Consider the following 114,573-nt stretch of genomic DNA (forward strand, 5'->3'; position numbering starts at 1 on the left):
ACCCGCATCAACATGAATCTTCCCTACACCAGGGACCGTCCAGATGGTGGGGTGACCGTGGCGGGCGTGCGCCTTGAGGCGATAAAGCCGTTGCAAACCTGCCGGATCACGATCGACACCGAGGATTTCGGCGTCGACCTGAGCTGGGATCAGCGCTTCCCGATGGGCGACAGTATCGTTCCGGGGAACGAGGACGATGCGATCGCACGCGAACTGGCCTATATCCATCTGGAAGGCGTGTGCGACGTCACGGGCACGGTGCGCCTGCGCACCGGGCAGACCATCACGATCAAGGATGCGGGCTTTCGCGACGTCAGCTGCGGCCCGCGCAATTGGGCGGGAGTGCAGCATTACCGGCTGGCATGGCCGATCTTCGACAATGGCATGTCCTGCGTTGCGGTCCACGCCATCACCGAGCAGGGCGAGGGTTATCAGAAGATTCTGCACGACGGGCAGCGCTGGCATCATATCGGCCGGGTCGAGGAAGTGATCGAATACGAGCCCGACGAGATGGGCTTCAAACATGTCCACTGGAAGGTGTGGGACGAGGATAAACGGCTGTGGGAGTTCACCGCCAAGCCGTTGTTCCGCTGGCAATTTCCCTTCGACAGTTTCGTGATGGTCGAACAGATGATGGAATATCGGCTGAGCGACGGGACGGTTGGCTACGGCATGGGCGAAGGCGGCTTCCGCTTTCCCTGGGAAGGCAATGGCAATTGACATGAGCGAGATCATCGACGCGCCGTCGATCGACAGGATCGATATCTGGAACCGCGACGACATGGAGCCGCGCATCCGGGAGATACTCGACAGGACCGTGCGGGACCGGGCGAAAGGCCCCTATGCAGCGAAGACCGATGGCGAGGTCATCGCCATGCTGGAGGATTATTTCGCCAGGACCGAAGGGCTGGAAGCCATCGGCATTTCCGATGTATCGCGCATGGCGGGCGGCGCTTCGAAGGAGCAGTTCGCCTTCACCTTGCGGCACAGGGAGGACGCGGCGGGGGAGCGGCTGGTGCTGCGCATGGACCCGCTGGAGGCGATTTCGCAGACCTGTCGTGGCCGCGAGGCGCAGGTGCATGTCGCCTTTGCCGACATATTGCCGGTCGCATCGGTCCGCAGCATCGATGCGGACGGCGAGATAATGGGCCAGCCGGCGATCATCCTGGGCTTCGTGAACGGCGTGACCGAGCCGAGCGAAGGCACGGGACATGGCGTGTCGGGCATTGGCACGCGCTATGACGATTGGGCGGACAAACTGGCCCCCCAATTTATCGACGCGCTGGCGCAGGTGCATCGGTTCGACTGGCGCTCCGCCGACCTGTCCTATTATGCGGCGCCCGAAGCGGGGACGCGACAGGCCGCGATCTGGCAGGTCAACTGGTGGTCGCAGGTCTGGTGGGACGGCGTCGTCCAGCCGGTCGCGATGGTGACCTATGCCGAACGCTGGCTGCGCGAACATGCGCCGGTCTGCGACGCGCCCGTCATGTGCCACAGCGATCTGCGGCTGGGCAATTTCATGTTCGAGGAACCAAGCGGCAAGTTCACCGCTGTACTGGACTGGGAACTGGCGCATATCGGCGATTTCCACGAGGATATCGCCTGGGCCATCCAGCGCCTTTTTGGCACCTGGACGGACGACGGCACCTTCTTGGTGTGCGGGCTGATCGCGCGGGACGAGTTCCTGTGCGCCTATGAAGCCGCGTCCGGCAACCGCATCGATCCGGTGAAACTGCGCTATTATGAGGTACTCAACGCCTATAAATGCGCGGTGATCGACCTGGGCCAGGCGATGCGCGCCGCGACGCAGAGCAATAATCACCAGGATATCATCCTGACTTGGCTTGGCTCCGCCGGCGCCGTGTTCCTGGAACAACTCGTCATGCTCATTCGGGAGGCCTGACCCATGCTGCCCAATATCGACCTGCGCATCGCGAATATGATCAAGGCGCTGGAGCAGGTGGTCCTGCCCGCGCTGCCGCGCGACCAGCGCCTGGCCCGCGATCAGGCCATGCTGGTGGCCGGCCATTTGCGCATGATGGGCGAACAGTGGAAGTCCGCGCTCCGTTACGAGCAGGTGGCGCTCGACGATTTGCAGGCACTGGCCCGGCATCTGCTGCCCGATGCGCCGGCCTTGCTGGCGGACGATCTGAAAGCCGCGCTGGCCATGGCGCAGGCGTGCGATCGCGTCAGCGTGACCGCGATCGAGCGGGCCAATATCGACCTTGGCCACGCCGTCGATGCGGTCATCCTTGGCGGAAAGGATCATGCGCCGCTGCCGCCGGATTCGATCGAGGCACTGCTCGACTATGCGCTGCGTCATGCCCGGCGGGAGCGAAGCTGGTTCAAGGCCAACCGGCTCGATCCCGACCAGCATGACCTGCCTGACCTGGAGACGATGCTGGCTGAAGCCGACTGACGACCCCAGCCGAAGAACAGAAAATAGAAGGAGACGTCGAAGATGCCTGAGACCGCCGAGCCGTTCGCCGACTATCCCGTGCAAAATGCCTATCGCCACAAACTGGCGGAAGACGGCCGGGAATCGGCGACCCATCAGTTCGTCCTGCCGCAATATGGCATTGCCGGCTTCTATTATCCTACCGTGCGCGCCAACGGCCATGCCAAGGGACGCCTCCACCTCTTCGGACCCGGCCTGAGTGCGCCGATCGAAGAGGAGGTCGAGCAGATGGTGTCGGAGGACATGGACTTTGACGACTGGCGCTTCGGCCCCCTGCTGATGGCCGTGCGCGAGCCGTTCAAGACGATCGATCTGGGCTGGGTCGGCGATCGCATCCAGTTCGAAGGACAATGGAGCGCGATCCATCCGCCCTATGCCTTCAGCATGCACCCCAAGGGTAATCCGCCCTATTATGGCGACGACCGCACCGAGCAGCATGGCAGGATCAAGGGCAATCTGCGTATCGACGGCAAGGATTTCGCGCTCAACGACTTCATGATCCGCGATCATAGCTGGGGGCCGCGCGTCTGGGGCCTCAACCAGCATTATAAATGGTTCCACGCGACCACCCCGAGCGTGTCGGTGCATTTCTTCGAGATGATGTCGTTCGGCAAGGTCGAAACGCGCGGCTATCTCTTCAAGGACGGCCTCATGCAGCATGTCCAGAGCATCGACTATGACATCGATTATGACGAAGACATGATGCAGGAGCGCTTCCGCGTCACTGTCACTGACAGCGACGGGCGGTCGGTCTTCGTCGATTGCCGGGCTTTCGCGACATATCAGCTCGACCTGGACCCGATCGTCCTGCTGAACGAAGCCGTGGTGACGGCCACGATCGACGGCGAACAGGGCACCGGCTGGTGCGAATTCTGCTGGAATCGCGACTATCTTAAATTCGCCAAGCCCTATGTCCGGCGCTTCGCCTGGTGATGGAGGATATCGCCATGCAGGTGACGCCTGCCCGCAGCGGGGACGTGGACGTCTGGGACCGGTCCGAGATGGAGCCGCGCATCCGCCATATTCTGGAACGGACGGTCCGCTTGCGCGATACCGGTCCCTACCGGCCAAAGTCCGACGCCGAGGTGACGGCGATGCTCACGGGCTTCTTCGCGGCGAAGGGCCTGGAGGGGATTGCGATCACCGACGTCGAGCGCATGTCGGGCGGCGCATCGAAGGAACAGTTCGCCTTCACGCTGACCCATCGCGAAACCCCGCAGGGCGAACGGCTGGTGCTGCGGATGGACCCGCTGGAGGCGATCGCCCAGACCTGTCGCGGCCGGGAAGGGGAAATCCAGTCGATCATGGGAAACCACATGCCGGTCGCGCCGGTACGGTGGTTCGATGCCGATGGCGACCTGCTGGGACAGCCTGCGGTCATCCTGGGTTTCGTGCGCGGCGTGACGCAGCCGAGCGAGGGCGGGAGTGGCGGCGTTTCCGGTATGGGGGGACGGCTGGGCAGCCTGATCGACCGGCTGGCGCCGCAATATATCGACGCGCTTGCCACCACCCATCGCTTCGACTGGTCGCGCGCGCATCTGCGCTTTTTCGATGCGCCACGCGCCGACAGCAATCAGGCGGCGATCTGGCAGGTCAACTGGTGGTCGCAGGTCTGGTGGGATTGCCTGGTGGAGCCGGTGCCGGTCGTGGCCCTTGCGGAGCGATGGCTGCGCGAGAACGCCCCGCTGTGCGACCGGCCGATGCTGGTGCATGGCGACCTGCGCATGGGCAATTTCATGTTCGAGGAACCGAGCGGGACGTTCACGGCCGTCCTCGACTGGGAACTCGCGCATATCGGCGATTTCCACGAGGATATCGCCTGGACCATGCAGAAACTGTTCGGGGCCTGGGGCGACGATGGCGTTTTCCTGGTCAGCGGACTTTTGCCCCGCGACGACTTCATTGCGCAATATCAGGCCGCTTCGGGGAATCGGATCGACCCGGTCAGGCTGCATTATTATGAAGTGCTGAACGCCTATAAATGCGCGGTCATGGATCTGGGGCAGGCCATGCGCGCCGCGATCGCCAGCAACAACCATCAGGAGGTCGTGTTGACCTGGCTGGGCTCTGCCGGGGCCGTCTTCCTGAGCCATATCGTCCAACTGATCCGGAAGGGCTGACCCATGCTGCCGAGTATCGATCTGCGCATCGCGAACGTCATCAAGGCGCTGGAACAGGTGGTCCTGCCGGCGCTGGCCGGGCGCGAGCGGCTCGCCAAGGACCAGGTCAATCTGTGCATCGGTCATTTGCAGATGATCGCGCAGCAATGGCGATGGGCGGCGGCATTCGAGGCCGGTTCCTTTCAAGCCATGATCGCGTTGGCGGAGGAGATGGAGCCTTCCGTCGATAGCAGCTATGCCGAGGAACTGACGCAGGCGATCGCGTCGGCGAAGGCGGTGGACGGGCAGGATCTGGCGGCCGTGGAACATGCCATCGTCGCGCTGGGCGGCCTGATCGACCGCATCATCCTGGGCGAGGATGGCAAGGTGGTGCTGGCGCCCGCCGTCTGGGAGGCGGTGCTGGGCTATGGCGAGAAGCAGGCGTTGCGCGAACGGACATGGTTCGCCGCCACTGGCCTGGACCCCGATCGACGGGAACTGCCGAGCATCGCGGCGATGATGGCGGAATGAAGCACGAGAACCCCGTCCTGCCCGAGCATGATCCCGCCGGCGCGCTGGCGCGGATGGTCGCGGACACACGCTACGAGGACTTGCCCGCTGGCGTGATCGATCTCGCCAAGCGAGCGATCCTGGACACGCTGGCGGTGACGATCGCGGGGTCAGGCTGGGAGGTCAGCCCCGCCATCGCCGCGCAGGTCGCGGAATGGGGCGGGGCGCCGCAGGCGACCGTGCTGGTCCACGGGCACAAGGTGCCAGCGCCCATGGCCGCGTTCGCGAACGGGGTGATGGCCCGCGCCATCGACATGGGCGACGTGCATGAGACGGGCGGTCATGTCACCGAATGGAATGTGCCGGCCATGCTGTCCGTGCTGGGGATCGCCGCAGGGCCGGTCAGCGGCCGGGATTTCCTGACTGCCTATGTCACCGGGGCAGAAGTGGGCGTGCGCGCCAGCGCGGCGCTCAATCTGGTGCGCTATCATACGACCTGGGGTATGCCGGGCGAGTGGAACGGGCCGCTCTGCGCGGCCGCATCGGTCGCGCGCATCCTGGGCCTGAACGCCGACGAGACATGGAATGCGATGGGCATGGCCTATACGGTCCATGGCATGTCGGAATATAATAAATATTCGGAAGGCACGCAGATGGCGCGCGTGCAGCACAGCTTTGCCGGCGATACGGCGGTCAAGGCGGCGCTGTTGACGCGGCGCGGGGTGACGGCGCCGCGCGGTATATTCCAGGGCGTGCCGAGCGGCATATTGCGCCATGTCGCCTGGGACGATGTGCGGCCCGAATTGCTGACCGACGATCTGGGCACCCGCTGGCAACTGGCGGAAGGGCTGTCGATGAAGCCCTATTCAGCGTGCAAATTCACCCACAGCTTCATTGCCAGCACAGTCGCCATCATACAGGGCCAGAGGCTGGACTGGCGCGACATCGACCGGATCGACTGCGTGGGCAGCAACAGCGCGCGCATGACATTCGAGCCGGCTGCGGCGAAATGGAACCCGCGCAGCGTCCCAGAAGCCATGTTCAGCGCGCCCTATACGATCGCGACGGCGGCGATCAGCGGCGGCTTTTTCCTGCAGGACCTGCATGTCGACCGGATCATGGACGAGGAGCGGCGCGCACTGATGCAACGCGTCCACATCATGGCCGATCCCGCCCATGCCGACCAGTTCGAGGGCTTTCCCGTCACGATCACGCTGACGGATGGACGGCGCTTCACCCATGTCACCCCTTATGTGAAGGGCCATAGCCGCAATCCCATGGACTGGGACGATCTGGCCGACAAGCTGGGTCGGTGCGCGCCCTTTGCCGCCGTCGCGCTGCCGCAGGCGAAGCTCGACAAGTTGGTCGCGCTCTGCCGCGCCATGGAAGAGGTGGAGGATATGCGCGACGTCCTGACCTTGATGACCGCCTGACATTCCGACCTTTCCGCAACATTGGAGAACATCATGAAGGCCGCCATTCTCAACAGCCTCGACGGCACATTCCAGATCGAGGAGATCGACATCGATGCGCCGCGCGGCCGCGAGGTGCTGGTAGAGGTGAAGGCGTCGGGACTGTGTCATTCCGACCTGCATTTTGCCGAGCAGGATTTCGGCGTACCCTTGCCGGCTGTTCTGGGACATGAGCTGGCGGGCGTCGTCCTGGCGATCGGCCCGGAAGTGCGCGAGTTCGTGGTCGGCGATCATGTGGTGGGATCGCTGATCCAGTTTTGTGGTCATTGCCGCGCCTGCATTGGTGGGCGGACCTATCAATGCACTCATCCGGAAGAGACGCTGCGCGACGATCCTGACCATGCGCATCGCCTGACCCGCAATGGCGAGGGGGTCGCGCAGGTCTTCGGCACGGGCGCTTTTGCCGAGCGCGCGCTGGTGCATGAAAACCAGCTTGCCAAGGTGCCCAAGGAATTGCCCTTCGCCCAGGCATCGCTGCTGGGTTGCGGGACGATCACCGGCGCTGGCGCGGCCATCAACACGGCGTCGGTCCGGCCGGGCGATACGGTCGCGGTGATCGGCATCGGCGGGGTCGGGCTGAATGTGATTTCCGGGGCGCAACTGGCGGGCGCGGCCCGGATCGTCGCGATCGATATGCAGCCGAAGAAAGAAGAGCTGGCGCGCAAATTTGGTGCTACCGACTTCATCGACGCATCCGCAGGCGACAGCGTGGCAGCGGTGCAAGCGTTGATCGAGGGCGGCGTCGACCATGCATTCGAGGTGGTGGGCATCAAGGCGACGTCGGAACAGGCGATCAAGATGGTCCGCAAGGGCGGCGGCGCCTATCTGATCGGGGTGCATTCGCCGGCCAATACGATCGACGTCAACGTCACGATCGACCTGCTGACCAACCAGGTCGACCTGCGGGGCGTCTATATGGGGTCGTCCAATATCAAGCACGACATCCCGATGTACGCCCGGCTGTACCTGGAGGGTAAACTCAATCTGGACGACCTGATTTCGCGCGAGATCAGCCTGTCCGATATCAACGACGCCTACAAGGAATTGAAGGGCGGGGCGATCGCACGCAGCGTCATCACCTCCTTCTAGAGACCTTCACGCGGGGCAACGCCATGGCGGGCGCGGCCCCGTTCGCTCATCCGGTCGATATCGCCGGGCCAGAAAGGCGCATCGAAGCCGGCGGTCAGCCGTTCGATGCGCCATGCGCCATCTTCCGCCCGATAGTCGGTGCGGTAGAAGCCGGTCGTTTCCAGCTTCGCCGCCCGGCCATCCGACGACATCAGCAGCAGATAGCTGAGCGTCGTCGCCTGATCGGAGGTCTGTCGTTCCACGATGGTGTTGAGGATCATGTGGCGACGCTGGTCGTGCTGGTGCGGCCAGAATTCGGTCAGCCAGCGCACGACTTGATCGCGGCCGACAAAGGGGCCGATCGGAATGCGCCCCAACACATCGCCTTCCCATATTGCGTCCTGCGTGAAGCAGTCGGCCAACGCATCGGCGCGGCGCTCGTCATAGGCCCAGCAGTAGCGTGCGATGCGCTCGCAGATCACTTGCCTATCCGTCACGCCGTTCGGTCCTTCAGGCGCACGCGCCTCGCCCAGCGCGAGCATACCGGCATGATGCGCCCAGCCGGGCATAACGAACGAATCGTTCGATGGTTCACTCATGATGCAGCGTTCGCGGCGGGAACGCCGAACAGTTTCGGGATAAGAAGGAGTTCGTCCAGCGTGCTGCGCGGGTCGAGCGCCCCGTCGAGCGAGCGGAGGGTATCCACATTGTCGCGCAGATCTTCCGGGCCATGGTCGGGATTGAAATAGCCTTCGCCTACGACGAAGCCGACGCGTGCGACCTTGCCCGACGAGACGCTGAAGATGTCACCGTTGAGTGTAGTCGAGCGATGGGCGAGCCATAGCACCGCCGGCGAGACGATGGCGGGCGGTCCCATCGGTACTTTGCCCGCGCGAATGTCCGCCTGCCAATCGTCGCCGCCTGCGTCCGCGCCGCCGAAAAAGGCGTCGCGATTCATGCGGGTGACTGCCATCGGGGCGATGGCGTTGATGGTGATGCCGCTGTCGCCGACCTCGTTCGCCAGCGCCTTGGTGAAGCCCGCTACGCCGAGCTTCGCGGCGCCGTAATGGACGAGTTGCTCATTGCCCGCGAAGCCGGCGTTGGATGTGGTGTTGACGATGCGGCCATGGCGCTGCGCGACGAAATGGGGCCAGACCGCCTTCGACATTTGGAAGGTGCCGTCCAGCGTCACGGCGATCATTCGTCGCCAGCCGTCGTCGCTAATATGCTCCAGCGTCGCGAAGTCGATTATGCCGGCATTGTTGACGAGTATGCTGACCGAGCCGAAGGCATCGAGCGCGGTCCGCACGACGGCGGCGGCGCCCTCCGCGGTAGTGACGCTGTGACTGTCGGCTACGGCCCGGCCACCGATGGCGACAATCTCATCCACCACCGATTGGGCGACCTGGGTCGATCCACCTAGGCCATCGGGTTCGACGCCGATGTCGTTGACCACGACCGCTGCGCCCCGCGCCGCGAAGGCGAGCGCATGTTCGCGACCGAGGCCCCGACCGGCACCGGTGATGATGACGACATCGTGGTCGAAGCGCATCTGGTTCATGTGCCGCCTCAGCCCGGAATTTCGAACAGGCCGGCCGACCCCATGCCGCCCGCCACGCACATGGAGACCACCGCCCAGCGCACGCCTCGCCGACGCGCCTCGATCAGTGCATGGCCGGCGATGCGGCTGCCGGTCATGCCGAAGGGATGGCCGAGCGCGATGCCGCCGCCATTGACGTTGATCTTTTCCGGATCGATGCCCAGAAAATCGCGGCAATAGAGATATTGGCTGGCGAAAGCCTCGTTGATTTCCCACAGGCCGATATCCTCGACCTTCAGGCCGGCGCGATCCAGCAACTTGGGAATGGCGAAGATCGGACCAATGCCCATCTCTTCCGGGGGACAGCCAGCCGACTGGAAGCCGCGATAGAGGCCCAGTATCTCGCGCCCCTCCGCCTTCGCCGTCGCATGGTCCATCACTATCTGGGCGGAGGCGCCGTCCGATAGCTGGCTGGCATTGCCGGCGGTCACGAACTTGCCTTCCTTCACGATCTGGCCGTCGCGCCAGACCGGCTTCAGCCGGGCAAGACCCTCCGCCGTGGTGTCGGCGCGGATGCCTTCGTCCACCGACAGCATCAGCGTTTCGGTGCCCGACATGCTGCCGTCCTTCTCGACGATATTCTTGGTGACGGTGATCGGCGCGATCTCGTCCGTGAAGCGGCCGGCCGCGACGGCGGCGGCGGCGCGCTGGTGGCTGATGGCGGCGATCTCGTCCTGCGCCTCCCGGCTGATGCCGTACCGGTCCGCGACGATCTCCGCCGTCTCGATCATCGCCATATAGGCGTGGGGCTTGCGGTCCAGCACGGCCGCCGGGCGGGCGCGATGGGTGGGGGCATAGTCGCGCGTGTGGGTGATCGATTCGACGCCGCCCGCAACGGCAACGTCCATGTCGCCGGCGATGATGCCGCGCGCCGCGAAAGCGAGCGCGGTGAGGCCGCCGGCGCATTTGCGGTCGACCGACGCGCCGGGGATCGAATCGGGCAGGCCGGCGGCGAACACGGTGGTGCGGCCGATGTTGAAGCCCTGATCGCCCCATTGCGAGCCCGCGCCGAAGATGACGTCGTCGATCCGGGCGGGGTCGATGCCCGCGCGGGCGATGGCGGCGTTGACGGCATGGCCCGCCAGCGCCGGGGCGTCGGTATCGTTGAAGGCGCCGCGCGTCGCCTTGGCGACGGGGGTGCGAGCGGTGGAAACAATGGCAGCTTCACGCATGGACATTCTCTTTTCAGCGGATGGTTTCGAGGAAATCGGTGAGCGCGGCCAGAAAGGCGGCGCGAGACTGATGGTGCAGCCAGTGGCTGGCGCCGGGGAAGCGGACCAGGCGATGGTCGGCGATGCGGTCGAGCCGGTCGGCTGCGGGTTCGGGAATCCAGCTTTCCCCGCCATAGGCAAGCAAGGTGGGGCAGGCGATAGCCGCCAATATCTCGTCCAGATCGACGCCATGGGCATCGTAGGGGGCACGATCGCGACAGGCGTCGTCATATTTCCAGCGCCAGCCGCCGTCGGCGGTCCGGGTGACGCCATGATAAGCGAGGTGGGCGATGGTTTCTGCGTCCATCCCGGGATTATGCGCGGCCATCCGCGCCGCCGCCTCCGCAACGTCGGCATAGATACGGGGCGTGCGCTGCCGGTCGCGACGCTGCCCGTCGATCCATTGGCGCAGGCGGGTGGGATAGGGTTTGGACGCTTTCGCCTGATCGCGGATGATCGGCAGCTCGACTCCCTCGATGCTGCAGAGCGATCGCACCCGTTCGGGGAAGGTGGCAGCGAAACGCAGGGCGATGTGGCCGCCCATGGAATGGCCGACGAGATGGATGTCGGACAGGCCGAGCGCATGGACGCAATCGGCAATGTCGATGACATGGTTGGACAGGGCGTAGGAGCCGCGCCCGGTCCAGTCGCTGTCGCCATGGCCGCGCAGGTCGATGGCCACGACATGATAGCGATCGGCAAGGGCGCTGGCGATCCAGTCCCAATTATGGGCGTGGTCGAGCAGGCCGTGGACCATGAGCGCGGCGGGATTAGCCGGATCGCCCCATGTCAGGACATGGCGGCGCGATCCGCAAATGTCGACGAAGGTGGAATTCGGCGCGATCATGGGTCAGTCGGCGACCGGCTGGGCGCGCAACGCGCGACGCAGGATCTTGCCGGTCGGCCCCTTGGGCAGCTCGTCCAACAGGGTGATCGCGGCGGGCACCTTGTAAGCGGCCAGATGCGTGCGGCAATGCGCAAGTATCTGATCGGGGGTAGGTCGACGGCCGGGCTGGAGCGCGACGAAGGCGACCGGAACTTCGCCCAGCATCGTGTCTTCGCGGGCGATCACCGCGGCTTCCGCCACGCCGGGTATCTGGTAGAGAATTTCCTCTATGTCGGCGGGGTAGATATTCTGGCCGCCGCGGATGATGACGTCCTTCTTGCGATCGACGATATAGGCATAGCCGTCCGCGTCGAGATGGCCGATGTCGCCGGTCCGCAGCCAGCCGTCGCGCAGCGCCATCGCACTGTCGAGCGGCGCGCGATAATAGCCCGCCATGATGTTCGGTCCGCGCACGATGATTTCTCCGCTGACGCCGACCGGGCAAGGCGCGCCAGTATCGTCGACGATGGCGAGGTCCATGCCGTCCAGCACGCGGCCGATGGTGCGTTCCCGCTCCATCCCGCCATGATCGCCGAGCCGGACCTGCGTCAGGGTGACGAGTGCCGTCGCTTCGGTGAGGCCGTATCCGGTGAGCAGCCGGACGTCCGGGGCCACGGCGAGCAGCCGCTGGAGGAGGGCGGAGGGCACTGGCGCGCCGCCGGTCATGATCGTGCGGAGCGAACCGAGCGAATCACGGTTGGCGGAAGGATGATCGAGGATTTTCTGCAGCATCGTCGGCACGGCGGGCAGGAAGGTGCAGCGATGCGCGGCGATGGCGTCGATGCAGACGCCTGCGTCGAAGCGCGCGTGGAGGACCAGCGTGCAGCCGGTCACCAGCATCGCGTTGATGCACTGGTTGAGGCCGAACGTGTTGTAGAGCGGCAGGGCGCACAGGATGACGCTGTCGCCGTCCAGCCCCAGCCAGCCCGGCGTGCTGTCATAATTGGCGGCGAGATTGCCGACGGACAGCATGACGCCCTTGGCCTTGCCGGTGGTGGCGCTGGTGAGGAGGAGCATGGCCATGTCCTCCGGCTGGAGCGGGACGGGCGCGGGAAGGGGCGAGGCCTGCTCGATCGCGAGCGGCAGCGACCGGCTGTTCGCGCCATCTGTCGGCGCATCCAGCAAGATCAGCGGGCAACCCATGTCCGCGTCCAGCGCATCGGCGAGGTCGCGGGCAGTGACGATATGATCGAGCGCGCAGCAGGCGACGGCATGACGGATTTCGCCCGCGCGATAGAGGATGTTGATCGGCGTCACCACCGCGCCGAGTGCGAACAATGCCTGCTGGACCAGAATGAAGTCGGGCGAGGCGCGCAGCAGCAGCCCGACATGGTCGCCATGGCCGATACCCAGCGCGGCAAGGCCGCCGGCCATCGCCTGCACGCCCTGCGCCAGCCTGGCGAAGCTGTGCGTCGCGCCTTCGAAGAGCAGCGCTGTCCGGTCGGGCGATTCCGCGGCGAGGTGAAAGAGGCGGGCGGCGCGATTAGCCATGGCTCGCCTCGGCCAGGGCGGGCAGGGACAGTCCGTAGCTGGCGGTCGCCGTGCCGGCGAACAGGGCGTGTTTTTCCGTGTCGCTGGCGCCGGCGGCCAGCCGCTTGAAGGCGTTCCAGAGCGTAGCGTAGGAATACATCGCCTTGTCGACCGGGAAATTGCTTTCGAACATGCAGCGATCCGCGCCGAACAAGTCGATGCAGCGTTCGACAGTGGGCCGCCATGCGTCGGCCAGTTCGATCGAGGATGGCGGCGCGTCGCGTTCGTGCCAGCGCGCGCCGCAGATGATCATGCCGAAGCCGCCGATCTTGACGCGAACATTGGGACAGCGGGCAAGGTCGGCCATGTCCTGCGACCAATGCTGGAAATTCTCCTCTGCGCGCCCTTCATAGGGGCCGACGCCGATGATGCAGCCAATATGGTCGAGGATGATGGGCAGGTCGGGCATGGCTCGCGCAAGCGCCGTCAGTTCGGGGATCTGCCGATGATAGAGCATCGCGTCATAGGCAATGCCCGCCGCCTGCACCCGCGCGAGCCCGGCGCGATAGGCCGGGTCGGCCAGCATCCCTGCGGGGGAAGGGCGCAGCACGATGCCGTTGGGAAACAGTTCGTCGCGGGAAACGGAGTGGCGGATACCGCGCAGCCGGCCGTCGGCGGCGTCAGCATGGGCGGCCAGCACCTCCTCCACCGCGTCGCCCAGCATCAGGTCGGCATGAGCGACGATGCCCGCGGCGATCATGGTTGACGCGCCGCGCCGCGAGGCTTCTGCGGCGATGGCGGCGACCGCTTCTGTTTCGCCAACAGGCGCGAGATCGGCCTCCCCCTTGGTGCGATAGGCATAATGGGCCTGGACGAAGACGGTCGCGTCGATCCGGTGGCCTTCGCCCAGATCGGCCAGCAGCTCATCGAGCAGATAAGGGACGCCCGATTCCACCCACAGGTGATGATGCGGGTCTATGATCGGCAGGTCGGGATCGATCGCCTCTTCGCGGGCGCGGGCCAGCCACGCCGGATTTGGCGTCGGATAGCGATAGCGGCCCGTCACGTCCAAACCCATATCCTGCCTCTCCATTCTTGCTTTGCCCGATAATGTTTCGGATAAAAGCAAAAAGCAATCTCCTTATTCCATCCTCATAATCTACAATTTCGCCCGGAATAGGGCATTCTCCTTCCCATCGTCAAAATCCGACTAATCGTCGAATTATCTTGACTAGGGCGTTGATGGCGGCATAACCAAGGCTACAACGCCGTTCACCGCTTCAAGCATGGGAATGGTGCTGGGATGAGGAATGCACTGATGGCACTAAGCAAGGTGGGGGTCGTTGCGACCGCCCAGACAGAATTTCGACCTGCCTGGAACAATGCCCAGCATATCGATCTGATCTCTTCGGTGGTCACGTCGGTATTCAAGGGTTCAGGCCTGACGATCGATGATGTGGATTTCATCATCGATTCCGGCAGCGACGTGCTCGACGGCCGGTCCATTTCCAACTGTGGTTTCCTCGGTGCGCTCGGCGCGCATCACAAGGAAGAGGCGCGGGTCGAGGAAGACGGGCTGTGGGCGGCGCTTTACGGCGTGAACAAGATCCGCTCCGGCTCGTCCTCGGTCGGCCTGATCGTCGCTTACTCCAAGCCGTCGGAATCCAATGTCGATCTGCACTGGAATGCGCAGGTGGAGCCTTTCTACCAGCGTCCGGTCGGCTTCGGCCAGCGTGCCGCGAACGGCATCATGGCGCAGCGTTATCTGGCCGACAGCGGCCTTTCGAGCCGCGATCTGGCCGATCTGGTCGCAGACCGCTGGGCGGCCGCTGCGGCGTCGGGCAAGGTGTCGATCGATGACCTGCCCGACGCCGACGCCATATTGGCTGCGAAGGAGGGGGCGGCTCCGCTGACCGAACTGATGTTCGCCCGGCCGGTCGACGGCGCCGTCGCCGTACTGATCGCACGGGAAGACATTGCCCGGCGGGTCAGCCGCAATCCGGCCTTCATCACCGGCATGGGCACATCGATGGATACGCATAGCGTCGCCGCGCGCGAGGTCGGCCGACTGTCGTCCGCCGCCACGGCCGCCGCCATGGCTTACCGCAATGCCGGCTGGGCGTCGGCGGATGCGGACATTGCCGAAATCAGCGGATCGTCGGTGATCGGCGAATTGCTGGCGATCGAGGCGCTGGGACTGGCGGAAGCGGGCAAGGGCCTGTCGGCCGCGCGCGACGGCAAGGTCGCGATCAACCGGTCGGGCGGCGCCTTGCCGGCGGATCCGATCATGGCGACCGGCCTCGTCCGATTGGCGGAAGCCAGCCGGCAACTGAGCCAGCCTGAAACGTCCAGCGGCGGCACTCCGCGCCGCGCCATCGTCCACGGCGCCGGCGGCGTCGGTATGCAGAATAACTGCGTCTTCACTCTCGAGGTTTGATCATGGGCCGTCATGTAGGAATAGTAGGGGTCGGGCAGACCCATCATGCACGCCGCCGGACCGACGTCAGCCAGGCGGGACTGGTGCGCGAAGCGGTGGACCGCGCGCTTGCGGACGCCAAGCTGAGCATGGAGGATATCGACACCGTCGTCGTCGCCACCGGCCCGGTGCTGTTCGCCGCGGTGAACCAGCCGGAAAAATGGGTGGTCGACGCGATCGGCGCGCAGGGCAAGTCGGTGGTCCGCCTGACCAGCGGCGGCGGCGCGGGCTTCGCCGGGGCGCTGGCCGGCTATTATCAGGTTGCGGGTGGCTTTTCCGAACGCACGTTGGTCGTCGCCTATGACAAGCTGTCCGAAGGGCAGCTGCAATATTCGATCTCCACCCTCTACGATCCCTTCTGGGGCCGGGAGTTCGCGGTCGGCATCATGGGCTTTTCCGCCGCCTACTGGCGCGCGCGCATGGACGTGCTGGGCCATACCGAGGAAGCGGCGGCGATGGTCGCGGCGAAGAACCGCAAGAATGCGATCGCCAACCCCTATGCGCATGTGAAGAAGGAAGTGTCGGTCGACGACGTCCTCAATTCCAAGCCGCTCTGCTGGCCGATCAAACTGCTCGACGTGCCGCCCATTTCGGATGGCGCCGCTGCGATCGTGCTGTCTTCCGAGAAGATGGCGCACCATTCGACCAGCCGTCCCGCCTGGATTCGGGGGATGGCCTATTGCTGCGAAGCGGACAATGCGCCCGAACGGTCGCTGATGCTGTCGGAGCCGCTGGCGATCGCCAGTCGCCAGGTCTACCGCGCCGCCGGTATCACCAATCCGCGACGGCAGTTCGACGTGGTGGAGGTGCAGGAGCCCTATAGCTGCTTCGAGCTGAACTATTATGAGAGCCTGGGGCTTTGCCCGCCGGGACAGGCGGCCGAGCTGATCGCGTCCGGCGCGACCCAGTTGGATGGCGATATTCCGGTAAACCCGTCGGGCGGTTGCATGGGGGCCAACCCCATCGGCGCGGTCGGCGTGATCCGCCTGATCGAAGCGGCGACGCAGGTCATGGGCAAAAATGAAAGCCACCAGATCAAGGACGCCAAGACCGCCCTCGTGCAGTCGGGTGGCGGTTGGGCCAATCTGCGCGGTTGCGCCGTTCTGAGCGCATAAGGAGAGACACGATGTTTTCCGCACCGGACAGCTATCCGATCGACCTGCCGACTTTCCACAGCGAGATCAACCTGCCCTATACGCTGACTCCCGGCCGGGCGGCGGGGACGTTCCTGGCGGAGGTGAAGAACCGCCGGATCATCGCCTCGCGCTTCGCCTCCGGACAGGTGGTCGCGCCCGCGCAGGATTTCTCCTCCACAGGCGGCGAGGAGCCCGAAGCCTTTGTCGAGGCGCCGCACACCGGTGTGCTGACTGCCTTCACCCGTGTCGACGGGCAGGTGATCGGCTTCATCCGCCTCGACGGCTGCGACAATGATTTTCCGCACCGCATCCTGGCCGAACTGGATGATATTGCGATAGGCCAGCGGGTCGAGGCGGAATGGGACGACAGCGTCGAACAGTCCGTTCTGGCTATCAAGGGCTTCCGGATCGCGCCCGACGCGCCGGTCGGCGCGGTCAAGGCGCTGGCCGGGACGGAAGAGCCGCTGGGCGTCATCCCCTATGCGATGAAGCTCGATTATGAACATGCCTATGGCCCCTATTATGGCCGCATGTTCGACGAGATCCGGGAAAATGGTCGCTTCATGGGCGTGCGCTCGCCCGGCAGCGACGTCGCTTTGCTGCCCCCGCGCGAGATTGACGACGTCACCCACAGCCGCACCGGCACCTGGAAGGCGTGCGCCGACACCGGGACCATCCGGGGCTGTTCCATCATCAACATGGAAGTCTATGGCCAGACCCGCAAGGTGCCCTATGTCTATGCGGAGATCGTGCTGGACGGTGCGTCGACCCGCATGATCCACGTGATCGAGATCGACAGCCTGGAAGAGGCCAAGGAGAAGATCAAGCCAGGCACCCGCGTTCGTGCCGTATGGACGCAGGGCGAGCGCAAGGGACGCGTGTCCGACATCGAACGCTTCGAGGTCATCGAGGGGTGAGCCATTATCGCATCACCTCCCTCCGGCTGGGCGAGCTGTATCTGCCGCATGGCGGATCGGTGATGCGCGATCCGGTGCATTGCTGGCTGGTCCGGGGGGATGGGCGCACGATCCTGGTGGACAGCGGGATGGCTGACATCCCGACCATCCACAAGCGGCTGCGGGTGGGCGGCACGGGCGGCGGGCATCCGGCGCTGGTCGCCGCGCTGGCCGGCGAAGGGCTGACCCCGGCCGACATCAGCCATGTCGTGCTGACCCACATGCATTTCGATCATGCCGACAATCTGGACCTGTTCCCCGACGCCTGCATCGTGGTGCAGCGGGCCGAGATGCTTGCGGCGGTCGATCCGGTGCCCTCTCAACGGGTCTTCTACTGGCGCTCTACGCTCGACAATCTGATGGCGCGCAAGCGGCCGGCGCAATTGATGCTGCTGGATGGCGACCATCAGCTTTTTCCCGGTATCCGCCTGCTGTCGGTGCCAAGCCATACCGAGGGGATGCAGGTCGTCATCGTCGATACCGCCAAGGGCAAGGCGGCGATCGTGTCGGACCTGGGCGACCATTATCGCTACTGGTTCCCGGCCGACGCGCGGGCGACCAGTCATCCGCAACGGTCACTGACCGGCGCCTATCTGACGGGCAATATCCGCAGCGAGAGTGAGCGCGACTGGCAGCGCGCTATGCGCCGCGTGCAGGATAATAGCGACATCGTCATCCCCGCCCACGACTTCCGCATTCCGCGCAACATTCCCGACGAATGGTTCGCGATCCCCGATTCCACCGACGGCGACCTGGCGCATGAACCGCCCGAGCCGGCCGCTTCCGCATGAGGATGCCCCATGGCCTATAATAATCTGCTCTACGATGTCAGCGACCGGATCGCGACGATCACGCTGAACCGGCCCGACGCGATGAACGCGACGACCGACGAACTCTATCAGGAATTGCAGGATTTGCTGGGCAAGGTCGCGGCCGACCGGGACGTTGGCTGCATCATCCTGACCGGCGCGGGGCGCGGTTTCTGCGCCGGCGCGGACCTCAAGGCGCGCAAGGACGACATGACGCCGCTGCAACGCCGCGCGCGGCATCGCTGGATCTTGAAGGATATATTGGAGCCGTTGTTCCGCATCGAAAAGCCGGTGATCGCGGCGGTCAATGGCGCAGCGGCCGGGGCGGGGTTCAACATCGCGCTCGCCTGCGACTTCATCGTGGCGAGCGAGAATGCGAGCTTCATCCAGGCCTTCGCGCGCGTTGGGCTGGTCCCGGACCTGGGCGGCCTCTACCTGCTCGGCAGGGTGATCGGCATCAACAAGGCCAAGGAGCTTTGCTATACCGCCCGCAAGGTGTCGGCGCAGGAAGCGGCAGACCTGGGCATCGTCAATCATGTGGTGCCGCATGACGAACTGCTGGAGCGCGCCCGCGCCATTGCGGCCAAGATCACCGCAGGATCGCCAACCGCGATCGGCATGACCAAGACGCTGCTCAACAAGGCCAGCAATTCCACGCTCGACCAGATGCTGGAATATGAAAGCTATGCGCAGACCGTCGCCTATCTGACCCCGGAATATGAGGAGGGCGTGCAGGCATTCCGCGAAAAGCGCGCGCCCGATTTCGCCGCAGCCGCAGCAAGGGGCTGAAATCATGGACTTCAGCTACAGCCCGCAGGAAGAAAGGTTTCGCGCAGACCTGCGCGCCTGGCTGGCGGACGCCCTGCCGCCGGGCTGGGGCGAGACGGTGTTCGAACCGGAAGACGAGGACGAGCGGGCGATGTTCCGTCTGGCCTGGGAGCGCAAGCTGCATTCGGGTGGCTGGAGCGGGATCAACTGGCCGGTCGAATATGGCGGGCGCGGCGCCACGCTGGTCGAGCGGGCGATTTTTGCCGAGGAGATGGCGCGGGTGGGGGCGCCCGAGGGGCTGAACATCATCGGCCATAACCTGGCCGGGTCGACGATCCTGCGGCACGGGACGGAGGCGCAGAAGAAATATTTCCTGCCCCGCATCCTGTCGTCGGAGGATGTGTGGTGCCAGGGCTTTTCGGAGCCCAATGCCGGGTCCGACCTGGCGTCGGTGCGCACGCGCGCCGAGCGGCGGGGCGACAAGTTCATCGTCAACGGGCAGAAAATCTGGACCAGCTTCGCACAATATTCGCAATGGTGCTTCGCGCTGGTGCGGACGGACCCCGACGCGCCCAAGCATAAGGGCCTCAGCTTCCTGTTGATCGACATGAAGAGCCCCGGCATCTCGATCCGTCCGCTGCGGCAGATATCGGGCGAGTGCGAATTCAACGAGACCTTCTTCGACGATGTCGAGGTGCCGGTGGACAATATCGTCGGCGACATCAACGACGGGTGGCGGATCGCGATGACGACGCTGGCCTATGAGCGGGGGCCGGAAGATGCGCTGGGTCGCCAGATCCGCTTCAGCCAGGAACTGGAAAAGCTGGTCGGCACGGTCGCCGCGACGCCGCGGGGCGACGCCATGCTGATCGACGATCCGATCGTGCGGCAGAAGCTGGCGCGTTCCGTCACGGAGGTCGAGATCATGCGCCTGAATGCGGTGCGGACCTTCAGCAAATATCTGAACGGCGACGATCGGGGGCCGGACGCATCGGTCATCAAGCTCTACTGGAGTCATGCGGCGCAGAATATGTACGAGGCGGCGATGGACATATTGGGGCCGACGGCGCCGATCGCCGCGCCCGATCCTTTGAGCGCGGGCGGCGGGCGGTTCCAACTGAGCTATCTCCAGTCCAAGGCCTTCACCATCTATTCCGGGTCGTCGGAAATCCAGCGTAACATCATCGGCGAGCGTATGCTCGGCCTGCCGCGTTAGGGGGACGGCCCATGAATTTCGGCTTCAACGAAGAACAGAAGAGCCTGGGGGAAACGGTCGCCGCCTTGCTGGCCGACTTCCCGGCACTGACCGGCCCCGACCCGGCCGAAGCACGCGATCCGGCGGTCTGGCAGGCGCTGGCGGACCTTGGCCTGTTCGCCCTGCTGGTGCCGGAGGCGCATGGCGGGGTGGGGCTGACGCTGGTCGACGTCGCACTGGCAATCGAGGCGCTGGGCGCGGGTCTTGCGCCGCCGATCGCCGCGTCCACCCTGATCGCGACTGACATCATCGTGCGCGCAGGCACCGCGGCGCAGCAGGCGTCGCTGCTGCCGCGCATCGCCACGGGCGAGTTGCGCATCGCGCTGGCTATGCTGGAGAATGGTCAGGGCTATGACCCCGATGCGGTGCAAACCGTGATGGGCGGCAATGGCGTGACCGGATCGAAGATATTGGTGCCCGATGCGGATGTCGCCGACCTGCTGCTGGTGCTGGCGCGCATCGATGGTCGCATTGGCCTTCTCCTGGTCGCGCGCGATGCGCGCGGGGTGTCGATCCGCCGCCATGCCGATATCGATCCGTCGAGCGGGCTGTGCGAAGTGACGCTGGACGGCGCCGCACTGATGGACGGGGCGCTGGTCGGCCATGCGGGATCGGGTGACGTCGTTCCCCGCCTGATGGATGCCGCGGCGATCGTCTATGCCGGCATGGCGATGGGCATGGCCGCAAGGATGCTGGACGCATCGGTGGACTATGCCAAGACGCGGGTCCAGTTCGGCCAGCCGATCGGGGCATTCCAGTCGATCAAGCATCGCTGCGCCGACATGGCCGTGGCTGTCGAGGCGGGGCGGTCGGCTGCCTATTACGCCTTCTGGACCGCGGCGGAAAACGACCCCGACCGCAGCCGCGCGGCGTCGATGGCCAAAGCCTATTGCGGCGAAGTCGCACGCGATGTCTGCAACGAAACGGTGCAGATCCATGGCGGCATGGGCTTTACCTGGGAATTGGGACTGCACCGCTTTTTACGCCGGGCAAAGGTGCTGGAGCATGGCTTTGGCAATCATGTCTGGCATTATGAGCGGATCATGGTGGAAACGCTGGCTGCGCAGGCGGTCGGCGACAAAGCCCAGGCGGCCTGACGATCAGGCCCTTCATCACATGGTATGGACCGGATGAGCGAACAATTGCTGCGTGACATCGAAATACTGACCGACCTGTTCAAGGCCGGCGGCTGGACCGAGTTGCGGGTCGAAAGCGGCGCAATCAGCCTGCTGTTGTCGAAGGACAAGGCGACGCTGTCGCTGGACGGGGCGCAACAGGCGGCGATGCCGGTTGCGGTGCCGCCTGTTGCGCCCGCGCCAGCCGCACCGGAACCCGTCGGAGCGGGCGCCAGTGCCGGGCCGATCGATCCCGCCTGGACCGCGGTGAAGGCGCCCAATCTGGGCACCTTCTACCGGTCGCCCAAGCCCGGCTCCCCGCCCTTCGTGGAGGTCGGGCAGCGGGTAGAGGCGCATACCGAACTCTGCCTGATCGAGGTGATGAAGCTCTTTACGTCGGTCAAGGCGGGGATAGCCGGAACGCTCCAGCACGTCGCCGTGGCCGACGCCGATCTGGTCGAGGGCGGACAGCCGCTCTTCTACATCGCGTGCGACTAGGTCTGCACCCCAACATTCTGAAAGACGCGCCGGACGGCCGCGGGAGAGTATAAGCGAATGGCTCATATCGAATTTCTCGACGAAACGATGCGCGACGGGCAGCAGAGCCTGTGGGGCCTGCGCATGCGCGCGGGCATGGCGCTGCCGGTATCGCCGCTGATCGACAGGACGGGCTTCAAGACCATCGACCTGACCGGCGGCGGCATGCTCGACGTGCTGACCCGCTATTGCCAGGAAAATTATTGGGAGGGTCTGGACCTGCTGGTCGCTTCCATGCCCAACACGCCGTTGCGGGCCGGGCTGCGCTCCAACGCCAATGTCACTTTCAGCGTCAGCCCGCGCGCGCTGATGGACCTGTGGGTCCGGCGCCTGTGCGCGCATGGCGTGCGGTCCTTCTGGATCTATGACGTGTTGTTCGGCTTCGACAATATGCTGCGCCTGGCCAAGGTTGCCAAGGAAAGCGACGCCTGGGTGGCGGCCGCCGTCATGTTTGCGCTCTCGCCCGTCCATACCGACGCCTATTATGCGGAAAAGGTGCGCGTGCTGGCCGCGAGTCCCGACGTGGACAGCATCCTGCTGTACGACACGGCCGGCGTGCTGGAGAAGGAACGGCTCCAGACCCTGATGCCTGGCATCGTCGCGGCAGCCAATGGCAAGCCGATCGAATTCCACGCCAACAATCTGCTGGGCCAGACCGCCAAGGCCTATCTGGATGCGGTGGACTTGGGCGTGTCCGTCCTCCACACCGCCAGCAAGCCGATGGCGAACGGCCCGTCCGTGCCCGCGACCGAGACGATGGTGCGCAATATCGAGTTGAAGGGGCATACCCATAATCTGGATACGAGCCTGTTCCAGCCCGTGGCCGATCATTTCCGCGCCGTTGGCAAGGCGGCGGGCTTCCTGGTCGACCAATATGCCGAATATGACATTTTCTCGATCGAGCACCAGATTCCCGGCGGGATGATGGGCACGTTCAAGGCGCAACTGGCCATGCACAATATGACCGACCGGATCGGCGACGTGCTGGCCGAGGTCGCGGCGGTGCGCAAGGATCTGGGCTATCCCGGCATGGCGACGCCGTTCAGCCAGTTGGTCGGCATCCAGGCGGTGCTGAACATCGTCACCGGCGAGCGTTATGGCACCGTGCCCGACGAGGTCGTGCAATATGCCGCCGGCTTCTATGGCGAGACGGTCGCGCCGATCGACGCCAATGTGCTGGACCGCATCATGGGCAGCGCGCGGGCGAAGGAAGTGCTGGACAATCCGCCGCCCGATCCGGACCTGGCCGAGCTGAAGAAGCAATATGGCACGGACGACGAGGACGAACTGATCCTGCGCGCCACCGTGCCGCAGGCGGACATCGACAAGATGCGTGCGACCGGGCCGGTGCGCCGCGACTATCCGCTGCTGTCGTCGCCCGAACTGGAACAGATGCGCAAGCTGATGCAGGTCGCCACCATGCCGGTGGTGGAGTTGAAGTCCGCCGGCCTCAACCTCAGCCTGCGGAGAGAGTGAAGGCCAGCGCTGATTAATTCGCAAATCCGGGTCCGATCCTTCCTATCGGGTGCCGAACCGCCTCTTCATCAAGGAGCATGAGATGACTTCGGAAAAGATGGACGCGATCCGCGCGAAGGATCTGGCCAAGGACGAATTCAAGGACTTGCCCAATCTGGTGAAGGACGAACTGGAAAAACACCGGCAGCTCTATCTGTCAGATCCCGTGGCCGCCCATTATTGGGACCCGGTCGTGATCGGCACGCCTGGGGGCGCGGTGGCCTGCCTGCTGCTCCACCATCTGGGTCACAAGAGCGGCGTCTGGCGCAATACGGCGCTGCAATATTATCGGTTCAACGGCGACATATTGATCGTCGCGTCGCGCGGCGGGACCGAGGAGCCGCCGAGCTGGTATCTCAACCTGATGGCGAATAATGCTTGCCGCATCCAAGTCGGCGCAAACGGCTCGTCCGCTGTCGCCCGCGTCATCACGGGCGAGGCGCGGGCGGCCTATTGGGACCATATCTCGCGCGAACAGCCCGCCCAGATCGAATATCAGCAGCGTTGCCGGCGCGAGATACCGATCATCGCGCTCGACCTGCCCGAAGGCGTGCGCCTGTAGGATCGGTCGCTGGCGTGTCAACGCGCTAGATAGCCGCCATCGACGGGATAATAGGTGCCGGTCATGAAGCTGGCGAGCGGCGAGACCAGGAAACAGACGGCGGCGGCGATCTCCTCCGGCTGGGCGATGCGGCCGAGGGCGTGCAGGGCCGCGATCTCCGCCATCCGGTCGCGCGTCGCCTGTTGCAGCAGCGGCGTTTCCACATAGCCCGGACCGACCGCGTTGACGCGGATGCCCATCGGCGCACCTTCCAGCGCGGCGGCCTTGGTCAGGCCGACGATGGCGTGCTTGCAGGTGGTGTAGGCGGACGCGCCGGCCGCCGCGACGGCGGACATGACCGAGCCGATATTCACCACCGCGCCACCGCCGGTATCCCGCATCGCCGGGATTTCGGCCTTCAGGCTCAGGAACACGCCGTCCATATTGACCGATGCGACGCGCCGCCATTCGGCGAGGGCGAGTTCGCTGATCGGCGTATGCGTGCTGGTGACGCCGGCATTGTTGACGGCGATATGAAGCGCGCCGAACTGCTGCCGGGCGAAGTCCACCATGGCGAAACAGGATGCCTCGTCCGTCGTATCGGCCGCCGTGCCAGCGACATTCGGGCCGAGCGTGACAGCCAGCGCCCGCGCCGCGTCGCCATCGAGGTCGGCGATCACCACCTTGGCGCCCGCGGCGAGCAGCGCCTCGACGCAGGCCTTGCCGATGCCCGATGCGCCGCCCGTGACCAGGGCGACCTTGTCCTTCAGATCGATTGCAGTCATGTCTTTTGCCTTATTGTTGGATCTTCGCTGGCCAGTTCGAGGATGAAGTCCTCGATCGCCTGGTTCACCCGCCGCGGATTGCTGAGGTTTACCGCATGGGGCCCGCCCGGCACGAGCGTCACAACGCGCGGATCGGGGACGCCCTGCGCCGTTAGCAGTCCCAGTTCGTGCGAGGTGGCCAAGTCGGCGAGGCCGTGGATCACCGCGACCGGCATGGTGACGTCGCGCAGCCTGTGAAACAGCGGATCGATCGATGCCAGCGCGCCGGTGGCGTCGCGCACTTGCGTCTTTGTCACGCGCGACCAGGCTTCGTGCCATGGGGCGTGATCGACACCCGGCCCCAGGATGAAACCGCCGAGAAAAGCGAGTTTTTCCGGGTCGGGACCATTGGCGATCCAGTCGGCGATTTGGCGGGGAAATGTGTCGTCGTCGCTCTTGGGCGCCTCGCCCGCCTGCGTCGAAAGCTGGACGAGGCCGTGGAAACGCTCCGGCGCGAGCAGGGCGGCGCGCATCCCGACCAGCCCACCCTGGCTCATGCCGACATGGATCACTTTGTCGAGGGCCAGCGCATCCATCATCGCCAGCATGTCGCGCGCGGAATCCCAATAGTCGAACGGCCCTTCCCAGACCGTGTCCCCATGCGCCCGCGCGTCCCAGGCGATGCAGCGCCAGCGGCCGGCGAAATGGTCGATCTGGGGCGCGAACATCGACCGGTTCATCATATAGCCGTGGCTGAAAAGGATGGCGGTGCCCCCATCGCCGCTGTTGCCGCCACCGCTGTCGTCGAACGCGATGGTCGCGCCTGTGGGCAAGGATAATGTGTGCATGTCGCGCTCTCCCGATCGCATCATATCGCCGATATGCCGCCGTCCACCATGTGACAGGCGCCATTTACAAAGGTGGCAGCGTCGGACAGCAGATAGGCGGTTGCCTGCGCGACCTCCGCCATCGCGCCGAAGCGGCGGCTGGGGATCGCCGCCATGCGGGCCTTCGCCCGGTCGGACGGTTCGCCCGGCCTGCTGCCCATGATCGCGTCGATCATTCGCCCGTCGAGCGGGCCGGGGCAGAGCGCGTTGACGCGCAGTCCTATGGGGCCGTAGTCGATCGCGGCGCAGCGGGTAAGGCCGATCACGGCATGCTTGCTGGCGACATAGGCGCTCATGCCCGCCGCGCCCTTGATGCCGCCGGTGCTGGCGATGTTGACGATCGATCCGCTGGGCGTGCGCATATGGGGCACGCCATGCTTCATGCCCAGGAAAACGCCGGTGACGTTGACGTCCATCACACGGCGAAAGAGCGCGGTGTCGAGCGCATCGAGCGGGGTCGCCGCATTCTCTATGCCTGCGCCGTTGACGAGGCCGTCGAGCGGAGCCTCCAGCGCCTCGAAGGCTCGGGCCATTGCTGCCTCGTCCGTGACGTCGGCGACGATGATGTGCAGGTTCGATGGGCCGGACATGGCTTGAAGGGCGGCCGCGTCGTGGTCGATGGCGACGACCCGTGCGCCCAGGTCGAGCAGCAATGCGGCCATGGCCACACCCAGTTCGCCCGCCGCGCCGACGATGGCGATGTGGCGGCCTTCTAGGTCGATCAAAGGGCGGCCCGTCATGACGCGAAGGTCGCGAGATAGCGTTCAGTGAGAGCCGCGTCATAGGCGCTGTGCGCGTCGAGCTGGGCCTGCCAGTCGATGTCCGTCTCGATCGGGTCGCCGGTCGCCAGATGGCGGATCTGATTGAAATAATAGGCGATGGTCGCCTGCGCCTCCGTGCCCGGCAGATCGTCGGGCGAGGGGAGGCGGTCGATCCGGCCGTCGAGCAGATCGTCGATAAGGCCGGCGTCTAGGCAGAGCGGGCGGGCGATGCCGATCGCGTCGAGCGCGCCTGTCTTCAGCGCCTGCGTCATCGCGGCGCGGCTTCGGAAACCGCCGGTGACGGCGAGCGGCACGGATACATGCGGGCGCAACCGCGCGGCGAAATCGAGGAAATAGGCTTCGCGCGCCATGGTGGAGGCTTTCTTGCGCAACGTGCCATCCCGTTCGCGACCGACCATGACCTGCGATTCATAGCTGCCGCCGGAAATCTCCAGCAGGTCGATGCCAGCCGCGCAAAGCCAGTGGACGATCTGGACCGATTCCTCTTCGGTGAGGCCGCCCTTCTGGAAATCGGCGCTGTTGAGTTTTACCGAGACCGGGAAATCCGGGCCGGTCGCGGTGCGGATGGCGGTGATGATGTCGAGCAGCAGGCGTGCGCGGTTTTCCAGGCTGCCGCCCCAATCATCGTCGCGCTGGTTGGTCAGCGGGCTGAGGAATTGGGACAGGAGATAGCCATGCGCGGCATGGACCTGGGCGCCGGTAAAGCCGGTTTCGCGGGCGGTGACCGCGACATGGACGAAGCGGCGCTGGATATCGTGGATTTCCGCGACGCTCAGCGCACGACACATGCCCGTGCCGCCGACCAGTGGCATGGCCGACGGCGCGACGAAGGTCTCGGGCGACGCGCCCGCCTGGCGACCGGGATGGTTGATCTGCATCCAGATATGGGTGCCATTCTCCCGTCCGGCAGCGGCATAGGCGGCGAGCAGCTCCAGCCCGCCATTGTCGTCGATCGCGACATTGCCGGGCCGCTCGACGAAGCGGCGATCGATCTGCACATTGCCGGTCAGTAGCAGCCCCGCGCCGCCCCGCGCCCAGCGACCGTAGAGCGCGGCATGATCGGCGGTCGCGCGATTGTCCGGCGTGCCGATGCCTTCGGTCATCGCGCCTTTGACGATGCGGTTCTTGAGCACGGCGCCGCAGGGCAGCGTCAACGGGTCGGTCAGGGCGGGGGGCATGATCTTTTCTTCCCTAGCGGATGTAACGGCGGACATAGTCGCGGCCCAGGCCGACCTTCTCGAAATGGGCGGCGCTCTGTTCGATGCGGGTGAAGACGTTGGACTGGCCGACGGGCCGGTCGTCGTCATCCAGTTCGATCAGCGATCCGGCGATCCAGAACAGGGTTTCCGATCCGCCGGCCAGACCGATCAGCGTATGGGTGTCGCCCGCCGGCTCGAGCAGATAGTGGCCGGCGCTCGCGATCCACTCGCGCTCGCGATAACGCCACTGGCCTGACAGGACATAGGCCTGGACCGGGCAGGCATGGGCGTGGCGGCTGATTTTTCCTTCCGCCCGGATGCGCGTGACATTGGCCCAGGCGCCCGACACAGTGTCGAACATCAGCGGGCGCATCCACACGCCGTCCATCGCTGCGGGCACCCATAAGCGGTCGTCCTGGCTGCTGGTTTCCAGCAGCAATTCGCTGTGCCGGAACGATCCGGCGGGATGGTCATGCGTCATTTGCCCTCCTGTGGCAGCGCATAGGCGTGGAAGGTACGGCCGAGCGGGAAGGATTGTGACGTGACGTGGCCAGTGGCGGCGATGACCACGAACTGCCGTCCGCTGCGGGGGCCGACATAGGTCATGGGATTGGCGTTGGCGCTGGCGGGCATGCGCACCGACCAGAGTTCCTTGCCCGTATCCGTCGCGAAGGCGCGGAAGGCGCGTTCCTTGAGGCCGCCGAAGAAGGTGAGGCCACTGCGCGTGACGAGCGTGCCGCCGAAGCCGGGCATACCCATGCGGATCGGCAGGCCGACCTCCAGTCCCAGCGGACCGCTGTCGCGCACGGTGCCGACGGGGCGCTGCCAGGCGATCTTCCGCGTCGTCATGTCGATGGCGGTCAGGCGGCCATAGGGCGGCGCGAGGCAGAGCGTGCCCAGCGGGCTGGTGAAGCCGCTCAGCCGCGCGCCATAAGGAGTGCCCGCCATGGGCAGCGGCGCGGCGAAGTCGGTCGAGCTGTGGCTGGCGCCCGGTCCCCTGGCAGCATCGTTCACGGTCGCGCGGGGGACGAGCTGCATCAGTGTGGGATAATAGAGGCTGTTGACCATGAGCAGCCGGCGTTCCGGATCATAGGACACGCCGCCCCAGTTCATGCCTCCGCCCAGGCTGGGATAGAGCAGCGATCGGGTGAATCCCGGCGGGGTCTTGGGGCCATCGTAGCGCAGGTCACGGAAACGGATGCGGCACCAGAGCTGGTCGATCGGGGTGATGCCCCACATGTCGCGCTCCGTGAGGCGGTTGCCGGCGAGCGAGGGCATCCCTACGGAAAAAGGTTGGGTGGGGGACAGGCGTTCTTCCTGTACCTTGCCCGCTTGCGGGGCGGGTTCCTCGCGGACCTGCGCCAGGGGTTTGCCGGTGCGGCGGTCGAGAAGGAAGAGTTCGCCCCGCTTGGTGGGCTGGACGAGGGCGGGGACGATGCCGTCCGGTGCGGGCAGGTCGATCAGGGTCGGCTGCGAGGCGACGTCATAGTCCCACAGGTCGTGATGCGCGGTCTGGAACGACCAGCGCACCGCGCCGGTCGCCGCGTCCAGCGCGACGACGGAGCTGGCATATTTTTCGCTCTGCGCCGAGCGGTAGCCGCCGAAATGATCGGGCGTCGCATTGCCGGTGGGGACGAAGACGAGGCCGAGCTTCGGGTCGCTGCTCATCGGCGCCCAACTGTTGGGCGTGGAGCGGGTATAGGCCGCGCCCGGCTTGGGACCATGGGCGTTGCCCGGATTGCCCATGTCCCAGGCCCAGCGCAGCGCGCCGGTGTTGACGTCGAAGCCGCGTATCACGCCCGATGGTTCGTCCGTGCTGACATTGTCCGCGACCCAGCCGCCCAACACGATGACGTCGCCGACAATCACCGGCGCGGAGCTGATATAGTAGAGGCCGGGCGCGGTGCGGCCCATGCCTTCGTTCAGATCGACGAAGCCGCCCTGGCCGAAACCGGGGCAGGGTCGTCCTGTGGCGCTGTCGAGCGCGATGAGCTGCGCCCCATAGGTCGCGGTGATGACGCGGCGGGGGCAGGTAGCAGGAGCAGCATTGCTGCCGTCATGATAGGCGACGCCGCGGCAGGTGCGCACCGCCGAACCGCCTTTGGCATCGACCTTCGGGTCGAAGCGCCAGAGCGGCTTGCCGGTTTCCGGGTCGAGCGCGAAGACGATATTGGTCTGGGTGCAGAGCAGCAGCTTGTCGTCCACCATCAGTGGCGTGGATTGCAGCGGGCTGGGGACAGGGGCGCTCATCGGATCGTGGCCGGTGTCGAAAGTCCAGGCGAGCTGGAGCTTCTCGACATTGGCCGGGGTAATTTGCGTCAGCGGCGAAAAGCGTGTGCCGGCATCGTCGCGGCCCCAGGACGGCCATTGGCCGGGATCGCCGGATAGGGCGATCGGCGTTGTCGTCCGGCCTCCCTCCGTCGCGATCTCCATTGGCGACCGGAGCGCGCAACCCAGGATCAGCAGGCATCCGGCAAGGCCCGCCAGCCCCGCGGCCAACGCGCCACGGCCAATCCGGCGGCGGACGAACGGCAACAGGAAAGGAAGACCAAACAGCGCAGGGCCGACGATACGGGCGGTGAGCTGCCAGCCGTCGAAGCCGACTTCCCATAAGGCCCACAGGATCGTCACCGTCAGGAACAGTGCGTAGAGCCAGCCGGCCCGGCGGTCGCCGCGGCACAGCCAATAGCCGCTGAACGCCACGGCGACGCCGCCCGGCAGATAATAAGGCGATCCGCCCAGCCATGCCAGCCAGGCGCCGCCGAGGGCCACGGCGATGCCGACGAGCAGCAGCAACGCGGCGAGGAGGCGGACCAGCCAGATCATGGCCGGGGCGTTCGCTCCGCAGTGCCGATTGCAGGCCCGGCCGTCATGCGTTGAAGCCTTTTTGCAATATCTCCATGAAGGGCGCTAGATCCGGGAAACCGGAGGTGGCGGTGATCCCCCCATCGACCGGGATTACCGCGCCGGTCATGTAGGACGCCTTGTCCGACACCAGGAAGGCGACGACCTCGGCAATCTCTTCCGGCCGGCCGATCCGGGTCATCGGAACGGCGCGGATGAAATTGTCGAACACGCTTTCGGCCGCCTTAAGCCCTGCGAACAGCGGCGTGTCCACGCAGCCGGGGCAGATAGCGTTCACGCGGATGCCGGACTTGGCCATGTCCATCGCCAGGGCGCGGGTATAGTTGATCACACCGCCCTTCGCCGTGTTGTAGGCGGTCATGCCGAAATCGCCGAGCATGCCGGAAATGGAGGCGTTGTTGACGATCGCCCCCGATCCGCTGCGCAACATGTGCGGCAGCGCCGCCTTGCAGCCGTAGAAGACCGAATAGAGATCGACCTCCATCACCCGCCGGAAGGTTGCGGCATCGAGATCGAGCGTCGTGCCCATGCCGCCGATGCCGGCATTGTTGAACAGCATGTCGATCCGGCCGAAATGTGCCGCTGCCCCGTCGACGAAGGCGATGACATCGTCCTGCTGCGATACGTCGGTGCGGGTGAAGCTGGCCTTGCCCGCGCCGAGTTCGGCGACCAGAGCCTGGCCCATCTCCTCGTTGAGATCGGCGATCGCGATGCGGCCGCCGTCGCGCACGATGGTGCGGGCGAACGCTGCGCCGATGCCGGAAGCGCCGCCTGTCACAAGCGCGACCTTGCCGTCGAATGGCTGTGTCATATACCTCTCCCTTGTCGTTACGGTCAGGCGGTGAAGGACAGGCCCATGCAAATCACTGCGCCGGCCAGCCAGGCGAGTTTCATCGGCGACGGGCTGTCGCCATAGATGGCAAGGCCGACGACGACAGATCCGATTATGATCGCCAGGGTGATGATCGGAATCAGCAGGCTGAGGTTGACGCCCGACACGACGAGCCGCGCCATGCAGATCAGGCCGATCGCATAACAGGCGAACACGGCGAGGCTGGGCCACGGTGCGGTCATGCCGCGGGTCGCGGGCAGGATCGACGCGCCGGCAAGCTGGAACAGGGTGGCGGCGACGAACAGCGCCATCGTTCCGGCGGTCATGCGGCCCGCCCCTGATTCAGGGGGATGCCGGTCAGCGCCGCGTCGGTGGGACGAATGGAGATGCCCAGCCCTTCCTCCGCCGTGCGCAGGTCCAGATAGTCGCGCCAGGCGAGGATCTTGCCGTCGCGCACCTCCATGACGCCGGTAACGGGCAGTGGCACGACGATGGACGGGTCAGCATTGGAGCGCAGATAATCCACCCGCTCGGTGAAGATGATGCGGTCGCGCGAGGCGATGCTGAGCGTTTCGATCCGCACCGCAAAGGCGGAAAAGACGCTGTCCAGATAGGCGCGGATCTGATCCATCCCGTGGCGCGGCGGCAGCGGCATGTCGATATAGCTGGCGCCTTGCGCAAAATAGCGGAGCAGCACGTCGACATTGCCGCTTTCCCAATGATCCAGAAACTCCAGCACCATCGCTTCGTCGTCATTATAGGCTATCGGCATGGGGCTCATCCTCTCCTGCGGGGCGGGCCGATCATGCGGCCGGCATCCTGTCGTCGGTCGCGCCGGGCGCGGGGCTTTGGCCCTTCAGACCGATCCGCGTTTATATTTTTCGAGCATCGACGCCTGCGCTTCGGCGGTGAGTTGCGCGCCGGCATAGCCGGTCGCCATGACCTCGTCGAAGCTCTTGCGCAGCGGATCGCCCAGGCCGTTGAAATAAGGCATGACCTCCTCGGCGAACAACTGGTGGCTGCGTATTGTCGCGGGATAGCGCGCCCAGTCGACGCCCATCAGCAGATAGGTGCCGAAGCCGCCCGACTTTTCGATCAGGCGGTTGATCTGCGCGCGCGCCATATCCGGCGTGCCGATGACCGCGGCGCCGCTTTCGTTCAGCATGTCGACGATCTTGTCGATATCCCACCAGTCAATGTCAGGCGCCGGATTGATGTGCGCGCGATAATCTTCCAGCAGCGACAGACCGTAGCGGACATCCTCCTTGGCCTGTTCCATGGTTTCGGCCAGGTGCATCGGCCCCATCAGGCGCCAATCCCTGCGCGACGGCTTGGGCTGGCCGTGGCTGGCCGCTTCCTGCTCCATAATCTCCCAATGGCCGAGCAGCTTTTCGATTCCGTCCGGGTCGGTGGCCGCGACCGAGAGCATTCCCATGCCGTGCCGACCGGCCAGCAGTGGACCCGACGGCGACAGGACGCTTACCGTCGCCATGTCGAAATTGGAATAAGGCAGCATCTGCAGCCGCGCATCCTGCAGATCGAACCAGTCGGTCTTGCGCGTCACTCGTTCGCCCTTGAACAGCGGGATGATAACCTCCAGCGCTTCCTGCAACCGCTGGCGGTTCTGCGAGGGATGAAGGCCCATCATCTGCGCATCCTGCACCAGCTGGCCCGGCGCTACGCCGAACATCATGCGGCCCCGCGTCTGATAGTCGAGCTGAACGATCCGGTCCGCGACCCAGAGCGGATTGTGATAGGGCAGAGTGATTGCGCCGGTGCCCAGCTTGATCCGTTTGGTCCGCTCGGCGGCTGCGGCGATGAACAGTTCGGGGCTGCCGATCGTCTCGATTCCGCCGGAATGATGTTCGCCGATCCACGCCTCGTCGAAGCCCAGTTCGTCGAGATTGATGATCGTCTGCATGTCCTGCTGAAACGATACAAGCGGGTTCAGACCGGGCTTATGATAAGGCCCCATGAAAATCCCGAACCGCATCCTGTCTTCGAAAAATTGCATTTCTCTCTCCGGCTTCATGGGGCGCACGCAAGGCGCTGCCCAGCGTTCAGACGATTATGGAAATTGGGCGTGAGACAAAGCGTGGGAAAGCGCACCAGTGATTGTAGGGAAGCGCTGCAGATGGGCGCTGTCATATTGTGGCATGGCGCAATCCTCTCCCCGCTCCGTTGTATCGGACGCATCTTCTGGGTGCGATCTTGTGCCGGGTAATCGAGAGACTGTCAATCCGACATATATTCGGAAAATATTGACGTGATCCAAAAAATTGCAATAAATAAAGCCAATAATCACGAGTTCGGCACGTCGGATGCCGATAAAATTCGATAATTTATCTGCAATTCCGTCATTCAGGGCGGGAGGCAGGACGCAAGGAGAGGACCGACATGCTGAAAGACAAGGTTATCATCGTGACCGGCGGCGCTTCCGGGATCGGCCGTTCCGCGGCGGATATGTTCGCGCGCGACGGCGCCCGCGTCATGATTGCGGATCGGAGCGCGGATGCCGGCGCGGCGGCGTCTGAAGCTATTTGCGCTGCAGGCGGGGAGGCCGCTTTCGTCGCCTGCGATGTCGCCGACGACGATTCGGTCGCCGCCATGGTCGCGGCGACGGTGGCGCGCTTCGGCCGCCTGGACGGCGCCTTCAACAATGCCGGCATCGAATTCGCCAGCAAGATCGTGCCGGACCTCAGCTTCGCGGAATGGCGACGGGTCATCGACATCAACCTGAACGGCGTGTTCCTGTGTATGAAGCATGAGATCGCACAGATGCGCCAGTCGGGCGGCGGCGCCATCGTCAACACCGCGTCCGGCGCGGCGGTGGCGGCATCGCCCAACATGGCCGAATATGCCACGTCCAAGGCGGGCGTGACCGGCCTGACCCGTGCGGCCTCGTGCGAATATGGCGACACGCAGGTGCGCGTCAACGCGGTGCTGCCGGGCCTGATCCTGACGCCGATGACGGAAGAGCGGCTGTTCAACGATGCCGGGTTCGCCGCCGCGCTGGAGCCTCTGCTGGTGCGCCATTCGGTCGGCCGCTTCGGTCAGCCCGACGATGTGGCGGAGGCGGCGCGCTGGCTGCTGTCCGACCTCTGCCCCTTCGTCAACGGGATCAGCCTGCCGGTGGACGGCGGCCTGCTCGCCCGTTAAAATGCCGCTTTGTCGCGGGTCAGCGTCGGCTGACCTGCGGCAGGGCATAGGCGACCAGGACATTGCGCTCGTTGCTGGCCAATGCAGCGCTGCCGCCCGCTGCGATCACCAGATATTGCCGCCCGTCATTCCCGACATAGGTCATCGGCGTCGCGTTGGCGCTGGCGGGCAATCTGGTCTGCCACAACAGTCGTCCCGTCGCCGTCTCGATCGCACGTATGCGCCGGTCTGGGGTCGAGGCGATGAAGGTGAGGCCGCTGCTCGTCGTGATCGATCCGCCCAGTGTCGGCAGCCCGATGGTGAAGGGCAGGCGCGAGGGGATGCCCAGCGGACCCATGCTGTCGGCCATGCCGATCGGTTTGCTCCACAACAGCGTGCGATTGTCGAGGTCTACAGCGCTCAGCGTGCCGAACGGCGGCTGGATGCAGGGAACGCCCAGCGGCGACAGGAACATGTGATTCTGTGCGCCATAGGGTGCGCCCGTCTGCGGCACGCCCAGGCGGAAACGTTCCAGCGACGGCTTCTGTCCCGGAGTCCCCATGGGAGCGAGGCCGAGCGTCTGCACCTCTCTGGCGCTGATTAGATGGTTGAGCGTCGGCATGTTGGTGCTGTTGACGATCATGATGCGCCGTTGCCGGTCGATCGATACGCTGCCCCAGTTCACGCCGCCGGCAGAGCCTGGATATTGGATCGACCAGTCCTGCCGGGGCGGGGTGAACGCGCCTTCGTATCGCAGTTTGCGAAAGGCGATGCGGCACCAGAGCTGGTCGAGCGGGGTAATACCCCACATCGTGGCTTCGGTGAGCGGCGGGGCCCCGAAGGACGGCATGCCGACGGAAAAGGGTTGGGTGGGAGCAGTCCAGTCGCCCGGAGCGGCGCCTTGCGGCACCGGTTTTTCCACCACCGGCGACAGCGGCCGCCCGGTGGCGCGGTCCAGCACGAAGCTTTGCCCCGTCTTGCTGATGCTGACCAGCGCAGGAACCATCCTGTTGCCGATGCGGACGTCGGTCAGCACGGGTTGCGATGCGACGTCATAGTCCCACAGGTCGTGATGCACCGTCTGAAACGTCCAGCGCGGCCGCCCTGTGCGATTGTCGACGGCGACGATGGCGTTGGAGAAACGCTCTGCGCCCGGCGAGCGGCGCCCACCGAAGAAATCCGGCGTGGCGACGCCGAAGGGCAGATAGACCAGGCCCAGTTTCTCGTCGCTGCTCGCCACGCTCCACATATTGGGGGTGCCCGGCGCATAGCGCGGCTGCGGCGCCCCCCGTTCCGGGGCGGCGGGGTCGAACGCCCAGACAGGCTTGCCACTCGCCAGGTCGTAACCGCGCACGACACCGGACGGCTGGTCCATCTTCTGTCCATCGAGGCCATAGGAGCCGGTGATCACGACATTGCCCGACACGACTGGGGTTGAGGTCACGTAATAGAGGACGGAGGCATAATTGCCGATCCCGTCGGCCAGCGACACTTCGCCATCACGGCCGAAATCGCGGCAGTGCGCGCCGGTGCGGGCGTCGATTGCAATCAGCCGGGCGTCGATCGTCGCGCTGTAGATCCTTTCGCCACAGGGCATGGCGGCGTCCGGGAAGGCGTGATAGGCGACGCCACGGCAATTGGCGAAGGCATGGCCCATATCCTTTGTCTGCGGATCGAACCGCCAGAGCTGGCGGCCGGTGGTCGCATCGAGCGCGAAGATGACATTGTGCGGCGAGCAAAGAAACAGACGATTGCCGATCTTGATCGGCGTCGCCTCGAACGCCAGCGCCCCGGCGCCGCCCGGACGCGGTTTCGCGCCGGTTTCGAACGACCAGGCGGGTTGCAGCCGGGCGACGTTAGAAGGGGTGATCTGCGCAACGGTGGCGAAGCGATCGCCGCCCGCATCATTGCCCCATTGCCGCCATTCGCTGGGCGGCGCAGCGGCAGGCCAGACACCGGCATCGTGGGGCGCGACCGGCCGCGACAGCCAGGCGCCGCCCGCGAACAGCAGGATCATCAGCACGCCGCCGCCTGGGAACCAGCCGCCACGGATAGGCGGCGCGCCATAACCCCGACGGACGGGAGGCAATAGCAGCAGCAGTCCGACGAGCGTCGGGCCGAGGATGCGGGGCGCTAGCGCCCAGGCATTGCCACCTGCTTCCCAGAGCGCCCAAGCCAATGTTCCGGCCAGCATCGCGCCATAAATCCATGCGCCCCGCCGGTCGCCCCGCCATAGGAAGATGGCTGCGGCGGCGATCAGCAGGCCGGCAGCCAGATAATAGGGAGAGCCGCCGAGCAGGATGAGCTGGCCACCCGCGATCGACAGGACGAGAGCGATCGGCGCCAGCAGGCCGGCAACGATGCGGACGGCAAGGCGGGACGAGTGAACGCCATCGCTCCGGTCGCTCTTCAGCGGAATGGGGCCGGGCACATCCTGGGGCATGGTGATCCTCTCCTCGCGCCGATTTTTCGCGCACATTCTATGCGACTCGATAATAACCGAAAATAATTCGGATTGAAGCTGATTCCCGATTTGCGATATGCAAATCGTCCGGCACTGTTTCGAGCCGCCCTGTCGTCCCGTCTCAATCGCGTGCGCCGAAAGAAAGGCAAATGCTTTGAGCGCATTGGCTCATACGCTTCACAATCTCTTTTTATGGCGAGAAAAGGGCGATCCAGGCAGCATTTTGATGACCGGCTTCGTCGGCGTCGATTGTAGGCGCAAGGCGCTGTTGCCAACCATTTGCCGCTTAGAGGGCTTGCCAATGGGCGAGGATATATCGGATTTTTCGACAGGCGCGCGAGCAATGGCAGGTCAAGTCAAAATTTCTAGTATAATATATTGAACTAAAAGAATAAATTATATTGGTAGGACCATATATCATTTCAGTTGACAGGATACGCTCAAAAATCCGATAATAATTCGGCTTCGTAAAAAGCGAAGAAAATGGGAGGATACCGAAATGAACGCTGCAAAGGCGCTTTTGTTGTCGGGTGTTGCGGGGCTGGTCATGGGAACCGCTGCGCAGGCTCAGGAAGCACAGGATTCAACCGCACAGCCCTCGCAATATGCGGACATCATCGTGACCGCGAACAAGCGGCAGGAGAATATCAACAAGGTCGGCCTGACCATTACCGCGCTGAGCGCAGAGCAGTTGCAGGACCGCAAGATCGTTTCCCTTTCCGACGTTGCGTCCGCCGTTCCGGGCCTTACCTTCACCCCGTCGGTCACCAATACGCCCATCTTCACGCTGCGTGGCGTCGGCTTCAACGAAAGCTCTCTGGGCGTCTATCCGGCCGTGTCGGTCTATATCGACCAGGCGCCGCTGCCCTTTCCGGTCATGGCGTCGCATGCCGCCTTCGATCTGGAGCGGATTGAAGTGCTGAAGGGGCCGCAAGGTACGCTTTTCGGCCAGAATGCGACCGGCGGTGCGATCAACTATATCGCCGCCAAGCCGACCGATACGTTCGAAGCCGGGGGCGACATCACCTATGGTCGCTTCAACCAGATTGACGGCAATGCCTATGTCAGCGGGCCGCTGACGGAAAATCTCAATGGCCGCATCGCGATGACGGCGCACCATCTCAACGACTGGCAGTATAGTCTGACGCGCCCGACCGACACCAATGGATCACAGGATTATATCGCCGGCCGCATCCTGCTGGACTGGCAGGCCTCGGAGCGGCTGAAACTGGCGTTCAACCTCAACGGGTCGCGCGACACATCCGATCCGCAGGCGATCCAATATGTGGCGATGAGCCCGACCGACTTTACGAATGTGAAGCCGATCTATGCCAACCAGCCGTTTGCCTATGGCAATGCGCGCGTTGCCGACTGGACTCATTTTTCGGTCGATCCCTATGGCGGTCCTGCCGGCACACCGACGGACGAACTCGCCGATTTTTCGCCCAAGTCGAAGCGCACCTTCATCCAGGCTTCGGTCCGGGCGGATTATGACCTTACCGACGACATGACCCTGACGTCGATCACCACCTACGATCATTTCAAGCAAAATCAGCGCACCGATGGCGAGGGCGTGGTCGCAGTGGGTTTCGACCTTCAGAAATCGGACGGCAAACTGACATCCTTCAACCAGGAATTGCGGATCGCCAACGCCAGCACGTCGGCGCTGCGCTATATCATCGGCGGCAATTATGAGCGCAGCACGACGAGCGAGCTTCAGCATCTGCGCTATTACGACAATGATACCAACAATGCCGGCCTGATGTTCATCAACTTCAGCGGTGACTTGATGAAGCAGAAGATCACCAACTATGCCGCGTTCGGTAATCTTGAATTTGATATCAGCTCGCAACTGACCCTCAAGGGGGGCGTGCGCTATACCCAATCCAAGAACAAGGCCTATAATTGCGGCTTCACCGACGCGAATGGCTATGTGAACGACCTGTTCAATTTCCTGGGCGGTTTGCTCGGCACCGCGCCGTTCACGCCGATCGGGCCGGAGGGGTGCTACACGCTCAACGACAATAATGTCCCCGGCGAGCCCTTCCGCAAGACGCTGAAGGAAGACAATGTGTCCTGGCGGGTGGGTGTCGATTACAAGGTGACCGACACGACGCTGCTCTATGCCAACGTCTCGCGCGGCTACAAGGCTGGGAGCTTCCCGGCGCTCGCCGCGTCGGGCTATGTCGGCCTGCAGCCGGTCGTGCAGGAATCCGTGACGGCCTATGAAGCGGGCCTGAAGGCCCAGTTGTTCGACCGTGCGGTACAGTTCAATGCGGCGGGCTTCTATTATGACTACCGGAACAAACAGATCCGCGGCAAGCTGCTCGATCCGCTCTTCGGCGTGCTCGATATCCTCATCAACATCCCCAAATCCCGCATCTATGGCGGCGAAGCGGATGTCACGATCCGTCCGGCCGCTGGCCTGACGCTGTCGGGGGGCGTTACCTATCTCAACTCGAAACTGCAGAAGGGGCCGGTATCGCCGCGCGACTATAATATCATCGGCGAGGTCAATGACTTCGGCGCTTTCGGTGACGCGCTGCCTTATACGCCCGAATGGTCGGGCACGGCCTCGATCGATTACCGTGCCCCGGGCGACGGAGGTCCGTTCGTCGGTGTGTCGACCAATTTCCGCAGTTCGCAAGACGCTGCGCTGGGCGGCAGCCGGATCGTGTGGCCCGACAATCCTGCCGAATTCCGCAAGCAGGCGCCGATTGGACTGGTCTACAAGATTCCCGGCTATGCGACCGTGGATGCAAGGCTCGGCTATGAGGCGCCCGGCGGTGCCTGGAAGGTCATGTTGTGGGGCAAGAACGTCTTCAATAAATATTACATCGCTGCGGTCGTGCCGGCGAGCGCGTCCGCAGGCCGGCTGGCGGGAATGCCGGCGACCTATGGTGTAACCATGTCGTTCAAAATCAAATAAGGGGGCGACTGGCGCCGTTTCCACATTGGGAACGGCGCCGATTTTTATGCGCCAAACCGCACCGGCGATGCGCTCGAACGCTATGGACGAACAATGATAATCCGATAATATTTCGGATATAATGACAAGATTGGCGGCTCAGGCAGCGGCCCTGCGAAAGCAAGGAGAGATTCATGGACATCATCTATACGCCTGTTTGGCAGAATCCCGGCAACATCCGCAGCCCGCTTCAATTCGTTCAGGACGAATTGTCGTTGATGGAACAGGTGGAGGGGCTGGGTTTCGATATCTGCTGCTCCCCCGAACATCATTTCGATATCGACTATTCCGCTTGTCCCGACAATTTCCTGCCACTCAGCTATCTCGCGGCCAGGACGACGACGCTTAAACTGTGCCTCGGCGCGGTGATCCTGCCCTGGAACGACCCCTTGCGGGTGGTCGAGAAACTGGCGTTCCTCGATCATCTGAGCGGTGGCCGCTGCATCGCAGGATTCGGCCGTGGCCTCGCCAAGATGGAATATAGCCACATGGGCATTCCCATGGACGAGTCGCGCGAGCGGTTCGACGAGGCGCTCGAAATGGTGCTGAGCGCACTGCGCAGCGGGGTGATCGAGGGTACGGGCAAATATTATCCGCAGACCCCGACCCCAGTGCATCCCGCCCCGCGCGCGTCGATGGCTGACAGTTTCTGCGCCGTCGGCATGTCGCCCGAATCCTCGCGCACGGCTGGTGAGATCGGCGGCCGCCTGCTGACTTTCGTCACCAAGCCGCTGGACGGCATGTTGCCGCTGCTGAACGAATATCGCGACGCCTTCCGTGCCCATCATCCCGATCGCCAGCCGCATATCATCATGGATGATTTCTACCTGATCCGCGAGGATGCCGACGAAGCGCGCGAACTGGCCTACACCTATGCCGGCAACTATTATCAGACCGTGGTCCGCCATTATGAGATGACCGGCGACCATTTCGCCAAATCATCCGCCTATCAATCCTATGCCGAAGGGGCCGCCGCGTTGCGCGACATGGGTGTGGAGGCAGCGGCCAGGGCCTATGTCGATGCACAGGTGGGCGTAGGCACGCCGGCGCAGGTGCTGGCTCGCGTCGAGGAGCGTCTCCGCGTCCTGGGGCCGGAAATCAGCCTGGCCGGCTGCTTCTTCTATGGCGGCATGAGCCGTGACGAAGCGATGGTGTCGTTGCAACTGTTCGGCGATAAGGTCATTCCTGACGCAAGGGCGATGGCGCGGGATTACGCGACGGCCGCGGCCTGACCCGCGCCATGGTCGGGCTGTCCAAGAGCGCTGCGCACCAGCGCGCGATCGACCTGTTTCGGGCGGCGACGCCGGAACCGACCGCGCCGATCGATGCGTGGCGCGACGGGTTCGAGGCGCTTTGCGCGAACTTTCCTGTTTCGGACGATGCCCGGATCGAGGTTATCGACCTGAACGGGGTCGCCGCGCTGCAGGTGACGGCGGGCAGCGTCGGCGACGCCGGTGGCCGCGCCGTGCTGCATTTCCACAGCGGCGGCTATGTGATGGGCAGCGCCAGGGCGTATCGCAATTTCGCGGAACGGCTATCGCGCGTTTGCAAGGCGTCGGTGATCGTGCCCGATTATCGATTGGCGCCCGACCATGTCTATCCGGCTGCGGTGGACGATGCGATGACGACCTATCGGGCGATGCTCGACCGTCATGGCGAGGATCGCTTGATCGTGAGCGGCGATTCTGCCGGCGGGGGGCTGGCGATCGCGGTCCTGATGGCGGCGCGGGACGCAGGCCTGCCGCTGCCGCTGGCGGGTGTCGCCATATCGCCGTTGCTCGACCTGGCGGGGGAAGGGGAGTCCGCCGTCACGCTGGATGGCGTCGATCCCCTGATCGACCGCGTGATGATCGTGGAAATGGGCAAAGTCTATATCGAAGATCGCGATCCGCGCGCCCATGCCCTGGCTTCTCCGGTCTGGGGCCAGCATCATGGTTTGCCGCCGCTCTTCCTGACCGCCAGCGATGCTGAGGTGCTACGCGACGACGCCGTGCGACTGGCCGCCGGCGTACGGAAAGCGGGCGGCGACGTGGAACTGGTTCTGGCTGAAGGCATGGTGCATATCTGGACGCTCTTCCCTTTCCTGGAGGAAGCGGATCGATCGCTGGACCAGATCGGCCTTTTCGCGCGTGAACATTTCGCTACGGATTGACGCCGGTCCGCCAAATGTCCCTGTCGTCGAGCCGCTTCATTGCGTCGTGCGCGCCTCTATCTCCAGCATGGCGATCAGCCGTTCGGCCATTTCGGTGCCGGCCTTGGTCAGGTTCCTGGGCTTGCGATAGAGGAGCCAGGTGATGATGATCTGGTTGATGCCGCCGGTCAGCAGCGCGACGGTTTCATAAGGGTTGCGATCGCGCGCGATCCACCCTTCCGCAATCGCGTCATTGACCAGGAACAGCAGGACGCGCGTGAAATCGTTGATGCTGTGGTGCAGGTCGGTGTCCGTCACGAATACGCTGGGCCAGATTTCCAGATAGAAGAGGCGTGCCCATTCGGCATGTTCGCGTGCGTAATCGGCGGACATGACGAGGTAGAGAAGCAACCGTTCGCGGGTCGTCTTGGACGCGGCCGCCCCATGATAGCTTTCGAAAAATTCGGCGAGGTGAGACAATGGCAGGTCATAGGCCAAATCCTCCTTGCTCTTATAATATTCATAGAGAGTGGAGGCGGAAATGCCGGCTTCCGCCGCGATGTCGGCGATGCGGGATCGCGAGATGCCGTCGCGCGCGAAGACGCGCAACGCGCCGGTCAATATCTGTTGTTCCGTCCGCTTGCTGCGGTCCTGCTTGCGCTCGGTGGCGCGTTTGGGCCGATGGGATATTTCCCGCAGCAGCCTGTCCCAGCCCTTGTCGGATTCCGGCGCCATCGACGGTTGGGCCGTAATCACGTCTTTTGCTGGCACTATGATCTCCATTATGTTGCCGAGCAGGGCAGGGCAGGGCAGGGCAGGGCAGGGAAGGGAAGCAGAATAGGCCGCTGCCCTCTCAAGTTCCATGCAGCATATTGGCGCCCATGGGAATATTGGCGAAGAAATTTCGGTTTGAGGGGCTCGGCGACGCTGCGATCAGACCGCCTTCAAGTCGGTGGGATCGACCGGGTAGCGGCCGAGCGCAAGCAGCCCCGCCGCGCCGCCCGCCAGCAGAAGCGCGGACAGGATGAAGGCGATGTCGTAGTTGTGAAGATGGTCGTGCAGCGCGCCATAGGCCCATGGCGCCGTGCCTGCCGCCGCGGCGACGAACATATAGAGCCTGCCGTAGATGCGTGCGAAATCGGCGAGGCCGAAATAGCGCGCCACCAGAAAGCCCAGCATGTCGAATTCCATGCCCGTCGCCGCGCCCAGCAGCGCGGCCGCGACCGCATAGGCGGTGAAGCCCGCATGGCTGATCAACAGCAGACAGGCGCCCGCTGCGGGCAGCAGGATGATGGTGGCGATCAGCGGCGCCCAGACATGGTCGATCATCAGGCCGACGAGGATTCGGCCCGCGATGATCGCGCCGCCCAATATGCCCATGATCGTCACAGCCTGCGCAAGCGGCAGCCCCCGGTCGCCAAGCGCGGGGACGAGATTGGGAATGATGCCGCCGACCGCCAGATAGATGGCGGCCGTGCTCGCTCCTATCAGCCAAAAGCGGCGGTCGCGCAGCACGGCAGCGAGTGGCAGGCCGGACCGGCCCGAGGACGAGGTGGCGGTTTCGTGCGCCGCATATTTGCCCGTTCGTGGCAACATCAAGGCACAGAGCGGCAGGATGACCAGCAGCGCGAAGCCCGCCAGCAACAGATAGGCGGTCCGCCATCCGCCCCATGCCATGCCCAGCATCACCAGGCGTGGCATCAACACCGCCGACAGGCCGCTGCCTGACAGCGCGATGCCGAGCGCCAGTCCACGGCTCGCCGAGAAGCGCTCCGCGATCAGGCAACTCCATGTCACCGCGCTGGTCCCGGCGCCGATCAGCGCGATCAGCGCATAGGCGAGGTAGAGCTGCCAGAGCGAGCCGTGGATCGCCGCCGCCAATGCAAGCGCGCACCCCATGCCGATGAGGCCGGACAGGATGGCTCGCTTGAGGCCGATCCGTCGCACCAGCCAGCCCGCAAACGGTCCACCGGCCAGCCCCAGGCCGGTGCTGCACAATATCGCGCCCTGGATCGCGCCCCGGCTCCAGCCGAAATCGGCCTGCAGCGGCGCGACGAACAGGCCGATCGTATAGACCGGCAGCGTCGTCGGCACGCAGGTGATGCCGATGACGGTCAGCAGCACCAGATGCCAGTTGCGCCGCCATTCGGCCAGGGACGCGCGGCCCGTCAAAGGGCGGTCAGCCCGCCATCGATGATATATTCGGTGCCGGTGATGAAGCCGGCTTCGTCGGACGCGAGGAAGACGACCAGGTTCGACACGTCCTCTACTTCGCCCACACGCCGGATCGGCACCGATCCGCTGGCGATCCTGATCTGATCGTCGTCCAGCGCCTGCGTCATCATCGGCGTGCGGATATAGCCGGGGTGGACGGAGTTCACGCGGATCGCATGTTCGCCATATTCGATCGCTGCCTGTTTGGTGATGCCGCGGACCGCGAATTTACTGGCGGCGTAGGCGACGTTGGGCGTGCCGTAGATGGCGACGATGCCGGAAATGGACGAGATATTGACGATGGCGCCGCCGCCGGCGCGTATCATCGACGGGACGGCATGTTTGATGCCCAAGAAGACGGACGTCTGGTTGATCGCGCATACCTTCAGGAAATCGGCTTCGGACAGGTCGGCCGCCTTGGCCACGGGCCCGATGATGCCGGCATTGTTGACGAGAGCGCTGACCGGGCCGAAATGTCGCTCGGCCGTTTCGACGACCATCCGCCAGTCCGCTTCGTTCGTCACATCCTGCTTCACGAAAAGGGCATTGTCGCCCAACTCTTCGGACAGCGCAGCGCCGGCGGCTTCGTTGATGTCGGTGAACAATGTTTTGGCGCCTTCGGCCACGAAGCGGCGGGCATGTGCAGCGCCCATGCCCTGTGCCGCGCCGGTGATGATCGCCACCTTGCCCTTCAATCGCATCATTGCTCTCCAAATAACCGACTATTTATCGTAAAATTATGCTGATATTTCCATGATGCCGGATTTTTTCGAAAAATTACAGATAAAAACCGACGAAAAATCTTTTATATGCCGGGCGTCGCGGATAAGGTGCCGAGCAATGCAGGGCGCCACAGCGCCCGCCCATGGGGAGAGTGATATGGCTTCGGACATGACCGCGCCGGCGACGATGCTGGCGCAACAGCCCGACAATGTACCCGACGATCGCGTCTTTGACTTCGACATATATCGCGATGTTCCGGAAGGCAGCGATTTTCACGCCAGCTGGCATGAATTGATGGCGCAAGTCCCCCATCCGCTGATGTGGACCCCGCATAATGGGGGGCATTGGGTCGCGTTGCGGGCGGATATTTCTGATGTCGTGATGTCGGATTCAGAGCGTTTCTCCAACCGGACGGTGCTGGTGCCCAAGGATACGGCGGGGGAGGCCTATCGCCTCATTCCGCTGTCGCTCGATCCGCCCGAACATCGGCCCTTTCGCAACCTGCTCAACGAAAATCTGGGGCCAAAGCCGCTCAAGCCGATCGAGGACAGCATCGTCGACCTGGCGGTCAGCCTGATCGAGGGCTTTCGAGGGAAGGGGCAATGCCATTTCGTGGAGGAATTTGCCGAGCAACTGCCCGTCCGTATCTTCATGCAGATCGTGGACCTGCCGGTGGATGACCTGCCCAAGCTCAAGCATCTGGCCGACCAGTTCACCCGGCCTGACGGGTCGCTGACCTATCCGGAAGTCTCCCAACTGTTCCGCGACTATCTGACCCCGGTCATTGCGGCGCGGCGTGGCGCGGACGGACAGGACATGATCAGCCGCATGGTGAACGGCCAGGTCGGCGGCCGGCCGCTGACCGATCTGGAGGCGCAGAATATCTGTATCCAGGTGCTGGTGGGCGGCCTCGATACCGTCGTCAACATGCTCGGCTTCACCTTCTCCTATCTCGCCCGCGATCATGATCTGCGTCGGGCGATCGCCGCCGATCCGTCGCGGATAGACGATGCGCTGCTCGAATTCTTCCGCCGCTTCCCGGTCGTGTCTTCCTCGCGCGAAGTGAAACAGGACGGGACGTTCGAAGGCGTGGAGCTGAGGGCCGGCGAGATGGTGATGGCGCCGACCGTCGTCGTCGCGCTGGACGATGCGATGAACGACGATCCGCTCGCATTCCGCCTCGGCCGCAAGGCGCGCAAACATTCCACCTTCGGCAAGGGATCGCACACCTGTCCCGGTGCGCATCTGGCGCGGATCGAGATGAAGACGGTGTTGCGCGAATGGTTCGCCCGCATTCCCGAATTTCGACTGGCGAAGGACGAGCTGCTGCGATTTTCCAACGGCATCGTGGGCAGTGTGAAGCCGTTCACCCTGGAGTGGGATGTCTGATCCTGCCTACCGGCCCTTGGCTACAGGAAATCCGCTACGATGACCGCATCTGTCCTGCGCCGGGAGACGTTCGGCGCCTTCACCCTGGCCGTCATGGACGATGGCGTCGCGCTCATCCTGTTCGATCGACCGCCCGTCAATGCCGTGTCGATCGACGTCTATGAAGCCATCGGCGCCTTCACGGATCATGTCGCGGCAAGCGAAGATATCAGGGCGATCGTGCTGGCGGCGCCGCCGGGTGCGCGCGCCTGGTGCGGCGGCGCGGACCTGCATGATTTCGATGGAATCGACGTCGCGGGGCGCAAGGCGCGCTACGACTTCATCAACGCCCAACTGCCGCGCTTCTATCGGCTCGACCGGCCGGTGATCGCCGCCATATCGGGCGCGGCGATCGGCATCGGCATGATCCTGGCGGCGCTGTGCGACATGCGTATCGCCGCCGAGGATGCCGCCTTCGCCTGCCCGGAGATCGATTATGGACTGGTCGCGGGCGGGGCGGGGCTGTTCGCCCATGTGAACATGCCCGAAGCTAAGATCCGCGAGATGCTCTTCAGCGGCGCGCGCTTCACCGCGCGCGAACTCGAACCGACGGGCTTTTTCAACTATGTCCTGCCCGCCGCCGAAGTTCTGCCCCGCGCCATGGCGCTCGCGCGCGCCATTGCGGGGAAAAGCCTGCCTGCGATCCGCGCGCGCAAGGTCGCGTCCGCCCGGCTGGAGGGTATGAGCTGGACAGAAGCTTATCTGGACGCGCAAAGCTTCACTGCGCAACTGACGGCAGGCAGCGACGGGGCGGAGGGCGTGCGCGCCTTTCTGGACCATCGCGCGCCGCGCTATGAGGATCGCTAAATCATCGGTTCGCACCGCCTTACCGGCGGACTTCATTCTCCAGCATCGCGATCAGCCGTTCGGCCATCTCGCTGCCCGCCCGTGTCAGATTCTTGGGCTTGCGATAGAGCAGCCAGGTGATGATGAGCTGGTTGACGCCGCCGATCAGCAGCGCGACCGTTTCATAGGGATTGCGGTCCGGCGCAACCCAGCCTTCGGCGACGCCCTCCTTCACCAGGAACAGGATGACGCGGGTGAAGTCGTCGATGCTGTGGCGCAGTTCGGTGTCGCTGACGAAGACGCTAGGCCAGATTTCCAGATAGAGCAGCCGTGCCCATTCGGCATGTTCGCGCGCATAATCCGCCGACATCACCAGATAGAGCAGCAGCCTTTCGCGCGCCGAAGTGCGGCTGGCCGCGTTCGCATGATAGCTTTCGAAAAATTCGGCGAGGTGGGACAATGGCACGTCATAAGCCAGATCCTCCTTGCTCTTATAATATTCATAGAGGGTGGAGGTGGAAATGCCGGCCTCCGCAGCGATGTCTGCAATCCGCGAGCGGGAAATGCCATCGCGCGCGAACACCCGCAGCGCCGCGTTCAATATCTGCTGCTCGGTGCGCTTGGCGCGGTCCTGCTTGCGCTCCGTCGCCCGTTTTGGGCGGTGAGCGATTTCCTCCAGCAGGCTGTCCCACGCGCTCGCGGTGTTCGATGCGATCTGCTCCGACTCTCCCACGACTTCTTTTGTCGCCACGAAGGCCTCCAAATCCATGCGGCGCCCGGACTGCGGACGCCGCCCATTACACGCTTCTGTCACACTCTACTGCCTTGGCTTGGCATCCTCTGCAACCCCAAAGCCTGACAGGTGCGGGAAAATAAGCACGAAGAATAACGGCGTCGTGCGGCAGAAATGGCGGAAAGCGGTCGCTTGGGAACATATGCCTCTCCGGTTGCTCAAAATTTCCGATAAAACGTCGATTTTATAATTGACCTTATGCAGGTCGAGATGTAGCTAGATCGGCATAAGAGAACAGATTGCTGGGCCGGACGGCGCAGAATGAAGGAGAGGAAGATGGGACGTTATCCCACTATTTCCCTATGCTTTTCCAGAATTACGGGCCGGTTGCCACATGTTTCCATGTGCCGGGAGAATGGAAATGGTTGACGTAGCCGCCGCGGCGGAAGCTTTGATCCGGGCCTATAATGCCAAGGATTTCGATGCGATGGAGCGCATGATCGCGCCAGACCTCGATTTCGCGCATTTCAATCGTGCCTTCGTGATGACCAGTCGCGATGCGCTGCTGGGGGTGCTGCGCGACTTTGCCGGTAGTTATGTGCCGGATCGCCATTTCGAGGCGCCCGAACGGGTGACGGTCGCGGGAGACATCGTCGTGCGCGAGGCCTGGTATGTCGGAACGGCGAGGGTGGACCTGCCGGGCTTCGGTGCGGCGGGGGAGGCGTTCCGTCTGAAATTTTGCAGCGTGATGCGATTTGATCCGGCCGGCATATTGGTCGAATGGAAGGACCATGGATGAGGTTCTGCCCCAGCCATGGAAAAATATTCGTAGAAGAGGTGAGTGATGCAGGTTGGGATGTTCCAGACGCCGTTCGTGCGCCCAGAGCGTACGCCGCGGCAGGTGTTCGAATGGGCGCTGCGTCAGGCGGTGCACGCGGACAAGATCGGCTTCAGCGAATATTGGGTCGGTGAGCATGGCACGCTCAATTGGGAAGGCATTCCCAGCCCCGAACTGGTGATCGCGGCCGCGGCATTGCAGACCAGCCAGATCAAGTTCGGGCCGCTGGCCCATCTTCTGCCCTATCATCATCCGGCCACGCTGGCGATCCAGACCGCCTGGCTCAGCCAGATATTGGAAGGGCGTTACATGCTGGGCGTCGCTACCGGCGCCTACCCGACCGACGCCGCCGTGCGCGGGATCAAGGACATGTCGGGCAATCACGCCATGATGCTCGAAGCGATCGATATCATGGAGCGGGTCTGGAAGGGCGAGCCTTTCGAGTTTGAGGGGCAGTTCTGGAACGCGGGTTTCCCGCAAGCCAATCCCAACAAGCCCCTGCGCGACGTGCGCCCATGGGGCGGGACGATGCAGATGGCGATGACGGGCCTCAGTGCGCCGTCGCCTTCGATCGGCTTCGCCGGTACGCACGGCTTCCTGCCCGCGTCGGTCTATGCCGGCAATCCATTCCTGCGCAGCCATTTCGAAACCTACCGCGACACGATGACGGCAGCCGGGCGCGAGTCCGACCGGTCGGCCCACCGCGTCGTGCGCGACGTGATCGTCGCCGACACTGACGAGGAAGCGCGCAAGCTCGCTACCGAGGGCGGCATAGGCCTTGCCTGGAAGGAATATATCAAGCCGACCTATGAGCGCTTCGGCGTTCTCAAGGGCCTGCTCCATGACCCGTCGGTCGATCCTGCGAATGTGGATGCGGACTATCTGGCCGAACATGTCTGGATCGTCGGATCGGTCGAAACCGTGCGACAGAAGATGGAGGCCTGGTTCGGCGAACTGGGCGGGCCGTTCGGCACGCTGCTGGTCTACAGCCATGACTATATCGACAATCCCGAACCGTGGGAGCGGTCGATGGAGTTGCTGGTCAAGGAAGTCGCGCCGAAACTGTCGGACGCCAAGCAGACGGTAGCGGCCTGAACCATGGGCAGGCTCGCCGGCAAGGTCGCCATCATCACGGGCGCGGCGCAGGGCATGGGCGAAGCCCATGCGCGGCTGTTCGTGCGGGAGGGCGCCAAGGTCGTCCTGACCGACGTGAATGAGGCGGGCGGCAAGGCGCTGGCGACCGAGCTGGGCGATGCGGCGCTTTTTCTGCGCCACGACGTCGCCAAGGCGCAGGACTGGACCGACGTCGTCGCCGCGGCGGAAAGTCGCTTCGGCCCGGTAACGGTCCTCGTCAACAATGCGGGCGTGATCGGCCCGGTGAAGGGCCTGCTGGATTTCGAGGAGGCCGAGTTTCTGCAGGTCTGCGCGATCAACCAGCTGGGCGTGTTCCTGGGCATGAAGGCGGTCGTTCCCGGCATGATCGGGGCAGGCGGCGGATCGATCGTCAACATCTCCTCGATTGCAGGGATGCTGGGCACGAAGGAATCCTCCAACGCCGCCTACTGCGCCAGCAAATTTGCCGTGCGCGGCATGAGCAAGCTGATCGCGACACAATTCGGCCATGCCGGCATCCGGGTCAATTCGGTGCATCCCGGTTACATATTGACGCCCATGATGATCGCCGCGACCGACGAGCAGGGCGGCGGCGCGGCGGCGGCCATCCCTCTGGGCCGCCTTGCCCAGCCTTCGGAAGTATCCAATGTCGTCCTCTTCCTGGCGTCGGACGAAGCCAGTTTCGTGTCGGGGGCCGAACATGTGGTCGACGGCGCAATGATCGCCGGCTGACGGCGCAACAAGCAGAAGGCCCGGCAAGCGGCCTGAACAACGGATCTCGCATAAGCGTAGACGGGAGGTGAGGATATCATGAACAGGACGATATTTGCGACGCGGGTTTCCGTGTTGGCACTAATGGCGAGCGCCGCTCCGGCTCTGGCCCAGGCGGCACCGGCCGCACCCCAGCCACCCGCGGCCCCGGCCGCCAACAGCGCCGACATCATCGTCACTGCCAACAAGCGCGAGCAGTCGGTGAACAGCGTGGGCCTCACCATCACCGCCGCGTCGTCGGAGGAACTGTCCAATCGCGGTATTTCCGGGCCGGCCGACCTGGCGAAGCTCGTGCCGGGCTTCACATTTACCCAGTCGATCTACTCGACGCCGGTCTTCACCCTGCGCGGCATCGGCCTTTACGACGCCACCTTCGGCGCGGCGCCTTCGGTGTCGGTCTATACCGACCAGATTCCGCGCAACGTGCCGGTGATGTCGGATGGCCTCGACCTCGATATCGAGCGGGTCGAAGTGCTCAAGGGGCCGCAGGGCACGCTGTTCGGGCAAAGCTCCACGGGCGGCGCCATCAACTATATCGTCGGCAAGCCAACCGCCGATTTCGCGGCGGGTTTCGACGCATCCTATGAGCGTTTCAACCGCGCGGAACTGTCCGGCTTCGTCAGCGGTCCGCTGGCCGACGGTATCCGCGCCCGTCTGGCGGTGAAGGGCGTATCGGGCGGTGCCTGGCAGCGCAGCCTGTCGCGGCCGAACGACGAAAATGGCGACCAGCGCAAGTTCATGGGGCGCTTCACCCTGGACATCCAGCCGACCGAAAGGCTGAAGATCGAGCTGATGGCGACCGGCTCGCGTGACCGGTCCGACCCACTGGCCCCGCAATATGCCGGTACCACGCTCAATCTTTACCCGGACCAGGCCGCCGCCGCCGCATCGGGCAATCCCTATGCGCAGGTCGATGCCCAGCGCTATGCGGACCTGACCACGCCGACGTCGGCCGGCTATGACGCATCCTTTCTGGGACGCCAGTCCGTGGTCGTCGGTCGTCTCAGCAGCGCCAACCCCGCCACGGCAGCCGGTGCGAACGCCCTTCTGGGCACGCCGGTCAGCAGCCGGGCGCGAGACGCCGAATGGACGCAAGGCTTTCTGGGACGGTCGCACAACAGCTATTATCAGCTTGCGGGTCGCGCCGATCTCGACCTGAGCGACACGCTCAAGCTGACCTACATCGCCGCGCTGGCGAAGCAGAAGCTCGACTATAATCAGGACCTCGACGGCACGGCCGCCCAGGTCGTCGATGTCCCGCTGTTCGGCGACGTGCGATCGTTCAACCAGGAACTCCGCCTTTCGCTCGATACCGACAGCTTCAACGGCATCGTTGGCGCGAGCTACGACAATCTCCGGACATCCCAGAACAATTTCTTCTATCTGGGAGACTATTCCGCGAACGCAGACCTGATCTCGGTCACGCTCAACGAATTCGACTCCCGGATGCGCAGCTACGGCCTGTTCGCGAATGGCGAGTATAAGGTCACCCCGCAACTGACCGTGCAGGGCGGCATCCGCTACACGAAGAACAAGCAGGAGGCGAGCTACTGCTACAGCGATCCGACGGGCGCCGGCGCGGCCGTCCTGTTCGGCGCGGCTCTCAACAGCGTGCCGATCACCATCGCGGCGGGGCAGTGCTTCCCCACGACGGGCGACCTTCTGCTCGGCACCGCGAAATCGACATTGACCCCGGTCAACCAGTCGCTCACCGAGGACAATATTTCCTTCCGTGTAGGCGCGAATTATAAGTTCGACGGTGGCGCACTGATCTATGCGACCGTCAGCCAGGGCTATAAAGCGGGCATCTTCTCGGCGATCGGTGCCTCGCGTGCGAACCAGTATAGTCCGGCGACGCAGGAAAAGGTGATTGCCTATGAAGGCGGCTTCAAGGCGCCGTTCGCCAATGGCGCGCTGCAATTCAATGGTGCCGCCTTCTATTATGACTATTCCAACAAGCAGGTACGCGGCCGCGTTCAGGACACCATTTTCGGCCTGCTGGAGAAGATGCTGAACGTACCCAAATCCTATGTGTTCGGTCTTGAAGGCGAACTGGTCGCACGTCCGGCTCAGGGCCTGCGCCTCAGCGCCGGTGCCACTTACCTCAAGAGCAAGGTCAAGTCTGACTATTCGGCGACGGCCGACGGCTTCGCCGTCTATAATGCGGCGGGCTATACCGGCAATTTCAAGGGATCGGAGCTACCCTACACGCCCAAGTTCAGTGCCAATGTCGACGCGCAATATAGCGTGCCGGTGTCGGACAGTCTGGAGGCTTTCCTGGGCGGTGGACTCACTTACCAAAGCAAGCAGAACACGACCTTCCACAATGCCGGGCTGCCTGCCGACGATTTCACGATCAATGGCTATGCCCTGCTCGACGTGCGGGCAGGGGTGAGCAGCAGCGATGGCAGGTGGCGCGCCAGCCTCTATGGTCGCAACATCACGAACAAATCCTATGTGACCGCCGTGTCGACCTATCTCGACACGCTCATCCGCTATCGGGGCAAGCCGACCGTCTATGGTCTTTCGCTCTCCTACAAATATTGAACTCTCCCGCTGGGCGCGGCGGCCGATCCGGCCGCTGCGCTCTTCTTTCCCGGAAGGTGCCGATGACCGGACATGATTTTCCTGATGCGCTGAAGCAGTTGCTCGACGAGTTTTCGCGGTCGGGAATAAGAGAATTGCATATCCGCAAGCCGGATTTCGAACTCTATCTGTCGACCGACGCTTCGGCTGCGCGTCCGCAGGCGGCGACGCCCGTCGCTGCGCCGGCATCTGTGCCGGTCGCCCAGCCCGCCGCGCCTTCCAGACCGATCGCAGCGCCTCCTGCGCTCATATCGTCGCTGCCGGACGAGGCCATCATCATCAAGGCGCCGAACCTTGGCACCTTCTATCGCGCGCCCAAACCCGGCGCCGCCAATTATGTCGAGGTGGGATCGAAAGTGCAGGCCGGCGACGAACTGTGCCTGATCGAGGTGATGAAGCTCTTCACCGCCGTGCGCGCCGGCTCGTCGGGCACGGTTCAAGCCGTTCTGGTCGAGGACGGCGCCATGGTCGAAGGCGGCCAACCCCTGTTTGCGCTGGTGAGGGACTGATGCCGATCAAACGACTTTTCGTGGCGAACCGGGGCGAGATCGCACTGCGCATCGTCCGCGCCGCGCAGGCGCTCAATATCGAAACGGTGGTGGCCGTGTCGGATGCCGACCGCGACAGCGCGGCCGCGCGGCTGGCCGATCGGTCGATCGTTCTGGGGCCGGCAGCGGCGGCCAAATCCTATCTCGACCCCCGCCTGATCGTCCATGCGGCCAAGGAAAGCGGCTGCGACGGCCTGCATCCGGGCTATGGTTTCCTGTCGGAACGCGCGATCCTGCCGCGCCTGTGCGCGCAGCATGGCATCGCCTTCGTGGGGCCGGAGCCCGACGTCATCGACGCGCTGGGCGACAAGCTGCGCGCGCGGGCGATGGCGGGCGCGGCCGGCGTACCGCTGGTGCCGGGCAGCGAGTGCGTCGCCTCGGCGGCCGACGCGCGGCGGGAAGGGGACCGGATCGGCTATCCCGTGTTGCTGAAGGCCTCGGCCGGCGGCGGTGGACGCGGCATGGTGATCGCCAATAATGGCGACGAGGCGGAGGCCGGCTTCCACAAGGCCAGCGCCGAAGCGGTCGCCGCCTTTGGTGATGGCACCTTGTTCATGGAGCGCTTCGTGCCGGAAGCGCGCCATGTCGAGGTGCAGTTGATGGGTGACGGCAAGGGCCAGGTGCTGCATTTTGGCGAGCGCGACTGTTCGGTACAGCGCCGCTACCAGAAGCTGATCGAGGAGGCGCCGTGCGCCGCCATGCCCGATCATCTGCGCCGGCAATTGCATGAATCCGCCGTCGCGCTTGCGGCGAGCGTCAACTATCGCAATGCCGGAACCGCCGAATTTCTGTTCGACGTCCAGCGGCAGGAATTCTACTTCATCGAAGTCAACGCCCGCATCCAGGTGGAGCATCCGGTGTCCGAAGCGATCACCGGATTCGATCTGGTCCAGGAACAGATCCGCATCGCCGGCGGCGCCGGCCTGTCCGTCAGCCAGCAGGACGTCAAGATCAGCGGTCACGCCATCGAATGTCGCATCAATGCGGAGGATGCGGCGCGCGACTTTCTGCCCAGCCCCGGCCGTATCACGCGCTGGGAACCGCCGCAGGGACCGGGCATCAGGCTGGACAGTCATATGTCGGCCGGCGCCATGATCCCGCCCTTCTACGACAGCATGGTGGGCAAGCTGATCGTCCATGGCAGTGACCGGGCGGACGCGATCGCCCGGCTGGCCGATGCGATCGATCACTTCGTGGTGGAAGGCGTGCCGACGACCTTGCCGCTGCATCGCGCGATCATCGCGCACCCCGATTTCATCGAGAACCGCATCCACACCCGCTGGCTCGAACAGGTTCTCCTCCCCGACTATGGAAAGAAGGCGGCATGACGGCCGAAAAGAAAGACCCGGTGATCGCCGCGGTCGATGATGCCCGCGCGCTGCTCGACACGCTGCTGACGAGCGGCTGGCAGCAATTGCATGTCGCGTCCGGTGACACGGAGATTTTCCTGGCGCGTTATGGTGGAGCCGCCAATCCGATGCGGGCGGCTGCGCCGGCACCCATCGTTGCGACTCCCGCGATTCAGGTCGGCCCCGAAACCATCGTGCCGGTCCCCTACGTCGCCACGCTGGAACGGGCGCTGGCGGTCGGCACCCAGGTGACGGCCGGCCAAGCCGTCGCGACCGTGCGCGTACTGGACGAGCAGGAGGATATCGCTGCGCCGATTTCCGGCACCATCGTTCGCGTGGACGCACAGCCGGGTTCGCTGCTGGAATATGGCGCGACCCTGCTATCGATCGCGGCGGCGGCGTGATGAATGCCGCCATCGGAAAAGTCGCGGTCTGCGGCGCGGGCGCCATGGGATCGGGCATCGCCCAGGTTGCGGCGCAGGCGGGGGCTTCCGTCCTCATCTTCGACGTCAATGCGCAGGCACTGGACGCGAGCCGGGCGCGGACACTGGCGGACCTCGACAAGCTGGCCGCACGCGGCAAGCTGTCGGCGGACGAAGTGCGGGCGATCGGCGAACGGATGCAATGGGTGTCGACGCTCGATGCCCTGGCCGACCGCGATCTGGTGATCGAGGCGATCATCGAGGATGCGGGCATTAAGGGCCAGTTGTTCGAACAGGTCGAGGCGATCCTGTCGCCGGAAGCGATCATCGCGACCAACACCTCGTCCCTGCCGATCTCGCGTCTCGCGCGGGGTTTGAAGCGGCCTGAGCGGTTCATCGGCATGCATTTCTTCAATCCGGCGACAGTGATGAAACTGGTCGAGGTGATTTCCGGCGCGGCGACCGACCCGGCGGTCGCAGAGCGGATCAGGGCGACCGCGCAAAGCTGGGGCAAGGTCGCGATCCCCGTCGCAGACGTGCCAGGCTTCATCGTCAACCGCGTCGCGCGTCCCTTCTATGGGGAGGCCTTCGCCGCGCTGAACGAAGACGCGGCGGATGCGCCGGCCATCGACGCCCTGTTTCGCGCGGCGGGCTTCCGCATGGGGCCGCTGGAACTGACCGACCTGATCGGACAGGACGTCAACTTCGCTGTCGCCCGCTCAGTGTTCGATTCCTATTTCGGCCGCACTCGCTTCGTGCCGCAATTGCGGCAGGCGGCGTTGGTCGATGCCGGTTGGCTCGGACGCAAGACGGGCAGGGGGGTCTATGATTATCGCGACGGCGCGCCCAGGGCCGCCGATCCGCAGGTGCCGGACGCACGCGTCAGCGATACGCATCGACAGGCGATAGCGGCGCTCAAGGAGGCCGTGCCCGGCACCTTCCTGCGCTGCGGCGCGCTGTTTGTGGGCACAACCCAAGGGCGGACTGCGCGGCAGGAAAGCGACAGCTTGGGCGCGCCGGTCATCCTGTTCGACTGGTCCCCAGCCGATGCCGCCGGACCGATCGGTTTCACCCTGTCCGACGAGCGCGCTCGGCCCGACGTGTTCGGCTTGCTCGCCGCGCAATCGCGCGCTGGCGTGGAAATCGCCGACCGGCCGGGCATGATCGTCGCTCGGACGCTGGCGCAACTCGCCAACGCCGCCGCCGACGCCGTGCTGGAACAGGTAGCGGACGAACAGGGCATCGACGCGGCGCTGCGCTATGGCGCGAACTATCCCTATGGTCCCTTCGCCTGGGCCGACCGCTACGGCCGCGGGGCGCTCGTTCGCCTGCTCGACGGCATCGCGGATGGCACCGGCGAGGCGCTATACCGGCCATCCCATTATCTGAGGAACCGCGCATGAGCGAAACGCAGGATATCTTGCTAGTCGAGCCGATGGGCGCCCACGTGCTGCTGCTGCGGCTGAACCGCCCCGAAAAACGCAATGCGCTGGCCACCGACCTGCTCGGGCGGGTCGCCGATGCGCTGGACGCCGCCGCGACCGATCCCGCCATCCGCGCGGTCGTCATTACTGGCGCGGACCGTTTCTTCGCCGCAGGGGCGGATATCAGGGAACTGGCGTCGCGTGATACCAGCGGCGCACTGGGCGACCCGCGGCCAGCGATTTGGACACGCATCCGCGGCTTTTCCAAACCACTGATCGCAGCGGTCGAGGGATGGTCGCTGGGCGCGGGGAACGAACTGGTCATGTGCTGCGATCTCGTCGTGGCCGGCGAGAGCGCGAAATTTGGCCAGCCCGAAACCAATCTGGGAATCATTCCCGGCGCGGGCGGCACTGCTATCCTGCCACGGCTGGTCGGACGCAGCCGGGCGATGCGGATGGTGTTGCTGGGCGATCCTCTGTCCGCCGTCGAAGCATTGCAGGCGGGCCTTGTCGCACAAGTGGTCGACGATGGGCAGGCGCTCGCGGTTGCGACCGACCTTGCCATGCGCATCGCCGCCCGCGCGCCGCTGGCGATGCAGCAGGGCAAGGCGATGGTCCGCGCGACCTTCGAGACGCATCAGTCCGCGCATTTGCTGCTCGAGCGACAGGCCTTTTCCGCGCTGTTCGGCACCGCCGACAAGCGTGAGGGCACCACCGCTTTCTTCGAGAAGCGCGACCCGCAATGGAGCGGCGCATGAACGACCTGTCCCCGATGGGCGCGGCCTGCGCGGCGCCGCTGCCCGAAGTTTCACGCGAAGCGATCGCCGCGCTGTTCGAACTGCCCTTCCTGGATCTGGTGGCGCAGGCCCATGCCGTGCATATCCGACACCATCCGCGCAACGCCGTGCAACTGTCTACCTTGTTGTCCATCAAGACCGGCGGCTGCGCGGAGGATTGCGGCTATTGCAGTCAGTCCGCCTTTGCCAAGAGCGGCGTAAAGGCGGAAAAGCTGATCGACGCCGACACGGTTGTCGCCGCCGCGCGAGAGGCGAAGGCGGGCGGTTCCAGCCGTTTCTGCATGGGCGCGGCGTGGCGCGAACCCAAGGCGCGCGACATGCCCGCGCTGCTCGACATGGTGCGGCGGGTGAAGGCGCTGGGCATGGAAACCTGCATGACGCTGGGCATGTTGAGCGGCGATCAGGCCGACGCGCTGGCGGAAGCGGGACTTGATTATTACAACCACAATATCGACACCAGCCCGGACTATTATGACCGGGTCATCACTACCCGGAGTTTCCAGGACCGGCTCGACACGCTGGACCATGTTCGCCGGGCAGGTATGGCGGTGTGCTGTGGCGGCATCCTGGGGATGGGCGAGACGCGCGAAGACCGCATCGCTTTTCTTCACGCGCTTGCCGCCTTGCCCGAACCGCCCGACAGCGTCCCGCTGAACGCGCTGGTGCCGATCCCCGGCACCGTACTGGGCGACATGTTGGCCGACACGCCGCTGGCCCGGATCGATGAGATCGAATTCGTGCGCACCGTCGCTGCGGCGCGGATCACCATGCCCCACAGCGTCGTGCGGCTGTCGGCCGGTCGCGAGAGCATGAGCGAAGCAGGGCAGGCGCTCTGCTTCATGGCCGGAGCCAATTCGATCTTCACCGGCGACCGTCTGCTGACCACGAGCAACAAGGGCGGCGATGCCGATGCCGCGTTGTTCGCGAAGCTCGGGCTGGCGCCGTCCAGTTGAGGTGAGATGATTTTGCGCACCCGCGTTACCGATCTTCTGGGCATCCGCTACCCCATCGTGCAGGGCGGGATGCAGAATGTGGGCTATGCGCCACTGGCGGCGGCGGTTTCCAGCGCCGGCGGCCTGGGCATGATAACCGCTCTGACCTTTGCCGATCCGGGCGCGCTGGCGCAGGAGATTGCGCGGTGTCGGGCGCTGACAACGGCACCCTTCGGCGTCAACATCTCCGTCTTCCCGACCATGCGGCCACCCGACTATGGCGCCATAGTGGACGCGATCGCCGATGGCGGCGTGGAAGTCGTCGAAACCGCGGGCACGCCGGCCGTGCGTGCGGTGTGGGATATGCTCTTCGCGCGCGGTATCCGCGTCATCCATAAATGCACCTCTGTCCGCCACGCCCTGTCGTCGGAGCGCTATGGCGTCCATGCCGTGTCGATCGATGGCTTCGAATGTGCGGGACATCCGGGTGAGGACGACGTGCCGGGCCTGGTGCTGATTCCCGCCGCGGCCGATCGCCTGTCCGTGCCGGTACTGGCGAGCGGCGGCATCGCTGACGGCCGCGGGCTGGCGGCGGCGCTGGCGCTGGGCGCCGACGGAGTGACGATGGGCACGCGTTTTTGCGCGACGCGCGAAGCACCGATCCACGACAATGTGAAGCAAGCCTATGTCGACAAGGACGAACGGGAAACCGACCTTCTCTTCCGCCCTTTCCGCAATTCCGCCCGCGTCGGCCGCAATGCGATCTCGACCGAAGTGTTGCGTCGTACGGCAGCGCCCGATGCGGTCTTCGCCGATGTGGCGGAACTGGTCAGCGGGCTGCGCGGTAAGGCGCTGCTGCAATCGGGCGATATCGATAGCGGTATCTATTGGGCGAGCATGGCGCAGGGGCTGATCCACGACATACCCAGTTGCGCCGACCTGATCGAGCGCATGATAGCCGATGCGCGCGCAGTGATCACGGATCGGCTGGCGGGTATGATCTGCGGCTGACGGCTCAGTCGATCAGCACGACGCATTTGCCCAGATGCCTGCGCGCCAGAATCTCCTCATAACCCCGCCGGGCATCGGCAAAGGCGAAACATGTCCCGGCCTGTGGCTTTAGCCGGCCGTCCGCAGCCCAGGCCAGCATCTCGCGAAAGTCGTTCCATCCCTGCTCGCCCATGCGTTCCAGGGCGAGCCGCCCCTCGACCCCGATGACCGATATCATCTTCACCAGCAGCACGTTGGTCCGGGCCACAGCCGCACGGCCGGAGGTGAAGCCGATCACAACTATGCGGCCGCCGGTCGCGATGGCGCGCATCGACTGGTCGAACAGGTCGCCGCCGACGGGATCGAAGACCATGTCCGCACCCCGGCCGCCGGTAACCTCCAATATACGCTCGCGCAGCGGCGTGGCGACATGGTTGATCCGATGGTCGGCGGCGACCTGCGCCAGCTTCGCATCGTCACTGCCGGTGGCGATCACTGTCGCGCCGATCGCGCGGCCGACGTCCAGCGCCGCCGACCCGGTCCCGCCCGTGGCGCCATGGACGACCAGCACTTCCCCGGCCTTTAGATTACCCCGACGGACCAGTGCATTGAAAGCGGTCCAGTGGTTCATGAGGAAGCCGGCGGCATCGGCGAAGGTCAGATCGTCGGCGATGCCATGCACAAAGGCTTCGGGCAGGACGCAATATTCGGCGAGGCCGCCGCCGTCGAGCGAGACGGAGAAAGCGGCGACCCGCTGGCCGGGAGCCACCCGTGCGACGCCGGGGCCGCAGGCATCGACGACCCCCGCCATCTCGCTCGACGGGATATAGGGCAGGGGCGGCGTCTTCTGATGGCGGCCTTCCACCACCATCGTTTCGCCGAAGGACAAGCCGGCGGCGTGGACGCGGATGCGCACTTCGCCCGGACCGGGCTCGGGGACCGGCACATCCGCTATCGCGATTTGGAAAGGCGCGGCGAAACGGTGGCAGACCCAGGCCTTCATGCGTCGCTTGCCAGCCGGATGCCGAACTCCGCCAATATTTCGTCATGATCGGCGTCCAGCATCGGCGCGTGGCGGTGCAGGTGCGCGGGCGTATCGGAAAAGCGGATGGGGTGGACGGGTTGGCGATAGCGGCCCGCTGCGGGATGGTCATGCTCCATCAGCGCGCCGATCGCCATGATTTGCGGGTCTGCGGCCAAGTCGTCCGGCCGATTGATGGGGGCGTAGACGGCGTCCACCGCCCGCAGGCGGGGCAGCCAATAGGCGGTGGGCCGACGCAACAGGCAGGCCCCGACGATCGCGTTCAACTCCGACGCATTGGCAAAGCGCTTGCTCAACACGTCAAAGCGCGGATCGCCCGGCAGGTCGGGACGGCCCAGTACCTGGCAGACGCCGGTAAATTCCTCGTCGGTCACGAACCCGACCAATATATGGCCGTCCGCGGTCGCAAAGCAGTAGCGCACGCTGGCCATCGATCCGCCGACAACGACATCGTCGCCGATCAGCGTGCTGCTGCTCATCACCTCCGGCCAGATGAACGATAGGGCGACGTTCAACATGCTGACGCGGATATGCTGGCCCTGTCCCGTCCGTTCGCGCGCCAGCAGCGCGGCGGTGACGGCCTGCCAGACCACCAGTGCGGTGGCCTTGTCCACGATCGCGCTGCGGATCGTGGTCGGCGCGCCCGTCACATTGTCGGCCTGAACGGCGGCAATGCCGGCAATTCCCTGGACGACAATGTCGTAAACGCGGCGGTTCGCCTCCGGGCCGCTGTCGCCCAGGCCGTCGATTGAGACATAGATGATATCGGGACGTAGGCGCGCGGCGGCTTCATAGCCGATGCCGATGCGATCGGCGACGCCCGGCCGGAAGTTCTGTACCACGACGTCGCACTGTCCGGCAATGCGCAGCGCGGCATCGAGATGATCGGCGCGTTTGAGGTCTAGCGCGATCGAGCGCTTGTTGCGATTGGCGTTCAGGAACATCGCGCCCATATTGGACACGCCGCTGCGCTGGTCGCCGCTGCTGCGCAATTGATCGCCCCTGATCGGCTCCACCTTGATGACGTCAGCGCCTTGGTCGCCCATCAGCATCGTCGCCATGGGTGCGGTCAGATTGGTGCCGAATTCCAGGATGCGATAGCCGGCCAGCGGGCCGAGGCGATGCGGCCCGGGCCGTCCTTCGGCAAGATCGTCCAGGCCCGACATGTGCGCTCCATCTCTTTGGCCCGTTACGGGCGTGACTGCTTCTTCTGCCGTTCCAGCGCTGCCAAGACGCCTGCCTCGCTTTCTGGATGTTCCACCAGTGCGGAGGACGCCTCCTGCGCCTCTAGATAGGCGTCCATCCATTCGGATCCTTCCCAGGTCAGCGACGCCAGCTTGCGGGCGCGCAGCGTCGGCATGCTCTTGCGCGCCATCTGGTTGGCCAGGTCGAGCGCGATGGGCAGCACCGCCGGGGAGGGGACGACATAGTTGAAGAAGCCGGTGGATTCGAGTTCCCGCGCCGTGAAGGTGCGGCCAGTGTAGATCATCTCGCGCACCTTGGCCTCGGGCATGCGCAAGCTTGCGAACAGGCCCGCGCTGCCGCCGACCAGCCCATAATCCACCTCCGGGCAAGCGAAGCGCGCATCTTCGGCGGCGACGCGCAGGTCGCACATACCTGCCAGCATCACGCCGACGCCCACCGTCGCGCCGCGGATCGCGGCGATCATCGGCCGGTCGATATGGTGGAAGCGTGGCAGTTGGGCATTGATGAACTGATAGCGTTCCTTGCGCTTTTCCGCTGTCATGCCCTTGAACTCATGCAAATCCGCACCGCCGCACCAGGCGCGCGCGTCGTCCGGCGCGGTGATGACGATGACGCGGACCGTCTGGTCCGCCGCGACATGGTCGGCGAAGCGGCCGATCTCCTCATAGACGGACAGGGACACCGCGTTGACCGGCGGGCGCGAGAAAGTGAGCAGTCCCACGCCATTGTCGCGCACATCGAGGGTGAAGGCGCCGAAGCTGTGCCTGACGGTCATATGGCTTTCCCTCTTACGCGATTTCCAGCGCCAGTTGCAGCTCCACGCCGGTCATGTCGCGCAGCTTGTCGATGGTCAGTCCCGGCACCATTTCGATGACATGGGCGCCCGCCGGACCCACGTCGAAGATGGCGACGTCGCTATAGACGCGCGACACGCAGGACAGGCCGGTCAGCGGATAGCTGCATTGGGCGACGAGCTTGCTCTCGCCGCTCTTGGTCAGCAGATCCATCATTACGAACACCTGCTTGGCGCCGACGGCCAGATCCATCGCTCCGCCCACGGCCGGAATCGCGTCCGGCGCGCCGGTATGCCAGTTTGCGAGGTCGCCCTTCACCGACACCTGAAAGGCGCCCAGCACGCAAATGTCGATATGCCCGCCGCGCATCATCGAGAATGAATCGCCGTGGTGGAAGAAGGAGCCACCTGCCAGCAGCGTGACCGGCTGCTTGCCGGCATTGATCAGTTCCCAGTCGGTATCCTCTTCGGCCGGCGCCGGCCCCATGCCAAGCAGACCGTTTTCGCTTTGGAGGAAGATGTCGCGTTCCTGCGGCAGAAAATTCGCCACTCTGGTCGGCAGGCCGATGCCCAGATTGACGTAGGCGCCCTCCGGAATGTCGCGCGCGACCCGCGCGGCCATGTCTTCACGGTTCATCCGCTGCATGATGCTTGTCTCCTTCAGGCCGCAGCCGCGACGGATAGCGGTGCGACCTGCACCACTCGATTGACGAAGATGCCCGGCGTCACGACAATTTCGGGATCGAGCGCACCCAGTTCCACGATCTCTGTCACCTGCGCGATGGTGGTCTTGGCCGCCATCGCCATGATCGGGCCGAAATTGCGCGCCACCTTGCGATAGACGAGATTGCCCCAGCGATCGCCCGCGCGCGCTTTGATCAACGCGAAATCGGCATGGATGGGATATTCCAGCACATAGTTGCGCCCATCGATCTCGCGAGTTTCCTTGCCCTCGGCCAGCAGCGTCCCGTATCCGGTTGGCGTGAAGACGGCCCCCAGACCCGATCCCGCCGCCTGGATGCGTGCGGCCAGATTGCCCTGCGGCACCAGTTCCAGTTCGATCTCTCCGGCACGATAGCGCGCATCGAAATGATGCGAGGTCGCCTGGCGTGGGAAGGAACAAATGACCTTGCGCACCCGGTTGGCCTTGATGAGCGCGGCGATGCCCGTCTCGCCCGCACCCGCATTATTGCTGATGATCGTCAGGTCGGTGGCGCCATGTGCGATCACCGCCTCCATCAATTCATGGGGTGCGCCCGCATCACCGAAGCCGCTGATCATGATGGATGCGCCATCATGGAGATCGGCGACCGCCTGTCCCAGGGACGGACTGATCTTGTCTATCATGCAAACCTCTCGCTCTCGTCTCATATCCGCTATATCCGATGATATTTCGAATATTACAGAAATTAGGCATATATAGTCATGACGACATTGGTCGCGCCGCGCCGCGCCATGCCGCCTGCCTGCACCAGTCATCCACTCCGCAGGACGGTGCCCATGCTATCACGAGGCTTTTTATGCCTCGACCATGCTCCGCTTCCAGCGCGTATTCGAACGCCGCTGCGATTTTGGGCCGCTTTTGCCTCAGTGTGCCTGTCATGGATATATTGGTCCTTGCCGAACACGTCGCGTCGAGCGGAAAAGGTGACGTCTGCCGTGGGCAGGACGGCAATTGCGGTGGGGCCGTTCCGGTCATTCCCCGGCGCGCAAGCAACGATGCCTACAGCGTCGGGCATATGGCGCTTAGTCCCGGTGCAGTGGATGCGATGGCTGGAAGGTTGCATGTGGCAATAATCCGATTAAACGTCGGATATTAATAGGGGTGATAAGCGACGGAGGCAAGCGTCATTTCGCTGGGCTATATGGGGCATGGTACGGCGAAATAGGCATGATCCCACAAGGGCGCGGCGATAATGTGGTTTAGGAGCCGGGATATGTGTCCACAATCGATTCCAATATCCGTCGAATTTTGCCGAGCAGATGGCCATTTTGGGCATCGCTGCTGACGATCGCGATGGGCCAGGGGCAGTGCGTTCCGCACGAACTGAAGCGAGAAGTGCTCGGCCGCGCGGTCAAAAGTATCTCGACGGGCCGTTGCTATGTGACAGGTAATGTCGACCGGCGATCGACAAATCGAAACCGTATGAGAATGACCGTTCCGGCCGCGCTATCGCCGATTTCGACCTGGGCGCCCATCCGCTGCGCGGCCGACCGGACGATGGCGAGGCCAAGGCCCGTACCGTCAGGCCCCTGCGCGCCGCCCAGTCGGACGAATCGCTCGAATATGGCCTCCCGCTTGTCCGGCGGAATGCCAGGGCCATCGTCGCTGACCGTCACCAGGGTTTCGGTCGGTCGCCTTAGCAAGGCGACGGATACGGTGCCGCCGGGCTGGTTGTAGCGGATGCCATTGTCGATGAGATTCGCGATGATCTCGAAGGCCAGCGTGCGGTGGCCGGAAATGACATAATCTTCCCCGTCATCCGCATCCAGGTTCAGCTCGACCCCGGCGGCGATGGCCGGATTGATCAGGCGGCCGATTACGGCTGCGCAGACTTCCTTGAGATCGACCGCCTCCAATGGGGCGGACACGCCGGCCTCCTCGGCACGGGCAAGCGCCAGCAACTGGGTCACCAGCCGTTCGAGCCGTGTCACGGCGTCACCGATCTCGTCGAGCGCTTCGCTCGATCCGCGCCGGGCCAGCGCAACCTGGACCTTGAGCACCGACAATGGCGTGCGCATCTGGTGCGAGGCGTCGGCGGTGAAACGCCGCACGCCGCCGGTCGCATTGTCGAGTTGCGCCAGCAACTGGTTGAATGCGCGCGCCAGCGGCTGCAACTCGCTGGGCAGCGGCCCGTTATCGAGCGGCGAAAAATCCGGTCGGCTGCTCAGTTCGCGGGATTCGACCGCGCCGCGCAGCCGGGCGAGCGGCCGCAGGCTCCACCCCAATGCCGGGCGCAGCAGCAGGGCCGCCACTCCCACCAGCGCCAATTCCGCGAGTAGCAGTGCGCCCAGCAGCCGGTTGGTGAGCGCCTTGCGGTTGTCGAGCGTCTCGGCGATCTGCACGATCACCGGCTTGTCTATGCGGGGCAGCATCCGCTTCACCTCGCCAATGCGGATGTCCTGGTCGCGATAACGGGCAAAACGGAAGCGGGGCTGATCGATCACCAATTGTGCGGGATCGGGCGCGGGCAGGTCGGCATAGCCGGTGAGCAATTCGCTGCCTACGGCGATGCGGTAATAGACATTGTCGCGTTCGCCATTCTCCAGCATTCCGAAAGCGGCGGGCGGCAGGTCCAGGGTCACTTCACTGCGCTCGACCTGTACCGTCTCGGCAATGGCGCCCAGCGCGCCGGCCAATACCCGGTCGTTGGTGCGGCGCACGACATCGGCGATCAGGGTCGCGCCACCGATGCCGATGATCGCCGCCACTGCCAGCAGCGGCCCCAGCACCGCCGCCAGCAGTCGGGTGCGCAGCGCGATGGCCCCGCCCGATGCGCTCCGCGGTTCAGCCGGCATCGAGCATATAGCCTACGCCCCGCACAGTGCGGATGCCGGGGCCGTCGGGCGCCAGCTTGCCGCGCAGACGGGTGACATGCACCTCGATCGCGTTGCCGCCCACAGGCTCGTCGAACCCGAACACTTCGCCGATCAGCAATTCGCGCGGCACGACCTGGCCCGCGCGCGTTGCCAGCGCATCGAGCACCGCCAGTTCGCGGCGGCGCAGGTCCAGCGGACGCCCGGCAATGTCCGCCATGCCGGTGGAGCGGTTGATGGTCAGAGCGCCGACCGTGATCTGTGGCGTCGGATCGCCGCCGCGCCTTCGCCCCAGCGCCCGCACGCGCGCTTCCAGTTCCTCCGGCTCGAACGGCTTTCGCAGATAATCGTCCGCACCCAGGTCCAGCCCCCGGACCCGGTCGTCCAGCGCGTCGCGCGCGGTCAGCATCAATATGGGCGTTCGCGCCCCGCGTCGGCGCAGTTCCGCCAGGACGGTAAACCCGTCGATATCGGGCAGTCCGACGTCGAGGATCACCAGCGCATAGGGTTCGCTGCCGACGACGGACAGCGCATCCTCGCCGGTCGCGACATGATCGACGGCATGGCCGCCCGCGCGGAGCAAGGCCGAAATGCTGCGCGCCAGGGCCGCGTCGTCCTCGATGATCAAAATGCGGATAGGGCACCGTATGCTGAAAGGTTGATGACAGGTTCGCTTTCTATCCCACCCTTGCATCTTATCCGAACAGAGAGACGGAAAGCGAGGAGATGGGTCGATGCGACGGGTTATTCTGAAGATAGCGATGCTGGCAAGCCTGTCCATGCCAGCGGTCCCGGCAGGCGCGCAGCAGCGGCCGACCGGCTATCCGCGCTCCTACGACCAGTTGATCGCCGACGCCCGCGTCGAGCGGCAGGTCAGCATCTACGCCAATGCCGACCGGGCGGAAATGGCCCCGCTCATCCTCGCTTTCCAGCGCCGCTACCCCGGCGTCACCGTGCGTTATGCCGACCTGGGTTCGACCGAGATTGCGCGCCGCTTCGTCGCGGAAACGCGGGGGCGCAAGCCGTCGGCCGACCTTGTCTGGTCTTCCGCGATGGACCTGCAGGGCAAGCTCATCAACGACGGCTTCGCGCAGGCCTATGCCAGCCCCGAAAAGCCCGCTTTGCCGGCGTCGGCCGTGTGGAAGAATATGGGCTTTGGCGTGACCGCCGAGCCGATCGGCTATGTCTATAACAAAAAGGCGATCCCCGATGCGCGGGCGCCGCGCACCCATGCCGCGCTCGAAGCGCTGCTGCGCCGCGACCGCCGCGCCCTGACCGGCAAGGTCACCACCTTTGATCCGGCGCGCTCCAATGTCGGCTATCTCTATCTGGCCGAGGATTTTGCGATCACGCGCGACACCCGATCGCTGGTGGAAGCGATGGCCGCGACCCGTCCGGTGCTGGCAACCACGACGGAGCCGATGCTGCGCGCGGTGGCCGAAGGGCGGCAGGCGATCGCCTATAATGTGATCGGCTCCTATGCGTTGGAGCGGGCGCGGCGCGATCCGCGGATCGGCGTAGTCTTCCCGCAGGACTACACGATCGTCACGTCGCGCATCGCCTTTATCGCGCGTGAGGCGCGACATCCCGCCGCGGCGAAGCTGTTCCTCGATTTCCTGCTGTCGCGCCAGGGGCAGTCGCTGCTCGCCCAGCACAGCCTGTGGCCGGTGCGGACCGACATCCGCGCCCGCCGCCTCCCCGCCGCGCAGGTCCGGCCGATCCGTGTCGGTCCCCAGCTTCTCGTCAATCTCGACCGCCTCAAGCGCCAGCGCTTCCTGCGCGATTGGAACGCGATCCTCACTTCCGGAGCCCAGAGCCAATGACGTCTTCCACCCTGCGCGGCGGTTGTGCCGCGCTGGCGCTCATCGCCGCCACGCCCGCGCTGGCCCAGGCGCCCAGCAATGCCGATCTGGCCGATCTGGTGCGAGCCCAGGCCGCGGAGATCGCCACGCTGAAGGCCAGGCTCGACAAGCTGGAAGGGCAGAATGCCGCCATGGCAGCGGCCCAATCCGCACCTGCGCCCGCCACCGCGCCGCAAATGGCGCAACAGCAGGCCGCGCCGCCCTTGACGGTCAGCCCGTTCGCGCCGCAGATCGTGCCGCCCGGCCCCGCCGACATCGATGTGGCGCAGGCGCGCGCCATCGCCGCGAACGAGGTCGGACTCAAGACCGAATGGGGCGCGGGCCTGCCGGTGTTCCGTTCGGCCGACGGTGTGTTCACTTACAAGCCGCGCGGCCGCATTCTGGTGGACGTCAGCTCGACCATGGGATCGAAATATAGCGGCCGCAACACCACCACCACCGGTATGCGCGCGCTGCGCCTGGGGCTGGAGGGCGGGGTAGGCCCCCATTTCTTCTATCAGTTCGAAACCGACTTTTCGGAAAATGAGGTCGACATCGTCACCGCCTTCATGGGCTGGCGCAACAAAATCGGCAGCAAGGTCGACTATGACGTGCGCGTCGGCCATCTGTTCAACGACCGCGCGTTCGAGGGCAGCACCGGCTCCGACTCCACGCCCTTCCTGGAACGCGGCACGGTGTCGACGGCGATCATCCCGCAGCGCGGCTTCTATGGCATCGGTATCATGGGGCGGATGTTCGGGCCGAACTGGCACGCGTCGGTCGCGGTCACCGGCGATCGCGTCGATGGGCAGCAGGCGACCAATGACAGCCGCACCGTATCGGCGCGCGCACATTGGAACCCGATCAAGACCGACACGTCGCTGCTGCATGTCGGCGCATGGGGCTTCGACGAAGCCCTGTCTTCGGCAGCGACAACATTGACGCGGAGCACCGTGATCGGTGGACGTTTCAACGGCGCGGTGCGGGTAAGCACAGGCGAACTGCTCGGTGGTCGATCCACCACCGGCTATGGCGTCGAACTGGGCGGCTATACCGGCGGCCTGTGGGTGATGGGCGAGGCGGGCCAGCGGATCGCGCGGCTCGACGCGGGGCGGCCCGATTTCAAGAGCAAGGCGTGGAGCCTGTCCACCGGCCTGTTCCTGACCGGCGAACTGCCCCCCTACAACCCGCGCCTCGGCAGCTTCGGCCAGCCCAATGTGCTCGACCCCGTGCTAGACGGCGGAACGGGAGCGATCGAACTGACGGCGCGCTACGAAAATCTCGACTATACCGATCTCGTCCTGGGCGGGGAGGGCTGGGCCGCGACGCTGGGGGTCAACTGGTATCTCAACAGCTTCACCCGCTTCCAGTTGAACGGCATCCAGTGGCACAGCGACAATCGCGCCGGCGCCTATACCGGCAGCGACGATGGCCAGACCATCTCCGCCCGCGTCGGCGTGACCTTCTGATCCCCATTTCTTTAGTTCTTTCAAGGACGCAGCGATGAACCTCGCCCTGCTCGGCTTCCTGATGGTCGCCACATTCATGACGCTGATCATGACAAAGAAGATGACGCCGCTGGTCGCGCTCATCGTCATCCCGTCCGTCTTCGGCGTGATCGCCGGGCAGTCGGCGGGGCTGGGCGACATGATGATCGAGGGGATCAAGAATCTGGCGCCGACCGGCGTCATGCTGCTGTTCGCCATCCTCTTCTTTTCGACCATGACCGATACGGGCCTGTTCGATCCGCTGGTGGGCCGCCTGATCCGGATCGTCCATGGCGATCCGATGCTGATCCTGATCGGCAGCGTGGTGCTGTGCGCGCTCGTCAGCCTGGATGGTGACGGCTCGACCACCTACATCATCACCATCGCCGCATTGCTGCCGCTCTACAAAAGGTTCGGCATGAACCGGCTCTATCTCTGCTGCCTGTTGATGGCGACCAGCGGGGTCATGAACCTGACGCCCTGGGGCGGTCCCACCGCCCGCGCGGCCAGCGCGCTCAAGCTGGACCCGGCGACCCTCTTCCTGCCTTTGATTCCCGGCATGATCGCGGGCCTCGCCTTCCTGATCGGACTGGCCGTCTGGTTCGGCCGCAAGGAACGCAGCCGCCTGGGCCATGTCAGCGTCATGGAGACGACCGAAGCCGCCCATATGGCGGTGTCCCAATATCCCGAAGCGCGTCGCCCGCATCTCATCTGGTTCAATGCCGCGCTGGTCATTGCGCTGCTTACCCTGCTGGTCTGGGGATTGCTGCCGCTGTCGGTCCTGATGATGATCGCCTTCGCCATCGCGATGATCGTCAACTATCCCGGCGTCGCGCAGCAGAAGGAGCGGATCGCTGCCCATGCCGGCAATGTCCTGTCCGTCGTCTCGCTGATCTTTGCCGCCGGCATCTTTACCGGCATTTTGGGCGGCACCGGCATGGTGGAGGCGATGAGCAAGGAAGTGGTCGGCGTCATCCCGCCGGCGCTCGGCCCCTATATGGCGCCGATCACCGCGCTGCTCAGCCTGCCTTTCACCTTCTTCATCTCCAACGATGCCTTTTATTTCGGCATGTTGCCGATCCTGGCCGAAGCGGGCGCCCATTATGGCGTGGAGCCGATGGCCATCGCGCGCGCATCGCTGATGGGCCAGCCGGTCCACCTGCTCAGCCCGCTGGTGCCGTCCACCTATCTGCTCGTCAGCCTGGCGGGCATCGACCTGGCCGATCATCAGCGCTTTACCCTGCTGCCCGCGGTGGCGGTGTGCGTGGTCATGACGCTGGTGGGCATGATCGCGCTGGCCTTCCCCTTCATCGCCTGATTCCTGGCAGGCGCGCGCTATTCTGGCGGTTGCGCGCGCCTGTGCGCCGGGAAGGGCACGGACGCCACAAGTGGGCTAACAGCGCGCTATGACATGCGGGGGCAGGGCGTGGGGCGCTGCAAATGTTCCATAACCAGCGAAGGCGCGCCCATTAACGCAGCAAATCCCCTCGGCATCAGCGCGTCGATCCGCTTTTATTCAGCATCATCCCCACGTCCGACCTTTGACGAGATATCGTGCAGAAGGCGAGGGGGTATCGGTAATTCATTCTATAAATTCGAACAGTGAAGATAAATTTATCCGACTGTTTCGGATGACATCCCTCGCATAAACCTCCTCTCAGCCCGAACGTACCGGGCGCCATGAGTTTTAAACAGGAGGTTTCCACCATGTCGATCACCGCCACGCCGACCCCCGCCAAGGCTCTTCTCAGCCCCACCAACCACGCGCTCGTCCTGATCGACTTTCAATCGCAGATGGCCTTCGCCACCAAGTCGATCGCGGCCGAACTGCTGCGCAACAACGCCGCACTGATTTCGAACGCCGCCGCCGGCTTCGGCGTCCCCACCATCCTGACCACGGTGGCAGAAAAGAGCTTCTCCGGCCCGATGTTCGGCGAGATCACCGACGCCTTTGCCGGCCAGGCGCTGCTGGATCGCACCTCGATGAACAGCTGGGAAGACGCCGCCGTCATCGACGAAGTCAATCGCATCGCCAAGGACCGCGTCGTGTTCGCGGGCCTGTGGACCAGCGTCTGCATCGTCGGCCCCGTCCTCTCCGCGATCGAACAGGGGTTCGAAGCCTATGTCATCACCGACGCCAGCGGCGATATTTCCGAAGAAGCACATGAGCGCGCCGTGGAACGCATGATCGCAGCCGGCGCCAAGCCGATCACCTCGCTCCAATATCTGCTCGAACTGCAGCGCGATTGGGCCCGCACCGAAACCTACGACATGACAACCGGCATCGCCCGCAAATGGGGCGGCGCCTATGGCCTGGGCATCACCTATGCCAAGACCATGTTCGGCGCGTCCGAAGGCAGCCATTGATCTGCCCTGGCCGGGCGCGCCCTTTTCGCTCGGCCACCATTTTTCTCCTGCGTGAAGGATTTTACCCATGAGCAATTTCGTCACCACCGCCGACGGCGTCGACATCTTCTACAAGGACTGGGGCAGCAAGGACGCTCAGCCGATCATGTTCCACCATGGCTGGCCGCTGTCGTCGGACGACTGGGACGCGCAGATGCTGTTCTTCCTGTCCAAGGGCTATCGCGTCGTCGCCCATGATCGCCGCGGCCATGGCCGCTCCGCCCAGGTCGATGTCGGCCATGACATGGCCCATTATGCCGCCGACGCCGCTGCGGTCGTCGCCCATCTCGACTTGAACAACGCCATCCATATCGGTCATTCGACCGGCGGGGGCGAAGTCGCTGCCTATGTCGCGCGCCACGGCCTGCCGCAGGGCCGCGTCGCCAAGGCCGTGCTGGTCAGCGCCGTGCCGCCGATCATGCTGAAGACCGATCGCTATCCCGGCGGCCTGCCCATGGACGTGTTCGACGGTCTGCGCGCGGGCCTCGCCGCCAACCGCGCCCAATTCTTCCGCGATGTCGCCGCCGGTCCCTTCTATGGCTTCAACCGCGAAGGCGCGGATGTGAAGCCGGCCGTCATCGACAACTGGTGGCGCCAGGGGATGATGGGCAGCGCGCTCGCCCACCATGCCGGGATCAAGGCCTTTTCCGAAACCGATCAGACCGATGACCTCAAGGCCATCGCCGTGCCGACGCTCGTGCTGCATGGCGACGACGACCAGGTCGTGCCGTATAAAAATGCGGGTGTGTTACAGGCCGAAATCCTGCCGAACGCTACCCTCAAAATCTACGAAGGCTATTCGCACGGCATGCTGACGGTGAATGCCGACATACTGAACGCCGACATCCTCGCCTTCATCCAGGCCTGATCGCGCAACAGGGAGAACGGACATGAAAGCCTATATCGTCTCGCTGGGCGCAGGCCTGATCGTCGGCATCGTCTACAGCCTGCTGGGCGTCCGTTCTCCCGCCCCGCCCGTCATCGCCCTGATCGGGCTGGCAGGGATATTGCTGGGCGAGGCGGTGATCCCCGCTGCCCGGCATTATCTCGCCCCTTCGACCCATAGCCGCCCATCGGAGCCGCACGCATGATGACCCGTCGCCAGGCCCTGGCCAGTGCCGCCACTACCGCTCTTCTCACCGCCACGGAAAGTTTCGCCATGACCCAGAAGGACATCATCCTCATCAACGCGAAGGTCACGACCCTGGACCGCGAACATCCGGTCGCTGAGGCGGTCGCCATCCGCAGCGGCAAGTTCCTGGCGGTCGGCGGCGAGCAGGAGGTGCGTGCCGCTGCGGCCCCGGACGCCATGGTAATCGATGCGCAGGGCCGCCGCCTGATCCCCGGCCTGATCGACAGCCACATCCACGTCATCCGGGGCGGCCTTAATTACAATATGGAACTGCGCTGGGAAGGCGTGCCCAGCTTGTCCGAAGCGATGGCGATGCTCAAGCGCCAGGCCGACAACACCCCGCCGCCCCAGTGGGTGCGCGTCGTCGGTGGCTTCACCGAACATCAGTTCGCCGAAAAGCGCCTGCCCACCATCGCGGAGATCAACGCGGCAGCCCCCGACACGCCGGTTTTCATCCTCCACCTCTACGACCGCGCGATCCTCAATGCCGCCGCGCTGCGCGCCGTGGGTTATACCAAGGATACGCCCAACCCGCCGGGCGGCGAGATCGTCCGCGATGCGCAGGGCAATCCGACCGGGCTGCTGCTGGCCCAGCCCAACGCGACGATCCTTTATGCGACGCTGGCCAGGGGGCCGAAGCTGCCGCCCGAATATCAGCTCAACAGCACGAAACATTTCATGCGCGAGCTGAATTCGCTGGGCGTCACCAGTGTCATCGACGCGGGCGGCGGTTCCCAAAATTATCCCGACGATTATGAGATCGTGGAGAAGCTGCACCGGGACGGCGAACTGACCCTGCGCATCGCCTATAATCTCTTCACCCAGAAGCCCAGGGAAGAGCTGAAGGACTTCGCGAACTGGTCGACCCAGATAAAGCCGGGCGATGGCGATGACAGCTATCGCCACAATGGTGCAGGCGAGATGCTGGTCTATTCCGCCGCCGATTTCGAGGATTTTCGCGTGGCCCGGCCCGACATGGCGCCGGAGATGGAAGGCGATCTGGAACCCGTCATCCGCCTCCTCGCCGAACGCCGCTGGCCCTGGCGCCTGCACGCAACCTACGACCAGACGATCGGCCGCGCTCTCGACGTGTTCGAGAAGGTGAACAAGGATATCCCGCTTGAAGGGCTCAACTGGTTCTTCGACCATGCCGAAACGATCAGCGATCGCAATATAGACCGGATCGCGGCCCTGGGCGGCGGCATCGCCGTGCAGCACCGCATGGCGTTTCAGGGCGAATATTTCGTCGAGCGCTATGGCGCCAAGGCGGCCGAGGCGACCCCGCCGATCAAGAAGATGATGGCGGCGGGTATCCCCGTGGGCGCCGGCACCGACGCCACCCGCGTCGCCAGCTATAATCCCTGGGTGTCGCTCTCCTGGCTGGTCACGTCGAAGACGGTCGGTGGCCTCGCCCTCTATCCCGTCCGCAACCGGCTCGACCGCGAGACTGCGCTGCGCCTCTGGACCGAACGCAACACATGGTTCTCGAACGAGGTCGGCAAGAAGGGACAGATCAAGGCCGGACAACTCGCCGATCTTGCTTTGCTGTCGGACGATTATTTCAGCGTACCGGAAGACGAGATCGCCTTGCTCCGATCCGTCCTCACCGTGCTGGGCGGCAGGATCGTCTATGGCGAGGGCGATTTCGGCCCGCTGGCCCCGGTCGCACCCAAGGCGATGCCAGACTGGTCGCCGGTCGCAACCTTCGGCGGCCATTATCGCAAGGACGAGACGGCCCGGAAGCTGGCGTCGGCCTGCGGCTGCGCTTCCTCCTGCGGCGTCCATGGTCATGACCATGCTGCCGCGCTGGGCGCCTCCGTCCCTGCCGCCGACGTCCAGAGCTTCTGGGGTTCGCTCGGCTGCGGCTGCTGGGCGGTCTGATCCGCTTCATCCAACAGGATATATCTCATGTCTTTCACACCACGGCCCATCGCTGCCATCCTCGACGCGCGCGCAACCTGGTTCCTCGCCCGCCTGGCGCTGACCGGTCCTTATATCCTCGGCGGCCTGGTCAAGCTCAGTGACTGGCAGGGCGCCATTGCCGAACAGGCGCATTTCGGCCTCCAGCCCGCCGCCCTGTTCGCTGCGCTCACCATTGCGGTCGAACTGGTCGGACCGGCGCTGATCCTGATGGACGCGATGGCCTGGCTGGGCGCGGGGATGCTGGGCGCCTTCACCCTGCTGGCCGCCATCGTCGCCAATGGTTTCTGGACGATGGAGGGGCCAGCGCGCTTCATGGCGACCAACGCCTTCTTCGAACATCTGGGCCTGGTCGGCGGATTCGCCCTGATCGCCATCGTCTCGCGCCAGCGCGTGACGGTCCGTGCGTAGTCCGGCGCTGCTGGCTGCGCTGGTCGTCGCCGCGCCCGCCAGCGCCCAAACGGGCGAACCCTGGCAGCCGCCGACCCTCACCAATACGCGTTATCAGGAGGATTGGAGCCGGCTTGCCGATCCCGCCAACCATGACGGCCGCTGGACAGAACCGTTCAAATATGTGCCGCTGGGGTCCGACGCCTGGGTTTCGACCGGCATCGAATTGCGCGCGCGCGTCGAGAGCTTCGATGACAATCTGTGGGGCGGAGCCGATGCGCCCGACGACGCCTATCTCTGGCTGCGCGCGCTGCCCTATGCCGACCTGCATATCGGCGATGTGCGGGCTTTCATCCAGCCGGTCGTCGCCTATGCGGTCGGCGTCGCGCCCGCCGCCGGTCCGGTCGACCGGACCGGCGTGGACATCCTGCAGGGCTTTGCGGAGGTCGATCTGGGCGCCGTCACCCTGCGCGCCGGTCGGCAGATGCTCTCGCTGGGAACCGAGCGGCTGGTCGGCACCCGTTATGGTCCCAATGTGCCGCTCGCCTTTGACGGCGTTCGCGCCGATATGACGCTTGGCAAGGCGCAACTCAGCCTGCTGGCGGTGCGGCCGGTACAGCCAGGCCCGGGCAGTTTCGACGACGCTACCTCGGACAGGAAGGCGCTCTGGGGCGCCTATGTCGCACTGCCGGAACTCGACCTCTATTATCTGGGTTACCGCAACCGCGCCGCCCGCTTCGGCGGGCTGGAAGGGCGCGAGGTCCGGCACAGTGTCGGCGTGCGGTCATATGGCACACGGGGCGCTTGGCGCTGGAATGTCGAGGGCGTCGCCCAGTTCGGCCATTATGCCGGGCAGCGCATCGCCGCCTGGACGATCGGCACCGAAATCGGCCGCCGCCTGCCTGCGCTGCCGCTGACGCCACAGATCATCATGCGCGCCAATGTCGTCAGCGGCGATCGCAAGGCGAATGGGACGCTCGGCACGTTCAACGCGCTTTTCCCCAAGGGCAAATATTTCGGCGAGCTCTCACCCATCGGCCCGACCAACATCATCAACCTGCATCCCGGCGTCCCCTTGACCCTGCGCGACGACCTGTCGCTGTCGATTGCGGGCATGGCCTATTGGCGCTATACCAAGGGCGACGGCATCTACGACATTCCAGGCAACCTGATCCGCGGGCCGGGCAACGCGACATCGCGCTTTATCGGCACGCAGGTCGAAGCGGCGCTGAGCTGGCAGGCGACGCCCGAATGGGAATTGTCCACTTCGCTGTCGGCCTTTTCGCCAGGCGCCTTCCTTCGCCAAACCGGCCCGGCCGAGACGATCAAGATGTTCGGGCTGGAGAGCAATTTCCGCTTCTGATCCTTATTCCATTATTTCGAACAAAGCGGTCCATTTTATTCGGATGCCTCTGGCCGGGCCTGTCCCTTAAACCAGCGGCCTATCCACAGGGAGACCATCCATGACCGCCGCCAAAACCACCCCGTCACCGTTGCCATGGCTGCTTCTGTTGTTGTCCGTCACCACCGGTTTGGTCGATGCCATCAGCGTGCTGGGACTGGGCAAGGTCTTCACCGCAAATATGACCGGCAATATCGTCTTCCTGGGCTTTGCCGCCGCCGGCACGCCCGGCTTTCGCGTCGCGCCCTATCTGGCCGCCGTTGCAGCCTTCATGATCGGCGCGCTGGCTGCGGGACTGGTGGGCAAGGGCCATGCCGGACTGCCGCTGCGCCGATGGCTGCTGGTCGCCGCGCTGGTGGAAGCCGTGCTTCTCTGGATCGCCGCCGGCGTTGCGGTCGGCTTTGACTTCGCGATTCAGTCGCCGGATTATAAGATCTTCGCGATCATCGCGCTCACCGGCGTCGCCATGGGCTTTCGCAACGCGACGATCCGCCAACTGAAGGTGCCCGACCTCACCACTACCGTCCTGACCCTGACAGTGACCGGACTGGCCGCCGATTCCAGCCTGGCGGGCGGCAGCAACCCCAATTGGGGGCGACGCATCGGCAGTGTCGCCGCCATCTTCCTGGGCGCGGCGATCGGCGCGTTCCTCGTCACCCATGGCGGGCTGGTCGCACCGCTGCTTCTGGCCGGTATGCTGGTATTGGCCGGGACGCTGGCCTGCATGTTGCACCCCGCAGCCGGCGATATGGTGGCGGGCTGATCTTGCGGTGCCCGCTCGATCCGTCGATCGGGCGCGAACCCGTCGCGTTGCTCAGACATCGCCCATCCCGTGCAGTTCCAGATCGTCCTTTCCGAGCGCCACGAACTGGTCGAGCAGCCAGGACGCGGCCGGTCCCGGCGGCGTGTCGCGTCGCCATACGCCGGCAAAGCGGTAGGTGCCGCCCAGATGATCGGGCATGGCGAGCCGCACCAGCGTCCCCGCGACCAGATCCGGCTCGATCATCGGCAGCGGCATATTGCCCCAGCCTATCCCTTCGCGCAGCAGCGCGTGCTTGGCGCCTAGGTCGGCGAGCCGCCAGGTCTTGGGGCTCATCACCGAATAATCCTGTCCCTCGGTGAAGCGCGAGCGGTCGGTCAGCACCAACTGGGTATAGTCCCGGCCCGCGCCCGGCGGGATGCGTTCCATGCGGCCGAGCGGATGATCGGGCGCGGCGACCGGCACCATCGGCACGGACCCCGCCGCGATGCATTCGACCCCCTCGACCCCCGCGGCGAGCGGCCCGGAAATGCCGACCACCGCCGCGCGATCCAGCACCATCGCCGTGATCGCGCCCAGCGCCTCGACATGCAGGCGCAACTGTACCGTCGGAAATTCCGCGGCGAAGGCGCGCAATACCCGACCCAGTCGTTCGGATGGCACCATGACGTCGACCGCCAGATCGACCTCTGCTTCCAGTCCGTCCAGCAGGCCCTTCACCTTGGCGCGCAGTCCGTCAATGCCGTGCGATATGCTGCGCGCTTCGGCCAGCAACGCACGGCCCGCCACGGTCAGTTGCGGCTTGCGCGTCCCCTCCCGCTCAAACAGCATCATGCCCAATTGCGCCTCCAGATTGGCGACACCATAGCTGATGACCGAAACCGCCCGGTTGAGACTGCGCCCGGCCGCCGCGAAACTGCCCGTATCGACGATGGTCAGGAAGATGCGCAACTGGTCGAAGGTCGGTGTACCGGGCGTATGCACTATTCCATTTCCTCGAACGTTCAGCGAGTTTTTATTCCTGCAATCGGGACGACCGGCAAGCTTTAAAACTATCGCGAGCGATATCGGCCGATGTCCTTCTACAGGCGGTTTGACGCCCGCGTCGGACCGTTCTACCCGCGCAGCCATGATTGCGCTCCTGTCCCCCGCCAAGACGCTCGATTTCGAGCGCACGCTACCGCCGCTTGAGGCATCGACCCCGCATTTCGCGCAGGAGGCGCGCAGTCTCGCCAAATCGGCGGCGAACCTGACGCAGAAACGACTGTCGGAGTTGATGCATATTTCTCCGCGCCTCGCCAAGCTCAATGCCGACCGGTTTCGCGACTTTGCGGACCTGCCCGAACGGCCGGCGCTGTTCGCCTTTGCCGGCGACGTCTATACCGGCTTCGAGGTGGATACGCTGGATGCGGCCGGCGTCGCTTTCGCGCAGGACCATGTTCGCATGTTGTCGGGCCTCTACGGCCTGTTGCGGCCGCTCGACGCCATCCGGCCCTATCGGCTCGAAATGGGCACGCGCTGGGCGCCGCGCCGCAAAAGCCTGACCGACTGGTGGGATGACCGGATCGCGCAGTTCCTGCTGGCCCAGCTTGCCGAGGAAGGATCGGGCGTCTTACTCAACCTTGCCAGCCAGGAATATTTCGCGGCGGTCAAGGGCAGGCTGGGCAAGGTCCGGGTGATCGAGGTCGAATTTCGCGAACCCGGTCCGAACGGTCCGCGCTTCATAAGCTTCAATGCCAAGCGGGCGCGGGGCATGATGGCGCGCTGGTTGTGCGAACATCATATCACGGACGTGGATGCGATGCGCGGGTTCGACAGCGACGGCTATCGCTTCGACGCTGAAGAGAGCGACGCGGATCGCTGGCGTTTCAGCCGGACATGACCCCAGGCAGCAAGGCGTCCGCCGTCATCATCGGCGCATCCGGCGGTATTGGCGGGGCATTGGAAGCGACGCTGATGGAGGAAGGCGCGTTTGCCGTCGTCCACGGTTTCGCGCGCTCCCGAAGCGACGCGCAGCATATCGATCTGCGGGATGAGTCCAGCATCGCCAAGGCCGCCGCGCATGTGGCCAGCGGCCCCACGCCGACCCTGGTCATCGTCGCGACAGGTTTGCTGCATGAAGGCGACAGAGGCCCGGAAAAGGCGCTGCGCGATCTCGATCCGGACTGGCTCGCGCAAATCTATGCGATCAACGCGATCGGTCCCGCGCTGGTGGCGAAGCATTTCCTGCCGATCATGCCCAAAGCAGGCCGCACGGTGTTCGCGGCGCTGTCGGCGCGGGTGGGATCGATTAGCGACAATCGCCTGGGCGGGTGGCACGGCTATCGCGCGGCCAAGGCCGCGCTCAATATGCTGGTCCGCACCCTGGCGATCGAGGAACGCCGCCGCAACGATCGGGCGATCGTCGTGTCGTTGCATCCCGGCACGGTCGATACGCAATTGTCGCGCCCGTTCCAGGCCAATGTCCCGGCGGGGCGCCTGTTCGATGCGGAACGCGCGGCGTTGCAACTGCTGGACGTGATCGAGGGCTTGAAGGCGCCCGACAGTGGCAAGCTGTTCGATTTTCAGGGCGAGGAAATCGCGTTCTGACGGGCGCGTGCGGATGATGTCACCCCGTTCTGAATAGGCCCAAGCTGAGGCTCCAAAGCGGCCGAACAGGCTGCCGCCTCAGCCTCACTCGACCAGAGCGGGCTGGAGGAAAGAGGCGAGGCGGCCGCTGATGATTGTTTCCGCCTCATCGACGATGCGCGCCAGCAGATCGGCGCAGGTGGGAATGTCGTGGATCAGCCCCTGAATTTGCCCAGCCCAGATCAGACCAGCCTCCAGATTTCCGGTTTCAAGCGCGTCGCGTCCCTTGGCGCCCGACACGAGCGCACGGATATCCTCGAAAACGGTATCAGCTTGCGCACTGATCTCCACTACCTGGTCCGACACGCCGTTCCTGGCGACGCGGCCGGTATTGTGGAATTTGCGGAAGATCAGGTTGGTGGCGCGCTCGTCATTGTCGATGATGAACTGTTTTACGCGCTCATGGATCGGCGCCTCGACCGTGGCGCAGAAGCGGGTGCCCATGTTGATGCCCTCCGCCCCCAGCGCCAGCGCAGCCGCAAGGCCGCGCCCGTCGCCGATCCCGCCGCTCGCCAACATCGGGATTTTCACCTTGTCGGCCGCAGCCGGGATCAGGATCAGGCCCGGTATATCGTCTTCGCCCGGATGGCCCGCACATTCGAAGCCGTCGATGGAAATGATGTCCACGCCCATGCGCTCCGCAGACAGGGCATGCCGGACGGCGGTGCATTTGTGCAGGACGGTGATGCCGTGCCCCTTGAAATCGTCGACATGCGCCTGCGGCTTGTGGCCCGCTGTCTCGACGATCGTGACGCCGCTGTCGATGATCGCCCTGCGATACTCGGCATAGGGCGGCGGCGTCACCGACGGCAATATGGTGAGGTTTACGCCGAACGGGCTGTCGGTCATCGCGCGGCAACGATCGATTTCCCGCCGTAGATCGTCGGGCGTAGGCTGAGTCAGCGCGGTGAGGATGCCAAGACCACCGGCATTGGACACGGCCGCCGCCAGTTCGGCGCGGCCGACCCACATCATGCCGCCCTGGACGATCGGATGTTCGATGCCTAGCAGTTGCGTGATGCGCGTCTTCAACGCCATTACAGCGCCTCCACGATCGTCACATTGGCGATGCCGCCGCCTTCGCACACTGTCTGAAGCCCATAGCGCTTCCCGCGCGCGCGCAGCTCGTGGATCAAAGTCGCCATCAGCTTCGTGCCGGTCGCGCCCAGCGGATGGCCAAGCGCGATCGCGCCGCCATTGACGTTGAGCCTGGCCGGGTCGGCGTCGAGCGCCTGGAGCCAGGCAAGCGGCACCGGCGCAAAGGCTTCGTTCACTTCATACAGATCGATGTCGTCGATCGTCATGCCCGCCCGTGCCAGCGCCTTGCGCGTGGCGAAGACCGGCTCTTCCAGCATGATAACCGGGTCACCGGCTGTTACCGTCATGTTCACGATCCGCGCCAGTGGCGTCAGATTATGCGCCTTGAGCGCCCGTTCGTTGACGACCAGCACGGCCGATGCGCCGTCGCAAATCTGGCTGGCATTGGCGGCCGACACCACGCCGCCTTCCTTGAGCAGCTTGACCGATCCGATGCCTTCCAGCGTCGCGTCGGCGCGGACACCCTCATCCTTCACATGGACGCCGCCCTCGACCGCCAGCGGCACGATCTGTCCGACGAAGCGATTGGCCTCGGTGGCGGCTGCGGCGCGCTGGTGGCTTTGCAGTGCATAGCGGTCCAGCGTCTCGCGATCGAAGCCATATTTGGCTGCGATCATTTCGGCGCCTTCGAACTGGCTGAAGCTCTCCACGCCAAAGCGCTGCTTGACGCGGTCGCTGAACGGGCCGACGCCCACGCCTTCGCGCTGATGATAGGCGGTGTTGGAGAACATCGGTACGCGCGTCATGCTTTCCGCGCCGGCCGCGATGACGACATCCTGTGTGCCGGACATGACTGCCTGCGCCGCGAATTGCAGCGCCTGCTGCGATGATCCGCACTGGCGATCGATGGTGACGGCGGGTACGCTCTGGGGCAGGCGGGACGCGAGCACGGCATTGCGGGCAAAGGCGAAGGCTTGCTCGCCCGCCTGCGTCACGCAACCCAGGATGACGTCCTCTATCGCGGCGGGATCGATGCCGCTGCGGTCGACCAGCGCGTTCAGCACCTCGCCGCCCATGTCGGCCGGATGCCAGCCGGCGAGCGCACCATTGCGGCGTCCACCCGCGGTTCGTACGGCGTCAACGATGAAAGCTTCGGTCATGTCATGCGTCTCCTGAGAAATCGGGTTTGCGCCGGCCAAGGAATGCCGCGACCCCTTCGCGACATTCGGCGCTGCCACCGGCTGCCGCGATGCTGCGCGTCTCGCGCTCCAACTGGCCTTCGAGCGGGCTGTGCGAGCTTTCCAGCAACAGCGCCCGCGCGCCGGCTATGGCGCCGGTCGGCCCATCGGCCAGCATCCGCGCCGTCTTCGCCATCTCCGGCGCCAGTTGGTCATCCGGTACGGTGCGCGTCACCAGGCCGATCGCGGCGGCTTCTTCGGCGCTGACCTTGCGATTGGTCAGGATGATTTCCTGCGCGCGGCGCAGTCCGACATGGCGCGGGAGCAGCCAGGACATGCCGCCATCGGGGGTCAGGCCGACGCTGCCATAGGCCGCGATGAAATGGGCCGAATGCGCCACGATCACGACATCGCCCGATATGGCGAGGCTGAGGCCCGCGCCTGCTGCCGGGCCGTTCACCGCTACCAACAATGGCTTGTCCATTCGCAGCAACCGCGTCACCGCCATGTGCAGCGTGCCTGCCAGCCGGCTGAGAAAGGCCGGCACCTGATCGCCCGCCGCATCGAAGGCGGATATATCGCCGCCGCCGCAGAACAGCTTGCCATGGCCGGTGAGTACGACACAGCGGATAGCCGGATCATTATCGCAGCGGATAGCGGCGTCCAGCAGCGCATCGGCCAGCGGTTGATTAACGGTATTGCCGGCCGCCGGGCGGTTGAGTGTCAGCGTGGCGACGGCGCCATCCACGCTGACCAGAACGGGAAGCGCGCTCATCGGCATGTCTCCATCGACCGGCGCGCCAGGGCGGACAGGCGGGGCAGGGCCTTCGCGCGCTCGCGCGCATGGGCGGACGCCGCCGTGCCGCGGATCACGCGGCCCCTGATGCCGTGGAAGATCGCCGCCAGCCGGAAATAGTTGAAGGCGATGTAGAAATCCCAGTTGGGAATGCCGCTCCGGCCCGTTCGCGCGCAATAGGCCGCGACATAGTCCGCCTCGTCCGGAATATTCAGCGCGCCGATATCCACGCCGCCCAGTCCCGCCACGATATCGGGCGGCATCTGGTACATCATAGCATGATAGGCGAAGTCGGCCAGCGGATGGCCCAGCGTCGACAATTCCCAGTCCAGCACCGCCAGCACGCGTGGCTCGGTCGGATGGAAGATCATGTTGTCGCAACGGAAATCGCCATGGACGATGCTGCTTTCCTCGCCGGCCGGAATATTCTCTGGCAGCCAGGCGATCAGCGCATCCATGTCCGCGTCGCGCCCGGCATCCGCATCCTCCAGATATTGCCTGGTCCAGCGACCGATCTGCCGCGCGAAATAATTGCCCGGCTTGCCATAATCGGCCAGCCCGATCGCGGCATAATCGACCCCATGCAATTGCGCGATCGTCGCGTTCATGGCGTCGAAATAGGCCGGTCGCTCCGCGTTGGAGACGGTCGGGAAGGTCGCGTCCCAGAATATCCGGCCCTCGACCATGTCCATGATATAGAACCAGCTGCCGATGACGCTCTCGTCGGTGCAGAGGCCCAAGACATGCGCCACCGGGAAGCCGACGCCGCCCAAAGCGGTCAATATCCGCGCCTCGCGATCGACGGCGTGGGCGCCTCTCAGCGTATCGCCCGGTGGCTTGCGACGCAGCACATAGAAGCGGCCAGGCGTCACCAACTTATAGGTCGGGTTGGACTGCCCGCCCTTGAACTGTTCGACGCGCAGCGGCCCGGCATAGCCCTCGACATGCGCGGCCATCCAGCATGCGAGCGCATCCTCGTCGAACCGATAGGTGTCGCGCACGGCCGTCGTGCCGGCATTGGCGTCCTCTCCGACGCCGCTCATGGCTTGCCCTTTTCCGACTGGGCCGCTTTCCAGTCCCGCCTGATCTTTTTGGCCAGGCTCCATTTGTGGACTTCTGTCGGGCCGTCATAGATGCGGAAGGCGCGAATCTCGCGATAGACCTGTTCGACGATGGTGTCGCTGGTCACGCCGGAACCGCCCATTACCTGCACGCAGCGATCGGCTACGCGCATCAGGGCCTCGGACACCGCGACCTTGGTCATGGAGCTTTCCGCCGTGCCCAGCGATCCGCCATCCAGCACCTGCGCGCACCAGTCGATCATCAACTCGCACTGCTTCAGGTCGATCATATTGTCCGCCAGCATGAAGCCGACGCCCTCATGGTCGATCAGCGTCTTGCCGAAGGCCATGCGCCGATTGGCGTAATCGGTTGCGATTTCGTGCGCGCGGATGCACGCGCCCAGCCAGCGCATACAATGCGACAGCCGCGCCGGGCTCAGGCGCACCTGCGCATATTGAAAACCCTCGCCCGGATTGCCCAGCATCTGGTCGGCCGGCACGCGCAGATTGTCGATGGTCAGGACGGCATGGCCACCCGGCATCGAACTATCGATCGTATTGGGGACATGGTCGATGCGGATCGCCGGGTCGGGCAGGTCGACCAGGAACATGCACGCACCGTCTTGCGACTTGGCCATGACGATGCCGATCCCCGCGCCGTCGGCCCCGGTGATGAACGCCTTGCGCCCGTTGACGACCCAGTGATTGCCATCCTGATGGCAGGTCGTCTGCATCATCGACGGGTCCGATCCCGCTCCACCTTCGGCCGCAGGTTCGGTCATGAAGAAGGCCGATCGGGTGCGGCCCTCGATCAACGGCTTGAGAAACCGTTCCTTGATCTCCGCACTGCCGACCTTGCCGAGCAGATAGATATTGCCTTCATCGGGCGCGCCTGTGTTGCACGCCAGCGGTCCCAGCGGCGACAGCCCCGTCTTCGCCAGCACGATGGCGGTTTCCTGCTGGCTGAGATGGCTGCCATCCTCCAGGATATGCGGGGTCAGTACGCCCGCTGCCCGCGCCTTGTCCTTCAGTTCGGTGACCAGTTCCTCGGAGGGGCAGTCATGATGGTCCCGACGCGGATCATGCTCATAGGGAACGACGACATCGCGGACAAAGGCTTCGACCTTTGCTGCGATCGCGGCGGTGCGCTGGGGACCGACGCCGCTCATGCCGATGCCGCGGCCTTCGCTCGCGCCGTTACGATCGCCGCCAAACCGCTGATATCCATGCGCAATCCTCTTCGCTGTTTGTCGATAACCGCGCCGCAGCCGGATAATAGGCGGGGGGTAGGCGCCATCATTCGAATCAAGAAACCTGTTAGACCAATATACACTCATGAGTGTATTGTGCTTTGACAAGTTTCCTGTCAAGCACCGGGGCATGCAGGATGTTTCACCTTTCAGGAATGCGGCGCAGCGCCAGACGGACAGGGCGGCCAAGCGGGACGCGGTGTTGCGCGCCGCCGTTCGGATGTTCAACGAACGCGGATTTTTCGCGACGTCGCTCGATGACGTCGCGGCCAGTCTCGGCATCTCCAAGCGCACCATCTATCATTATCTGGCGAACAAGGATCAGGTGCTGCTGGAATGCGTGACCATCGGATTGCAGCAATTGCTGCAGGCGGCGGAAGAGGCGCGTGCCGAATCGGGCAATGGCCGTGATCGCCTCATGAAGTTCCTGCGCCGTTATGCCGAAATCAACATGGACGATTTCGGCCGGTGCGTCATCCGCACGGGCGAAGAAGCCTTGTCGCGCGAGAGCCTGCCGCGCTACCGCGCGCTCAAGAAGGAAATCGACGTCGCGCTGCGCCAGATGCTGCGCGAAGCGATAGACGATGGCTCGATCGCGCCGATTGACGTGAAAATCGCCGCTTTTACGCTGGCTGGCGCCTTGAACTGGCCGGCGCGCTGGCATGAACCGAACGGCGCATTGTCGACCTCGCAGATCGCCGATGCTATGGTGGATATTCTCATGGCCGGGCTGGATTCACGCAGCGCCTGAGCGGAAACATGGATGGCGATCGACCGCTTATCCTCCCTGCTACAGCCCTTCGGCCTCGACCCAATGGGCGCTGGTGACCTGACGGGCGAGCGCCCAGACCTGTCTCCGGATGTCCGGTACGGCGACGATTTCCCAATGCGCGCCGCGGGTCATCGGCCCTACGACATGCAGGCGCGGCTGCGCGCGGCCGTCGGCGGCGATGGCATGGCATTGGCGATCGACGTCGATGCCGATCGCCAGCGGATCGGGCCGGATGTCGCCCCGGTCGAACAGGTTGCGCAGCAGCGGATCGGTCACGCGCCGCAGGTCGCCAAGCGGTCCTGTGCAGTTGATCACCCGCGTCACTGTCAGCGTCTCGTTTTGCTCGCCTCCGCGCGGACGCAGTTCCACGATCAGGCCGTCGCCATCGGGCGTCGCCGTCTCCACCTTCGCCGCCCGGACCGCCAGCCGTCCTCGCGCGCGCAGTCCGTCCAGCCGTTCGGCGACTTGCGGCGCGACCCGGTGGCGATGGACATCCCAATAGGGGCGCAGGTGACGCAGGAAGCGGCTGCGTTCGGCTGCGCTGGCGGCGCGCCACATGTCGGCGCTGAAGGGCCGCAATTCGTCCACCGCATTGCGCCATCCGATCTCCGCCGCCCGTTTCCGTACCCCAGCTAGCAGCAGCGAAACCGGCCCTGCCGGTCGTTCTACCCGGACGGCACAGGGCGGGGCGGGCGCATGGGCGTGCGGAGTCAGGCCACGGCGCGACAGGGCGACGATCTTGCCCCGAAACCCCGCACTGTCCAGGCTCAATGCGCAATCAATGGCGGTCAGTCCGCTGCCCAGCAATAGAACCGCGTCGTCGCTACCCAGGCCTGTGGCGATGTTCGCCGCCCAGGGATCATCGACATAGGCGGGGCGATCAAGGCCGACAAAGGCGGGCAGGTCGTGCGGGGGCAGGTTGCCCGGCGCGATCACGGCGATATCCGTTGTCAGGGTGGCGCCCGATCGTAGCCTCATGCATGCGCGGTCATCCGCAACGATCAGGTCTGTAGCCTCGTCGCTGACGATGCTGATCCGGTCGCCAGCGGTTGCACGCGCCTCATCCAGCAGTGCGCATAAATAGGCGCCATAATCGCGTCGGGTGGCGAAGCTGCCCTCCTGGCCCAATCCTTGCGCCGTCAGCCAGTGTGCGAAATGGCCGGGCTGATCGGGCAGCGCGCTCATATTGGCGGCGCGGACGTTGAGGATATGGCCGGCCTGCGCCGCGCCATAGGCCAGGCCGCGTCCCAGCCGGTCGGGACGTCGCTCCACCAGCGTCACCCGGACATTGCCGTGCCGCAACAGGTTGATCGCCAGCAGTACGCCGCTGAAGCCTCCGCCGACGATGGCGACATGATCGACCTTCAGCATGGATCAAGCATTTCTAATGGTTCGCCCGACATTGCTTGTGGGACATATCTCTACTGTTGAAATAGATAAAGTCTCAATTATCGAATGGAAGGACGATCATGCGCCTGTTACGTTCCCTTGGCCAACGCTGGATGCGGCTACGGATAGCCGCGCGGCGCGAGTTTCTGCGCGATCCCGATGTGGTCCTGTTCGACCGTCGACCTGATCCGGCCCGCGAAGCGGCGCAGGGACGCTGACATGCTCTCGCGGCGCGCGTTCCTGGGGGCTGGGGCGTCAACCTGCCTCATCCTCTCTGGGTGCAGCGCGGCCAAGAGTGGTCGGCCGAAACTGCGTATCTCCGTCACCGGAAAGGGGGAGGGCGACACCCGTCTGCTGTTCAAGGCAGCCGGGATCGCCCCCGAAGGCTTCGATCTGGCCTATAGCGAGTTCCAGTCCGGCCATCTGGTCGTGGAAGCCCTGAATGGCGGCTCGCTCGATTATGGCGGCATGAGCGAAATCCCGCCGATCTTCGCGGCGGCCTCCACCATCCAGAGCTTCCGCCAGATCGCGGTCGCCCATGGCGACGTCAACAACCAGGTCGTGCTGGTGCCCAAAGGTTCGAAGGCGAAGACGATCGCCGATCTCAAGGGAAGGCGCGTTGGCTATGTCCGCGCCACTACCTCGCAATATTTCCTGATCCGCATGTTGGAAGAGGTCGGCCTGAGCTGGGACGATATCACCCCGGTGGCGATGGGCGTGTCCGATGGCGCTGCGGCTTTCTCGCAAGGCGCTCTGGACGGCTGGGCGATCTACGGCTTCCCAATCCAGCGCGCCATCGCGACGGAGGGTGCGCGCATACTCAAGACCGCCAACGGCATATTGTCGGGCAACTATCTGGTGTCGGCGCATGTCGATGCGCTGGCCGATCCCGATAAAGCCAGGCTGATCGGCGACTATCTGGCGCTGGTACAGAAAGCCTATGGCTGGGCGGCGACCCATCAGGATGAATGGGCGACGATTATCGCCCAGGATATCGGTGTGCCCCGTGACTATGTGGTCGATCAGTTCAGGCGCAAGAGCGCCACATACGAACTGCGTCCGGTCACAGACGCGGCGATCGCGTCCCAGCAACAGGTCGCGGACCTTTTCTACCGGCAAAAGCTGTTGCCCAGGGCAGTCGATGTGCGTCCGCTCTGGGATAGGCGCTTCAATGCCATCCTTCCCAAGAGAGGCTGAACATCATGGCCACCCATGCAATGCAACAGGACGATGCCCGGCCCGCTTCGGCCGGGCCGATCAGCGTGGATCAACTCGATCGGTTGACCCGGCGACTGGCCGAAACCGCTGAACATTATGACCGTAGCGGCGAATTTCCCCGCGCCAATTTCGATCTGCTGGCAGCCGAAGGGTTGATCGGCCTGACCGTGCCGCGCGCACTGGGCGGTCACGGCGCAGGGCTGGGCGAGGCGGTCCGCGTGCTCGCCGCCGTGGCGAAGGGTGAGCCGTCGACCGCGCTCATCCTGTTCATGACCTATCATCATCATGCCACGCCCGCGCGTGCGCGCAATTGGCCGCAGGCGATCTACGAGCGATTGGCGCGCGATGCGGTGGCGGGGCGGGGGCTGATCGGCGGCCTGCGGGTCGAGCCGGAACTGGGGACGCCGGTGCGCGGCGGCCTCCCCGCGACCATCGCCCGCCGCACCGCCGATGGCTGGGCGATCAGCGGCACGAAAATCTATTCGACCGGATCGACCGGACTTGACTGGTTTTCGGTCTGGGCGAAGACGGACGAGGACGTACCGCGCGTCGGCAATTTCCTGGTTCGCGCCGATAGTGCCGGCATCGATATCGAGCCGGTGTGGGACCATCTGGGGATGCGCGCCACCGTCAGTCATGCCGTGCATTTCGTCGACACGCCGACGCCGCTCGACCATGCGGTCGATATTCGTCGTGCCGAACAATGGGCCGCCGGCGCAGGTGATCCCAGCCTCGCCATCTGGAACGCGCTCGCTATCTCGACCATCTATGACGGCGTCGCGCGGTCGGCGCGGGACTGGCTGCGCGCCTATCTCAACGACCGGGTGCCGACCAATCTGGGCGCTTCGCTAGCTACCCTGCCGCGCGTTCAGGAAAAATTTGGCGAAATCGAGACGTTGTTGCAGGTCAACCGCACGCTGATCCGCGATGCCGCCGCCCGTTATGATGCCGGCGATCCGCCCAGTACAGTGGAGGTGAACAACATCAAATATCTAACGACCGCCAACGCCATCCGCGCGGTGGAGATCGGCCTCGAACTCACCGGCAATCCCGGCATCAGCCGGAAAAATCCGCTCGAACGCCATTATCGCGATGTGCTGTGCAGTCGCATCCATTCGCCGCAAACCGACACCATATTGATTGCCGCTGGCCGGGCGGCCCTTGGGAACTGACATGTCACTAATCATCGCAAGCCAACTCGACGCCGAATTCAACCGCGACCTCGGCCAGCATCCGATCGCGCCCATTCTGATCGACGTCGCCGACGAAGAACCCTGGAGCGCCGCGGCCGAGGCCGACATACTGCTGGTGCGCCCATCGCCTGCCTGGCGCCAGCCCACGGCGCTGCGCCCGCCCGCCTGGCCGGGGCGGCTGAAATGGGTCTATAGCGCATCGGCGGGCATCGATTTCTATCCGCCATGGCTGCTCGATGCCCCGCTCGTCACCTGCGGCCGCGGCGTCGCGTCGGACGAGATCGCCGATTATGTCATTGCCGCCATCTATGCCCATGCCAAGAATCTGGAGGCGATCACCGCGAGGTCGCGCGCGCAATGGATCAATGTGCCGCTTGGCCGGGTATCGGGCACCACGATCGGCATCGTCGGCCTGGGCGCGATCGGCCAGGCGGTGGCGCGACGCGGCCTGGCGCTAGGCGCGCAGGTCGTCGGCCTGCGTCGCACCGGCGCCCAGTCGGGCGTCAGCGGCGTGGAGCATGTCGGCGACATTGAAACCCTCGTCGCCCGCGCCGACCATATCATCGTCGCCGTGCCAGCCACCCGGCAAACCTATCATCTGTTCGACGCGGCGTTGCTCGCCAAGGTCAAGCCCGGCGCGCATATCATCAATGTCGCGCGCGGATCGGTGATCGATCAGGACGCCTTGATCGACGCCTTGGACGGGGAGGGCGGCCCCGGCTTTGCGACGCTGGACGTCACGGATCCCGAGCCCTTGCCCGACGGTCATGCGCTCTACACCCATCCGGGCGTGCGACTGACCCCGCATGTCTCCAGCAACCATATGCTGGTGCGCCACCGGCTGCTGGAAAAGGTGCGCGATGACATCTCTCGCTTCGCGCGCGGCGAAGCGCCCAGCGACATTGTCGATCCGGTGCGTGGCTATTGACGTGACCGGCGCGGGAGCCCGGTCATAGCGCCGCGACCGTTTCCCGCGCCAATTCCGCCAGTCGATGGGCCGCCTTGTCCAGCTTGTCGCCCGACCGCAGGATTGCCGCCACGCGCGGTAACGACGGCAGCCGCTCATGCTCCAGCGCCGCGCTGTCCTCCAGGAACAAATGGGTGCGGCAGGTGATGCCCAGGCCCGCGCCCACGGCCGCCTTCAGCGTTGCGAGGTTTGGCGTTTCCACCGTGATCCGCCATTGCAGCCCGGCATCCTCCAGCGCCCGGATCGCCGCCTCGCGGAAGCGGCAAGGCTCTTCCAGCACCGCCAGCGGAATGACCTCGCGGTCGACCAGCGCCGTTTCGCCATACCAGCTCATCGGCGCCACCGTCACCGCATGGGCGTCATTGGGCGCGGCAAAGCCCAGCAAGATGTCCAGTTCCCGCCGTTCCAGCAGCGCCTGCAATTCTGCCGTACCCGCCACGCGCGCATAGATTTGCGCATCGGGGTGCAATTCGGAAAAGCGCGACAACAGGCCCGTCAGCAGGGTGTCGGCGAAATCCTGCACCATCCCGATCCGCGCCGGCCCGGCAAAGCGCCCGGCGCTGACCGCAGCGACCGCTTCGTCATGCAGCAGCAGCACGCGACGGGCATAGTCGAGCAGCACCGTGCCCGCGGAGGTCAGGTTCAGCCGCCGCCCTTCGCGCAGGAACAGCGTCTGCTGCACCAGTTCCTCCAGCCGCTTGATCTGAAGGCTGAGTGCGGATTGCGTCACGAACACCTGTTCCGACGCGTTCAGCATCGACCCGGTGTCGACGATGGCAACGAAACTGCGCAGCAAGTTGGTCGGCAGATTGACCGGCACGATAAACCTCTTTGGCTGAAGGGGAGAAGCCGATCCGAAGCCGGAAACGGAAAATCATTTATCGCTGATGCTTATATATCAATCAAAATAGTAGAGATTTATCCGACGAAGAAAAAACTACGTCCCACCGATTGTTGCGCGCGAAACCGCCAATACCGGCGCTCATCCGCCCCGCAACGGCGGCGAAATGCGACCTATGACGAACGCTGATAGGTCTGCCTGGCAAAACTTAATTGAATAAGTAGACAATTCATGTTGGGCTTGTCCGCAGTTCATAAAAGGGCCGGACATGGCGGTTTTGACGATCAATGATACATCGAGGGCAGGGCGGAGCCGACCGGCTTCCACACCTCGCCCCTTCTCTCTTTCGCGTTTCGGCGGGCGCTGGCTGTCGCCGGTCCTGTTGCTGCTTCTGTGGGAAGCGGGATCGCGCCTCGGCCTGATCCCCGAACGCACGCTGGCCGCGCCCTCCGCCGTTCTGGGCACCTTGCTGGAGATGGTGATGTCCGGCGAACTGCCCTCCAACCTGCTGGTTTCCTTTGCCCGCGTCGCGGTCGGCCTGCTGATCGGCGTTGGCCTGGGACTGGGCCTAGGCCTCGTCGCCGGCCTGTCCCGGTCGGGCGAGCTGGCGGTCGATCCGCTCATGCAGATCAAGCGCACTATTCCTGCGCTTGCGCTGACCCCGCTCTTCATCGTCTGGTTCGGCATCGGCGAAACCCCCAAGGTCGCGCTCATCGCCTTCGGCACCATCTTCCCGGTCTATCTCAACCTCTACAGCGGCATCCGCAGCGTCGATCTGCGCCTGCTCGATGCGGCCAAGAGCTTCGGCCTCAGCCGCTGGGAGCAGATCTGGCACGTCATCCTGCCGTCGGCCTTGCCCTCGCTGCTGGTCGGGCTGCGCTACGCCCTGTCGGTGTCGATCCTGGTGCTGGTGGTCGCCGAACAGATCAACGCCTCGGCCGGCCTCGGCTACCTCATCAACAACGCTCGCGATTTCATGCGGACCGACATCATTGTCGTCTGCCTGATGGTCTACGCCATCCTCGGCCTCGGCGCCGACTGGCTGGTCCGCACGATCGAAGCCCGCGCCCTTATCTGGCGCCCCAGCATAGTGGAGCAATAAGCATGGACGCTCGCCTCGGCTTTTCCACCGTGGACACCATTGTCCACCATCCTCATCCCGAACCCGTCGTTCGCCTGCGCGGTTTTACCCGGCGCTTCGGCACGAACACCATCATCGACAGGCTTGACCTCGACATCGCACCCGGCGAGTTCATCGCTCTGCTGGGCCGGTCGGGTTCGGGCAAGACCACCTTGCTGCGCACGCTCGCCGGTCTGGACGAGGCCCGCGGCCAGGACGTGGAAGTCCCCGATTCCCGCGCCGTCGTGTTCCAGGATGCCCGCCTGCTGCCGTGGAAGCCGGTCTGGAAGAATGTGTCGCTGGGCCTGAAGGGCGACAATGGCCGTGGCCGCGCCGAAGCCGCGCTCAAGGAAGTGGGCCTTGGCCATCGCCTCGACGCCTGGCCGCTGACCCTGTCGGGCGGCGAGGCGCAGCGTGTGGCGCTGGCTCGCGCGCTGGTGCGCGAGCCGCAACTGCTGCTTCTGGACGAACCCTTCGCCGCGCTCGATGCGCTGACCCGCTATCGGATGCACGATCTGGTCCTCTCGCTCTGGCGCAAGCATAGGCCCGCCGTCCTGATCGTGACCCATGACGTGGAGGAAGCGATCGCGCTCGCCGACCGCGTGCTTGTGCTGGACCAGGGCCGCATCGTCGCCGAAGAACGCATCACCGCGCCGCGCGGCGAGCGAACCAGTTTTGCTGCTCGCCTGCGTGAAAAGCTGCTTTCTCACCTGGGGGGCGACGATCATGCCGAGGGCGTGGTGCCTTTCCCGGTCGCCGCCGAATGAGCGCACTCGCCGCCATCGAGCGTCCGGTCGATACCGCGGCCGACACCCGCCGCCTGCGCGGCTTCGTGACGGCCTTTGCCGACCTGCTGGCCGCGACCCGCGACGAGCAGGCGATATTGGACAGCGGCCGCGCGCTGCTCAGCCGTCTGATCGCCACCGACGACTGGTTGCCCGAAGCCTTCGCCCAGCCCCATCCCGATCGCTACCAGCAATATCTGCTCCACTGCGACAGCCGGGAGCGGTTCAGCGTCGTCAGCTTCGTCTGGGGACCGGGCCAGTCCACACCCATCCACGACCATAGCGTCTGGGGTCTGGTCGGCGTGCTGCGCGGGATCGAGAAGGTCGAGCGCTTTCGTCGCCTGCCGAGCGGCGTCTTGGTCGATCAGGGCGAGGAACTGCTGCACGAAGGCGAGGTGGACGCCGTCTCGCCGCGCATCGGCGACATCCACCGCGTCACCAATGGCCTCCCTGACCGACCGTCCGTCAGCATCCATGTCTATGGCGCCAATATCGGCGCGGTCGAGCGCGCGACCTACGCCCTCGACGGCACGCCGAAGACCTTCATTTCGGGTTACGCCAACGGCGTGATCCCCAACCTCTGGGACAGATCGAAAAACCTATGAGCACCGATATCCTCGACCGTATCCAGACCGCCACGCCTCTGGACATCCGGCGCGCGCTGCTGACCGGCAGCGAAATCGCGATCATCGACTTGCGCGAAGAACATGAATTCGCGCAGGGCCACCCGCTCTTCGCCGCGCAGATACCGCTGCGCCGGATCGACGAGGAAGCCCGCTGGCGCATCCCGCGTCTCGCTACCCCGATCATCGTCTACGATAATGGCGAAGGCTTGGCGCGCAAGGCGGCCGTCCGTCTCGAAGCGCTGGGCTATAGCGATGTGCGCGAACTGGACGGCGGCCTCTCCGCCTGGGCCGCGGCGGGCTATGAACTGTTCGAGGACGTCAACAGCTACTCCAAGGCGTTCGGAGAACTGGTCGAACATCGCCGCCACACGCCCTCACTGGCCGCCGAAGACGTACAGGCGCTGATCGATGAAAAGGCCGACATCAAGATCCTCGATGCCCGTCGCTACGAAGAATATAATACGATGAGCATCCCTACCGGGACCAGCGTGCCGGGCGCGGAACTGGCGTTGCGGGCGCGCACCATCGCGCCCGATCCCGACACCACGATCATCGTCAATTGCGCCGGCCGCACTCGCTCGATCATCGGCGCGCAGTCGCTGGTCAATGCCGGCGTCCCCAACAAGGTGTTTGCGTTGCGTAACGGCACGATCGGCTGGACGCTGGCGGGCCAGTCACTGGATACCGGCCAGACCCGCGTCGCACCTGAAGTCGATGACGTTTCGATCGCGGAAGCACGCGCCCATGCCCGCGACGTCGCCTATCGCGCCGGCGTGAAGCGTATCGGCTGGGACGAACTGGCCGCGTTTCAGGCCGACACGGCCCGCACCCTCTATCGCTATGACGTGCGCCAGCCGCGCGAATATGAAAGCGGCCATCTGCCCGGCTTCCGCAATGCGCAGGGCGGCCAACTGGTCCAGGAAACCGACCATAACGCTCCGGTGCGCGGTGCGCGGATCGTCGTGACCGACAATGTCGGCCCGCGCGCCGACATGACCGCCTCCTGGCTCGCCCAGCTTGGTTGGGACGTTGCCATCCTCGATGTCGACTGGTCGGCCGTTGCGCTGGAAACAGGTCCGGATGGTGCGCCAACCCCGCGCGGGCCGGAGGGCCGCTACAAGCGTCCCTATGAAGGCACGGACAACAAGGCCGCCGCGATGCAAGCCTATCTCGACTGGGAATATGGCCTCGTCGCCCAATTGGAGCGCGACAGCACCCACGGCTTCTTCGTCATCTAAACATCGGGAGACTATGCATGAGCGTCAAGTTCATCGGCTATATCGGTTTCAATAACGGCTCCGAAACGCAGGCGGCGGTGCGCAGCCGCGTCCTCGACACCGACTATGTCAACGCAGCGGCGAGGGCGCAGGAAGAGGGCGGGTTCGACCGCGTCCTCATCCCCTTCGGCTCCAACAGCCCGGAAAGCCAGATCGTCGCGGCCCATGCCGCCGCAATCACGACCCGGCTCGGCTTCCTCGTCGCGCATCGTCCCGGCTTCACCCAGCCTACGGTCGCCGCGCGCCAGCTTGCGACGCTTGACCAGCTTTCGGGCGGCCGCGTCGCGGTCCACATCATCACCGGCGGCGCGGACGAGGAAATGGCCCGCGACGGCGACACCAAAACGGTGAAGGCCGAACGCTACAGCCGGACCGACGAATATCTGACCATCCTGCGGCAGGAATGGACCGAGGCGAAGCCCTTCGACCATCGGGGCAAGTTCTACGACATCCGTCAGGCGTTCAGCGCGATCAAGCCCGACAATCTGCCGGTCTTCTTCGGCGGATCGTCGGCGGAAGCGATCGACGTCGCGGGTCGCCATGCCGATGTCTATGCGCTGTGGGGCGAAACGCTCGAAGCGGTGCAGGACACGGTGCGGGCCGTGCGCAAGTCGGCGGCGCGTTATGGCCGCAATCCGGGTTTCTCGCTGTCGCTGCGCCCGGTCATCGCCGATACCGAGGAAGCGGCATGGAAACGGGCGCGCGAGATCGAGGAACAGGTGCGCGAAAACCGCGTCGCCGCCGGCTTGCCGCTCACCGGACATCGCCCGCCCAATGCCGGTTCGCTCCGCCTGCTCGATACCGCCAGCAGCAATCGGCAGGACAAGCGTTTGTGGACCGGCGTTGCGGCATTGACCGGCGCGGCGGGCAACAGCACCGGCCTGGTCGGCACGCCCGAACAGGTGGCTGACGCCATGCTCGATTATTACGACATCGGCATCGACCATTTCCTGATCCGCGGTTTCGATCCGTTGGGGGATTCCATCCTTTATGGTCGCGAATTGCTGCCGGTCGTGCGCCGTAAGGTCGCCGAACGCGAAGCATCCGACCTTGCACTGGCGGGCTGATCCATGACCAGGAAAAACGTCGTCATCCTGTCGGCGTCCCTTATCGCGGTGGCGGGCATCGGGCTCGCCGCCGCGACCTTTAAGCGGAGCGATGACAAGATTTTGCGCGTCGCCAACCAGAAAGGGCAGGTCCGGTCGATGATGATCGCATCGGGCGTGCTGAACGGCGCGCCCTATACGGTCGAATGGTCGGAATTTCCCGCCGCCCAGCCATTGCTGGAGGCGGTCGGCGGCGGCGCGGCGGATCTGGGCCTGGCCGCCGATGCGCCCTTCATCTTCGCCTATCAGAGCGGCAGTCCGGTCAAGGCCATCGCCGTGCAGGCGCCAGCCAATCAGGCGAGCGACGCGCTCGCCATATTGGTCAAGGCCGGCTCGCCATTGAAAATCGCGCAGGATCTTGTGGGCAAGTCGGTGGCGACGACGCGCGGGTCGATCGGCCATCATCTGCTGCTGCAGGCGCTGGAACGCGCCCATATCCCGGCCGACAAGGTGCGCGTCACCTTCCTGCCACCGGGCGACGCGAAAGCGGCGTTCGACAGCGGCGCGATCGACGCCTGGGCGACCTGGACGCCTTACACCAATGTCGCGATCAAGGAAGGCGCGCGCGCTGTGGTCGATGCGAAGGACTATGGCCTGCCGCTCTATATCGACGTCGCCAACGCCGATTCCATCGATCCCAAGCGCGCGATGCTGGCCGACTTCCTCCAGCGGGAAGCCAAAGCGGTCGCCTGGGCGCGGGCGCATCCCGATCAGTTTGCACAGGTGCTGGCGAAAGAGACAGGCCTTCCGCTCGACATTGCCCGCGCCAGCTTCGACCGCAACAACCGGATCGCACAGCCGATCGACGCGAAAATCATCGCGCACGAACAGGCGATCACGGCCCGCTTCCAAAAGGCCGGGCTCACCGAGGGCAAGCGTGAAGTCGCGGGCGCTTTCGATTCAAGCTTTGGTCAAGTAAACTAAACAATAAGTTTATAGGAGAAAAGATGATCTAAATTTCAGATTTTCTCATCAATCTATTCTCAAAATCATTTCTCAACTAAATAAATAGAAAATAGGCAGGCCCCAAATCTGTTTTGGGGGAATATCCATGAAGAACACCGCTTACTATCTCGCATCCTCGGCGCTCACGGTTGTCGCACTCGCCGTCTCACCGGCATCGGCGCAGGCTGTTGGCATTCCTGACGATGCAGCGGCCGACGCCGGCACCATCATCGTCACCGGCGTCCGCGGCGCCCCCCGGACCGTGGCCGAAAGCCCGGCGCCGATCGACGTGGTCAGCGCCGACAAGCTGCAGGCGACCGGCTCGGCCGAATTTGGCGAGGCGCTGTCCAAGCTGCTGCCGTCGCTCAATTTCGGTTCGACCCATGCCGGCGTCTTCTCGATCGGCCGCCCCGTGACGAACCGCGGTCTGGCGCCGGCCTACACGCTGGTGCTGGTCAATGGAAAGCGTCGTCACAACGGGGCCTTCCTCAGCAATTCGACCGCCGACACGTCCGGTGCGAACCCGGTCGATATCGACCTGATCCCGACCAGCGGCATTGACCGGATCGAAGTCCTCAAGGACAGCGCCGCCGCCCAATATGGCACCGACGCGATCGCCGGCGTCATCAATATCCAACTGGCGCAAAAGGAAGGGCTGAGCGGCGACTTCACCTATGGCACGCTCTATTCGGCCAATGGCAAGCCGGATAGCTGGAAGGGCACGATCCGCTACGGCACGAAGATCGGCGACGATGGGGGCTTCCTGACCGTCAGCGGCGACATCCGCAAGCGCGGCGGCGCCTGGTGGAACCTGGCTGCGACCGACACCAATCTCTACGGCCTGCCCGCCGGCCGCACCATCGATCAGGTGGTGGCCAGCAGCGGCCTGACCCGCGAACAGGTCGAGGCGAACATCGCCGACGCCAATGCGCGCAACGCCGCCTGGAACCGCGACGGCGCCCATAATGGCGACCCGCAGATCAAGGCGTTCAACCTCAGCTACAATGCCGAACTGCCGGTCACGGACAATGCCACCCTCTACAGTTTCGGCACCTATGGCGAGCGCGACGCGCAGATCGGCAATAATTTCCGTCGCCCCAACAGCACCGCCAATTTCACCGCGCTCTTCCCGGACGGCTATTATCCGCTCAACAATATCGATGAGACGGACTTCCAGTTCGTCGGCGGCCTGCGTGGTACGCTGGCGGGCTGGGATTATGATCTCTCCTCCTCCTTCGGCCGCAACGCCAGCCGCCAGTTTTCGAAGCTCTCCATCCGTCCGTCGCTCGGCCCGGACAGCCCGACCACCTGGCCCAATCTCGCCAATTTCGAATTTCGCCAATGGACCCATAATGTCGATCTGCATCGCGAGTTCGACATCGGTTTCGCCAAGCCGCTGCAAGTCTCGATCGGCGGCGAATATCGTCTCGACCGCTTCCGCACCTTCGCCGGCGATCCGCTCGCCTATGAACCGGCAACCTACACGTTCCAACCCGGCGACCAGCAATATGACTGGAATGTCGGCCGCGTTGCGTCGCCAGTGGTGCAGGGCGCGATCGTCCTTTCTCCCGATGATGAGGCCGACATCAGCCGCAAAGTCTATGCCGGCTATGTCGACCTCGGCATCTATCCGATCGACGCCTGGTATATCGGCGCAGCCGTCCGCGCCGAACATTATAGCGACGGGTCGGGCAGCCCGATCGGCCTGAAACTCAACAGCCGCTACGAATTCAGCCCCGCGCTCGCCATTCGCGGTACGGTGGGTACAGGCTTCCGCGCGCCATCGCTGACCCAGATCGGCTATGCCCAGACGGACGGCCGTACATCGTCCTTCTTCAATGCGGAGACGGGCCAGACCGAATTGCGCCCGACCGTCGCCAAGCTGGTGACGGCGGACAGCAATGTCGGCAAGCTGCTGGGCGCCAAGCCACTCAAGGCCGAAAAGACCTGGAATGCGGGCCTCGGCATCGTCTTCACGCCATTGCCAGCGCTATCGATCACGCTCGATGGCTATTATATCAAGATCAAGGACCGGATCGAGCGTACTGGCCGCCTGTTCGGTACCGGCATCTCCGCCATCCTGGCTGCCAATGGCCTGTCGGACATTGAGCAGGCCGAATATTTCATCAACGCCGCAGATACCGAAACGAAGGGCTTCGATCTGGTTGCCGACTATTCGACCGGACTGGGCGATTTCGGCAAACTGGGCGTCACCTTCGCCTTCAACTATAGCAAGACCAAGGTCACCGACGTCGTCGCCACCCCGTCGCAACTGTTCGGCGCCAATGGCGCGTCGCTGCTCGGCGCCGGCTCCGTCTTTTTCGGCGGCGACAAGATCGGCGAACTGGAAGTGCTCCAGCCGCACACCAAGCTGGTCAGCACGCTGAACTGGAGCAAGGGCATTTTCGGCCTGAGCATCACCAACACCCGCTACGGCAAATATACGCAGCGCACTGCGGCAGGCGACGATCGCTATTTCGGCGCGAAGATCATCACCGACTTGAGCGTCAGCGCGAAGGTGACGGACTTCGCCACCCTGTCGGTCGGCGCCACCAACCTGTTCGACGTCCGCCCCGAAAAGAACGGGCCGGGCAATCCCCAGACCGGGCAGGGCTATTATGGCCCGTCGCCCTTCAATCCCGCAGGCGGTTATTATTATGGGCGCATCGCTCTTGCTTTCTGATCGCCGGACCTTTCTCGCCGGTGCCGCCGCGCTCGGCCTCGCCGCCTGCGGTGGGGCCGGCAAGGGCGGCCGCACGAAACTGGTCCTGGGCGATCAGGTCCATCTGCTTCAGTCCAAGGCGGAAGCCGCCGGCGCGCTCAAGGGGCTGGCCTATGACATAGAATGGGCCAATTTCGTCGGCGCGGCGCCGTTGCTGGAAGCGCTCAACGCCGGGGCGGTCGATACCGCGCCAGCGGGCGACCTGCCGGTCGTGCTGGCGGCCGCGGCCGGCGTCCCGCTCAAGGTGATCGCCGGCTCCATCTCCTCCACGCGCGACATCGGCATCGTCGTGCCGCCCGGCTCGCCGATCCGTGACGTGGCCGGCCTTCCCGGCCACCGCGTGATCGTGTCGAGCGCGCGGGGCAGCATCTCCCATTATCTGCTGCTCGAAGCGCTCAAGGAGGTGAAGGTCGATCGCAAGAGCGTCGATATCGGTTTCATGCTGCCCAACGACGCCGCGGCCGCCTTCGCCGCCGGGCGGATCGACGCCTGGGCGACCTTCGGTACATACCAGATAGCGGCGGAAGCGCGCGGTGCGCGGGTGCTGCGCGACGGGCAGGGGATCAATACCGGCCTCAGCCTGATCGCCGCCTCGCAGGCGGCGCTGGACGACCCGGCCAAGCGCGCGGCGCTCAAGGACGTACTCGCCCGCTTCCGCACCGCCAGCCAATGGGCGCAGGCGCATCCCGACACCTATGCCGTGCTGTTCGCCAAGGCGACCGGCGTCGATCCCAGGCTGGCGAAGTTGATCGTCGATCGGCAGAATCCCGTTCTCGTCGCGCCCGACGCAGCGGTCATCACGCCGCTCCAGCGCGTGGTCGATCGCTTCCATGCCGATGGCGAATTACCTGTCCATGTCGATGTCTCACGCATCGTCGATCCGGGCATCTTCCCCGCATGAGCAGCGCGCATCGATCCTTCAGACATTCTCATTGGGCGGCCCCCGGTCGCCGCCCTACATCTGCCCGCAAAGGAGCATCCCCATGGCTACAGTCCTGAAAGACGATCGTTTCCGTGCATCCGGTATCAGCGAAGCGGAATGGAAGGTCCGCGTCGACCTCGCCGCCTTCTATCGCCTGTCGGCCCTCTATGGCTGGGACGATTTTCTCTACACCCATATCTCCGCCCGCGTGCCGGGGCCGGATCATCATTTCCTCATCAACCCCTTCGGCCTGATGTTCGATGAAATCACCGCGTCCAGCCTGGTCAAGGTCGACCTCGACGGTAATGTCATCGGGGACAGCGACTATGGCATCAACTATGCCGGCTATGTGATCCATTCGGCGATCCACGGCGCGCGCGACGACGCCCATTTCATCGCCCATTTCCACAGCGCCGACGGCGTGGCCGTCTCCGCCCATGCCGAGGGATTGCTGCCGCTCAACCAGCGCGCGCTCGCCTTGATCCCGCGCCTTTCCTATCATGACTATGAAGGCGTAGCGCTCAATCTGGACGAGCGCGAACGTCTGGTCGCGGACCTTGGCGATACGAAGGTCATGCTGCTGCGCAATCACGGCACGCTGGCGCTCGGCGCGTCGCCGGGCGAGGCGTTCAGCGGCATCTATCATCTGGAGGAGGCCTGCAAGGCGCAGGTCCGCACCCTGTCCATCGGTCGCGACCGCGTGCTGATCGCACCGGAAGAGGCGCAGCAGGAAGTGCGCCGCCAGATCAGCCGGGATCGTCAGCCCGCGGAAGGCGCCAAATCCCATCATGATCTCGTCTGGGAAGCGGCCCTGCGCAAGGCCGAGCGCCAGTCGCCCGGTTTCGACGCCTGACGCAAGAGGATAAGACATGACCAAGCGCCAATTGAAACTGGGCCTCGTCCCCACCGGCGTCGGCGGCCCCGGCGACAGCAATCGCTGGCTCGATACCGACATTCCCCTCGACGCCAGCGTCAATATCGACTGGTATATCGATGTCGTGCGACAGGCGGAGGCGGCGAAGTTCGACCTCGTCTTCATCGTCGACAGCCAGTTCATCACCGCCAACTCGCCGCCCCATTATCTCAACCGGCTGGAGCCGCTTACCCTCCTGTCGGCGCTGGCGGTGGCGACGAAGCATATTGGCCTCGTCGGCACGCTCACCACCTCCTATAACGATCCCTTCAACCTGGCCCGCCGCTTCGCCTCGCTCGACCTCATCAGCAAGGGACGCGCCGGCTGGAATGTCGTCACCAGCGGCGACGCCGGCACAGCGGGCAATTTCAGCCAGCCAGACCATTTCGACTATGACACCCGCTATCGCCGCGCCGTCGAATTTCTCGACGTGGCGCGCGGCCTCTGGTCGAGCTGGGAGGAGGGGGCCTTGGTCCGCGATCGGGCGACCGGGCAGTTCCTCGATGCCGACAAGCTGCATCGCCTCGACCATGACGGCGAATTTTTCCAGGTCGTCGGCCCGCTCAACCTCCAGCGCTCGCCGCAGGGCGAACCGGTGATCTTCCAGGCCGGCGACAGCGATCAGGGCCGTGATCTGGGCGCGACCATCGCCGACGCCATCTTCACCCATGCCGCGACGATCGAGCAGGGCCAGGCCTTTTATGCCGATCTGAAAGGCCGCGCGGCGCGGCAGGGGCGCAACCCGGATGAGATCGTCATCCTGCCGGGCTTCTCCGTCACTGTCGGCGATAGCGATGCGCAGGCGAAGGATATCGAACGTCACTATCGCCAACTGGACCAGAGTTTCGATCAGGCGCTCGCGGAGTTCGGCCGTCCCTTCGGCTGGCATGATTTCCGCCAATATGATCCCGACGCGCCCTTCCCGGTAGGGGCGCTGGAACATGCGAAGAACAGCTTCTACACGCAGGCGAAGAAGGTCACCGATCTTGCCGTCCAACAGGGGCTGACCCTGCGCCAGGCAGTGGAAAAGGCGCGCGCGGGTCGTGGCAGTCCCTTCGTCGGATCGGCCGAAACCGTGGCGAACGAAATCCAGCACTGGTTTGAAGGGCGCGCGCTTGACGGGCTCAACGTCCATCTTGGCCATCCCTCACAGTTCAAGCGCTTCGTCGAGGAGGTCGTGCCAATCCTGCAAGCCCGCGGCCTGTTCCGCACCGATTATGAGGCGGACACGCTGCGCGGCAATCTCGGCCTGTCCATCCCGGCAAGCCGTCACCACCAAGCACCCGCCCGGCGGGATGCCGCCTGAAACTATGACGATTCTTCGTCGCTGGACCGGCAACTCTCATTAGCGAGGACCGCCAGCTATCGCCATCATGATCCCGACCCAAGGAGATCATGATGGCGACACTTCTCACCGAAACGCTCAAGGACCGTTTTACCGCCTTGCAGGCGGAGCGCGAGCGGAGCTGGCACCCGGCCCAACTGGCGGCCAATGCGGGCCAGCGTAGGCAACTGGTCGAACGCTTCGACCCGGCGGCGATCGCCCAGCCGGGCGATATCCTGCCACCTTTGTCCTTCGCCGAAGTGGGTGGCGACACGCTCGATCTGGACAGGCTGACTGCCAATGGCCCGGCTTTGTTCATCTTCTTCCGCTTCGCCGGTTGTCCGGCTTGCAACATCGCCTTGCCCTATTATGCGGACACGCTGCATCCCGCGCTGCAAGACCGCCAGATTCCGCTGGTGGCGCTCAGCCCGCAGCAACCCGATCGCCTGCGTGATATCAAGACGCGCCATGGCCTGCCCTTTGCCGTGGCCTCCGACAGGGACAATGGCCTGGCGCGCCTGCTGGGCATCAGCTTCCAGCCCGACAATCGCCCATCGCCGCCGCCTGCCGGCTGGATCGGTGAAGTGACCGGCACCAACAGTTGGGAATTGCCGCAGCCCGCCGCGTTGCTGGTGGGGCCGGGGCGTACTCTTCATTGGCTCCATGTCAGCCCCGACTGGCTGGAGCGGCCCGAGGCGGCGGAGATATTGGACTGGATCGACGGCAGCTTCCCTTCCTGATCAAGAATGGGTCAGGGATGGGCGCATTGCCGCCTGCCTGTCTGATCAGAAATTCGTCCATGACTGACGAAGAAGGCCGATTCATAGGCGTCGAAGGTCGATGGATGGATAATCGACGCTTGCACGCCCAATTGCGTGCCGCCGCCGCTACAGCCTCGGATCTGCGCGCGGGCGGGAAGCCCGCTCCCGTGCAACTGGATATGAGGTTGCTGTGGTCGGAATTGCAGCATTTTTGCAGGGATCGTTCGCACTTCCCCTCTCTTGTACGATTTCCATGCTGGACGAATAGTCGCATTGGGAACATAAAGAGAACATAGTGAGCGATTCGAGATATGGCAGCCAATGGTCCCATCAGCGGCGCGCGTCCGGCAGCGCCAGAAGCGCAAGCACCCTGTCCGGCGCTTGAGCAGGGACATCTGCATGAAATTCACAGCCAGACCGAGGATCGGGCGGCCGCCTTGGCCTTTGCCCTGACGCATGGTCCGCTTGCCGGATCGGGCGCGATCTTTGCCCTGCGCACGCCGCGTCGACAACGCCTGCCGACACTGTTTTCTGGCGACGGGCTGGCGCTACTGGGCATCCAGCCCGGCCGCCTGACGATCGTGGAGACGCGGACCGAGGTCGACATGCTGCGCGCCGGGCTGGAGGCGGCGCGCTGTCCGGGCGTGGCGGCGGTGCTGATGGAAAGCGAAGGACGCTTTGCCGACTATGATCTGACCGCCAGCCGCCGCCTGGTGCTGGCGGCGGAAGCCTCGGGCACCTGCATAATATTGCTGCGAGGCGATGCCGAACCGCGATCGAGCGGCGCGCAAACCCGCTGGACGATCAGGAGCGCACCCTCCGTCGCGTTGGAGGCGGACGCGCCCGGCTGGCCGGCGATCGAGGCCGAATTGCTCCGCTGCCGGGGCGGGCCTGCGGGCGGCCGCTGGCGACTGACATGGGATAGTGAAGGTGGATGTTTCAGGGACGCAGACGGACAAGCGCCTCTGCCTGGCGCTGTGGTTCCCTTTTCTCGCCTGCGAACGGATGCGGGCGACGATGGGACCGAGCAGCGGCAGGTCGCCTGACGATGGCGCTGCCGAACCGCTAGCCCTGGTGGCGCGGGTCGGCAATGCGCTGCGACTGGCGACGGTGGATGCTCTGGCCGTTGGGCAAGGGCTGGTCGCGGGCATGACGCTGGCCGATGCCCGGGCGCGCTGTCCTACGCTTGTCACGCGCCCGGCCGATCCCGTCGCCGATGCGCTGGCGCTTGATCGGGTGCTGGAGGCGATGCGCCGCTTCACCCCGATGGTCGCGCTCGATGCGCCGGACGGGGTCATTCTCGACATTATGGGCTGCGCGCATCTGTTTGGCGGCGCGCAGGCGCTGGCGCAGCAGGCCCGCGCGCTGGCCGGGTACAGCAGCCGCCATGGCTTTGGTCCCAATGCTATGGCGGCCCGCGCCCTGGCCCGCCATGGCGAACGGGGTAACGATGTCGCGGCGCTGCCGGTCGCGGCGCTCGAACTGGACGATGGCGCGCTGGCCGCGCTGCGCCGGGCTGGCCTGCGCACCATCGGCGATCTGGCCCGGCGGCCCATGGGCATGATCGCCGCCCGCTTCGGCGAACAGGCGGTCACCGGGTTGCGCCAGATATTGGGCGAAGCGCCCAGTCCGATCGCGCCGCGCCGTCCTTCCGCCCCGATCCGGGCCGAGGCGCGCTTTCCCGAACCGATCGCCCGGACCGAGGACGTGATGGACGTGATCGAGGATCTGCTGGATCAGGCCGCGCGGCAGATGGAGGCGCGTAAGCTGGGCGGTCGCCGTTTCGTCATCCGTTTGCTGCGGAGCGACGGCGCGCGTCAGGGTCTGGCGATCGAAACCGGACAGCCGGTGCGCGATTCCGCCGCCGTGCTGCGCCTGCTGCGCGAGCGGATCGACACGATGGCCGATCCGCTCGACCCCGGTTTCGGCTTCGACGCCGTTCTGCTGGCGGTGCCGCGCGTGGAGCCGCTGGTCGAACGGCAGCAGGCGATGGAGGGAGAGGCGGCCAGGGCAGGCGAGGCGAATATCGTCGCCCTGATCGACCGGCTCGGCATTCGCCTTGGCCCGGACAATGTCCGTCGCCTGCAACCCTGTGACCGGCATATCCCCGAGGGCGCACAGACTTTCGTGCCAGCGACGCAGGCTCAGCCTCAATCTTGGCCCGCCGCGCCGGATCGTGCGCCCCGGCCGCTGCTGCTGTTCGATCCGCCCCAGCCTGTTGCCGTGATCGCTGGCGTGCCCGATGGCCCGCCCCAGCGTTTCCGCTGGCGCGACCGGCTGCATGAGGTGCGGCTGGCCGAAGGGCCGGAACGGATCGCGGCGGAATGGTGGCGCAGGCGGGACGGGCATCAACCGGGCGGGGCAGGGCGCACCCGCGACTATTACCGGATCGAGGATGGCGACGGGCGCCGCTACTGGATGTTCCGCCATGGCCTGTTCGGCGAAGAAACGGAGATATGCTGGTATCTCCACGGCCTGTTCGCATGAGCGACTTTGCAGAGGTCGTGGCCGCCAGCAATTTCAGTTTCCTGCGCGGGGCATCCCATCCCCAGAAGATGGTGCAGCAGGCCGCGCATCTGGGCATGACCGGCATCGGCATTGCCGATCGCAATACGGTGGCGGGCGTAGTGCGCGCGCATCAGGCGCTCAAGGATCTAAAGCCGCTGGGCGTCACCATGCGCCTGATCGTCGGTGCGCGGCTGGTCTTTGCCGACGGCACGCCCGACATCATCGCCTATCCGCGCACGCGCTTCGGCTGGGGTCGGCTGACCCGGCTGCTGACCGAGGGGAATCGCCGCACGATCAAGGGCGCGTGCGAACTCAAACTGGCGGACCTGATCGACCATGGGCAGGACATGGCTTTGATGGCAATGGATGGCGACGCCACCCTGCTGTCGCAGTTGCGCGGGCTGACGCCGTATCTCTGGCTCGCCGCGACGATGGGGCGATCGGGGCGCGACGCGCGGATGCTGGCGCGACGGCGGGCGCTGGCGGCCCAGTGCGATGTGCCGCTGATCGCCACCAACGATGTCCTCTATGCGGAAGCGAACGACCGGCCGATGCAGGATATCCTCACCTGCATCCGGGAAGGATTGACGATCCAGACGGCGGGCCGCCGCCTTGCCCCCAATGCCGAGCGGCACCTGAAAGACCCGGCCGAAATGGCGCGCCTGTTCGCTGCCTGCCCGGAGGCGATCGCCGCGACGCAGGATTTGCTGGGCTGCATCGACTTCACGCTGGATCAGTTGGTCTATGAATATCCGCACGAACCGGTGCCGGCGGGCTGGGCGCCGCAGGCTTGGCTGGAGCATCTGGTGGGGGAGAAAGCGAAGGCGCGCTTTCCCGACGGATTGCCGCCCCGATATCAGGAGACGTTGGACGAGGAATTCACGCTGATCCGCAAACGCAATTACGCCTATTATTTCCTGACCGTCCACGACATCGTCGCTTACGCCCGCAGCCTCGACCCGCCGATCCTGTGCCAGGGACGCGGGTCGGCGGCCAATTCGCTGGTCTGCTACCTGCTGGGCGTCACGCCGATCGATCCGGTCGAACAAAAGCTGCTCTTCTCCCGTTTCCTGTCAGAAAACCGGCATGAGCCACCCGATATCGACGTCGATTTCGAACATGAGCGGCGCGAGGAGGTGATGCAATATGTCTACCGCCGCTATGGGCGCGAACGGGCGGGCATCGCCGCGACCGTCATCCGCTATCGCCAGCGCAGCGCCCTGCGCGAAGTCGGCAAGGCGTTGGGCCTGACCGAGGATGTGACGGCGCGCCTGTCCGGCACCGTCTGGGGCAGTTGGAGCGGTGATCAGCAAGTGCCCGAAGCGCGGGTGACCCAGGCGGGTTTCGATCCCGCCAATCCCGAACTCGCCCGGCTGCGCGACATGGCGAGCCAGTTGCTCGAATATCCCCGTCATCTGTCGCAGCATGTCGGCGGTTTCGTGCTGAGCCAGGGGCGGCTCGACGAACTGGTGCCGATCCACAATGCCGCCATGCCCGATCGCACCTTCATCGAATGGGACAAGGATGATCTCGATACATTGCAACTGATGAAGGTCGATGTGCTGGCGCTCGGCATGTTGACCGCCATCCGCAAGAGCTTCGACCTGATGCGGCTGCATGGCCTGCCCGATCTGACGCTGGACCGGGTGCCGGTGGAGGATGAGGCGACCTACACCATGCTGCAAAAGGGCGACAGTATCGGCACCTTCCAGGTCGAAAGCCGCGCGCAAATCTCGATGCTGCCCCGCATGAAGCCCAAGGAGCTATACGACCTCGTCATCCAGGTCGCGATCGTGCGGCCCGGCCCGATCCAGGGCGGCATGGTCCATCCTTATCTTCGACGGCGTAATGGAGAGGAGAAGCCGGAACTGCCCGGCCCGCCGGGCAATCCTGACGAGTTGAAAGAAGTGCTGGGCAAGACGATGGGTGTCCCCCTGTTTCAAGAGCAGGCGATGAAGCTTGCGATCGTCGCAGGCGGGTTTTCACCGGCCCAAGCGGATGGATTGCGTCGGGCGATGGCGACATTTCGTCGCACCGGAGAAGTCAGTAAATATCAGACTGATTTGATCGAAGGCATGGTGAAACGCGGCTATGAACGCGATTTTGCCGAACGCTGCTTCAAGCAAATCGAGGGCTTCGGCGAATATGGCTTTCCCGAAAGCCATGCTCAGGCGTTCGGCTGGCTCGCCTATGTCTCCTCCTGGCTGAAATGCCATTATCCGGCCGTATTCACCTGCGCCTTGCTCAATAGCCAGCCGATGGGCTTCTATGCGCCCGCGCAACTGGTCCGCGACGCGCAGCAACATGGCGTGGAGGTGCGGCCGATCGATGTGCAGGCGAGCGACTGGTATAGCAGCCTGGAAGGGGAGCGCATCCTGCGCCTTGGCCTCAACCGCATCGACGGGTTTCGTGAGGAATGGGCCAGGGCGCTGATCGCGGCGCGGGCGGAGGCGCCGATCCGCGACATGGAGGATATCGCCCGACGCGCCGGGATGCCCGCACGCGCGCTTCACCTGCTGGCGGACGCCGACGCGCTGCGCTCGATCGGTCGCACCCGGCGCGAGGCGGGGTGGGACGCGCGCCGCGTGCCGCCGGCCCAGCTACCGCTCTTCGCTGCGCAGGATCTGCCCGAACTCGGCCGCGAAGCCGATCCGATGCTGCCGGTCATGGCCTTGTCCGAAGAAGTCGCGATCGATTACCACACCCACCGCCTGTCGCTGAAAGGCCATCCGATGCAGTTTCTGCGCGACCATTTCGCCCGGCGCGGCGTCATCGACTGCGCATCGGTCAATAGCGCGAAGGACGGCGCGAAGGTGAAGGTGGCGGGCGTGGTCCTGATCCGCCAGCGGCCGGGCAAGGGCAATGCGGTCTTCATCACGATCGAGGATGAAAGCGGCATCGTCAACGCGCTGCTGTGGGCGCGCGACATGGAAAAGCAGCGGCGCGCGGTGATGGCGTCGCGGCTGATGCTGATCCACGGCGAAGTCCAGCGCAGCAAGGAAAATGTCGTCCACCTGATGGTCGATCGCGTCACCGACGCCAGCCGGGCGCTGGACTGGCTGAGCGAGGGGCATGAGAGCGGAAAAGCCGCGAGGCCATTCCCGCATCGCCATCCCCGTGACGTGCGCATATTGCCCAGGTCACGCGATTTCCATTGAATGCCTGCGCAGGAACATAACAGCCCAAACAATCAGCGTTTCCGCGCGAACCAGATCACATGACGCGGCCCCTTGCCATTGTCGCGCGCCTTGACCGCGACCTCATCCACCTCGAACCCTGCATTGCGCAGGCGGCGGGTGAACGGGTCGTCCGATCCCGCCGACCATATCGCCAATATCCCGCCGGGCTTCAGCGCTGCCTTGGCTACTGCCAGTCCGCCAGCCGAATAGAGCCGGTCGTTGGCCGCCGCGGTCAGGCCGTCAGGCCCATTGTCGACATCCAGCAGGATCGCGTCATAGGTCGCCTGGCCCGCCGCGATCACCGGCACGACATCCTCGATCCGCAAGTCGACGCGCGGATCGTCAAGACACCCTGCCATCAATTCCGCCATCGGCCCGCGCGCCCATTCGATGATCTTGGGCACCAGTTCGGCCACGGTCACACGCGCCGATCCATCCAGCACGCCCAGCGCCGCGCGCAGGGTGAAGCCCATGCCATAGCCGCCGATCAGCAGGTGCGGCGCCTTGCGCCCCTGCAACCGTTCGATCGTCATCAGCGCCAGTTGCTTTTCCGACCCGCTCATCCGGCTGCTCATCAGTTCGTTGCGGTCGAGCACGATCATGTGATCGGCGCCGCGCCGGTAGAGTTTCAACTCCTGCCCGCCCGGCACCTGCGCCGAATCCAGATATTCCCGCGGGATCATGATCGCTTTCCTTCTCTTTTGCGGGCAGCCGTTCGTCCCATGTCGGCCACGCGCGATGCGCATGGCAGCTTGGCATCCGTCACGCAAATGCTACAGGCACCGCGCAGGCATGCTTCATCCTATCCCCGGCAGGCAGTTTCTCTTTTCATGCGTTATTTTCTCGACACCGAATTCAACGGCTTTGGCGGTACGCTGATCAGCGTCGCGCTGGTTCCCGAACATGGCGACCAGGAATTTTACGTGACACTGCCGCTGCCCGAAGAGATCGAGCCATGGGTGGAAAAGCATGTCATCCCCTATCTGCGCCACGTCCCGCCGGGCATCGACCTGGAGTTGAACCGGGTCGAGGCGGCCGATCATGTCGCCGCTTATCTGGAGGGAGACAGCGATCCGGTCATCATCGCCGACTGGCCGGAGGATCTGTCGCATTTCTGCGCGCTGCTGGTGACCGGACCGGGCAAGATGGCGGGCGTGGATTTCGGGCTGCGGCTCGAACTCATCAATGCCGCCGGCTTCAGCGCCGCCGCCAACAGCCGCGTGCCGCACAACGCCCTGCACGATGCGCGGGCGCTGCGCGACTTCTACATGGCCGACTGACGCGGCCAAAGCCGATAGCCACGCGCCCTTGCTATGGCGCAGCTACTGCCGCACGGGATGAAGGGCGGCGTGACGACCAATGCGCGACCGCTCCAGCCACCAGAGCAGCGCGCTCGCCGCCAGCCATCCCACCCAGAAGGGCCAGGCCGATCCGGAACCGCCGGTCGTGATCTTTGTGCCCGGCGCGTCGCGAGAGGTGGCGGACAGCATGGCCATCGCCTGCCGGTCGCGCGCGGCGCGCATGGCCGGCAATGCGTCGCGCGCCTGAACATGGAAGGGGCGAAGTTCCTGCTTGACTCGCAGCCTGTGCCAGCCGGCCTTTGCGGGCCAGAAGCCGCCGCATCCCGCCACCGGCACCAGCTTGGTCCGTACGCCATCGGCCGTTTCGACCACCGCATCGCTGCCAATATCGCACAGCGCCATCCGTTCGCCCGCCCAGGCCATGCCGGGGATCATCTGGCTGGACGACGGCGCAGGCCGCGCGACCGCCGTCAGCAGCGCCTGCCACCAGTCGCCATAAAGATCGCGCCGCCCGGTCAGGGTCAGGGCATAGCTGTCGATTCCGGTGAACAGGGCGACACGCCCCAATCCGATCGCCCGCCAGGCCCCCAGCGTCGCGCCGCCCGCATCCTCCAGCAAGGGCACGGCCCCATCGTCGCCGGGCGTCAGGCCCAGGCGACTGACATCGGGCGCGATGTCTTCGGGCAAAGCCATGTCCACCGGCGCATCGTCGCTGCCGATGCCATGGCGGGTGCGGGCAACGGCTTCTTCGGCCGCTTTGGGCAAGGCCAGCGGCATAAGGCCGTCCGGACCACTCAGACCAAAGCCCAGCGCCTGCCATTGCGACCGCGTCGCGCCGTCGATTGCGCCGCCCGCGCGCAGAACCAGCCCCAATCCGCCGCGAACCGCCGCAATCAACGGGCCACGCATCCCCGCCCAGGCGCGATCGTCCACGATCGCTACGTCGAACCGGCGCAGCCCTGCCGCATCCAGCGCCACCGGCGCGTCGCCCAGGGCGATCCCGCCGCCCGCGCTCATCTGCGTCGTCACGTCGAAGCCGGCATCGCTTGCCCAGCGGCGCAGATATTTGACCTCCGGCCCCGGCGCACCCGCCAGGATCAGCAGCTTGGGACGGGCGCTTTCCGTCACCCAGACCGGCACGTCCGCCTGTTCGATCAGGCGCTTGTCCTTGCGCACGCGCAGCGTGAAGCTGACCGCGCCCGCCGCCCGCACCGTGCCGGCGAGCCGGAAATGCCCGTCCCGGTCGGCCGCACCGCTGTCGGTCAGGCGCCCCGCCGGGTCGATCAACTCGATCGTTGCGTTGTCCAGCCCGGCCAGCGTTCCGCCCACCATGAAGCGCCCGCCCGCCGCCACCCCCGGCGGTGGCGCCAGATCGACGATGCCGGCCCGCAGCGGCGGCGGATCGAACCGCACCGACACCTGCCGCGCGGCGTCCACGTCTCGCGGGCCAAGTCCGTCGCCCAGCACATGGATGGCCGTGACGCCGGGATGACGCCGCAACGCCGTGGCCAGATCGGGCGCCGCTTCGCCGCCGCCGATCGCGGGTGCCTCCGGCAGCAGGATCAGCGGCGCGCCATCGGCCGCAGCGGGAAGGCGCGATGTTCCTGCCGTTGCGATCCGCAGGCTGGTGGCGCCGCCGTCCACCGCCGGCGGGAACAGGGCGCAATAGAGCAGCACCGACACCATCGGCTGGAGCAGCATCAGCAATGCCAGCCGGACGGACGCAGCCTGGCCCGTCGCCGCCGCACGGCTATGCCATAGCCACAGCCGCACCCAGGCGAGGAGCGTGGCAAGCCCCAGGATCAGCGCAACCGCCCACTCAACCGTCATGGCGCCGCTCCGATCGCGCCCAGATAGCGTGCACCGGCCGCATCGACCGGACGACGCCGGGCCGGACGCGCCAGCGGCCGCTCCATCGCCGTCCAGAGCTGCGCGCGCAAACGGGCGCGGCAGGCCGTGCAGGCGGGATCGCTGCGCACCGCGTCGATCGCCCCCGTCAGCGCCAGCGCATCGGGCAGTCGCCCGGCATTGGTGCGCGTCCACGCCTCCAAGGCGCCCAGCGCGATCGGCCCGCGGATCGCATCCGGCCCGTCGCCCAGCGCTCGCCATGCGGCAGCGGCGGGGCCGTCGCGTCCTTCTACAGGGGCGATGCCCAATGTGCGGTTCGCCAGCCCCTCGCGCTTGCCGGTCATGCGTCGGGTCGCGTCGATCGGCGGCAATTCCGGGCCGACCCGCGACAGGAAGATGCGGGTCGCCTGCTGCACCTCCTTGATGAAACGCAGCGCCTTATAGGCGAAGGGCAGGGCCAGGTCTGGCCGCCCCTGCTTCAACTCCCGTTCGGATTGCCACATTTCGTTGACGGCCTGTTTCAGGATCGCGCGGGTTTCGGGATCGAGACTGGAGGCGGGGCTATCGTCATGGGGATGGCCGAAATCGCCCAGCACATCCTCCGGCGCGCCGAAGCCGGCACTGGGCTGTTTCGGCGGTCCGCCATGGTCGTGGCCGTCGCCTTCGCTATGTCCGTCCGCGGTCGGCGATTCCGGCTCGCCTTCCTCCTCGCCACCCAGAAACTGGCTGTAGCGGCCGCGCAATATCTGCTGGTCGCCGCCGATCGACGCCGATCGCGTCACAAAACGGTCGGACGCCAGCGCGCGCTTCTGTTTGATGAGCGCTTCTGCATCGATGATGATCTGCCGCTGGCTGCGGAAATAAGCGGGCAGGGTGGTGTTCACCATCCCCTCCATCCCGCTGCTTTCGGGCTGTTTTGCCGATGGCCAGCGCAGGATCAGGCTGGGACCGCGCACCTCCTGCGGAGCGGGGGAGCAGTTGTCGCGCACGATCAACTGCACGACCATGTCGCCGCCAGCGACGAAACCGAAGCTGGCAAAGTCGAGCCGCGGCGCAAAGCGTCGGTCGCGGGCCGGGCCGCTCCCCGCTACGGCGATTTCCCGTTCGCTGAAGGTCACATTCTCGCCCTCGCCGATGGCCAGCGTCACGCGCAGCCGGGCGGTCGCGGCGACGCCATAATCGTCGGTCGCGGCAAAGACCGGGGTCCAACTGCGCTGGCCGGGCGTGATCATGGACAGGCTGGCGGTCGGCGACAGCGCCTTCACCTGCGGCGGCGTGTCGCCGATGGCGTCGATCCGGTGCAGCGGCGGGCGCGGGCCGCGCGCGTCGGCTGGATCGACGCGATAGAGGAAGGACGCGTCGAGCGTCCGGCTGGCGATCCATGTCTCGCTGTCGCGGCGCAGGGCCAGCGTCTGGCCGGCAA

The 114,573-nt window shown here is 64.9% G+C and carries 105 protein-coding genes and 1 pseudogene (2 of these 106 cut by a window edge); 67 read left to right on the forward strand and 39 right to left on the reverse strand.

Going from position 1 to position 114,573, the window contains the following annotated elements; translation table 11 throughout:
• The 8 genes in view from K9B33_RS00540 to K9B33_RS00575 are tightly spaced (at most 42 nt apart) and all read left to right on the forward strand, a layout consistent with a single transcriptional unit that may run on beyond the window.
• A protein-coding gene (locus K9B33_RS00540) for a hypothetical protein (protein WP_224545874.1) crosses the window boundary here: on the forward strand, positions 1 to 720 show its 3' portion. 207 nt of this gene lie to the left of the window's left edge; the window shows 720 of its 927 coding nt (coding positions 208–927); the start codon falls outside the window, past its left edge; the stop codon is at positions 718 to 720.
• Position 721: 1 nt separating this feature from the next.
• The gene (locus K9B33_RS00545; protein WP_224545876.1) at positions 722 to 1,903 is read left to right on the forward strand and encodes a phosphotransferase family protein; all 1,182 of its coding nucleotides are present in this window, start codon (positions 722 to 724) and stop codon (positions 1,901 to 1,903) included.
• 3 nt (positions 1,904 to 1,906) lie between these two features.
• On the forward strand, positions 1,907 to 2,419 hold the full coding sequence (locus K9B33_RS00550) for a hypothetical protein (RefSeq protein WP_224545878.1): 513 nt from the start codon (positions 1,907 to 1,909) through the stop codon (positions 2,417 to 2,419).
• Positions 2,420 to 2,461: 42 nt separating this feature from the next.
• On the forward strand, positions 2,462 to 3,391 hold the full coding sequence (locus K9B33_RS00555) for a hypothetical protein (RefSeq protein WP_224545880.1): 930 nt from the start codon (positions 2,462 to 2,464) through the stop codon (positions 3,389 to 3,391).
• A gap of 14 nt (positions 3,392 to 3,405) precedes the next feature.
• On the forward strand, positions 3,406 to 4,578 hold the full coding sequence (locus tag K9B33_RS00560) for a phosphotransferase family protein (protein WP_224545881.1): 1,173 nt from the start codon (positions 3,406 to 3,408) through the stop codon (positions 4,576 to 4,578).
• Positions 4,579 to 4,581: 3 nt separating this feature from the next.
• The gene (locus tag K9B33_RS00565) at positions 4,582 to 5,088 is read left to right on the forward strand and encodes a hypothetical protein (protein WP_224545883.1); all 507 of its coding nucleotides are present in this window, start codon (positions 4,582 to 4,584) and stop codon (positions 5,086 to 5,088) included.
• Complete coding sequence (locus tag K9B33_RS00570) at positions 5,085 to 6,500, forward strand: MmgE/PrpD family protein (RefSeq protein WP_224545885.1); 1,416 nt, start codon at positions 5,085 to 5,087, stop codon at positions 6,498 to 6,500. Before K9B33_RS00565 ends, K9B33_RS00570 begins: the two co-directional genes overlap by 4 nt.
• A 33-nt stretch (positions 6,501 to 6,533) precedes the next feature.
• Positions 6,534 to 7,628, forward strand: a complete 1,095-nt coding sequence (locus K9B33_RS00575) for a Zn-dependent alcohol dehydrogenase (RefSeq protein WP_224545886.1) — start codon at positions 6,534 to 6,536, stop codon at positions 7,626 to 7,628.
• On the opposite strand, the gene K9B33_RS00580 is transcribed toward K9B33_RS00575, so the two are convergent.
• From K9B33_RS00580 to K9B33_RS00605, 6 genes are read right to left on the reverse strand one after another with little or no spacing between them, the layout of a single operon-like run.
• A complete protein-coding gene (locus tag K9B33_RS00580; protein WP_224545888.1) occupies positions 7,625 to 8,206 on the reverse strand; it encodes a nuclear transport factor 2 family protein in 582 nt (193 codons plus the stop codon). The genes K9B33_RS00575 and K9B33_RS00580 overlap by 4 nt on opposite strands.
• Positions 8,203 to 9,168 (reverse strand): SDR family NAD(P)-dependent oxidoreductase, encoded by a 966-nt coding sequence (locus tag K9B33_RS00585; protein ID WP_224545890.1) that lies wholly within the window; start codon positions 9,166 to 9,168, stop codon positions 8,203 to 8,205. Before K9B33_RS00585 ends, K9B33_RS00580 begins: the two co-directional genes overlap by 4 nt.
• A gap of 8 nt (positions 9,169 to 9,176) precedes the next feature.
• Positions 9,177 to 10,379, reverse strand: coding sequence for an acetyl-CoA C-acyltransferase (locus tag K9B33_RS00590; protein WP_224545891.1), 1,203 nt, complete (start codon positions 10,377 to 10,379; stop codon positions 9,177 to 9,179).
• 13 nt (positions 10,380 to 10,392) lie between these two features.
• The gene (locus tag K9B33_RS00595) at positions 10,393 to 11,265 is read right to left on the reverse strand and encodes an alpha/beta fold hydrolase (RefSeq protein ID WP_224545893.1); all 873 of its coding nucleotides are present in this window, start codon (positions 11,263 to 11,265) and stop codon (positions 10,393 to 10,395) included.
• Positions 11,266 to 11,268: 3 nt separating this feature from the next.
• Complete coding sequence (locus tag K9B33_RS00600) at positions 11,269 to 12,795, reverse strand: class I adenylate-forming enzyme family protein (protein WP_224545895.1); 1,527 nt, start codon at positions 12,793 to 12,795, stop codon at positions 11,269 to 11,271.
• Positions 12,788 to 13,852 carry an amidohydrolase family protein gene (locus tag K9B33_RS00605; protein ID WP_224545896.1) on the reverse strand — a complete coding sequence of 355 codons (1,065 nt, stop codon included), beginning with the start codon at positions 13,850 to 13,852 and terminating at the stop codon, positions 12,788 to 12,790. The genes K9B33_RS00600 and K9B33_RS00605 overlap by 8 nt, the downstream gene beginning before the upstream one ends.
• Before the next feature lie 240 nt (positions 13,853 to 14,092).
• Here K9B33_RS00605 and K9B33_RS00610 point away from each other — a divergent pair, with 240 nt between their 5' ends.
• From K9B33_RS00610 to K9B33_RS00655, 10 genes are all read left to right on the forward strand, one after another.
• The gene (locus tag K9B33_RS00610) at positions 14,093 to 15,211 is read left to right on the forward strand and encodes a thiolase C-terminal domain-containing protein (protein WP_224545898.1); all 1,119 of its coding nucleotides are present in this window, start codon (positions 14,093 to 14,095) and stop codon (positions 15,209 to 15,211) included.
• 2 nt (positions 15,212 to 15,213) lie between these two features.
• Complete coding sequence (locus K9B33_RS00615) at positions 15,214 to 16,365, forward strand: thiolase C-terminal domain-containing protein (RefSeq protein ID WP_224545900.1); 1,152 nt, start codon at positions 15,214 to 15,216, stop codon at positions 16,363 to 16,365.
• Positions 16,366 to 16,376: 11 nt separating this feature from the next.
• Positions 16,377 to 17,303, forward strand: a complete 927-nt coding sequence (locus K9B33_RS00620) for an OB-fold nucleic acid binding domain-containing protein (RefSeq protein WP_224545902.1) — start codon at positions 16,377 to 16,379, stop codon at positions 17,301 to 17,303.
• Positions 17,300 to 18,133 carry an N-acyl homoserine lactonase family protein gene (locus tag K9B33_RS00625; protein ID WP_224545903.1) on the forward strand — a complete coding sequence of 278 codons (834 nt, stop codon included), beginning with the start codon at positions 17,300 to 17,302 and terminating at the stop codon, positions 18,131 to 18,133. Before K9B33_RS00620 ends, K9B33_RS00625 begins: the two co-directional genes overlap by 4 nt.
• Positions 18,134 to 18,142: 9 nt before the next feature.
• Complete coding sequence (locus tag K9B33_RS00630; RefSeq protein WP_224545905.1) at positions 18,143 to 18,940, forward strand: enoyl-CoA hydratase/isomerase family protein; 798 nt, start codon at positions 18,143 to 18,145, stop codon at positions 18,938 to 18,940.
• A 4-nt stretch (positions 18,941 to 18,944) separates the two neighbouring features.
• Positions 18,945 to 20,135: an acyl-CoA dehydrogenase gene (locus K9B33_RS00635; RefSeq protein WP_224545907.1), complete on the forward strand. Its 1,191-nt coding sequence runs from the start codon at positions 18,945 to 18,947 to the stop codon at positions 20,133 to 20,135.
• An 11-nt stretch (positions 20,136 to 20,146) separates the two neighbouring features.
• Positions 20,147 to 21,271 (forward strand): acyl-CoA dehydrogenase family protein, encoded by a 1,125-nt coding sequence (locus K9B33_RS00640; protein WP_224545909.1) that lies wholly within the window; start codon positions 20,147 to 20,149, stop codon positions 21,269 to 21,271.
• Between the two features lie 33 nt (positions 21,272 to 21,304).
• A complete protein-coding gene (locus K9B33_RS00645) occupies positions 21,305 to 21,787 on the forward strand; it encodes an acetyl-CoA carboxylase biotin carboxyl carrier protein (protein WP_224545911.1) in 483 nt (160 codons plus the stop codon).
• A 57-nt stretch (positions 21,788 to 21,844) separates the two neighbouring features.
• The gene (locus K9B33_RS00650) at positions 21,845 to 23,302 is read left to right on the forward strand and encodes a pyruvate carboxylase (protein ID WP_224545913.1); all 1,458 of its coding nucleotides are present in this window, start codon (positions 21,845 to 21,847) and stop codon (positions 23,300 to 23,302) included.
• Positions 23,303 to 23,384: 82 nt separating this feature from the next.
• On the forward strand, positions 23,385 to 23,903 hold the full coding sequence (locus K9B33_RS00655) for a nitroreductase family deazaflavin-dependent oxidoreductase (protein WP_224545915.1): 519 nt from the start codon (positions 23,385 to 23,387) through the stop codon (positions 23,901 to 23,903).
• 17 nt (positions 23,904 to 23,920) lie between these two features.
• Here the strand turns inward: K9B33_RS00655 and K9B33_RS00660 are convergent, their stop codons facing one another.
• The 10 genes from K9B33_RS00660 to K9B33_RS00705 form a co-directional block, all read right to left on the reverse strand.
• Positions 23,921 to 24,667, reverse strand: a complete 747-nt coding sequence (locus tag K9B33_RS00660; protein WP_224545916.1) for an SDR family NAD(P)-dependent oxidoreductase — start codon at positions 24,665 to 24,667, stop codon at positions 23,921 to 23,923.
• Positions 24,664 to 25,494 (reverse strand): alpha/beta fold hydrolase, encoded by an 831-nt coding sequence (locus K9B33_RS00665; RefSeq protein ID WP_224545918.1) that lies wholly within the window; start codon positions 25,492 to 25,494, stop codon positions 24,664 to 24,666. The genes K9B33_RS00660 and K9B33_RS00665 overlap by 4 nt, the downstream gene beginning before the upstream one ends.
• Positions 25,495 to 25,514: 20 nt before the next feature.
• A complete protein-coding gene (locus K9B33_RS00670; RefSeq protein ID WP_224545919.1) occupies positions 25,515 to 26,258 on the reverse strand; it encodes an SDR family NAD(P)-dependent oxidoreductase in 744 nt (247 codons plus the stop codon).
• Positions 26,259 to 26,269: 11 nt separating this feature from the next.
• Positions 26,270 to 27,493 carry an NADH:flavin oxidoreductase/NADH oxidase family protein gene (locus tag K9B33_RS00675; RefSeq protein ID WP_224545920.1) on the reverse strand — a complete coding sequence of 408 codons (1,224 nt, stop codon included), beginning with the start codon at positions 27,491 to 27,493 and terminating at the stop codon, positions 26,270 to 26,272.
• 13 nt (positions 27,494 to 27,506) lie between these two features.
• Positions 27,507 to 27,995, reverse strand: coding sequence for a 2,4'-dihydroxyacetophenone dioxygenase family protein (locus K9B33_RS00680; protein WP_224545922.1), 489 nt, complete (start codon positions 27,993 to 27,995; stop codon positions 27,507 to 27,509).
• Positions 27,992 to 30,340 carry a membrane-bound PQQ-dependent dehydrogenase, glucose/quinate/shikimate family gene (locus K9B33_RS00685; RefSeq protein ID WP_224545923.1) on the reverse strand — a complete coding sequence of 783 codons (2,349 nt, stop codon included), beginning with the start codon at positions 30,338 to 30,340 and terminating at the stop codon, positions 27,992 to 27,994. Before K9B33_RS00685 ends, K9B33_RS00680 begins: the two co-directional genes overlap by 4 nt.
• A 43-nt stretch (positions 30,341 to 30,383) precedes the next feature.
• Positions 30,384 to 31,190, reverse strand: coding sequence for an SDR family NAD(P)-dependent oxidoreductase (locus K9B33_RS00690; RefSeq protein ID WP_224545924.1), 807 nt, complete (start codon positions 31,188 to 31,190; stop codon positions 30,384 to 30,386).
• 23 nt (positions 31,191 to 31,213) lie between these two features.
• Positions 31,214 to 31,537 (reverse strand): hypothetical protein, encoded by a 324-nt coding sequence (locus K9B33_RS00695; RefSeq protein ID WP_224545925.1) that lies wholly within the window; start codon positions 31,535 to 31,537, stop codon positions 31,214 to 31,216.
• On the reverse strand, positions 31,534 to 31,983 hold the full coding sequence (locus K9B33_RS00700) for a nuclear transport factor 2 family protein (protein ID WP_224545926.1): 450 nt from the start codon (positions 31,981 to 31,983) through the stop codon (positions 31,534 to 31,536). The genes K9B33_RS00695 and K9B33_RS00700 overlap by 4 nt, the downstream gene beginning before the upstream one ends.
• Before the next feature lie 84 nt (positions 31,984 to 32,067).
• The gene (locus K9B33_RS00705; protein WP_224545927.1) at positions 32,068 to 33,225 is read right to left on the reverse strand and encodes an LLM class flavin-dependent oxidoreductase; all 1,158 of its coding nucleotides are present in this window, start codon (positions 33,223 to 33,225) and stop codon (positions 32,068 to 32,070) included.
• Positions 33,226 to 33,608: 383 nt separating this feature from the next.
• Between K9B33_RS00705 and K9B33_RS00710 the strand changes: the two genes are divergently transcribed.
• Positions 33,609 to 34,370: an SDR family NAD(P)-dependent oxidoreductase gene (locus K9B33_RS00710; RefSeq protein WP_224545928.1), complete on the forward strand. Its 762-nt coding sequence runs from the start codon at positions 33,609 to 33,611 to the stop codon at positions 34,368 to 34,370.
• A gap of 19 nt (positions 34,371 to 34,389) precedes the next feature.
• Here the strand turns inward: K9B33_RS00710 and K9B33_RS00715 are convergent, their stop codons facing one another.
• Positions 34,390 to 36,792 (reverse strand): membrane-bound PQQ-dependent dehydrogenase, glucose/quinate/shikimate family, encoded by a 2,403-nt coding sequence (locus tag K9B33_RS00715; protein ID WP_224545929.1) that lies wholly within the window; start codon positions 36,790 to 36,792, stop codon positions 34,390 to 34,392.
• Between the two features lie 520 nt (positions 36,793 to 37,312).
• Here K9B33_RS00715 and K9B33_RS00720 point away from each other — a divergent pair.
• The 3 genes from K9B33_RS00720 (at position 37,313) to K9B33_RS00730 (ending at position 41,933) form a co-directional block, all read left to right on the forward strand.
• Entirely contained in the window at positions 37,313 to 39,742 is a 2,430-nt protein-coding gene (locus tag K9B33_RS00720) for a TonB-dependent receptor (protein ID WP_224545930.1), read from the forward strand.
• A gap of 173 nt (positions 39,743 to 39,915) precedes the next feature.
• Entirely contained in the window at positions 39,916 to 41,013 is a 1,098-nt protein-coding gene (locus tag K9B33_RS00725; RefSeq protein ID WP_224545931.1) for an LLM class flavin-dependent oxidoreductase, read from the forward strand.
• A gap of 8 nt (positions 41,014 to 41,021) precedes the next feature.
• A complete protein-coding gene (locus K9B33_RS00730; protein ID WP_224545933.1) occupies positions 41,022 to 41,933 on the forward strand; it encodes an alpha/beta hydrolase in 912 nt (303 codons plus the stop codon).
• A gap of 36 nt (positions 41,934 to 41,969) precedes the next feature.
• On the opposite strand, the gene K9B33_RS00735 is transcribed toward K9B33_RS00730, so the two are convergent.
• The 3 genes from K9B33_RS00735 to K9B33_RS00745 form a co-directional block, all read right to left on the reverse strand.
• Positions 41,970 to 42,683: a TetR/AcrR family transcriptional regulator gene (locus K9B33_RS00735; protein WP_224545934.1), complete on the reverse strand. Its 714-nt coding sequence runs from the start codon at positions 42,681 to 42,683 to the stop codon at positions 41,970 to 41,972.
• A gap of 162 nt (positions 42,684 to 42,845) precedes the next feature.
• On the reverse strand, positions 42,846 to 44,084 hold the full coding sequence (locus K9B33_RS00740; RefSeq protein WP_224545935.1) for an MFS transporter: 1,239 nt from the start codon (positions 44,082 to 44,084) through the stop codon (positions 42,846 to 42,848).
• Complete coding sequence (locus tag K9B33_RS00745; RefSeq protein WP_224545936.1) at positions 44,081 to 44,830, reverse strand: glucose 1-dehydrogenase; 750 nt, start codon at positions 44,828 to 44,830, stop codon at positions 44,081 to 44,083. The genes K9B33_RS00740 and K9B33_RS00745 overlap by 4 nt, the downstream gene beginning before the upstream one ends.
• A 175-nt stretch (positions 44,831 to 45,005) precedes the next feature.
• Between K9B33_RS00745 and K9B33_RS00750 the strand changes: the two genes are divergently transcribed.
• Together K9B33_RS00750 and K9B33_RS00755 are read left to right on the forward strand one after the other, a co-directional pair.
• Positions 45,006 to 46,238, forward strand: coding sequence for a cytochrome P450 (locus K9B33_RS00750; protein WP_224545937.1), 1,233 nt, complete (start codon positions 45,006 to 45,008; stop codon positions 46,236 to 46,238).
• Positions 46,239 to 46,277: 39 nt separating this feature from the next.
• Positions 46,278 to 47,084: an enoyl-CoA hydratase/isomerase family protein gene (locus tag K9B33_RS00755; protein WP_224545938.1), complete on the forward strand. Its 807-nt coding sequence runs from the start codon at positions 46,278 to 46,280 to the stop codon at positions 47,082 to 47,084.
• Between the two features lie 19 nt (positions 47,085 to 47,103).
• On the opposite strand, the gene K9B33_RS00760 is transcribed toward K9B33_RS00755, so the two are convergent.
• On the reverse strand, positions 47,104 to 47,814 hold the full coding sequence (locus K9B33_RS00760; RefSeq protein WP_224545939.1) for a TetR/AcrR family transcriptional regulator: 711 nt from the start codon (positions 47,812 to 47,814) through the stop codon (positions 47,104 to 47,106).
• Positions 47,815 to 48,217: 403 nt separating this feature from the next.
• Between K9B33_RS00760 and K9B33_RS00765 the strand changes: the two genes are divergently transcribed.
• From K9B33_RS00765 to K9B33_RS00815, 11 genes are all read left to right on the forward strand, one after another.
• A complete protein-coding gene (locus tag K9B33_RS00765; protein ID WP_224545940.1) occupies positions 48,218 to 48,595 on the forward strand; it encodes a nuclear transport factor 2 family protein in 378 nt (125 codons plus the stop codon).
• A gap of 45 nt (positions 48,596 to 48,640) precedes the next feature.
• On the forward strand, positions 48,641 to 49,729 hold the full coding sequence (locus K9B33_RS00770) for an LLM class flavin-dependent oxidoreductase (protein WP_224545941.1): 1,089 nt from the start codon (positions 48,641 to 48,643) through the stop codon (positions 49,727 to 49,729).
• A gap of 3 nt (positions 49,730 to 49,732) precedes the next feature.
• A complete protein-coding gene (locus K9B33_RS00775; protein ID WP_224545942.1) occupies positions 49,733 to 50,479 on the forward strand; it encodes a glucose 1-dehydrogenase in 747 nt (248 codons plus the stop codon).
• Between the two features lie 78 nt (positions 50,480 to 50,557).
• Positions 50,558 to 53,065: a TonB-dependent receptor gene (locus K9B33_RS00780; protein WP_224545943.1), complete on the forward strand. Its 2,508-nt coding sequence runs from the start codon at positions 50,558 to 50,560 to the stop codon at positions 53,063 to 53,065.
• Between the two features lie 62 nt (positions 53,066 to 53,127).
• Complete coding sequence (gene accB, locus K9B33_RS00785) at positions 53,128 to 53,613, forward strand: acetyl-CoA carboxylase biotin carboxyl carrier protein (RefSeq protein ID WP_224545945.1); 486 nt, start codon at positions 53,128 to 53,130, stop codon at positions 53,611 to 53,613.
• Entirely contained in the window at positions 53,613 to 54,980 is a 1,368-nt protein-coding gene (locus tag K9B33_RS00790; RefSeq protein WP_224545947.1) for an acetyl/propionyl/methylcrotonyl-CoA carboxylase subunit alpha, read from the forward strand. The genes accB and K9B33_RS00790 overlap by 1 nt, the downstream gene beginning before the upstream one ends.
• On the forward strand, positions 54,977 to 55,405 hold the full coding sequence (locus tag K9B33_RS00795) for a biotin/lipoyl-containing protein (protein WP_224545949.1): 429 nt from the start codon (positions 54,977 to 54,979) through the stop codon (positions 55,403 to 55,405). Before K9B33_RS00790 ends, K9B33_RS00795 begins: the two co-directional genes overlap by 4 nt.
• Positions 55,405 to 56,826, forward strand: coding sequence for a 3-hydroxyacyl-CoA dehydrogenase NAD-binding domain-containing protein (locus K9B33_RS00800; protein ID WP_224545951.1), 1,422 nt, complete (start codon positions 55,405 to 55,407; stop codon positions 56,824 to 56,826). Before K9B33_RS00795 ends, K9B33_RS00800 begins: the two co-directional genes overlap by 1 nt.
• Positions 56,823 to 57,605 (forward strand): enoyl-CoA hydratase-related protein, encoded by a 783-nt coding sequence (locus tag K9B33_RS00805; protein ID WP_224545952.1) that lies wholly within the window; start codon positions 56,823 to 56,825, stop codon positions 57,603 to 57,605. Before K9B33_RS00800 ends, K9B33_RS00805 begins: the two co-directional genes overlap by 4 nt.
• Positions 57,602 to 58,597 (forward strand): biotin synthase BioB, encoded by a 996-nt coding sequence (gene bioB, locus K9B33_RS00810; RefSeq protein WP_224545954.1) that lies wholly within the window; start codon positions 57,602 to 57,604, stop codon positions 58,595 to 58,597. Before K9B33_RS00805 ends, bioB begins: the two co-directional genes overlap by 4 nt.
• 6 nt (positions 58,598 to 58,603) lie before the next feature.
• Positions 58,604 to 59,587, forward strand: a complete 984-nt coding sequence (locus tag K9B33_RS00815; RefSeq protein ID WP_224545956.1) for an NAD(P)H-dependent flavin oxidoreductase — start codon at positions 58,604 to 58,606, stop codon at positions 59,585 to 59,587.
• Positions 59,588 to 59,591: 4 nt separating this feature from the next.
• Here K9B33_RS00815 and K9B33_RS00820 read toward each other — a convergent pair whose 3' ends face one another.
• The 7 genes from K9B33_RS00820 to K9B33_RS00850 form a co-directional block, all read right to left on the reverse strand.
• Positions 59,592 to 60,569 (reverse strand): NADPH:quinone oxidoreductase family protein, encoded by a 978-nt coding sequence (locus tag K9B33_RS00820; RefSeq protein ID WP_224545958.1) that lies wholly within the window; start codon positions 60,567 to 60,569, stop codon positions 59,592 to 59,594.
• Positions 60,566 to 61,774, reverse strand: a complete 1,209-nt coding sequence (locus K9B33_RS00825; RefSeq protein WP_224545960.1) for a CaiB/BaiF CoA transferase family protein — start codon at positions 61,772 to 61,774, stop codon at positions 60,566 to 60,568. Before K9B33_RS00825 ends, K9B33_RS00820 begins: the two co-directional genes overlap by 4 nt.
• Before the next feature lie 23 nt (positions 61,775 to 61,797).
• Positions 61,798 to 62,589 carry an enoyl-CoA hydratase/isomerase family protein gene (locus tag K9B33_RS00830; protein ID WP_224545962.1) on the reverse strand — a complete coding sequence of 264 codons (792 nt, stop codon included), beginning with the start codon at positions 62,587 to 62,589 and terminating at the stop codon, positions 61,798 to 61,800.
• Between the two features lie 13 nt (positions 62,590 to 62,602).
• On the reverse strand, positions 62,603 to 63,253 hold the full coding sequence (locus K9B33_RS00835; protein ID WP_224545964.1) for a 3-oxoacid CoA-transferase subunit B: 651 nt from the start codon (positions 63,251 to 63,253) through the stop codon (positions 62,603 to 62,605).
• A gap of 14 nt (positions 63,254 to 63,267) precedes the next feature.
• Entirely contained in the window at positions 63,268 to 63,954 is a 687-nt protein-coding gene (locus K9B33_RS00840; RefSeq protein WP_224545966.1) for a 3-oxoacid CoA-transferase subunit A, read from the reverse strand.
• A 753-nt stretch (positions 63,955 to 64,707) separates the two neighbouring features.
• The gene (locus K9B33_RS00845) at positions 64,708 to 66,126 is read right to left on the reverse strand and encodes a sensor histidine kinase (RefSeq protein WP_224545968.1); all 1,419 of its coding nucleotides are present in this window, start codon (positions 66,124 to 66,126) and stop codon (positions 64,708 to 64,710) included.
• A complete protein-coding gene (locus tag K9B33_RS00850) occupies positions 66,116 to 66,769 on the reverse strand; it encodes a response regulator transcription factor (protein WP_224546272.1) in 654 nt (217 codons plus the stop codon). The genes K9B33_RS00845 and K9B33_RS00850 overlap by 11 nt, the downstream gene beginning before the upstream one ends.
• 109 nt (positions 66,770 to 66,878) lie before the next feature.
• Here K9B33_RS00850 and K9B33_RS00855 point away from each other — a divergent pair, with 109 nt between their 5' ends.
• The 10 genes and pseudogenes from K9B33_RS00855 to K9B33_RS00900 all read left to right on the forward strand — a co-directional run bounded on the left by K9B33_RS00855 (position 66,879) and on the right by K9B33_RS00900 (position 77,485).
• Positions 66,879 to 67,967, forward strand: a complete 1,089-nt coding sequence (locus tag K9B33_RS00855; protein WP_224545970.1) for an ABC transporter substrate-binding protein — start codon at positions 66,879 to 66,881, stop codon at positions 67,965 to 67,967.
• The gene (locus K9B33_RS00860) at positions 67,964 to 69,454 is read left to right on the forward strand and encodes an OprO/OprP family phosphate-selective porin (protein WP_224545973.1); all 1,491 of its coding nucleotides are present in this window, start codon (positions 67,964 to 67,966) and stop codon (positions 69,452 to 69,454) included. The genes K9B33_RS00855 and K9B33_RS00860 overlap by 4 nt, the downstream gene beginning before the upstream one ends.
• Before the next feature lie 34 nt (positions 69,455 to 69,488).
• Positions 69,489 to 70,790 (forward strand): CitMHS family transporter, encoded by a 1,302-nt coding sequence (locus K9B33_RS00865; RefSeq protein ID WP_224545975.1) that lies wholly within the window; start codon positions 69,489 to 69,491, stop codon positions 70,788 to 70,790.
• 389 nt (positions 70,791 to 71,179) lie between these two features.
• Entirely contained in the window at positions 71,180 to 71,839 is a 660-nt protein-coding gene (locus K9B33_RS00870; protein WP_224545977.1) for a hydrolase, read from the forward strand.
• A 67-nt stretch (positions 71,840 to 71,906) separates the two neighbouring features.
• Complete coding sequence (locus K9B33_RS00875) at positions 71,907 to 72,746, forward strand: alpha/beta fold hydrolase (RefSeq protein ID WP_224545979.1); 840 nt, start codon at positions 71,907 to 71,909, stop codon at positions 72,744 to 72,746.
• Positions 72,747 to 72,768: 22 nt separating this feature from the next.
• Positions 72,769 to 72,924, forward strand: a pseudogene (locus K9B33_RS00880) (DUF1427 family protein); the annotation flags it as partial.
• Between the two features lie 41 nt (positions 72,925 to 72,965).
• Positions 72,966 to 74,891 (forward strand): amidohydrolase, encoded by a 1,926-nt coding sequence (locus K9B33_RS00885; RefSeq protein WP_224545981.1) that lies wholly within the window; start codon positions 72,966 to 72,968, stop codon positions 74,889 to 74,891.
• Between the two features lie 27 nt (positions 74,892 to 74,918).
• Positions 74,919 to 75,341 carry a DoxX family protein gene (locus tag K9B33_RS00890; RefSeq protein WP_224545983.1) on the forward strand — a complete coding sequence of 141 codons (423 nt, stop codon included), beginning with the start codon at positions 74,919 to 74,921 and terminating at the stop codon, positions 75,339 to 75,341.
• Complete coding sequence (locus K9B33_RS00895; RefSeq protein WP_224545985.1) at positions 75,334 to 76,683, forward strand: alginate export family protein; 1,350 nt, start codon at positions 75,334 to 75,336, stop codon at positions 76,681 to 76,683. Before K9B33_RS00890 ends, K9B33_RS00895 begins: the two co-directional genes overlap by 8 nt.
• 100 nt (positions 76,684 to 76,783) lie before the next feature.
• Entirely contained in the window at positions 76,784 to 77,485 is a 702-nt protein-coding gene (locus K9B33_RS00900) for a YoaK family protein (RefSeq protein WP_224545987.1), read from the forward strand.
• A gap of 51 nt (positions 77,486 to 77,536) precedes the next feature.
• Here the strand turns inward: K9B33_RS00900 and K9B33_RS00905 are convergent, their stop codons facing one another.
• Entirely contained in the window at positions 77,537 to 78,466 is a 930-nt protein-coding gene (locus K9B33_RS00905; protein WP_224545989.1) for a LysR family transcriptional regulator, read from the reverse strand.
• Positions 78,467 to 78,611: 145 nt separating this feature from the next.
• On the opposite strand from K9B33_RS00905, the gene yaaA reads away from it, so the two are divergent.
• Both yaaA and K9B33_RS00915 read left to right on the forward strand, forming a co-directional pair.
• Positions 78,612 to 79,364, forward strand: a complete 753-nt coding sequence (gene yaaA / locus K9B33_RS00910; protein ID WP_224545991.1) for a peroxide stress protein YaaA — start codon at positions 78,612 to 78,614, stop codon at positions 79,362 to 79,364.
• Positions 79,361 to 80,071, forward strand: a complete 711-nt coding sequence (locus tag K9B33_RS00915; protein ID WP_224545993.1) for an SDR family NAD(P)-dependent oxidoreductase — start codon at positions 79,361 to 79,363, stop codon at positions 80,069 to 80,071. Before yaaA ends, K9B33_RS00915 begins: the two co-directional genes overlap by 4 nt.
• 84 nt (positions 80,072 to 80,155) lie before the next feature.
• Here K9B33_RS00915 and K9B33_RS00920 read toward each other — a convergent pair whose 3' ends face one another.
• From K9B33_RS00920 to K9B33_RS00940, 5 genes are read right to left on the reverse strand one after another with little or no spacing between them, the layout of a single operon-like run.
• On the reverse strand, positions 80,156 to 81,148 hold the full coding sequence (locus K9B33_RS00920; RefSeq protein WP_224545995.1) for an NAD(P)H-dependent flavin oxidoreductase: 993 nt from the start codon (positions 81,146 to 81,148) through the stop codon (positions 80,156 to 80,158).
• A complete protein-coding gene (locus tag K9B33_RS00925) occupies positions 81,148 to 82,308 on the reverse strand; it encodes an acetyl-CoA C-acetyltransferase (protein WP_224545997.1) in 1,161 nt (386 codons plus the stop codon). Before K9B33_RS00925 ends, K9B33_RS00920 begins: the two co-directional genes overlap by 1 nt.
• A 1-nt stretch (position 82,309) precedes the next feature.
• Positions 82,310 to 83,101, reverse strand: coding sequence for an enoyl-CoA hydratase/isomerase family protein (locus K9B33_RS00930; RefSeq protein WP_224545999.1), 792 nt, complete (start codon positions 83,099 to 83,101; stop codon positions 82,310 to 82,312).
• A complete protein-coding gene (locus K9B33_RS00935) occupies positions 83,098 to 84,165 on the reverse strand; it encodes a phosphotransferase (RefSeq protein ID WP_224546001.1) in 1,068 nt (355 codons plus the stop codon). Before K9B33_RS00935 ends, K9B33_RS00930 begins: the two co-directional genes overlap by 4 nt.
• Positions 84,162 to 85,352, reverse strand: a complete 1,191-nt coding sequence (locus K9B33_RS00940) for an acyl-CoA dehydrogenase family protein (RefSeq protein ID WP_224546003.1) — start codon at positions 85,350 to 85,352, stop codon at positions 84,162 to 84,164. Before K9B33_RS00940 ends, K9B33_RS00935 begins: the two co-directional genes overlap by 4 nt.
• A gap of 211 nt (positions 85,353 to 85,563) precedes the next feature.
• Here K9B33_RS00940 and K9B33_RS00945 point away from each other — a divergent pair, with 211 nt between their 5' ends.
• On the forward strand, positions 85,564 to 86,184 hold the full coding sequence (locus K9B33_RS00945; protein WP_224546005.1) for a TetR/AcrR family transcriptional regulator: 621 nt from the start codon (positions 85,564 to 85,566) through the stop codon (positions 86,182 to 86,184).
• Between the two features lie 39 nt (positions 86,185 to 86,223).
• Here K9B33_RS00945 and K9B33_RS00950 read toward each other — a convergent pair whose 3' ends face one another.
• On the reverse strand, positions 86,224 to 87,576 hold the full coding sequence (locus K9B33_RS00950; protein ID WP_224546007.1) for an FAD/NAD(P)-binding protein: 1,353 nt from the start codon (positions 87,574 to 87,576) through the stop codon (positions 86,224 to 86,226).
• Positions 87,577 to 87,674: 98 nt separating this feature from the next.
• Between K9B33_RS00950 and K9B33_RS00955 the strand changes: the two genes are divergently transcribed.
• The 4 genes from K9B33_RS00955 to K9B33_RS00970 are packed head-to-tail and all read left to right on the forward strand — an operon-like array spanning position 87,675 to position 90,933.
• Positions 87,675 to 87,812, forward strand: a complete 138-nt coding sequence (locus K9B33_RS00955; RefSeq protein WP_224546009.1) for a hypothetical protein — start codon at positions 87,675 to 87,677, stop codon at positions 87,810 to 87,812.
• A gap of 1 nt (position 87,813) precedes the next feature.
• Complete coding sequence (locus K9B33_RS00960; protein ID WP_224546010.1) at positions 87,814 to 88,791, forward strand: ABC transporter substrate-binding protein; 978 nt, start codon at positions 87,814 to 87,816, stop codon at positions 88,789 to 88,791.
• A gap of 5 nt (positions 88,792 to 88,796) precedes the next feature.
• Positions 88,797 to 89,984: an acyl-CoA dehydrogenase family protein gene (locus tag K9B33_RS00965; protein ID WP_224546011.1), complete on the forward strand. Its 1,188-nt coding sequence runs from the start codon at positions 88,797 to 88,799 to the stop codon at positions 89,982 to 89,984.
• 1 nt (position 89,985) lies between these two features.
• Positions 89,986 to 90,933: an NAD(P)-dependent oxidoreductase gene (locus K9B33_RS00970; RefSeq protein WP_224546012.1), complete on the forward strand. Its 948-nt coding sequence runs from the start codon at positions 89,986 to 89,988 to the stop codon at positions 90,931 to 90,933.
• 22 nt (positions 90,934 to 90,955) lie between these two features.
• Here the strand turns inward: K9B33_RS00970 and K9B33_RS00975 are convergent, their stop codons facing one another.
• Positions 90,956 to 91,792 (reverse strand): LysR substrate-binding domain-containing protein, encoded by an 837-nt coding sequence (locus K9B33_RS00975; protein ID WP_224546013.1) that lies wholly within the window; start codon positions 91,790 to 91,792, stop codon positions 90,956 to 90,958.
• A 289-nt stretch (positions 91,793 to 92,081) separates the two neighbouring features.
• On the opposite strand from K9B33_RS00975, the gene K9B33_RS00980 reads away from it, so the two are divergent.
• From K9B33_RS00980 to K9B33_RS01045, 14 genes are all read left to right on the forward strand, one after another.
• Complete coding sequence (locus tag K9B33_RS00980; protein ID WP_224546014.1) at positions 92,082 to 92,915, forward strand: ABC transporter permease; 834 nt, start codon at positions 92,082 to 92,084, stop codon at positions 92,913 to 92,915.
• Positions 92,916 to 92,917: 2 nt separating this feature from the next.
• Entirely contained in the window at positions 92,918 to 93,700 is a 783-nt protein-coding gene (locus K9B33_RS00985; protein WP_224546015.1) for an ABC transporter ATP-binding protein, read from the forward strand.
• Entirely contained in the window at positions 93,697 to 94,323 is a 627-nt protein-coding gene (locus tag K9B33_RS00990) for a cysteine dioxygenase (protein ID WP_224546016.1), read from the forward strand. The genes K9B33_RS00985 and K9B33_RS00990 overlap by 4 nt, the downstream gene beginning before the upstream one ends.
• Positions 94,320 to 95,582 carry a rhodanese-like domain-containing protein gene (locus K9B33_RS00995; RefSeq protein ID WP_224546017.1) on the forward strand — a complete coding sequence of 421 codons (1,263 nt, stop codon included), beginning with the start codon at positions 94,320 to 94,322 and terminating at the stop codon, positions 95,580 to 95,582. The genes K9B33_RS00990 and K9B33_RS00995 overlap by 4 nt, the downstream gene beginning before the upstream one ends.
• 17 nt (positions 95,583 to 95,599) lie before the next feature.
• Positions 95,600 to 96,688: an LLM class flavin-dependent oxidoreductase gene (locus tag K9B33_RS01000; protein ID WP_224546018.1), complete on the forward strand. Its 1,089-nt coding sequence runs from the start codon at positions 95,600 to 95,602 to the stop codon at positions 96,686 to 96,688.
• A gap of 3 nt (positions 96,689 to 96,691) precedes the next feature.
• On the forward strand, positions 96,692 to 97,651 hold the full coding sequence (locus K9B33_RS01005; protein ID WP_224546020.1) for an ABC transporter substrate-binding protein: 960 nt from the start codon (positions 96,692 to 96,694) through the stop codon (positions 97,649 to 97,651).
• 127 nt (positions 97,652 to 97,778) lie between these two features.
• Positions 97,779 to 100,355 carry a TonB-dependent receptor plug domain-containing protein gene (locus tag K9B33_RS01010; RefSeq protein WP_224546022.1) on the forward strand — a complete coding sequence of 859 codons (2,577 nt, stop codon included), beginning with the start codon at positions 97,779 to 97,781 and terminating at the stop codon, positions 100,353 to 100,355.
• Positions 100,330 to 101,295 (forward strand): ABC transporter substrate-binding protein, encoded by a 966-nt coding sequence (locus K9B33_RS01015; protein WP_224546024.1) that lies wholly within the window; start codon positions 100,330 to 100,332, stop codon positions 101,293 to 101,295. Before K9B33_RS01010 ends, K9B33_RS01015 begins: the two co-directional genes overlap by 26 nt.
• 82 nt (positions 101,296 to 101,377) lie before the next feature.
• Positions 101,378 to 102,169: a class II aldolase/adducin family protein gene (locus K9B33_RS01020; protein ID WP_224546026.1), complete on the forward strand. Its 792-nt coding sequence runs from the start codon at positions 101,378 to 101,380 to the stop codon at positions 102,167 to 102,169.
• 16 nt (positions 102,170 to 102,185) lie between these two features.
• Positions 102,186 to 103,535, forward strand: coding sequence for an LLM class flavin-dependent oxidoreductase (locus K9B33_RS01025; RefSeq protein ID WP_224546028.1), 1,350 nt, complete (start codon positions 102,186 to 102,188; stop codon positions 103,533 to 103,535).
• A 92-nt stretch (positions 103,536 to 103,627) separates the two neighbouring features.
• Positions 103,628 to 104,293, forward strand: coding sequence for a peroxiredoxin-like family protein (locus K9B33_RS01030; RefSeq protein ID WP_224546274.1), 666 nt, complete (start codon positions 103,628 to 103,630; stop codon positions 104,291 to 104,293).
• Between the two features lie 332 nt (positions 104,294 to 104,625).
• On the forward strand, positions 104,626 to 105,360 hold the full coding sequence (locus tag K9B33_RS01035; RefSeq protein WP_224546030.1) for an ImuA family protein: 735 nt from the start codon (positions 104,626 to 104,628) through the stop codon (positions 105,358 to 105,360).
• Complete coding sequence (locus K9B33_RS01040) at positions 105,332 to 106,801, forward strand: Y-family DNA polymerase (protein ID WP_224546032.1); 1,470 nt, start codon at positions 105,332 to 105,334, stop codon at positions 106,799 to 106,801. The genes K9B33_RS01035 and K9B33_RS01040 overlap by 29 nt, the downstream gene beginning before the upstream one ends.
• The gene (locus tag K9B33_RS01045) at positions 106,798 to 109,980 is read left to right on the forward strand and encodes an error-prone DNA polymerase (protein WP_224546034.1); all 3,183 of its coding nucleotides are present in this window, start codon (positions 106,798 to 106,800) and stop codon (positions 109,978 to 109,980) included. The genes K9B33_RS01040 and K9B33_RS01045 overlap by 4 nt, the downstream gene beginning before the upstream one ends.
• Before the next feature lie 32 nt (positions 109,981 to 110,012).
• Here K9B33_RS01045 and K9B33_RS01050 read toward each other — a convergent pair whose 3' ends face one another.
• Positions 110,013 to 110,684: a spermidine synthase gene (locus tag K9B33_RS01050; RefSeq protein ID WP_224546035.1), complete on the reverse strand. Its 672-nt coding sequence runs from the start codon at positions 110,682 to 110,684 to the stop codon at positions 110,013 to 110,015.
• A 147-nt stretch (positions 110,685 to 110,831) separates the two neighbouring features.
• Here K9B33_RS01050 and K9B33_RS01055 point away from each other — a divergent pair, with 147 nt between their 5' ends.
• On the forward strand, positions 110,832 to 111,281 hold the full coding sequence (locus tag K9B33_RS01055; protein ID WP_224546038.1) for a hypothetical protein: 450 nt from the start codon (positions 110,832 to 110,834) through the stop codon (positions 111,279 to 111,281).
• Positions 111,282 to 111,323: 42 nt separating this feature from the next.
• Here the strand turns inward: K9B33_RS01055 and K9B33_RS01060 are convergent, their stop codons facing one another.
• On the reverse strand, positions 111,324 to 113,132 hold the full coding sequence (locus tag K9B33_RS01060) for a carboxypeptidase regulatory-like domain-containing protein (RefSeq protein ID WP_224546040.1): 1,809 nt from the start codon (positions 113,130 to 113,132) through the stop codon (positions 111,324 to 111,326).
• Positions 113,129 to 114,573 carry the 3' portion of a DUF4175 family protein gene (locus tag K9B33_RS01065; protein WP_224546041.1) on the reverse strand. The gene runs 664 nt beyond the window's last position, so the window shows 1,445 of its 2,109 coding nt (coding positions 665–2,109); its start codon lies off the right edge, out of view; the stop codon is at positions 113,129 to 113,131. Before K9B33_RS01065 ends, K9B33_RS01060 begins: the two co-directional genes overlap by 4 nt.

The organism is Sphingobium sp. 3R8, from assembly GCF_020166615.1.
In the GTDB taxonomy this organism is placed as follows: Bacteria; Pseudomonadota; Alphaproteobacteria; order Sphingomonadales; family Sphingomonadaceae; genus Sphingobium; species Sphingobium bisphenolicum.

Bases quoted from the DNA above. Each gene is read 5' to 3' on its own strand.
- K9B33_RS00545 (WP_224545876.1), top strand. From the start codon at position 722: ATGAGCGAGATCATCGACGCGCCGTCGATCGACAGGATCGATATCTGG.
- K9B33_RS00550 (WP_224545878.1), top strand. From the start codon at position 1,907: ATGCTGCCCAATATCGACCTGCGCATCGCGAATATGATCAAGGCGCTG.
- K9B33_RS00555 (WP_224545880.1), top strand. From the start codon at position 2,462: ATGCCTGAGACCGCCGAGCCGTTCGCCGACTATCCCGTGCAAAATGCC.
- K9B33_RS00560 (WP_224545881.1), top strand. From the start codon at position 3,406: ATGCAGGTGACGCCTGCCCGCAGCGGGGACGTGGACGTCTGGGACCGG.
- K9B33_RS00565 (WP_224545883.1), top strand. From the start codon at position 4,582: ATGCTGCCGAGTATCGATCTGCGCATCGCGAACGTCATCAAGGCGCTG.
- K9B33_RS00570 (WP_224545885.1), top strand. From the start codon at position 5,085: ATGAAGCACGAGAACCCCGTCCTGCCCGAGCATGATCCCGCCGGCGCG.
- K9B33_RS00575 (WP_224545886.1), top strand. From the start codon at position 6,534: ATGAAGGCCGCCATTCTCAACAGCCTCGACGGCACATTCCAGATCGAG.
- K9B33_RS00580 (WP_224545888.1), bottom strand. From the start codon at position 8,206: ATGAGTGAACCATCGAACGATTCGTTCGTTATGCCCGGCTGGGCGCAT.
- K9B33_RS00585 (WP_224545890.1), bottom strand. From the start codon at position 9,168: ATGAACCAGATGCGCTTCGACCACGATGTCGTCATCATCACCGGTGCC.
- K9B33_RS00590 (WP_224545891.1), bottom strand. From the start codon at position 10,379: ATGCGTGAAGCTGCCATTGTTTCCACCGCTCGCACCCCCGTCGCCAAG.
- K9B33_RS00595 (WP_224545893.1), bottom strand. From the start codon at position 11,265: ATGATCGCGCCGAATTCCACCTTCGTCGACATTTGCGGATCGCGCCGC.
- K9B33_RS00600 (WP_224545895.1), bottom strand. From the start codon at position 12,795: ATGGCTAATCGCGCCGCCCGCCTCTTTCACCTCGCCGCGGAATCGCCC.
- K9B33_RS00605 (WP_224545896.1), bottom strand. From the start codon at position 13,852: ATGGGTTTGGACGTGACGGGCCGCTATCGCTATCCGACGCCAAATCCG.
- K9B33_RS00610 (WP_224545898.1), top strand. From the start codon at position 14,093: ATGGCACTAAGCAAGGTGGGGGTCGTTGCGACCGCCCAGACAGAATTT.
- K9B33_RS00615 (WP_224545900.1), top strand. From the start codon at position 15,214: ATGGGCCGTCATGTAGGAATAGTAGGGGTCGGGCAGACCCATCATGCA.
- K9B33_RS00620 (WP_224545902.1), top strand. From the start codon at position 16,377: ATGTTTTCCGCACCGGACAGCTATCCGATCGACCTGCCGACTTTCCAC.
- K9B33_RS00630 (WP_224545905.1), top strand. From the start codon at position 18,143: ATGGCCTATAATAATCTGCTCTACGATGTCAGCGACCGGATCGCGACG.
- K9B33_RS00635 (WP_224545907.1), top strand. From the start codon at position 18,945: ATGGACTTCAGCTACAGCCCGCAGGAAGAAAGGTTTCGCGCAGACCTG.
- K9B33_RS00640 (WP_224545909.1), top strand. From the start codon at position 20,147: ATGAATTTCGGCTTCAACGAAGAACAGAAGAGCCTGGGGGAAACGGTC.
- K9B33_RS00645 (WP_224545911.1), top strand. From the start codon at position 21,305: ATGAGCGAACAATTGCTGCGTGACATCGAAATACTGACCGACCTGTTC.
- K9B33_RS00650 (WP_224545913.1), top strand. From the start codon at position 21,845: ATGGCTCATATCGAATTTCTCGACGAAACGATGCGCGACGGGCAGCAG.
- K9B33_RS00655 (WP_224545915.1), top strand. From the start codon at position 23,385: ATGACTTCGGAAAAGATGGACGCGATCCGCGCGAAGGATCTGGCCAAG.
- K9B33_RS00660 (WP_224545916.1), bottom strand. From the start codon at position 24,667: ATGACTGCAATCGATCTGAAGGACAAGGTCGCCCTGGTCACGGGCGGC.
- K9B33_RS00665 (WP_224545918.1), bottom strand. From the start codon at position 25,494: ATGCACACATTATCCTTGCCCACAGGCGCGACCATCGCGTTCGACGAC.
- K9B33_RS00675 (WP_224545920.1), bottom strand. From the start codon at position 27,493: ATGCCCCCCGCCCTGACCGACCCGTTGACGCTGCCCTGCGGCGCCGTG.
- K9B33_RS00680 (WP_224545922.1), bottom strand. From the start codon at position 27,995: ATGACGCATGACCATCCCGCCGGATCGTTCCGGCACAGCGAATTGCTG.
- K9B33_RS00685 (WP_224545923.1), bottom strand. From the start codon at position 30,340: ATGATCTGGCTGGTCCGCCTCCTCGCCGCGTTGCTGCTGCTCGTCGGC.
- K9B33_RS00690 (WP_224545924.1), bottom strand. From the start codon at position 31,190: ATGACACAGCCATTCGACGGCAAGGTCGCGCTTGTGACAGGCGGCGCT.
- K9B33_RS00695 (WP_224545925.1), bottom strand. From the start codon at position 31,537: ATGACCGCCGGAACGATGGCGCTGTTCGTCGCCGCCACCCTGTTCCAG.
- K9B33_RS00700 (WP_224545926.1), bottom strand. From the start codon at position 31,983: ATGCCGATAGCCTATAATGACGACGAAGCGATGGTGCTGGAGTTTCTG.
- K9B33_RS00705 (WP_224545927.1), bottom strand. From the start codon at position 33,225: ATGCAATTTTTCGAAGACAGGATGCGGTTCGGGATTTTCATGGGGCCT.
- K9B33_RS00710 (WP_224545928.1), top strand. From the start codon at position 33,609: ATGCTGAAAGACAAGGTTATCATCGTGACCGGCGGCGCTTCCGGGATC.
- K9B33_RS00715 (WP_224545929.1), bottom strand. From the start codon at position 36,792: ATGCCCCAGGATGTGCCCGGCCCCATTCCGCTGAAGAGCGACCGGAGC.
- K9B33_RS00720 (WP_224545930.1), top strand. From the start codon at position 37,313: ATGAACGCTGCAAAGGCGCTTTTGTTGTCGGGTGTTGCGGGGCTGGTC.
- K9B33_RS00725 (WP_224545931.1), top strand. From the start codon at position 39,916: ATGGACATCATCTATACGCCTGTTTGGCAGAATCCCGGCAACATCCGC.
- K9B33_RS00730 (WP_224545933.1), top strand. From the start codon at position 41,022: ATGGTCGGGCTGTCCAAGAGCGCTGCGCACCAGCGCGCGATCGACCTG.
- K9B33_RS00745 (WP_224545936.1), bottom strand. From the start codon at position 44,830: ATGATGCGATTGAAGGGCAAGGTGGCGATCATCACCGGCGCGGCACAG.
- K9B33_RS00750 (WP_224545937.1), top strand. From the start codon at position 45,006: ATGGCTTCGGACATGACCGCGCCGGCGACGATGCTGGCGCAACAGCCC.
- K9B33_RS00755 (WP_224545938.1), top strand. From the start codon at position 46,278: ATGACCGCATCTGTCCTGCGCCGGGAGACGTTCGGCGCCTTCACCCTG.
- K9B33_RS00765 (WP_224545940.1), top strand. From the start codon at position 48,218: ATGGTTGACGTAGCCGCCGCGGCGGAAGCTTTGATCCGGGCCTATAAT.
- K9B33_RS00770 (WP_224545941.1), top strand. From the start codon at position 48,641: ATGCAGGTTGGGATGTTCCAGACGCCGTTCGTGCGCCCAGAGCGTACG.
- K9B33_RS00775 (WP_224545942.1), top strand. From the start codon at position 49,733: ATGGGCAGGCTCGCCGGCAAGGTCGCCATCATCACGGGCGCGGCGCAG.
- K9B33_RS00780 (WP_224545943.1), top strand. From the start codon at position 50,558: ATGAACAGGACGATATTTGCGACGCGGGTTTCCGTGTTGGCACTAATG.
- accB (WP_224545945.1), top strand. From the start codon at position 53,128: ATGACCGGACATGATTTTCCTGATGCGCTGAAGCAGTTGCTCGACGAG.
- K9B33_RS00790 (WP_224545947.1), top strand. From the start codon at position 53,613: ATGCCGATCAAACGACTTTTCGTGGCGAACCGGGGCGAGATCGCACTG.
- K9B33_RS00795 (WP_224545949.1), top strand. From the start codon at position 54,977: ATGACGGCCGAAAAGAAAGACCCGGTGATCGCCGCGGTCGATGATGCC.
- K9B33_RS00800 (WP_224545951.1), top strand. From the start codon at position 55,405: ATGAATGCCGCCATCGGAAAAGTCGCGGTCTGCGGCGCGGGCGCCATG.
- K9B33_RS00805 (WP_224545952.1), top strand. From the start codon at position 56,823: ATGAGCGAAACGCAGGATATCTTGCTAGTCGAGCCGATGGGCGCCCAC.
- bioB (WP_224545954.1), top strand. From the start codon at position 57,602: ATGAACGACCTGTCCCCGATGGGCGCGGCCTGCGCGGCGCCGCTGCCC.
- K9B33_RS00815 (WP_224545956.1), top strand. From the start codon at position 58,604: ATGATTTTGCGCACCCGCGTTACCGATCTTCTGGGCATCCGCTACCCC.
- K9B33_RS00820 (WP_224545958.1), bottom strand. From the start codon at position 60,569: ATGAAGGCCTGGGTCTGCCACCGTTTCGCCGCGCCTTTCCAAATCGCG.
- K9B33_RS00825 (WP_224545960.1), bottom strand. From the start codon at position 61,774: ATGTCGGGCCTGGACGATCTTGCCGAAGGACGGCCCGGGCCGCATCGC.
- K9B33_RS00830 (WP_224545962.1), bottom strand. From the start codon at position 62,589: ATGACCGTCAGGCACAGCTTCGGCGCCTTCACCCTCGATGTGCGCGAC.
- K9B33_RS00835 (WP_224545964.1), bottom strand. From the start codon at position 63,253: ATGCAGCGGATGAACCGTGAAGACATGGCCGCGCGGGTCGCGCGCGAC.
- K9B33_RS00840 (WP_224545966.1), bottom strand. From the start codon at position 63,954: ATGATAGACAAGATCAGTCCGTCCCTGGGACAGGCGGTCGCCGATCTC.
- K9B33_RS00845 (WP_224545968.1), bottom strand. From the start codon at position 66,126: ATGCCGGCTGAACCGCGGAGCGCATCGGGCGGGGCCATCGCGCTGCGC.
- K9B33_RS00855 (WP_224545970.1), top strand. From the start codon at position 66,879: ATGCGACGGGTTATTCTGAAGATAGCGATGCTGGCAAGCCTGTCCATG.
- K9B33_RS00860 (WP_224545973.1), top strand. From the start codon at position 67,964: ATGACGTCTTCCACCCTGCGCGGCGGTTGTGCCGCGCTGGCGCTCATC.
- K9B33_RS00865 (WP_224545975.1), top strand. From the start codon at position 69,489: ATGAACCTCGCCCTGCTCGGCTTCCTGATGGTCGCCACATTCATGACG.
- K9B33_RS00870 (WP_224545977.1), top strand. From the start codon at position 71,180: ATGTCGATCACCGCCACGCCGACCCCCGCCAAGGCTCTTCTCAGCCCC.
- K9B33_RS00875 (WP_224545979.1), top strand. From the start codon at position 71,907: ATGAGCAATTTCGTCACCACCGCCGACGGCGTCGACATCTTCTACAAG.
- K9B33_RS00885 (WP_224545981.1), top strand. From the start codon at position 72,966: ATGATGACCCGTCGCCAGGCCCTGGCCAGTGCCGCCACTACCGCTCTT.
- K9B33_RS00890 (WP_224545983.1), top strand. From the start codon at position 74,919: ATGTCTTTCACACCACGGCCCATCGCTGCCATCCTCGACGCGCGCGCA.
- K9B33_RS00900 (WP_224545987.1), top strand. From the start codon at position 76,784: ATGACCGCCGCCAAAACCACCCCGTCACCGTTGCCATGGCTGCTTCTG.
- yaaA (WP_224545991.1), top strand. From the start codon at position 78,612: ATGATTGCGCTCCTGTCCCCCGCCAAGACGCTCGATTTCGAGCGCACG.
- K9B33_RS00915 (WP_224545993.1), top strand. From the start codon at position 79,361: ATGACCCCAGGCAGCAAGGCGTCCGCCGTCATCATCGGCGCATCCGGC.
- K9B33_RS00920 (WP_224545995.1), bottom strand. From the start codon at position 81,148: ATGGCGTTGAAGACGCGCATCACGCAACTGCTAGGCATCGAACATCCG.
- K9B33_RS00925 (WP_224545997.1), bottom strand. From the start codon at position 82,308: ATGACCGAAGCTTTCATCGTTGACGCCGTACGAACCGCGGGTGGACGC.
- K9B33_RS00930 (WP_224545999.1), bottom strand. From the start codon at position 83,101: ATGAGCGCGCTTCCCGTTCTGGTCAGCGTGGATGGCGCCGTCGCCACG.
- K9B33_RS00935 (WP_224546001.1), bottom strand. From the start codon at position 84,165: ATGAGCGGCGTCGGAGAGGACGCCAATGCCGGCACGACGGCCGTGCGC.
- K9B33_RS00940 (WP_224546003.1), bottom strand. From the start codon at position 85,352: ATGAGCGGCGTCGGTCCCCAGCGCACCGCCGCGATCGCAGCAAAGGTC.
- K9B33_RS00945 (WP_224546005.1), top strand. From the start codon at position 85,564: ATGCAGGATGTTTCACCTTTCAGGAATGCGGCGCAGCGCCAGACGGAC.
- K9B33_RS00950 (WP_224546007.1), bottom strand. From the start codon at position 87,576: ATGCTGAAGGTCGATCATGTCGCCATCGTCGGCGGAGGCTTCAGCGGC.
- K9B33_RS00955 (WP_224546009.1), top strand. From the start codon at position 87,675: ATGCGCCTGTTACGTTCCCTTGGCCAACGCTGGATGCGGCTACGGATA.
- K9B33_RS00960 (WP_224546010.1), top strand. From the start codon at position 87,814: ATGCTCTCGCGGCGCGCGTTCCTGGGGGCTGGGGCGTCAACCTGCCTC.
- K9B33_RS00965 (WP_224546011.1), top strand. From the start codon at position 88,797: ATGGCCACCCATGCAATGCAACAGGACGATGCCCGGCCCGCTTCGGCC.
- K9B33_RS00970 (WP_224546012.1), top strand. From the start codon at position 89,986: ATGTCACTAATCATCGCAAGCCAACTCGACGCCGAATTCAACCGCGAC.
- K9B33_RS00980 (WP_224546014.1), top strand. From the start codon at position 92,082: ATGGCGGTTTTGACGATCAATGATACATCGAGGGCAGGGCGGAGCCGA.
- K9B33_RS00985 (WP_224546015.1), top strand. From the start codon at position 92,918: ATGGACGCTCGCCTCGGCTTTTCCACCGTGGACACCATTGTCCACCAT.
- K9B33_RS00990 (WP_224546016.1), top strand. From the start codon at position 93,697: ATGAGCGCACTCGCCGCCATCGAGCGTCCGGTCGATACCGCGGCCGAC.
- K9B33_RS00995 (WP_224546017.1), top strand. From the start codon at position 94,320: ATGAGCACCGATATCCTCGACCGTATCCAGACCGCCACGCCTCTGGAC.
- K9B33_RS01000 (WP_224546018.1), top strand. From the start codon at position 95,600: ATGAGCGTCAAGTTCATCGGCTATATCGGTTTCAATAACGGCTCCGAA.
- K9B33_RS01005 (WP_224546020.1), top strand. From the start codon at position 96,692: ATGACCAGGAAAAACGTCGTCATCCTGTCGGCGTCCCTTATCGCGGTG.
- K9B33_RS01010 (WP_224546022.1), top strand. From the start codon at position 97,779: ATGAAGAACACCGCTTACTATCTCGCATCCTCGGCGCTCACGGTTGTC.
- K9B33_RS01015 (WP_224546024.1), top strand. From the start codon at position 100,330: ATGGGCGCATCGCTCTTGCTTTCTGATCGCCGGACCTTTCTCGCCGGT.
- K9B33_RS01020 (WP_224546026.1), top strand. From the start codon at position 101,378: ATGGCTACAGTCCTGAAAGACGATCGTTTCCGTGCATCCGGTATCAGC.
- K9B33_RS01025 (WP_224546028.1), top strand. From the start codon at position 102,186: ATGACCAAGCGCCAATTGAAACTGGGCCTCGTCCCCACCGGCGTCGGC.
- K9B33_RS01030 (WP_224546274.1), top strand. From the start codon at position 103,628: ATGGCGACACTTCTCACCGAAACGCTCAAGGACCGTTTTACCGCCTTG.
- K9B33_RS01035 (WP_224546030.1), top strand. From the start codon at position 104,626: ATGGCAGCCAATGGTCCCATCAGCGGCGCGCGTCCGGCAGCGCCAGAA.
- K9B33_RS01040 (WP_224546032.1), top strand. From the start codon at position 105,332: ATGGGACCGAGCAGCGGCAGGTCGCCTGACGATGGCGCTGCCGAACCG.
- K9B33_RS01045 (WP_224546034.1), top strand. From the start codon at position 106,798: ATGAGCGACTTTGCAGAGGTCGTGGCCGCCAGCAATTTCAGTTTCCTG.
- K9B33_RS01050 (WP_224546035.1), bottom strand. From the start codon at position 110,684: ATGATCCCGCGGGAATATCTGGATTCGGCGCAGGTGCCGGGCGGGCAG.
- K9B33_RS01055 (WP_224546038.1), top strand. From the start codon at position 110,832: ATGCGTTATTTTCTCGACACCGAATTCAACGGCTTTGGCGGTACGCTG.
- K9B33_RS01060 (WP_224546040.1), bottom strand. From the start codon at position 113,132: ATGACGGTTGAGTGGGCGGTTGCGCTGATCCTGGGGCTTGCCACGCTC.